Consider the following 115,343-nt stretch of genomic DNA (forward strand, 5'->3'; position numbering starts at 1 on the left):
TTCTGCCGAGTTGGGTTACAATATCCTTTCTTTCATCAAACCTACATCTGCAAAAAAACTATATGCTTTTGGTAGATATGATTATTACGATACCATGTTTGATGTAGAAGGTAGTATTGTAGATAATCCAAGATGGGAGCGTAGCTCTATCACAGCAGGTTTCAATTATTACGTGTACCCAAAAATTGTATTGAAAATTCAATATGGAGATCGAAAATTAGGATCAGAAAATTACGATCAAACAACTCTTGTCTACACCGGTCACAAACAACACGATAAAACATTTTCAACAGGAATAGGATTTAAATTTTAAAAACAAAACCATCATGAAAAAGTCATTTTTAATTTTAGGATTAGTAGCAATTACGGCCTTTACGAGTTGTAGCGATAACAGCGCAGACTCTGAAGAAATAGATGAAAATGCAGATTTATACTTAGAAGTTCTAACAGATGTTTCTAAAGATGTGATTACTGAAACCTACAATAGTTTATATACAAATGCAGCTTCTATGAAAGATGCTGTAGAGGCATTTACTATTGGAGATGAAACTGCACTTGCAGCTATAAAAAGTGCGTGGCAAGATACCAGAGCTCCATGGGAAGAATCAGAAGGGTTTTTATATGGTCCTGTAGATACAGAAGGTATTGATCCAGCGATTGATTCATGGCCAGTTGATGTAAACGCGATCAACAATATTTTAAATAGTGATACTGAAATTACAGAAACACTTTTAGAATCTAATAATGAAGCAAGAGGTTTTCATACCATAGAATATTTTATTTGGGGATTGAATGGTGAAAAAGCTGCAGCCGACATTACCGAAAGAGAATTAGAGTATCTATTAGCGGCTACGTCAAATTTAGAGAGTAAAACACAAGAATTGTATTACGGTTGGTTAGCTTCCCAAGGAAATTTTGCTGCAAATTTCATAAATGCAGGTCAATCAACTTCCATTTATACTTCACAGAAAAATGCGATACAAGAAATTGTAGAAGGAATGGCCATTATTGCAGATGAAGTTGCTAACGGAAAAATTGAAGAACCATTAAACGGAAACAACGGAAGTGCAAAACCAGAAGCAGAAGAATCACGTTTTAGTAATAACTCAAAACTAGATTTTGCCAATAATATGAGAAGTATTCAAAATATTTATTTAGGCGATTTTAACGGAGTTGCAGGAGCAGGTATTTCTGATATAGTTGCAGAAACTGATGCTGGTTTAGATGCTACCATCAAAACTCAAATTCAAGATGCAATAGATGCTATTGAGGCAATTCCAGGTACGTTCACAGATGCGATTGAAAATAACAGAAGCGCTGTAAGCGAAGCTCAGGAAAAGGTAACCGAATTGTTTACAACCTTAGAATCAGAATTAATTCCATTTGTATCAAATTTATAAGCTGAATAAAATCTTTTCAAAAACTCAAAGAAAAAATGAAAAGTACTGTTGCATTAGTTGGTTTAAGTGCCGTTTTTTTTGGATTTACGTCTTGTAAAGAAGATGTAGCTGATGATTACATCGCAATTGATTCCCTTGCCGAACGCTACGATGCTGGTGGAGCAACAACGGTTTACCTTACTTCAAGTAATGCATTCAGTACACCGGCCAGTAATTTGTCTGGCGAAGATTTAGATTTGCATTTGTTTGGAGATGTAGAATTCGAGGCCGCTTTTGTTACAGCACCTGCAGAGGTTAATGGCGGTATTGGTACTATTTTCAACAACACATCTTGCATATCTTGTCATCCAAAAGATGGTCGTTCAGCATTTCCAACGAATATCAATTCATTAAGCGGTTTCTTTTTAAGAATTAGTGCCGAAGGAACAGATGAGCACGGTGGGCCAAATCCAATGACAGGATACGGAACGCAAGTGCAAAATCAAGCTATTTTTGGATATGAGCCGGAAGCAAAATTTCAAGTTTCTTACACCCAAATTGTAGAAACATTAGCAGACGGAACAGAGGTGGTGCTTCAAAAACCGAATTATAATCTAGTAGAAAATTATATTCCGTTTGAAAGTACGCCATTACTTTCTCCTCGTTTGGCGCCGCCTGTTTTTGGTTTAGGATTGCTAGAAGCTATTTCGGAAACATCAATTCTAGTAAATGAAGATGTGAATGATGTGGATGGAGATGGAATTTCGGGTAAAGCAAACTATGTTTTTGATGCGTCTACACAAAGTATGCAATTGGGTCGTTTTGGTTGGAAAGCAAATACGGCATCCATTTTAGAACAATGTGCCGGGGCTTACAATCACGATATGGGAATTACCAATTATTTATTTCCCACAGAAACTGGATACGGACAAACAAATGGTTATGATGGTTTAGATGATGATGCTGAAATTACCGATGATATTTTAGATGCAGTTGCCTTTTACTGTAAAACCATAGCGGTTCCTGCACCTAGAAATTTAGAAAATGAAAGTGTACTGCGAGGTGCTGCGATATTTGATGCATTAGATTGTGCAAAATGTCATGTTCCTTCTATGCAAACAGGATCTAGTGATATTACTGCTTTAAGTAATCAAACAATTTGGCCTTATTCCGATATGCTTTTGCACGATATGGGAGAAGAACTTGCAGATAATAGACCAGATTTCTTAGCGAATGGTCAAGAATGGAAAACCAGACCACTTTGGGGAATAGGCTTAACCAACGTGGTAAACGGGCATACCAATTTTTTACATGATGGTAGAGCCAAAAATATTACTGAAGCCATTTTGTGGCACGGTGGAGAGGCACAGGCTTCAAAAGAAAGCTTTAAAGCATTGTCTACACAAGATAGAGCAGATTTGCTAGCCTTTATAAACGCACTGTAATTCGAATTTGAAATGACAATTATATAAAAAGAAAAGGCTACTAAACAGTAGCCTTTTTATTTTCTTGGATAGCATCGTAAATACCATCCCATAATGCGATTCTAGCTTTTAAAGCTTCTTTGGAAATCTCGGTAGCTTCATTCCATTTTTGCTCGTCGGTACCACAAAGTTCATCTACCATTTGTAAAGCAAGCGGCCCATGTTCGTCACCGTCCAATTCAATATGTCTTTCAAAATAATAGATCAATTTTTCAAGATCAAAATCAGGGAAATTAGCCTGCATTTCTTTTAAAATTGCTGTGAACATATCTGGTATCAAATCTTCTCTACCAAAAGTAAAAGCAGCAGCAATTTTATGAGGTTTTCCTTCTTCTATTACAGCAAATGTAAAGTTTAAAAACTGAACAATGCTTTCTGGTAGTTGGGCATTGTTAATTTCTGTATTGATATTTTCACCATTTGCAATGGCAGCGATAAAGGATTTAATATGTTCCGTATTTGCATTACAGTTTTCCATGGCATCCAAATACATTTCGTAATGCGATTGATGTTCCCCTTCTTTATTAATATCAGTTTCTTCTGCTAATACTATCTCATTAATCAAATAACGGGTTTGCGGATTTCCTACAGGAATCCATGGAGTAGTGGTGCAAGTAAGTTTTTGTTGTAAAGCTTTTAGAAGACTCATAAAATCCCAAACAGCATATACATGATGTTCTAAAAATAAGGTTAAATCTTCTGGGGTGGTAATTTTTTTATATAACTTATGGTCAAGTAGTTGTTTTCTATAGCTTTCTATAGAAATATTGAGGGTTTCTGTCATTTAAATTTAATTTTCGTCAAAAGTAATTAATAGTGATGAAACCTTGTTATTTTATAGGTTTTTTAACGACTAAGCTTATTTGAATACCGTAACTACTTACGACTTTATAATAGTTATCTTTGTACTATGAATAGAAAGAACAGCAATTTACCGTTTAAAATTCTTGTAAGTTTTGATAAGCTTTTTCAAAGCTATGAAGCTCTTTTAAACAGTGAAAATAAATATGTTAGAGAGCGTGCAGAGCGTATTATGGATATTGCAAATAAATATCCAATTTTAAGAGATGGTTTTGATGATGTGACGCTTTTGGATACCTATAAAGATCCTATTGATGCGATATTGAGAGATCTTTTTACTCCAACCCTTTCATCCAATGAAATAAAAGTTGCTACTACGCCTTTACAGGATAAAGTATTTTATACATCTGAACGATTTGATAAAATTATAGAACAAGCTGGTGAAACTTTTCATTTAGAAATCAAAACGTTGATGGATGATGAAAAATTTATGTTTGCCTGTTGTGCTATTTTGAAAACAGTTTATGGTGTTGAGTTAGATAAAGGCCGCCCGTCTTATTATGATATTCCAGATGCAAAAGGAATTATGAGACATTACAGGTTGGCTTATAATGGAGATTTTATAGATATTCAACCTACCGAAAAAGCACGGGAATTAACTAAAGAGGACATTACAGAACTACTGGATAATTTTGGAAATATAGAAGTTTGGAAACACTATTTTCCAGATGAGAGCTACGTTTGTAAAGGATTTGTTATTTCAAATATTTTTGATGTTACGCTGGATAGTTCCATATCTGAACTGAAAACTAATTTACTTGCCGTAGATAAAAATAATAAACTTTTTCTGCACAATTTTACTGAGATTTTTAAATCAATGTTTGGAATTCCAGACATTCAATTGGGATTTAGCATTTTTAATAAGGAAGATCAGGCATTTGAAAAGATACCTTATGATGGCGTTTTTAGTTTTCTCATGTGTTCAGAAAGTAATCTAGATTGTAGAGCAGCTTTGTGCGATGAAGCATACGATGATATTCTGGTTAATAACAAATATTTCACGGTAAGTGATATTACTTCAGTTTATAAGAGTTCGCCAAAATCAGAGCCTTATAAAAGCTTTTATGAAGCAGGAATGCGAAGTAGTATTTTAGCACCAATTTCCAATGGTAAAGAGCTTCTAGGATTATTGGAGTTAGGTTCGCCTCGGCCTTATGAACTGAACAGTATTGTAGCAAACAGACTAGATGATGTGATACCTTATTTGGTGGTTACTATCATGAGATCTAAAGCAGAGGAGAAGAATAGGATAGAGGCTATTATTCAACAAGAATGTACTTCCATTCATAGCAGTGTTTTTTGGAAATTTGAAAAGGAAGCAAAGCGTTTTCTAAAAGAAAGCATGGCTAATAAACAAGCCACATTTAGAGAAGTTGTTTTTGAGAATGTACATCCTTTATATGGGCAAATAGATGTGAGAGATTCTTCAGCAGCCAGAAATCAAACCACTAAAAAAGATTTATTAATTCAATTGAATTTGATAAGTGATGTGTTTGATAAAGTTGCAAAAGAAGCATCGTTACCTATTTACGATGAAATTAAATTCAGAATAAAATCGTACTTAAATCAAGTAAAGACAGAATATCAGAACAATAGTGAACAACTTATTTTAGACTTTCTACAAGACGAAATTAATCCTGTTTTAAATCATTTGAAAAAGGAAGATGATCAAATGAAGGAACTGGTAAACAAGTATTACGAGAGTTTAAATGAAAACGGAATTGTTTACAAATACCGAAAAGATTATGACAATGCCATAGGAATTATAAATAAAACCATGGCCGGCATTATCGATGAAAAGCAAGAGGAAGCACAAAAAATGTTTCCACACTATTTTGAACGCTACAAAACCGATGGTGTAGAACATACCATGTATATTGGAAGTTCTATAGCCAAGGACAGACAGTTTTCAGAATTGTATTTAGGTAATTTGAGGCTTTGGCAATTACAGGTAATGTGTGAAATGGAAAACGAATTTTATCAACTTTTACCAGATCTTCCATTTAAACTCAAAGCGGCATCACTTATTTTAGTTCATAATGCTACGCTTTCCATCCGATTCAGAATGGATGAACATAAGTTTGATGTAGACGGAACGTACAATGCCCGATATGAAATTATTAAAAAGCGTTTAGATAAAGCATTTATAGCAAATACCAAGGAACGTGTAACGCAAGAAGGTAAAATAGCCATTGTGTATGCTTCTAAAAAGGAAGAACAAGAATACCTTCGTTATATCAAATTGTTACAGGTTCAAAAATACATTTCTGATAATGTAGAAATGATAGAGCTAGAAGCGCTACAAGGCGTAAGTGGTTTAAAAGCTATTCGCGTAGAAGTGCTTTATACTAGTAAAGATCATATGAATGAATACTTTACTTTGGATAAATTACCAGCATTAAAAGCTGCTAAACTAAAAGTGGAATCATAAAAAAATAACTTAACAAGCCAGTTTACATCTGGCTTGTTAAATCTGATATTTGTCTAATATTACCATAAAGGTTATAAGCAATTCCAAAGGCTATAACAGAGATGACAATTCCGATAATAAAAATGGTGTAAGTTAACCTCAGAATTTTATATTTTTTGTGAAGCACCAATCCAAGGTAATATAAGTCTCTGGTTAAGCTTGTGTATAAATAATCTTTGTCTTTTACCAATTCTCCAACAGCCCATTCATAATGTTCTAACTTCATTTGATGAAAATTTCCGAAGAAGAGTAGATTTACTTTTTTATTGGTAACATCTTCCTTAGTAAATTCTCCTTGAGTTACATTGGGTCTAGTTGCTAAAACAGAAAGTATCATAGAGATAACGCTAAACAATATGAAAATTCCAGTAGGAATTACCAAGTATCTATTGTATGGATTATCTAGCTTAGGAAAAATACTGGACAGTGCCAATGAAATAATTATAGCATTGACCGATAGTAGAATATTTGCTTTTGAATCGGCAATTGCGCTTAGTTCCATATGATTCTTTAGAGCAACACGGAACATAGTTTGTACACCTCTTTCCGGGCTTTCGTTTTTATATTGAACTTTTAATTGCTCCTTTTTAGCACGCTTTTTGGCCTTTTTCTCTTTTTTGATGAGTGAACGGACATTTTCATCCTTTTGTTCTTGCCAAAGTTCACGAGCACATGCTGTATAAAATCTATGACTATTGTTTAGTAAGCGTAAATTCTCTGCTCGCCACTCTTCAATAGTGAATTCTTTGCTATCTACCAGTAAAAGTTCTTTTCGCAATAACTCAGCAATCTCTATGTAACTGTCATGACCAAAATGTGAATTATCGGCATCAATGATGAGTTTATCAGAAGTTGTTTCGGGCTCTACTCCAGATTTAGTAGCCATAATAAGCTTGCAAACCGCTTCTATATCAATTTCAGGATATTGATGTTCAGATAAAAATGCTTTTGCAATTGCACAACTCTCTTTTTCATGATCTTTGGATCCAACTGTGGCATAACCTGTGTCGTGAAACCAAGCCGCTATAACTAATCTTTCACTCTCTTTATCATTTATTTCACATTTTTCCACCAATTCTTTAGTACTTTTAACTACTCTCTGGGTGTGCCGAAGATTATGATACAAGTAGTTTTTATCCAATTTATTGGTTAATAGATCTGTAACGTGAGTAGCAATGTTAGCTAGTAAAGTTTGGTTCATCTGGTGAAATAATTTTAATTCCAAATTACAAAAAATTGCATTCAAATATTTATGGGAAAGAAAAGTTACCTCATTTTTGGCTTCATTTTAATAGTTTTTAACTCTTGTGCAACATATGAAGCACAGTATCTAGATAAAGATAAGGTAACAGTTTATCCTTATCATAAGAAAGTTGAAAAACGAATTTTTTTAATTGGTGATGCAGGAAATGCTCCAATGGATGATACTACGTTGGGTATGGAAGCTGCTCAGAAGGTTCTAGATACCAACACCGCAGAAAGCGCTGTTATTTTTCTAGGGGATAATATATATCCTGCAGGAATGCCAAAGAAGAAAGATGAAGGAAGAAAATTGGCAGAACATCGTTTAGATATCCAAGTAGAACCTTTCAAAAATTTTGAAGGTGAAATTGTTGTCATACCAGGAAATCATGATTGGTACGACCATGGTTTGGACGGACTAGAAAGACAGGAAGACTACCTGAATGATATGTTCAAAGACAAACAAGTTTTCTATCCTGAAAATGGTTGCGGACTATCAGAAATGGATATCTCTGAGAATGTACACCTTATTATAGTAGACTCACAATGGTTTTTAGAAGATTGGGATCAACATCCTAATATGAATGATAAATGCCCTATTAAGACCAGAAAGAAGTTTTTTACAGAGGTAGAAACAATGATCAAGAATAGTCAGGAAAAAACAATTGTTTTTGCATTGCACCATCCGCTTTATACAAACGGCCCACACGGCGGACAATTTGCATTGGAGAAACATTTATTCCCATTTCAAAGCAGTATTCCTATGCCAGGAATTGCAAGTTTGATCACATTGGTTAGAAAATCGGGAGGAATTTCTATTCAGGATAGAATTAATCAACGCTATAATGAAATGGCTGATAGATTACTAACCATTACCAGAGCAAGAAACCCTGAAAGAATCATTTTTGTTTCGGGTCATGAGCATTCCCTTCAGTATACAAAGGATGATTACATCGCAGAGATTGTTTCAGGATCTGGTTCAAAAACTTCGGCAACCAAGATAACAGAGCATGCTCAATTTACTTATGGAAAACAAGGTTTTGCACTACTAGATATTTTTGAGGATGGCTCTTCTTTTGTACGTTATTATTCTGCAGAGGATGATGATACAAAGGTAATTTTTCAAACACAAGTTCATGAACCCATTCATAAAGATTTTTACAATGTAGATTCATTACCAAAGTCTTTTCCAAAAACCATACAAGCGGCAGTTTACCCATTGGAAGATACAGATAAAACCGAATTTTACGAGGATGTTTGGGGAGAACATTACAGGCATGTATATAGTAAACCTATTACGGCAAACGTAGCTCAGTTAGATACTTTATATGGCGGTTTAGAAGTTGTTCGTGCAGGAGGTGGTCACCAATCTGTTACCTTACGTTTGCGAGACAAAGAAGGGAAGGAATACAATATGCGTGCTCTAGAGAAAAGTGCTACGCAATATTTACAAGCTGTTGCTTTTAAGGATACTTATGTAAAAGACGATTTAGAAAATACATTTCCACAGCGAGTATTGAAAGATTTCTACACCGCAGCGCATCCATACGGAGCTTTTGTAATTCCTACACTTTCAGATGCTGTTGGGGTTTATCATACCAATCCACATTTATACTATATTCCAAAACAGCGTGCTTTGGGAGATTTCAATGAGAATTATGGTGGCAAACTTTATATGATTGAAGAGCGTCCAATGGATGCTTATACCAATTTGGAATCCTTTGGTTCACCAGATGATTTAGATAGTACCGATACCATGTTTGAAAATCTTAGGGAAGATGAAAAATGGAGTTTAGATGAGGAAGCGTATATCAAAGCTCGTTTATTTGATATGTTGATTGGCGATTGGGACAGGCACGAAGATCAGTGGCGCTGGTCTCAGTTTGATAACGAAGACGGTACGAGCGTTTATAGACCAATTCCTAGAGATCGTGATCAGGTTTTTTCAAATTATGATGGAACTTTATTGGGCGCTGCAAGAGCAATGGTTACCAACGCACAGATGCTGCAAAAATATGGAGGTGAGCTAAATGATCTTGAGTGGTTTAATAAAGAACCGATGCATATGGATGTTATCTTGTTGCAAAATAGCACAAAGCAAGATTGGTTAGATCAAGCCAAATTCATCCAAGAAAATATGACAGATGAAGCTATTGAAGAGGCTTTCAAACATTTACCAAAAGAGATTTATGAAGATGCTTCTACAGAAGTTATTATTAAAAAAATGAAAGCTCGTCGAGCAAATTTAGTAGATATCGCTGGTCGTTATGCCGATATTGTAAACACAATTGCCATTATAAAAGGAACGGATAAGGATGATATTTTTGATATTGATCGTTCTGGAAATGGTGAAACTACTGTTAAAGTATATAGAAGTATCGATGGCGAGCGAAAGAAAAAAATGGTTGATAAAGTCTTTAATAAAGATGTGACCAAAGAAATCTGGATCTATGGGTTAGACGATAAAGATGAATTCAACATAACGGGAACAGGAAAACATCCTATAAAAGTTAGAATTGTAGGTGGTCAAAACAACGATAAATATACTGTTGAAAATGGGAAGAAAGTTGCGCTGTATGATTTCAAAACGAAAAAGATCACTGTAGAGAAAAAAGGAGGTGCCAATTTACACCTTACGAACAATTACGAACTGAATATTTTCGATTATCAAAAAGATAAATACACCACAAATGCTACATTTCCATCCATTGGTTTTAATCCGGATGACGGAATAAGTCTTGGTGCAAAGTTCACAAAAACGTTCTATGGTTTTGATAACAATCCGTTTACTGCTCGTCACTCCTTGGCAGTACAATATTTTTTTGCTACCAGTGGTTACCAAATTTTATACAATGGTGAAATAGCCAACATAGCTAACAAAGTAAATTTCATTTTTGGAGCGCACATGACAGGTCCAAATTTTGCTCAAAACTTCTTTGGTTATGGTAGTGATACGCCTAATAATGATGACGATCTAGATTTTGATTACAATAGAGTTAAAATTAGACAATTAGAAGGCTATGTAGGTTTGATTAGAAGATCAAATTATGGTAGTAATTTTCAGGTAAAAGCAAAATTCAATGCAGCCGAAGTTGATAAAACTGCCGGAAGATTTATTGATAACTATGATGCTTCCGAAGATTTCTTCAACTGGCAGTATTTTACTACATTAGAAGCCAACTATTCTTTTGAAAGTTATGATAACAAATTAATTCCCGGTCGTGGAATGGTATTTAACTTAACGCCTGGTTTTACGGCTAATACAAATGATCTTGGAAGAAACTTTGGATACTTAAAATCGAATGTTGAATTTTTCAATGCGATCTCTAGAAACAAACGATTGGTATTGCGTTCTGCCGTAGCTACACATTTAATTTTTGGTGATGATTTCGAATTTTATCAAGCAGCCAATTTAGGTAGTGATACTGGTTTAAGAGGTTTTAGAACCGAGCGTTTTACTGGTAAAAATAGCTTAGTGTTCAATGAAGATTTGCGTTATGATCTTGGTGAAGTAAGAACACGTTTCTTACCATTGAAACTAGGAGTGCTTGCTGGGTTTGATGTTGGTAGAGTTTGGGTAGAAAATGATCTTAGTGGAGATAAATGGCAAAATTCTTATGGAGGTGGAATGTGGGTAAATCTATTAGATGCCTTGAACACAGATTTAATGCTTTTCCATTCAGATGATGGCTTGCGATTCACATTCGCATTTGGATTCAAATTTTAATTGTAGAAGATAATATCAAAAAAATCCCTCCTAGTTTGGAGGGATTTTTTTCTTTAGTTCAATTTCATCTCATACAGCATTGGTTTGCTGTGTTTTTCAGCTTCGTCACTTATGAGTAATGTGTTTTTGTTTTTAAAGCAAACTGATTCTTTCTGCGAAACATGTTCCATATTCAGTTTGGTCAATTTTCCTGTGAAGAAGTCATCATCCTCAAAATCTTCTAAAATATAAATCATTTCATGCGTTAATAGCACAACTTTTTTATGATTGGTAGAAATCGTAGCCGATGTAATACTACCAGTATCAAAGGTATCTCCAAAATGGAAAGTGTCTATCAATTTGGCTTCGTAATCACCTGGTTTTGCTGGGATTTTATATAACGAACAAACACCCGAATAAGGCTCGCTTCTATCCTTGGTGAAAATATACAAGTTCCCATCCAAATAAAAGAATGCCTCGCTATCGTAAATTCTATTTTTCTTTTTAGAAGGAAAATGTTCCTGTTCAGGATAGTTAAAAGTGATTTTTTCCGCCTTTACTTTATCATCATCCAGTTTCTCTGGATTAGGAATTATGTAAATCGTAAGATCTTTTCGTTCATTTTTATTGTTACCAAAATCACCAATAAACACATTGTCATCGTCATCTTTGGCAAGCTCTTCCCAATCTTCATTTTTGGCATTTTCAATTTCAATTGTGTTCATGATTTTTCCATCAAAATCCACTTGATAAATTTCATTTTCATTTCCACTATCTTCTATAAACCAAATAGATTTTTTAGAAAGCATCACCATCCCAGAGTTTTCTTTAAGGTCTTTTGGGAGTTCTGCTACGGGTTTTAGCTGTCCGTAATTGGAACAACTTGTGGTTAATAAAACTGAAAACAGTAGGGTTTGTAAGAACTTCATAGTATCGATTTTTTTCTATTATAAGACAAAAATCCGACCATCATGGCCGGATTTCAAAATACGATGCGTTAAAGTTTTCTTATTGTTCCTTGATAGGTAAAAACACTTCAGCCTTCCATTCCAGCTCATTACCACCAAAATGTGGATTATTGAAAAAATGTTCGGTAGGTGTTAAGTGTACCGGAATTTGATTTCTCTTGGCGTGATCGTACAAAGCAAACCAAGCTCTGTCAGATGTTCTGTAATTTCCATGATACGTGGCTTTTAAGCATTTTTTTGCTGATAGCTTTTTGTATTTGATCACATCATGCTCCGGTAAGGAATCATTTTTATCAATAGGAAAACAAAAATTATAGTTTAGTTTTTCCCGGTCTTGATCCCAATGGGTAATTTCCAGAAACGGTTTGTCTTTAATTTCGATTCCGTTTTCGGTAAGAAACAGCGTTACTTTGCTGTTATTCATAATCATGGTTTGGCCTTTCTGCTGCATAGTACTCTCTAATGGAATGTATGCAACAAAAGCTTCGTCGGACATTGCTTCGCCATCAACTTCTACATTGAACTCCTCAAGATGCTTTTTCAGTTCTTTTTTGAATTCAACCAATCTCTCCAGCTGCTTCTTTTTAAAATCAGTAGTAATAAAAGGAGCAGACAAACGGTTAAAAACGCTATTGCCATGTTCTTTAATAAATACTTTTACAGAAGAAGTACTGTCGGATGTTCCTTGAATTTTCCAAAGATATTCATAGGTAATACCATCAATTACATGTTCCTCTTCAATGGTTTGATATGGGATTTTACTCTTTATTTGAAATGTTTGACTATTTGTATTGGCCAAACTTTCGTTATAGTCTATGACACCTTGATAAATGGTTCCCGGAGATGTATTTGCTACAAAATTGATTTGATAATCATACTTTTTGAGAAATAAATACCAGAGTATCAATGCGACAAATATGAAAAAAAATAAACTTAAAACCTTGTTTTTCATAGATTTCTCATTTCTAATTTATTAACAATAAAGTTTCCTACATTTTTCCCTTGTATAAGTCCGTTTTCTATGGCAGCTCTATAGTGAATTCCTCCATACATTCTACTAATAGCGGCTTCTTCCGCTGCTTTGTTAAACGATACAAATTTTCGAATTGGTAAACCATAAACCGTTTCGGTATCGTCATCAAACGTAAAATCATCTCCGAAAATGCTGGTTAGAATAGTAGCTGCTGCACCAGAAACTACCGAATGTCCACTCGTGTATTCCGGGAAAGGAGGTGTTTGTAAAATAGGTTTCCAATCTTCATCTACATATTGGTTGATTAACGTTTCAGGACGAATGAGATTACTTCTATATTTTTCATCCCAACAGCTAATGAAGCCTTCAAAAATACCAACGGAAGTTTTTGTGTAGGCAAAAACAGTTTTATCAAAATCAGCATTGTCTTTTCGTAAAGCAATTTTAGTAATCCCAATCCAATGTGCGCCTGGTGTAATTTTCTTTTTTGCGAACATCAAATGTCCTTGTGTTACGGAAACGTATGGGTTACAATCCCAAAATTGTGCAATTTGTACTTCGTCTGATTCATCACCGGTTTCATCCATTTTGTTTCTTACGTTGTATACTTCCATTAATTCAGTATGAAATTTAGAACCTTTATCCATAGAAAATTCTGGGTGTGGAGCGGGTTTAAATTGAGAACAGGAATCCATTACCAAAGTTCTTATTTTCATCCAGTGTGGTTCTATTCCGTCCATATACGCAGGTGGAGTAGGTTGCCATCTTCCAGGATTGTCGGCTTCTACCGTAAATTTTGGCATGGTACGCGTTTGCTTATAGTTGTCAGAATCGTACCAATTTTTAATATGGTTTGCAACTTCCAAACCATATGCTTTGGAGTCGTTAAACTCCATTGGATTTATACTATCCCATTTGTGGTACAAACTATCGCGAAACTCTTCGATCCAAGCTTCGGAAAAAACCAATTGTTTGCTCACGTCTATATGGGCGATCAATGCAGCCAATTTTGTGTTTACATGCGCCAAACTATCTGCTGGTTTTGGAATGGCTGTTAAACCATGAATAGTTCCTGCCAGTGAATTATAGTTGGAATCTTCTGAAGCCATAATCTCATAGGCGGCAATATTTGGATACGCATAAATTCTACTCGCTTGTGGTGGCGAAAAAATATCGTGAATCATTACCTCGGTCACTTTATCAACCGATTTGTGATAATCTTCAGAAGTGATTTCTATAGAACTGTATGTTTTTGGTTCAGTGCTGCAAGCTGAAATGGTCACAGCTCCAATTATTGCGAAAGCTATTTTATTGAATTTCATAAACGATTGCTTTTTGATTGTTAATAGTAACTAACAAATAATTCTTATGATTTAGTTGAATGATATTGAGTTGTTTTACTTGTTTTTGCGATAGATTTAATCCAAAATCAGAAGCCAATTGAGTGGTTTTGTTCTGCTGAATAATAGCTCCCGAAAACCCGTCGTATTTACTGTGATAAGGCGTAACACCAAAATAATTTCCAGCAGCTAATACATCCATTTTTCCATCTGCTGTAAAATCATGTTTTACAAACGTGGTGATAGGAGCCACTTGCATTTTAGCATCAAACGGAACAAATTCAAACGTACCGTTTTTGTTTTCTAAATAGCCGGATTCTAACGTATGAACTTCTAATATTTTTGCTTTGCTCAATGTGGCTTCGTCAAAAATTTGATCAATAGGTTTTCCTGCAAAATCTTTGTAATTAGTAAACTTTTTACGGGTTAAGGAAACCATTTGTCCCGAAAGTTCATCTAAGCCCATCAACGTGTAATATTCGCCATCCTTTTCACAAGCTACAATAGTTTCGGTATATTTATTATTGTCAAAATCTGCATAATACATGCGCATTGGGTGATTTGCAGACGCTTTAAATTTGCTATTGTTTCCCCAGTTTCCTAAAATAAAATCTTCATCACCATCATCATCAATATCAAACGGAATGATGGCTTGCCAAAGTCCGTTTAAGTTTTGTTGGATGTATTGCGTTGTTACATTTTTGAAAACTCCTTTTTCATTCTTAAAAATGGTAGGTTGCATCCATTCGCCCACAACAATGAGGTCTTGAAAACCATCACCGTCAATATCGGTAAAAACAGCATCAGTTACCATTCCTACGCGATGAATGTCATCATTTTTTTGTACTCTAAATTCGCCGTTGATATTCATCACAATATTTGCTTCAGGAATAGCACCAAAATCCATAGCTACAGCATTGCTGGCAACAAATAGATCTAAATCTCCGTCGTTATCAATATCGGCTGTTTTGATCACAGAAGTATTTTCTTTGATATCTGGAAATGCCAGTTTGGTTAATGAGTCACCTTGCATTTCAAATACGCGGTCCAAAAGGAAATCAGAATTCCCATAGAATTCTCCTCCGCCAGAACCTACAATCAATTGATTTTTGTTATCTGAAAAATTGCCAATCACTGCAGCAACATCTTCTTGAGTTGTTTCCTTTTCTAGGCTAGCAAAAGTTTGCTTTACAAAGGCAGTGTCTTTCTGCAAATATACAGCAGCTGCTTCGCCACGTGCATTTCCAAAGAAAATATCATCTTTTCCATCGTTGTCAATATCGCCAACAGCGGTTGCTGGTCCGCGATCGGAAATTTGATATGGAATCAATTTTTGTCTGTTGAAATCGACAAAATTGTTTTCTTTATGTACAAAATCGATTCCTAAATTACCTTCTACTACTTTGAATAATTTTTTGTTTTTAGGTTGCAAACGAGCATAATCAAAAGTTGAATTTCCGTCTTTATACGTAATTTTTAATTGCTGATTGGTAGCAACATTCGTTAACTTTTGAAAGGTTCTATTTGGCCAAATCACTAACACAGAATCTATCGTTTTTACATCTCCAAAACCGAAATGTACCATAGCCTGTGAGCTAGACTGAAAACCACGTGTGGTAAACAATTCCTTCAATTGCTTTTGCCCTTTTGCGTAGGCAATCACTTTTGTTCCAATTCCGAATTTGTTCTTCTGCGTATATTCAAATGTGAATTTTAAAAAGGTTGCTTTTTCATTGATTTGATTGCTGTACAATGTTGCCGGATGGTCTAAATTGTTTGTAATGATGTCTACATCGCCATCATTATCAAAATCTGCCAAAGCACTTCCGCTAGAAATTACGGTATCTTTTGAAATCCATTTGCCACATTCATCTTCAAACGTAATGTCTTTTCCACCTTTAAAAATATAATTGTGCACATTGCCACGCGGCATTAATTGCAAAGCCTTGTTGTCTACCAATTTTGTGGTGTGCAGCTTGTTTCTAATTTGATCGTCTGAAATGTATTTCACATAATCTAAATCGTTGGGTCTTTTGGCAATTCCGTTAGAAATGAACAAATCTTGTTCTCCATCCTGATCGTAATCACTAAACAATGCCGACCAACTCCAATCGGTTGCTGCAACGCCGCTTAACAATGCCGTTTCTGTATAGTAATTTCCTTGCTGATTGATGTGCAACATATTTCGGGTATACTGATAATGATAGCCCAATTTTTCGGTACGCATTTTCAGCATTTGTACATTATCATCTCCGGCAGAAGATTTCAAAACAGTTTCATCTTCAGGAAGCATGTCTAACGAAATAATATCTGGAAAACCATCATGATTGATATCCGCCACGTCGTTTCCCATAGAAAACCGAGAAGTGTGCCCAAAAAAGCTTTTCAAACTTTCGGTAAATGTGCCGTCACCGTTATTCAAATAATAATAATCGTCTTCGTGAAAATCGTTCCCCACATAAATATCTGGGTAGCCATCTAGGTTGAAATCGGCAATTGCCAACCCTAAACCGTAACCATTTGCTCCACCGTAAATCCCAGCTGTTTCAGAGATGTCTACAAATTTTCCGTTGTCATTCCTAAAGAGTTTATCGCCACTTTCATAACTGCGTCGGTTACGTAAATCTGCTTTTCCAAAAGAATCTTCAGAATGTGTAGCGTGATTCAATAAATACATATCCAAATCGCCATCAAGATCAAAATCAAAAAAAGCAGCGTTTGAGCTATAATTGTCTAAATCTAAACCGAATTCGGCAGCTTTTTCGGTAAATGTGCCATCACCGTTGTTGATAAATAATTCGTTATAGCCATCAAAACCATTAATGCCTACCACAGCACAAACGTAAATATCTAGGAAACCATCGGCATTTACATCGGCCATGGTTACGCCGGTATTCCAATCACTTTTTCCGGCAACACCCGCTTTTTCGGTAATATCTTCAAAAACGTTATTGCCTTTGTTTAGGTACAATTTGTTGCTTTCTTGGTTTGATGTAAAATACACATCTGGCAAACCGTCATTATTAATATCGCCCACAGCAACACCGCCACCATTGTAGAAATAGAGGTAATCTAAAATGTTTAAATTATCCGATTCGGTAAGATGATTTACAAAATCGATATTTGTTTTTTCTGAAGGAAGCTCTTCAAAAAGTCTCGGTTCTTGTTGTGAACACGCCACCAAAAGCACCGATAGAATGGTATATAAACTGTACTTATTCATTGATTTGGAAAACTTTTGGTTGTTGATTATTTATAGCGGTTACCACATAACGTTTACCGTTTCTATCTTTTAGCTCCATCACTTTTTTGACTTCACCTTTCACAAAGAATCCGGAAGAGGTGTAAGGTTGCCATTCAAAATTACCTTGATTGTCACCTAATAAAACGCTACCAAAGCCAGCATCTAAACGAGAGAATTGCGGTTTGAAACCAAACTGATTTCCTGCCATAATCAAATCATTTATACCATCGCCATTTACATCGGTCGCAGTAATGTCGCACACACAAGAAAATTGTACTTGTGTTGGTAAAACTTGAATTTTAAATTGTCCGTTTCCTTGGTTGATAGCTACAATACTATTGCCATTTGTAGCTGTTTTTACTAAGGAATTTTTCATCACTTCTTCTGAAAATAATTCTTGAATCGACTTTGTTGCAAAGTCTGAATACTTCAAGTTTTTCTTTTTTAAAGATGATAATTGCTTGGTTAATTCTTGCTTTAAATTAATAGGCATGTCTTTACCATCAATAGTTCTTGTGGCAATTTGCTCAATGGTTCCGTTATTGTCAAAATCGTTTACAAAAAGTTTGTTTGGAGCTTTTTGAGTAGTTTTGTAAGCAGTGTTTAACCCCGCATTTCCAAGTACCAAATCTTCTTTACCATCGTTGTTTACATCGGTTGCTAAAATGGTATTGTACCAACCACTGTATTGGTCTAAGTTTGATGTTAATTTGCTTAATCTTCGTCCGTTATTTTTCAAAATTACAGGAGTCATCCAATCGCCTACCAAAACTAAATCTTTCTTACCGTTACCATCAATATCGGTCCAAGTTACATCGGTAATCATTCCTACATCTTTTACATCAAAAGCTTTGCTTTCGGTTACATCTTTAAAGGTTCCGTCTCCTTGATTTTCTAAGAACAAATGCTGTGGATTGATGCCGTATACCGCAGGAACGCTACGACTACCAATAAATACATCTACATCACCATCGTTATCAAAATCATATGGAGCCACTACCGAAACATTGGTGTGATGTGTTGGTAATTCAGTGGTTGATTTGCTGAAGTTTCCTTTCCCATCGTTGATATATAAACGGTTGGTGTATTTATCTTTTTCGTACAATTCATTTCCGCCAGAAGCCACCAAAAGATCTACATGACCATCGCCATTAGCATCAAAAAATGCAGCAGCAGTATCTTCTAAATAGGCATCGTTTTTAAAAGCTTGCGTTTTAACAGGTTTAAAATTGGTATTGCCTTTATTGATATACATTTGTGCAGGTTGATTTTTTGCTCCGCCAATGAATAAATCTTCATGACCATCTCCGTTGATATCTGTAACCGCCATGGTTGGACCTTCCTTAGAAAGCATTTTTGAAATTAATCCTTCATAATCAAAATCTACATGATGATTTTCTTGATGGGCTTCTAATTTTGAATTGACTTCGGTAAGCAATGTTTTGGTACGAACTACTGGAGCATTAAAAGTACCTGTTGCTTCTTTGATAGAGAATTCTAGGGTTTGATTTAGCTGAATACCGTGCGCTTTGGTAAGCTGATGATTTGGCCAAATAATTTGTAACGAATCTACTTTTTTATTGCCCAAACCAAAGGTCATAGTATATTCTATAGACGATTGAAAACCACGAGTAGGAATCAATTCTTGACGAATAATTTCTTTACCCGAATACAACTCTACAATGCTACCCACAGCAAATGTATTTTGCGCATCACCCTTCAATTTCACTTTTAAATAATTAGGATTTTTAGTCTCCTGACTATTGTTTTTGAACACAAATAAAGGTTGGTTTACGTTGTTCACAATCAAATCTAAATCGCCATCACCATCTAAATCGCCATAAGCAGCACCGTTGGAAAAACTAGGAATATCTAGGCCCCAATCTTTGGTTTGATTGCTAAACGATAAATTGCTTTTGTTTTGAAACGCATAGTTTGGAACCGGAGTAGAAGGCATTTTATCAATAATCGTTTTCATGTCTTCTTTTTTGCCAGTAACCACCATACGTTGGTACACATCGTTTGCAAAAAAGTCGATGAAATCTTGATTGGTTAAATCGTGATAAATACCGTTACACACATAAATATCTTTGTAGCCATCGTTATCCATGTCAAAAAGAAGTGCGCCCCAACTCCAATCGGTTTTAGAAACTCCAGCAAAGTTGGCAATTTCTGAAAACTGATTGTTACCCATATTTAGTTGCAACGTATTTTGCATGAATTGATGGTAGAAATCTAGTTTTTGTTTACGCTGATACACATCGTAGCCTTCAAAATTGGTGGTGTTTTTTAAACGATTATCATCTTCAGGAAGCATATCGGTTACAAAAATATCGGGTTTTCCATCGTTATTAATATCGGCCATATCTGCCCCCATAGAAGACTGACTAATGTGCTCGGTATAGTTTTCAATCTGTTCAGAAAAGGTTCCGTTTTGGTTGTTGATGTACAAATAATCACGCTCATAAAAGTCGTTTGATACATAAATATCTGGGTACATATCGCCATTAACATCGCCAATGGTTACGCCCAAACCAAAACCAATCAAACTCCCAAAAATTCCAGCAGACTCTGAAACATCGGTAAACACTCCGTTATCGTTTCGTAATAATTTATCGCCACCACCTTTTAAAATTTCAGGAACATCCCAATTCTCGTCACGTAATTCGCGTTTGTTGGAGTAGTTTAAGCTACTTACTGGAATAAAACTGTTGTTTAAAATGTAAACATCTAAATCACCATCGTTGTCATAATCAAAAAATGCAGCATGTGTAGTAATACCGCTTTCGGCAAGGTTATATTTTTCGGCAGCTTCTGTAAAAGTGAGGTCGCCGTTGTTGATAAACAGTTCGTTTTTTTGATCTTCGCCCTTGTTATTTCCTGCGTTACACACATAAATATCAAGCAAACCGTCGTTGTTTAAATCTACCATAACTACTCCGGTAGACCACGATTTGTTACCGGCTACATTGGCTTTTTCAGTAATGTCTTCAAACTGAAAATTGCCTTTGTTTAGGTACAGTTTGTTTTTGCCAAAATTGGCTGTTACATACACATCTGGCAAACCATCGTTATTAATATCGCCAATAGAAACGCCACCGCCATTGTAAAAATTTCGGTACAGAAATACATTAAAATCTTTTTGATTTTCGATGGTATTGGTGAAATCAATGCCTATTTCATCGTTATTCAGTTTGGTGAATAACGTGTTTTTTGGAGCCGTTTCTGAGGAGGTTTCAGATTGGTCTTTTGCGCATTGCGAAAACGCAATGATGATAAAACTATAAATAAGATATTTTTTCATCATACTATTTCAGTTTGTTCAGGATCACTATTTTTCCATTATTGGTAGTAATCAATTTGAGGGTTTGAGTATTGTTTTTAAGAGTTTTGATATTTCTGGCTGGGCCACTAATATCAAAGCTTGTGTTTTTTTGTGTTTTAAAAGTTCCGTCTCCTTGATTGAGTAGTAAAACTCCGTGCGAAGCATCTAGTCGGCCAAGTTGTGTACTGATCTCATAATTATTTCCGGCTAAAAGAAGATCCGGTAATCCATCATTGTTATAGTCGTCTACATCAATTGCATTTACGGATGAAATTTGAGCTTCGAACGGAAGTAAATGCTTTTGAAACTTCCCATGTCCGAGGTTTTCGAAATAGCAACTTCCTAATTCTGTCACCTTTTTGTGATAGGCTTTTTCTAGGTTTTCCTTTCCGAAAATCGATTCAAAACTGGTGTTGGCAAATGTTTTATACGACAAATATTTCTTGTTGAGAAAAGGCATTTGTTTTACCAATTCATCTTTAGAAGCAAACGGTGTTTCTTCGCCTTTGTAGAAGTAAGAAACCAATGGTTCTGGTTTTCCATTATGGTCAAAATCGTAGCTGTATAATTGAATTGGATTATGCTCTCCTGCCGTTAATCTTGTGTTGAATCCCCAGTTTCCTGCAACAAAATCGATATCACCATCATTGTCAAAATCTGCAGCTTTTATAGTATTCCACCAACCAAATTCATTCTCTAAACCATTTGATTTTTGCATCGTAAACTGATGGTTGTTTTGAATGAAAACTTTTGGTGCCATCCATTTTCCAATGACCAACATGTCTTCTTGATGATCGCCATTTACGTCAGTGAAAGTCACCGACTCTACACAACCAATTTCTTTGAATCCTTTCGCAATTTGATCTGTAGTTTCTTTGAAATGAAGGTTTCCCTGATTTTCAAAAATGTATTGTTTTGGAGTAATCCCGAATTCCCAAGGTTGAACGCTTGAGGTTATAATGATATCTTCAAAACCATTTCCTGTAATGTCTTTTGCGATTACTTTTGATGCATTGATCTCAAGATTTATAAAGGAAGTTAATTTTGTGAAAATTCCTTTTTCGTTGAGGTACAATCTTGGCTGTAGCGCAGTTCCTTTTTTGAATTCATTTCCGGCAGAAACTACGATTAAATCTAAATCGTTATCGTTGTCTACATCAGAGAAAATAGCTGAGACATCTTCTGCTATTTCATCAGTTTTGAAAAGGTTTTCTGCCGTTTGCTGGAAACTGCCATCAGCATTCTGAAAGAATAGGGCAGAGGCTTGTCGTTTAGCTCCGGTAATGAAAACATCTTCCAAACCGTCGTTATTAATATCGCCTACGCAAATGTCTGGACCTTCGTTGGTGCTTGCAAAAGGAATTAATGGATTACGATTAAATTCAATACTCATGGCATCGTTATGCACAAACGGAATTTGAGTTTGGCTATTTACCAACAAGCTCACTTTTTTCTTTTCCTTTTGAAACGAATCTGAAGCATCTTTGTATTGAATCGACAACGTTGTATTTGTTTTGATATTTTTTAGTACTTCCGATTTTCCGCCAGGCCAAATTACCTCTAAAGAATCAATGGTGGTAGAATTACCCAAACCAACGTGTAACTGTGGAGCTACGGCCGATAAATATCCTTTAGAAACGAAGTTTTCTTCCGTAATTATTTGATCTTTAACGTAAAGATTTACTTTGGCGCCAATGCCAAAAGTGTTTGTTTTTGGACCTTTAAATTGGATGGATAGATAATTATTTTGTTCAAATGTTTCACTTCTATTTTCAAGTATGAATGCTTGGTCATTGATGTTGTTTACCACAAGATCTAAATCACCATCATTGTCAAGATCTGTGTAAACAGCACCATTACTAAAAGACGGGATTTTTTGAAACCAAGTTTCTGTACTATCTGAAAACTGTTGATTTCCGTTGTTTTTGAAAAAGTAATTTGGCACTTTCTTTTCAGGCATTTCCTGGATAAAAGCCATGTCTTTTTCTGTCATTCCTTGATTGATGCGCTTTTGGATTTGATCGTTGGCAATGAAACTTACAAAATCCATATCGTTGGTAGCACCTTTGATTCCGTTTGAAATGTATAAATCTTTAAATCCATCATTATCAAAATCAGCCGCTAAAGTTCCCCAAGACCATTCGGTTGCAGCAATTCCGGAAGCATAGCCGGTTTCACTAAACGTTTGGTTTCCGTTATTCACGTGTAACGTATTTTGCATGAATTGCGGAGCGTAGCCGTTTTTCAGATAATAGTTATAGGTTTGAAAGCCGAATTCTAAACCTGAGGTTTTGTAGGTTTTTAAGTCTTCCGGAAGCATGTCTAGTGAAATGATATCGGTGTTTCCGTCATTATTAATATCCGTTAACGTGTTCCCCATTGAGTAATGAGACGTATGGCCTAGCATTTCCGGCTGTTGCGAAATCACTTCCGAAAAAGTGCCATTTTGATTGTTGATATAGAGGTAATCATTTTCAAAAAAATCATTACCGATGTAGATATCTGGATAGCCATCGTTGTTAATATCGCTTACAGATATTCCGAGCCCGTAACCAATTTCCCCCTGATAAATTCCGGCCTCGGAAGAAACATCTGTAAACTTTCCTTGATCATTTCTTAATAGTTTATCGCCTGAATCGGCATCAATCGTTTTTCTCTTTTTACCATTTCCGTAACTGCTATTTGGGTGTACAGAATGATTCAGCAGAAAGCAATCTAAATCACCGTCTACATCATAATCAAAGAAAATAGCTTGTGTAGAAAACCCGGAAAAATCTAATTGATACGCTGCGGCAGCTTCTTTAAAAGTTGGAATTCCGTTTTGGACTCCTTGATTAACAAACAATAAATTTTTGCCGTGAACACCGCGATAATTTCCAATTTTACAAACGTAAATATCAAGTAAACCATCGTTGTTAATGTCAACAACAGTAACTCCGGTTGTCCAATTGGTTGTATTTTCTATGTTTGCTTGTGCCGTGATTTCTTCAAACTGAAAATTCCCTTTATTCAGATATAATTGATCTGCAACTTGGTTTCCTGTGAAATAAATATCCTGTAAACCATCGTTATTAAAATCTGCAGTAGCCACGCCGCCGCCATTGTAGTAATACAAATAGCGAAGAATATTCCAATCTGGAGTATCGCTTAGCGTATTGGAAAATGTAATATGCGTATCGTTTGCCTCCAAAAAAGCAAAACGCTTATTTTCTTTCTTTCCACAAGAAATTAACACAAGCATCAACCCTAAGAAAACAAGCGAATGCTGCTTTATTTTATGAGTAAATCGGTTCAAATTCTTTAATTTTAGTATGTTTCAGGTAGTTGTTTTTTTGATGTTTTTCTTATCAAAAAAAGAGCTTGCTATGTGTATGATAGTACATCGATTTTTTTTGGTTTTTGGTAAAAAATCTGGAACAAATGATGTTTTACAAGCATTTATTCCAGAAGTTGATGTTTTGGTTTATAGTCGGATTTTCATAGACTTGTGAAGTTGATTGGTGTCAACTACCTTCAAATTTTAAGCTCGAAGTAAAAGTATCTTTTTTAGGAAAATGAAGTGGATAACGATAAATAAAAAGGATTAATGAAAAGTTAATAAGGTTAACGATAGTTAAATGTGTTATTCTGAACATTTAAAATGTTGTTATTTAGAGGTGTGATGACATCAAAACGTTCCATAATCATAGGCATTTTTATAGTTTCTGTATTGGGGCTTGCTTTTATTCAATATCAATATTTAAAAGTAGGACTCAACTTGGCACGTGTGCAGTTCAACCAGCAAATGTTGATTTCTTCAAAATATATCTCAGAAGACTTAGCCACTAAAAATGATCTTACTTTTTTATTAGGAAAAGCCATTACCAAAGACGATAGCTATTTTACACTGAGTTTAGATAGTTTGCAAGATGCAGGAAGTCATTATTTAGATGATTTTTTGAAGGAAAGAATTTGGGGAAATGGGTTAGAAGCGGATTTTACTTTTCAGTTGAAAACCAGAAATAATGAAGTCTTATTGAGCTCTCCAAATCATGTAGTTTATGATCCTGATGATCTCATTTTATATCCGGTTCGTTTAGAAGGTTATTTACCTCAAGTCAATGGCGCTCCGGTGACGCTTATTTTAGAATTTACTGATTTGAATAGTTATTTTTTAACTAGTTTGAACGGACTTATCATTCCTTCTTTATTGTTTTTACTAGCAATTATTGGTGTAGTCATTTGGGTGTTGCGATCGTTTTATTGGCAACGAAAAATTATTACCACTACCAATGATTTCATAAATAACTTAACACACGAGCTCAAAACGCCTGTTTTTTCTATAGGTTTGGCAACCAAGCTTCTGGAAGAAAAATTTCAAGAAGAAACCGAATTGGTAACCATGATCCGAACTCAAAATGATAAACTAAAACAGCATATTGATGCGGTTCTAGAGCTAGCGGGAATGGAAAGCAAGAAGCAAGTGTTGCCCATGCAAAAGATGAATATTCAAGAAGTTTTGCTTACAACAGCACAGTCTTTTGCCACAATTTGTACCGTAGAAAATGTTGATTTTCAGTATCAAATTCCTGAAGAAGAAATCTTCCTCAAAGGAAATCCGTTACACCTGAGTAACGCTGTTACCAATTTATTAGACAATGCTCGTAAATATACAAATGAGAGTACTCCAAAAGTGTTTCTACAAGTGGCTAAAGATCAAAAGAGTTTGAGTATCGAAGTTCGAGATAACGGTATTGGAATTCCAAAATCGTTGCATAAACAGATCTTTAAAAAATTCTATCGCGTTTCAGAAAAAGATTTACATTCTGTAAAAGGACATGGACTTGGATTGTCGTATGTTTATCAAGTAGTTAAATTGCATAAAGGCAAAATAAAAGTGAGTAGCGAAATAGGTAAAGGAACTTCCATGAAAATTTCAATACCTTTGATTCATGGCTAAATACAAAATTTTGCTGGTAGAAGATGATGCTACCATAGGTTATTTACTCACAGAGTATTTGAAGATGAAAAACTTTGAAGTGCTTTGGACCAAAAATGGAGCTGAAGGCTTAGATGCTGTTAAGCAGCATACTTTCCATTTATGCATTACCGATGTAATGATGCCCGTAATGGATGGATTTACTTTTGCAGAAGAATTAAAAAAAATCAATACAACGCTTCCGTTTATATTTTTAACCGCAAGATCTATGAAAATTGATGCGCTCAAAGGATTCTCTTTGGGAGCTGTAGATTATTTGCGAAAACCTATAGATGAGGAAGAACTGTTAGTTAGAATTGAAACCATTTTAGCTAGATTACAACCTGTATCAACTTCTGAAAAGAAAGATAGTACGTTCACTATTGGAGATTACCTGTTGAATACAGATAATCAAGAATTATATTGTAAGAATGAACTTTTGTACAAATTAACTACGCGCGAGAGTGAGCTGTTAAGTATGCTTATTGAGAACGAAGGAAATTTATGTTCGCATAAAGTGATTCTTGAAAACATTTGGGGAAAGAATGATTATTTCAACCGAAAAAGTTTAAATGTTTTCATTACGCGTCTGCGTAAGTATTTAAAAGAAGACGATAGGATTCTTATTGAAAACGTACATAATCAAGGGTTTATCCTTCGGTTTAAAGCATAAAGAAGGGGAGCAATGCTCCCCCTCCTTAAAACAAATGGTTTAACTAGTACCCCGGGTTTTGCGTTAAATTCGGGTTGAATAAAGCATCAGCCGGAATGGGATATAACAAATACTTAGAATCTGATTCATATGGTTTTAGTTCTCTAGAGTTTAGGAAAGTTCCAAAACGAACCATATCGTTTCTTCTCCATCCTTCCCACCAAAGTTCTTTTGCTCTTTCTTGATAAACACCATCTAAAGAAGCTGCAGAGGCAGATTGATCTACACGATCTGCAATCATACTCATAATAGAAGCAGCATCTCCAGAACCACCTCTTAAAATTGCTTCAGCTTTCATTAATAAAGCATCAGCATATCTAAATAATACATAATCGTTATCTGGAGCATCAACATTACCGTAATCTGGTACATATTTTACACCACGAATACCTGCAGTTTCTAGAGTAACTCCAGAAGTAATTAAGGTTAATTCAGGAGTGAAAACTAATGGATTTCCATTTCTGTCTTCCAAAGGAGTTGTTCCTCCAGGGCCGTATTGTTGCCCAACTTGATAACCAACGTTGTACCCACTATTTTCAGTAACCTCATCAATAGTCTTATTAATACGCTCATCGTTTGGATCAAATTGATTGTAATATTCTGCCACAGTAGCAAAACCATTCCATCCAGATGGGGTTTGGTTATAGTGTTGTCCCATTCTCCAACGAGATTGGATATTTCCTGCATTTCCCTGAACATTTCTTGAAGAAAAAATAATTTCAGGTGAAGTTTCAGCATTTTCAGGAATGAAGTTGTCCCAATAATCTGCAGCTAACGTATTGGTTAAGGCATCTACGTGACTAATAACTTGATTCATATCGCTACTATCAAATGTATAAGGCCCTGCAGGATCTTCAGACATGAAAACAGCTTTGTTCAAATATAATTTTGCCAATAGAAAGTGTGCTGCATTTTGGCTAGCTCTATCTACTGTTGTTGCAGTAGGCAAACTAGAAACTATATCTTCTAATTCTGAAATTACAAAGGTTGTGGCTTCTGATCTAGACCATACTAGTGGAGCGTCTTCTAAAGAGCTACCTTCTGGTCTGTATGGTGTTTGACCATATTTGTCAATAATATGGAAATAATAAAATGCTCTCAAGAAACGAGCTTGGGCAACAGCATCTCCACTACCATTTTCTATGATAAGGTTACAGTTGTATACCTGTGTTAAAAGATCGTTCCATGTATTAGTTACGAAATTATGGTCTGGAGCCCAAGTATGCGTATGTAACTGTCTCCATATAGCGTTATCATCCCAGTCACCACCTCTTGTTGGTCCAACTAAAGCATCTGTTGAATGTTCATCTAAACAGTGAGATAGATCTTGAGATTGAAAACCACGCGTACCAAGATATGCAGATTCTAAGAGCGCATCTACGTCTACAGAACCTTCTTGTGAATTGTCTAGAACAACGCCGTCTAAAACTTGTTCTTCTAAATCGGTACAACTTACTGCCGCAATAAGTGCGCCCGATAGTAATACTTTTGTTATGATATTATATGTCTTCATCATTGATTTTTTTTAGAATGTTACGTTTAAGCCTAAAGCGAAACTTCTTGCTCTTGGATATGCCAAGTAATCCATACCGGCAGATGGTACACCGTTCAATTGCTTATCTGTATCTACTTCAGGATCAAATCCTGTGTAACCAGTAAGTACAAATAGGTTTTGTCCACTTACATACAATCTTGCATTTTTCGCTTTGATCTTATCTAGGATTCCGCTTGAGAATGTATAACCGATAGTAGCGTTGTTCAATCTTAAGAAATCACCTTTTTCCAAATATTTTGTAGATGGTGAGTTTGGATCTCCCTGTGCTTGATTAGATGTAGCTGCTTCGTAGCTTGTGTTTTTACCTCCTAGGAATGCTCCTTTGAAGAAATAAGCATTAGCAGTGTTGTTGTAGATATAGTGACCAAAAGCACCGTAGAAAGACATTCCTAAATCCCAACTTTTATAGTTGAAGTTTGTACCAAAACCTATGTTTACTTTTGGTAATGGTTGCTTATCTAATAGTTTTTTAGCCGCAGTACCTAAACCAGTATCGTTTCCTGCTGCATCTGCATAAATAGACATTCCGTCTGCGTCATAACCTCTCCATTCATACAAGAAATAAGAGTATAATGGCATTCCGTTTGTAATAACCTGTGCATAAGCTCCAGTTAAACCTTGACCATTCAATCCTCCAGTTTGAATAAACCCTGCAAAGTTTTGAATTTCATTATCTAAGAAAGATGCATTGGCATTGAAGTCCCAGTTTGCATTTTCTGTACTAAGAATATTGTAGTTTAAAGAAACTTCAACCCCTTTGTTGATCAGATTTCCTGGAAGGTTTACAAACCTTGGAGATGGAGGCCCTGGTTGTGTCGCTGCAGAAGGAACTGGGAAGATTAAGTCTTTCGTATCTTTATGGAAGTAATCTACAGAACCTGTTAATTTTCTATTGAATAATCCGAAATCAACACCAAAACCATAGGATTGTGTAGTTTCCCACTTTAACTCTGAGTTTGCATTACTATCTACATTTAATGCTCCGTTGTTGCCGTAAGAAGCTCTAGCGATTGCTGAGTTAGGAGCAAATTCCTGATTACCAGTAATACCCCAGTTAGCTCTTACCTTCAAGTTGTTTACCAATCCTTCTTCTTCGTTTACAATTTTGTAACCAACACCAAGTGAAGGGAAGTAATCATATTTGTTGTCATCTCCTAATTTTGTAGAACCATCAGTTCTTATGGTTGCAGTAACCAATAAGTTTTCATAAATAGTAGCATTTACTCTACCGAAGAACGATTGTAGCTCAACTCGATTTCTGTATGAACTTGCAGTAAATTCATTTTCTAAACCACCTTCTATATTATCAACAAGATTGGTTTGATTTGCATTGAAACCAGTAGCTTGGCTCATGCTTCCATCGGCGTTATAATCATAGTAAGAATAACCAACAACTGCATCTAAAGTGAAGTTATCACTAAATTGATTGTTGTAGTTTAAAGTATGTTCAAATGTTCTATTGAATCGATTATCAGAAAGGATTCCTGCTGTACCATAGCGGGTTTCACCAGTTTGTGGATCTGTTGCTTGTGCTACATTTTGAATTTGGATAGAAGGTAATACTTCAAATGCTCTTTGAGATGTAGAACGCTCGATACCAAAAAGGAATTGATATTTTAAATGATCTGTAATATTAACTGTGGTAGTTATACTTCCCAATAATTTGTTTGTTGCTGTTTCATCGTTGTAGGAGTCTAACAATTGAACCGGGTTAATATACGTGTCGCTTACAACGTTGTAGCTTCCGTCAGTGTTATAAATTGGTTGTGTAGGGTTCCAGTAAAGGGCAGTCCCAATTACGTTACCAATAAATCCTGCATTACTTGTTATTAAGGTTGCTTGATCCTTAATTCCAGAATATAATAAACGTGCATCAACTTTTACACGACCATCAAAGAAGGTATTAGAATTGAATAAAGATGCACTGTATCTATCAATTCCTGTTTTCTTTACAATACCATCTTGAGTAGAAGCACCGAAAGATAAACGCGTATTTGAGTTTTCAGAACTTTTAGCAAAAGATACGTCATGAGTTGTTGTGAAACCATTGTCCATAATAGCGTCTTCCCAATCATACGTTCTAGAACCAAAATCTGCACCTCCTAATCCGGCATATTCTTCACCACTCATTACAGCGAAATCTCCAGCAATTTTACTGAAAACCACTGTAGAGTTGTAAGTGAATTGTGGTTCACCAGATTTACCTCTTTTGGTGGTAATTACAATTACCCCATTTGCACCTCTAGAACCGTAAATAGCGGTTGCGGAAGCATCTTTCAATACGTTGATACTTTGAATATCATTTTGGTTGATAAAGTTTAGTGGGTTTCTTGCACTTGAAGAACCTAATCCGAAGTCTGAACCACCAGATGATACATTACCACCATCTAAAGGAACTCCATCTACTACGATTAATGGATTGTTTCCTGAACGTACAGAAGAATTACCACGAACACGGATGGAAACTCCAGCACCAGGTTCACCACTTGATTGTGTTACCTGTACACCAGAAACTTTTCCTCGTAATAATTGTGCTGGTGAAGGCGCAGCAACTACATCAAAGTCTTTTGCGCTAATTGCATCTACAGCACCGGTTGCATCTTTTTTGGTTGTTGCACCATAACCAATTACAATAACTTCGTCCAACTCATTAGCGTCTTCAGACATTGTAATGTTAATTGTTGATCTTCCATTCACAGAAATTTCCTGAGTTTTGAAACCAACGAAACTAAAAACTAAGACTGCATCTTCGCCAACGTTTTCGATGGTGTAATTACCATCAAAATCTGTTTGAACACCATTAGATGTGCCTTTGACTAACACCGAGGCTCCAGGAAGTGGTCCCATATCATCGGACACAACTCCGGTTACTGTTTGTCCATAAGTAATTCCTACAAACAGGAACAAGGAAAACAGCATGAAGCCTTTTAGTAAACCATTTTTCATGAGCTTAAAATTTTAAGGGTTTATATTAAGTTTTTATTAATATTTGGCTAAATTAAATATTAAATACTTAAAAAAAAGCAAGTGTTTTTTTTACATTTATAACTAAAACGGTTTAGTATTTAAAAAAATGTAAATTTTAACATTTTTACGCATTCATCGAGTTAAATGTTGAGTTGTTTTTCATTATAGTCATACTGATTACAAGGTATTTCATACATTTATAGTTGTTTACATAAAAAAAGAGCAGTCTTTACGACTGCTCTTAGTATTTATTTCTTAATAATGAATTAGATTAATATTTCATTAATCTATTAATAACGATTCTGTCTATATCTTTTATTTTAACAAGATAAATACCTCTTTTAAAATTGCTTATATCAATCACTGTTTCGGGTAAAATATTATCTTTTTCTAAAAGGATTTTTCCTTGAAGATCTAATATTTGAAGATGAGTGGCAGATTTCGATAGTTGAAAGGTGTCAGAAGTTGGATTTGGATATAGCTGAATTGCTTCTGTTGCTGCAACAACATCCGTACTCATAGTAGCTTGCTGATTTCCGTAAATACGATATTCGCCTGGAGCCAGATTGATTACAAAATCGCTTCCGGTAGATGTTACATTCAAGGTTTCATCTGTTAACAAATTATACCAGGTTCCGGTTGACGGGAAATTGGGTGTTACATTGAAACTTGTTACTTTGAAATTAGCAATAACCAGCACTTCGTTCAATTCATCGCTTCCTAAATCGTCATTCCAAATGTAAATTTTAGGTAGCAAATTAGCTTGATCAGAAGTTACCGTAAATGTTTCTGTATCAAAAACCTCTTGTGTACGTCTAAGATGAATCATTTCGGCCCAAGCATCATACACCTCCAAACGGTCTGCATCTGTATCATATCCTATTTCAGACGGAATTGGTTTTGGGTCTGTACGGCAATCATTGTTGGTAGAACCATCTTGACAATAATTGATATTGTAATCGTACCCTAACTCGCCAAATTGCCAAAACATTTTTGGTCCAGGAATGGTGAAGAAAACCGCTCCAAAAGTTTTCATTCGGTCTAGTGAAGTATCTTCATCAGTTACATTGTAGCTTCCGGATACATTTCCGTATTCTAGATTTTTATACATCAATCTTTCTTCATCATGACTTTCTCCGTAACCTACCAACCTTGGCTTATCAAAACCTCTTTCTTCAAAATCAATTCCGTTAAAATTGCTACCATCGGTATACCCCATGGTATTTTGGTTGTAGTTGTAATTGTAATTTCCCCACAACATAATTCCTTTGCCTTCATCTGCACGGTAATTAGCCCATTCGGTTTCTTCGGTAGCAGAGCCACCAACGCCTAAATGTTCAAAAATCACATAGAAATCTTCATCAATATCCCATTGAATATCTGCATAATCTTTTAGAATTTCTACACGGTCTGATTGGTAATTATTAGTACAAGTTTCACCGGAAGGCGTACAGTTATTGGTAAAACCTTTGGTAAGATCCCAACGGAAACCATCGATATGAAAATCGTTCATCCAACGGTTAATAGTGCGCTCTACATAATATTGAGTAACTTCTGACTGATGATTCAAATCGTACCCAACGCTATAAGAATGTTTAGCTTCTTGATTACAATATGGATTGTCTGCTGTTGGTGTACCAAAACCATCACCATCAGGATCATCCATCCACATTCGCACCAAAGGCGAACGCCCATACACATGGTTTAAAGCCACATCTAAAATGACTGCAATACCGTTTTCGTGACATAAATCTATGAACTCTTTCATGTCATTTTCTGGTCCATACGCTTTGTCCAATGCCAAATGATATGCTGTATTATACCCCCATGAAATATTTCCTTCGAACTCCATTACAGGCATAATTTCAATTGCATTGATGTTTAATCCAGTAAAATAATCGATATCATCTATCAAAGAAGCCCAAGTTTTTTCACTGTTGAAGTCACGAATAAGTAGTTCATAAATGATGAGATCTTCTTTTTCTGGTCTTTCAAAATCAGTTATTTGCCATTCATAGGCCGTTTGATTGGTTTGAATTACAGAAACCTCAAATTCTTGACCGTCTGGATATACCGTCATGTTAGGATATGTTGTTTCTTCTATATACGGATCATCATAGGGTGATAACACAATTGTGGAATACGGATCGGCAGTTTTGATTCCGTCACTGGTTCTGTACTGAAACGTATATACTTCGCCAGCTGTGAGTCCGTCAATTTCCATCCAATACAAATCAGCATCTTCGGTATCGCGTTTCATCAAATACGAGTTTGAAATTTGCCAGTTGTTAAAACTACCAATCACATGCACATACTCTTTGTCTGGCGCATACAAAGCTAGAGTAGCCTTGGTTGCATCATTTTCATCATAAGTAATCCCTTGTTCTATACCGTCTGGAATTGCCTCTGTGGTAACACTTGGCGTTGTAATAGCAGAAAAATCTACTGAAATCTCTTCGGATGTTCCCACTTCAGAAGCCGTTAAGGTAAAAGAGGCGTCCGTTGTAATGGTTTGATTGTAACTAAACGAAGTAGTATTCGATGCTGTACTAATTTCACTTCCGTTCATTTCTAACGACCAATTGGCATTGGAAGAGACAGTTGCCGAAATAGGCAAACTACTCCCTGAAGCAATTGTAGTAAGACTGCCATCTGTCGGCGAAATTGTTGTCATTTGAAAACCGCCTACCTGAACAAAAATATCTGATGTTTGTTGGTTTCCATCGGCACTTCTTAACACCATTGAAATTTGGGTGATAGAACTCTGGGAATCAACTCCAAAATAGGTGTATAAATCTGGGGTAATGGTTAACGAATACGTTGTACCAGATTCAACACTAAAAGCTGGCTGCGTGGTATTGTTCCCCCAGCTACCTATTACATTTTGCCATGGGTTACCATCTACAGTAACGCCCATGTGTGCATAGATAGTTCCGGTGTAACTAGACAATCCTGTACCAGATTTATCAAAATAAATGGTTACGGCTCCATCTGCTTCTGGAGGATTGGGCGAAGTGGTTATTTGTGCCCAACCGCATGCTGTGATAAAGCATATGAATAGGGTAATTATTTTTTTCATATAAATAAACTTAATAGCGTTTAAAAAAATAAAGGCTGCTTTAGATAGGCAGCCTTTAATATAATTTTGAGTTTTATTCTGACTCTTCAATTGTATATGTCAATTGATTTAAATCCATAGTAATGTGATAGTTTCCGGAAGACACTGCAATGTTATCTCCGCCATTGTCAAGTGTATTATCTACATCGGTATCACCATAATTTAGATCCCATGTATTATTAAATCTAAACTTAAATTCACCTGAAGTTAAAGTAGCATCAATAGTCCACATATCTATAGTTCCATCATAACTCATTTGCATGTCTGGACCATCCCAACCATTGGTGGTAGCGTCTCCTACTAATCCCCAAGAATAAGGCTCTATCGTATACGTTAGTGCACTAATGTCAAACGTAATTTTATAGGTACCTGCTTCTACAGCAATGTTAGAACCTCCTTCTTCTAAAGTTCCATCAGGCTCATTATCACCATAGTTTAAGTCCCAAGCATTGTTTTCTCTAAACTTAATTTCTCCCTCTATCAAAGTTGTATAAGCAACATAAACATCTTCTGTGTCTGTATACCAGAATGGTACATCTGGACCGTCCCAACCATTTGGAGCTGCAGAACCTACAATACCCCATGAAGTTGGCTCTATCAAGTTTTCATATGGAATAACATTAATAGTAATTATATTAGAAACTGCAGGTTGATAATAATCACTAATGGATGCCTCTAGCTTTATATCTACGCTTAAAGGTGTAAATGGAGTACCACCCAGACTGTTTACAACTAATGAATTTAAATTTTCTGAAAGATATGATAAACTCATGTCATTTCCTCCGGCAACGGCAACGGCATCTTGGAAGTCATTACCAGTAACATCAAAGTATAGTGTGTAATCTATTTCAGCATTGTAACCAAAATCTGGTGCAGTCCAGTTTAAATCTAGGACACTATTTCCTTGATTTTCTTCTGACAATTCAATAGTAGTAGATGATACAGATAACGATGTGGTAGCAGTATCATCGGCGATAACAAGGTCTTTGTCATCGTCACAAGAAGCTGTGAACAAGAGTAAGGCAAAAGCTCCTACAAACGTTTTATATAAATGTTTCATGATTTCTATTTTTTTAGTATCCAGGATTTTGAGTTAAATTAGGATTTACTCCTAAAATTGCAGATGGTATTGGGTAAATATCTCTATACCCATCTACTGCAATACCATTGACAGATCCTCCTTTGAAAGGCCATAAATAACTGTTTGAAGTGAAATATCCGTATCTGATTAAATCAGTTCTTCTAAATCCTTCCCATTGAAGTTCTCTTGCTCTTTCATCTAGAATAAAATCTAGAGTTAGGTTACCAGATGTTATATTGGCAGAACTATTACCATAGGCTCTCTCTCTTAATTCATTGATGTATAAAGCAGCATCAGAAGTGCTTCCGCCTCCACCTCTTAAAACAGCTTCGGCATAGTTAAGATAGATTTCTGCAACTCTTATCAAGGCAATATCTGTATCTACAAAGGCATTGTTAGGATCATTTCCTAAAGAACCATCACTTTTAAGGTTTTTATATTTTGTAGAAGCATAGCCATCAGTAAAGGTATTTGCTATAGTTTCAATTTCATAGTTTTGACCATTGGTAAAGAACATAGCTCTACTATCACTCCAAGCAGTAGGATTTCCGTCCTCGTCTGAAGCAGTTATAGCGTCATTAAATTTTTCTACTAGTCCTTTGGTAACTCTGTTACCAGACCAACCTCCGTTAACGCCGTAATCTGAAGCTACCATGTCTCCACCAATTGCAGCGCAAACTAAATAAGTGGTCCCTCCGTATGTTTGAGATTGTACACCGTCAAAATTAGCTGTGAAAATGAACTCGTTTTGAGCTCCATTGGTATCGTTATCAGCTAAAAACAATTCATCGTAAGCACTTCCGTTTCCGTTAGCATCGGTTGTGTTTAGAGTATATGTTGAATTGATAACTTGTTGTGAATACGTTACACAGTCAGCATATCTATCTTCTCCTATCCAGCTTTCAGCATTAAGATAGATTCTTGAAAGAAGGGCCCAAGCAGCAACTTCATCAACTCTACCATACTCAGAAGTTCCACTTGCAGGTAATAAATCCTGAATTTCTAATAATTCACTTTCAATGAAGGCAAAAATTTCTTCTCTGCTGTTTTGTTCTGGTACGTTTGTACTAACTTCTGTGGTGATTGGAACGTTTCCAAAGAAATCAACTAAATACGAGTAAGCATAAGCACGCATAAACCTAGCTTCGGCAATGTAATGTTGAACGTCTGTATTATCACTAAGTGCTTGTGCGTTTTCAATAAATGAATTGCAATATGAAACCTCTAGTGCCAAACGATAATAAGTAGCTTCTAAAAAGATATTTGTAGAAGACCAATTCATATTATGAAAGTTAGGTACACCTGCATCTCCCCAGCCATTTACAGCTTCATCAGTAGGGAGTTCGTTTAAAATAAAAAGAAGTCTGGTAAACTGTGTAGCTCCTTCATCTCCAATAGCGGTAATATCTGAATCTCCCGTAGCTCCTGTCTGACCTGTTAAAGAAAAACCAGCATATAGTTTTGCTAAGGCACTCTTAGCTTCGGATGCGTTTGCAAAAACATCTTCCTCTGTATATACTGTTGGATTGGTAGGATATTGATCTAAATCGTCCATGCATGCTGTAAACATTACAGCAGCAATAATTATATATGATAGTTTATAAAAGTATTTCATTGTACTCTTTTTTAAAAATTAAGATTAAATCCAAGCATATAGATACGTGGTCTTGGGTATAAACCATTATCAATTCCTTGATATACCTCGGGATCTAAACCTTTATAATTTGTGATGGTTGCTACGTTTTGAACAGAAGCATTGATCTTTAAAGAGGCATCTTTGATAAATTGATTAAAGGTATAACCTAGGTTTATATTGTCTATTTTGAAGAAAGAAGCATTTTGTACAAAATAATCACTCATTAAGTTTCCTTCGCTCACTTCTACAAAATTGTGATCGTAATAAGAGGTCGCAAGATTGCTTAGAATACCATTTGCTGTAGCTTTATTAAGATAAGCTCTACTTGATGCATTATTATTGTATACATAGTTGCCAATACTTGCACGGGTTACTACTGCAATATCAAAGTTTTTATATTTGAAGGTAGAATTCAGTCCCATGGTAACATCAGCAAAAGGATCTTTGTAGAAGTACTTGTCTTCATCATTAATAGCACCGTCGTTGTTACGATCTACATAAGCACCTTCGATTGGTTTACCCGCGTCATCATATACTTGTTCATATACATAATAACTAAATGGGGAATAGCCTTCTTCTTGATACTGAATATTGTTTCCTGTTCCTCCATTAATTCCTCCAGTAGCATAACCTTCAGGAAGGTTTGTTAATTCATTTTTGTTATATGCTACGTTATAGCCTATTGTCCAAGTGATGTTATCGGTTTGTATTGGCGTATAATTGATCTCAAACTCAAGACCTTTATTTTCCATATCACCAACGTTTTTATTTACAGAATCACCAAAGTTTGTAAATGGGTCCACTTTTACATAAGCTATCAAGTCGTTAGTTCTTTTGATATAGGCATTAATAGATCCTGAAACCTTGTTGTTAAACAAAGCATAATCAATACCTGCATTAAAAGTTTTTCCTATTTCCCATTTTAACTCATCGTTAATTCTTTCTGGTCGGTATGTTCCTATGTAGTCATTTCCTATAGGGTAATATGCTCCAGATCTATTACGGTTGTATCTTGTTAAAAATAAATAGTCTCCTAAACCATTTACGTTACCAACTTCACCATATCCAAGTCTTAATTTCAACTGATTGATAACTTTAGATTCTTTTAGGAAATCTTCGTTATTAATATTCCATGCCAAGGAGAACGAAGGGAAATAACCCCATCTGTCATCTGGGTTTAATTTAGAAGAAGCATCAGCTCTTAAAGTTGCAGTAGCCAAATATTTATCATCATAGTTGTAATTTGCTCTTCCAAAGAAAGACATCATCACATTTTTGCTTGGATCAGATGTATAAGCTTGTTCGCTACCAGCTCTTTCTTCTACTTCTCTATCATAAGCATAGTTAAGATATTCAAAAGATTGGTATGAATGCCCTGCCATCACAGATACAGAATTTTTATTAAATTCTTTGTTGTAATTTAGGTAGAAGTCTAATAGTTTATTTATAACTTCATTACTATAACTGCTATAAGCTCCATTATAGTTTTCGTCTGTACTAGAGTGTGGCATCTCTATTGGTGTATTAACTCTACCATTACTGTTCGTATAGTCATACCCCAAATTAACAGTTGCTGTTACTTCTGGTAAAAAGTGTAAGTTATAATCAAACTTAGCGCTTCCTATAAAACGTCTTACTTCAGAAGTATCATCGTTTAACTCAACCAATGCTAACGGGTTGGAAGGTGCTAAACTATTTTGAACTCCATCTGAGTTCAACCATGTATAATAACCTGCGAAAGGAGAATTTTCATCATATACTGGCTGTGTAGGGTCAAAATCAACTGCAGCCCCAATAGCTCCTGTATTACCAAAGGTATTTTCGGTATACATTCCCCTTGCATTTAAATCAATTTTCAAATGGTTATCAAATAGGTAAGGTCTTAAATTTAAAGAACCCGTTGTTCTTTTAAAGTTATCATTCTTCAAGACTCCACTTTGATCGGAGTATCCGATAGAAGCTCTAAAGGGCATGAATTTTTTAATAGTTCCGGAAACATTAAAGTTACTGTTGTTGCTTATGGCTGTTTCATAGATTTCATCTTGCCAATTAGTATTGCTATCTCCAAGTAACGCTATTTGTGCCGGAGTACCCGTCTGTTCTATTAAGGTTCTAAATTGGTTTGCACTCATAACGCTTACTTTTTTGTAAGGATCTGATACATTCACAGATGAACTGAAATTAAACTTTAAATTTCCTTTCCCTTTTTTAGTAGTAATCATTACTACACCGTTTGCGGCACGTGAACCATAAATTGCAGTAGCAGAGGCATCTTTCAATACTGTCATGCTCTCAATATCATTAGGGTTGATAAAGTCAAGAGGGTTACGAGAACCTCCTACTTCGCCATCACCAATAGGAATTCCATCAACAACATATAAAGGATTGTTGGATAATGAAAGAGAAGAAATTCCTCTAATTCTAATGGTCTGACCTCCACCTGGAGAACCTCCGCTTGAAGTAACGTTTACACCGGCAATTTTACCGGTAACCAATTGTTCTGCAGTAACTACAGGCCCATTGTTAAAATCTTCTGTGGTAACTTGGTCTACGGTACCTGTAGCATCTTTTTTCTTTACAGTACCATATCCTACAACTATAACTTCTTCAAGTTGTTGTGTGTCTTCAATTAGTGAAACATTGATGTTTTCGTTACCGGTAAATTTCACTTCCTGAGTTATAAAACCGATATACGAAAATTCCAATACATCGTTTTCGTTTACTTGCAGTTGATAATTTCCATCAAAATCTGTAGTAGTTCCTTTTGTTGTACCTTTCACAAGTACATTTGCACCTGGAATTGGCGCTCCCGTAGCGCTTTCGGTAACAACACCATTTACAGTTGTCTGTCCAAAGGTGATAATTGGAATACAGAACAACAGAAATAACATGTATTTTTGTAAAGTGTTCATACAATTATTTGTTAAATTCATTTGTTTATAATTACATATATTTCATTTCTCGATGTTAAAATTATGTAAAAAATCCTCACAAAAAACTTACAAGCCTACTGGTAGGGTTACTGTAACGTTTGAGTGTTGAAAACTTTTTTAAATTTAACATTTGTTATTTTTAAAGGTTTTCGAATATTGAAATAATAATTTGAATACTGTTTTTTTGAATAAACTATAAAATGAGAAGAAAACTTACGTTAAAACAAATTGCAAAAGAGATGGATGTTTCCATTTCTACAGTGTCTAAGGCTTTACGTGATAGTCCTGATATTGGGTTAGATACAAGAGAGAAAATTCAAGCTTTTGCGAAGCTTTACAACTATAAGCCAAATAATATTGCACTGAGTTTAAAAAACAGAAAAACAAAGAATATAGGAGTAATCATCCCCGAAATTGTGCATCACTTTTTTACCACTGTTGTCAGTGGCGTTGAAAAGGTGGCTAATAAAAGAGGGTATAATGTAATTGTTTGTTTGTCTAATGAATCTTTTGATAGAGAGGTGATTAATATGGAAATGCTGGCGAGTGGAAGTATAGATGGCTTTATAATGTCGCTTTCTAAAGAAACACAACAGAAAAAAGACTTTCACCACCTTAGAGAAGCTATCAATCAAGGTATGCCATTGGTAATGTTTGACAGAGTTGCGGAGGAAATTTATTGTGATAAAGTTGTGATAGATGATGCGCAGGGAACCTACAGAGCCGTAAACCATCTTATAGATACAGGTTGTAAGCGAATTGCTTTGATTACCACAACCGATTACGTGAGTGTAGGAAAGCTGAGAACAGAAGGTTATCTAAATGCACTAAGAGATGCCGGAATGGAAATAGATGAAAATTTAATTGTAAAAATTGAAGACACCAGAGAATGTGATGAGCAAATTGAAGAACTTTTTGAGTCTCAAACTTTCGATGCAGTTTTTGGAGTAAATGAGATTTATGCAGTAACAGCTATGCGAGAAGCACAAATACGTGGGTTTAAAATACCCGAAGATATTTCGGTAATAGGTTTTACAGATGGAATTTTATCTAAGAACTCATTTCCTAGAATGTCTACCATTAATCAGCATGGAACACAGATGGGAGCTATTGCTGCAGATATGCTTATCAATAAATTAGAATCTGTAGACGAGGATGAATATTACAGAACCGAAGTAGTAAAATCTACCCTAACCGAAAGAGAATCAACAAAAAAGAAATCTTAACATTTCGAACTTAGAAAAAAGTTATATCTTTACAGCCGTCAAGACTTATATATTTCATTTCTCACCTGTATATAAAGTTTTGATAAGCTTTAAGCTTATCGTAAATATTAATCTATTACGATAGTTTTTCTGTTATTTTATTTTTTCAGAATACCATCTGTAATGCAAATTACAACAGATGAAAAAGCGTTTACTTTCCTTTTGGGAAATCTGGAACATGAGCTTTGGTTTTTTGGGTATCCAGTTTGGGTACGCACTTCAGGGAGGTTTTATGTCCCGAATTTTCCAAACACTCGGAGCTAGTGAAGATGATATTCCGCTTTTATGGATTGCCGCACCGCTAACAGGGTTAATTGTTCAGCCCATTATTGGTTATTTAAGCGATAGAACATGGCATCCTAAACTCGGAAGAAGAAAACCTTATTTTTTAATTGGAGCTATTTTAAGCTCTTTAGCATTATTTTTCGCGCCACATTCTTCAGCTTTATGGATGGCAGCCGGCTTTCTTTGGGTAATCGATGCTTGTATCAATATAAGTATGGAACCTTTTAGAGCTTTGGTGGCCGACAAGTTACATGAATCACAAAGGTCTTATGGTTTTGTGGTACAAACGCTCATTATAGGTATTGGTACCTGGATCGCTAGTAATCTGCCTTGGGCAGTAAACAAACTGGGCATTAGCAATGTTGCTCCGGCCGGGGTGGTACCACCTTCAGTCCGAATTGCATTTGCTATTGGTGCTTTTGTGTTTATACTAAGCATCCTGTATACCATTTTTACCACTGAAGAATATCCTCCAGAGGATATGGAAGCATTCCTTAAAGAGAAGAAGGAGAAGAAAAGTAATTTTATCAAAGACATTACGGCAAATGTTGGCAACATGCCAAAGACAATGAAAAAACTGGGCTTAATCCAATTTTTTAGTTGGTTTGCCTTTTTTACCATGTGGAGTCTTGCCATGCCTGCATTGACAGAGCATATTTACCAGGCTCCTAAACCAAACATTAAAGAGTTTGCTCAATTAGATACTTCTGGAGCAGTTGTCTTTACGGGTACTGGAGAAGAAAAACAAGTGGTTTTCTCAAATACTGAAAAGGAACGTGAATACACTGTTCAAGATGAGGCTTATAATACCGCTGCTGATGAGGTTGGTTCTGCTATGGGTATTTATGGTTTGTCTTCTATGGCCTTTGCATTATTGCTAACATTTTATTCAGCAAGATTCAAACTGAACAGAAAATACACACATTTGGTTTCGCTAATTATTGGTGGAGCAGGATTTATAGGAATGTATTTTGCTTCCGACTTTAGCTCTTTAGCTTTTTGTTTCGTGTTAATTGGTATTGCCTGGGGAAGTATTTTATCTATGCCTTATGCCATGTTATCAAGTTCCATAGACCCTAACAAAATGGGAATGTTTATGGGATTATTCAACATGTTTATTGTAATACCGCAAATCGTTGCAGCGCTTGGAGGAGTCAATTTTGTATACAAATTATTAGGAGACGAAACCATCAATGCGATGATTGTAGCAGGAATCAGTTTAATTCTTGCAGGATTATCCAATCTACTTATCACAAACAAAAAGGCGATAGCCTATTCAATTGATCAAGCTTAAAAAAAATCATGAAAAACTTAGGACTCATTTTCGACCTCGATGGGGTTATTGTAGATACAGCTAAATTCCATTTTCTAGCATGGAAAAAAGCTGCCAAAGAAGTAGGTTTTGAACTTACCGAAGAATTGAATGAAAAATTAAAAGGAGTGAGTCGCGTAGATTCACTAAACAAAATATTGGGTTGGGCTGGTGCTACCGTTTCCGAAGAAAAATTCAACGAAATGGCAACCAACAAAAATGCCGATTATTTAACCTATGTAGATAAAATGACTGCGGATGATATTCTTCCTGGGGTTGAAGCATTTATTCGCAAAGCAAAGTCAAAAGGGTATCCTATTGCATTAGGTTCGGCCAGTAAAAACGCACCAAAAATTTTAAAACACGTAGGTATTTATGATCTGTTTGATGCTATTGTAGACGGAAATAGCGTAAGCAAAGCAAAACCAGATCCGGAAGTATTTGTCATCGCAGCTCAGAAATTGAACGTTCCAGTAGCAAATTGTGTGGTTTTCGAAGATTCTGAAGCGGGAGTAGAAGCGGCTAACAATACACACATGCTTTCTATTGGTTTAGGTAGCGAAGACGTACTTTCAGAAGCCGATCATGTGTTTCCAGATTTTACCAAAATCACTTTAGAATTTATAGAACAACAAGCAAACAAAAAGTAATGAATCAAGATTATATTATACCAAATAACTGGTCTATCATAGAAGAAGGTTTTGAGAAGGACCGAGTAGAATCTTCCGAAAGTCTTTTCAGCATAGGAAATGGTGCCATGGGGCAACGTGCTAATTTTGAAGAGTATTATTCAGGTCCTACGTTTCAGGGAAGCTATATTGCCGGGGTTTATTATCCTGATAAAACCAAAGTAGGTTGGTGGAAAAACGGCTATCCAGAATATTTTGCAAAAGTGTTGAATGCTCCAAGTTGGATAGGGATTCACGTTTTTGTAAACGGAGAAGCATTAGACTTAAACACCTGCAAATCGGTTACTGATTACCGTCGCGAACTGAATATGAAAGAAGGTTGGTATAGCCGTAGTTTCAAAGCTACCTTGCCAAACGATGTAGAAGTTCAAGTGGAAGCGCTTCGTTTTTTAAGCTTGCATGAAGATGAAGTGGGAGCCATTAAATACAGTGTAACACCTTTAAATTCAGAAGCCGAAATCACCTATAAATCTTTTGTAGATGCCGGTATCGAGAACAAAGACACCAACTGGGAAGAAAAATTCTGGGAACCTTTAGAAGTTTCAGAAAACGGCAATCAGGCATTTGTAACCGCTCAAACCTTAAAAACTCGTTTTGTTGCCTGCACTTTTATGCAAAACACTTTCGAAGTTAACGGAGCTGCTATCAGCATTCCTCACGTTGTAGAAAGCAAAAAAGACTACGTAAGTTTTTCGTATTCTAATAAAACAGAAGCTAACGAAACCTTCACCATTTATAAATTTGGAGGGTATGTAACCTCCATGAATCATAACGAAAAAGAGCTAGAAGCCGCTGCCATTGCAGTATTGGGCAGTGTTAGCAAACTTGGTTTTGACGGATTACTACAAACTCAGATTGATGCCTGGGCAAAAGTTTGGGAAATGGCTGATATTACTATTGAAGGTGATGTAAAAGCACAACAGGGAATTCGTTTCAATATTTTCCAATTGAATCAAACCTATACCGGAGCCGATGACCGTTTGAATATTGGCCCGAAAGGTTTCACCGGAGAAAAATATGGAGGAAGTACCTATTGGGATACTGAGGCTTATTGTATTCCGTTCTACATGGCAACCAAAGACGAAAAAGTAGCGCGAAGCCTTTTAAAATACCGATACAATCAGTTGGATAAGGCCATTGAAAATGCAGAAAAACTTGGTTTTAAAAACGGAGCAGCTTTGTATCCAATGGTAACCATGAACGGCGAAGAATGTCATAACGAATGGGAAATTACGTTTGAAGAAATTCACCGTAACGGAGCCATCGCGTTTGCTATTTTCAACTACACGCGTTTTACCGGAGATTACAGTTATATTCCAGAAATGGGCTTGGAAGTTCTTATTGGTATTGCTCGTTTTTGGCATCAGAGAGCTACATTTTCTACTCATAAAAACAAATACGTAATTCTAGGTGTTACCGGACCAAATGAATACGAAAACAACGTAAACAACAACTGGTATACCAACTATTTAGCGCAATGGTGTATTAAATATACCGCAGCACAGTTAGAAACTGTTCAAACAGAATATGCGGCAGACCACAAACGTATTTTAGAAAAGGTACAACTTACTGAAGCTGAAATTTGCGATTGGAAAAAAGTAGCAGAAAACATGTATTTCCCGTATTCTGAAGAGCATAAGGTTTTCTTACAACAAGATGGTTTCTTAGATAAAGAATTGATTACCGTTGCAGATTTAGATAAAACTCAACGTCCAATCAACCAAAAATGGAGTTGGGACAGAATTTTACGTTCCCCATACATCAAACAAGCAGATACCTTACAAGGTTTTTACTTCTTCGAAGATCATTTCAGCAAAGAAGAATTAGAACGTCATTTTGATTTTTACGAACCTTTCACAGTTCACGAAAGTTCATTATCTCCTTGCGTACACAGTATTCAAGCCGCCGTTTTAGATAGAATGGAACAAGCCTATACATTCTATTTAAGAACTTCTCGTTTAGACTTAGATGACTATAACAAAGAAGTACACGAAGGCTTACACATCACCTCTATGGCAGGTACTTGGATGAGTGTTGTAGAAGGTTTTGGTGGTATGCGTGTAAAAGAAGGTATGTTGTCTTTTGAACCTAAAATTCCAGCACAATGGGAAGGTTTCTCGTTCAAAGTAAATTTCCGTAACCAAACGGTGAAAGTGAAAGTTACTCAAGAAGAAACCACGTTTACGCTGGATGGTGACCAAGATTTAACTATCTTATTAAACGGAACAAAAACCGTAGTAAAAGCAGCGAAAAATTAGTAGAACTATGAAATATATATTGTTAACAATCAGCGTTTGTTTTTCATTATTCAGCATGAAAGCTCAGGAACTGAAATCTCCTAATAATGATTTCAGTATGAATTTTTCACTATTGAAAGATGGGACGCCAACGTATCATTTAAATTATAAAGGTAAAGAAGTCATTAAGCAAAGTAAGCTTGGTTTAGAGCTGAAAGATGATGAAAAATCATTATTAAACGACTTTACAATTACCCATACCGAAACCGCTACTTTCGATGAAACCTGGACACCGGTTTGGGGAGAAGAAAGTGAAATTCGCAATCATTACAACGAATTGGCGGTAACGCTGACACAAAACGAAACCGATAGAACAATCATTCTTCGTTTTCGCTTGTTTGATACCGGCTTAGGATTCCGTTACGAGTTTCCACAACAAAAAAATCTTGTGTATTTTATTGTAAAGGAAGAAAGAACGCAATTTGCCATGACCGGCGATCACACAGCATTTTGGATTCCGGGAGATTACGACTCACAAGAATATGACTATACCGAGTCTAAACTTTCAGAAATCAGCTCCTTGTTTAACAAGGCTTTGACCGACAATGCTTCGCAAGAGCAATTTGCTAAAACCGGAGTGCAGACAGCGCTGATGATGAAAACCGATGAGGGTTTGTACATCAATTTACACGAGGCTGCTTTGATAGATTATTCACTAATGAATTTAAATCTAGACGAGGAAAATTTCATTTTTGAATCATGGTTAACTCCAGATGCACAAGGTAACAAAGGCTATTTACAAGCACCTTGTACTTCACCTTGGAGAACCATTATGGTAAGCGATGATGCTACAGATATTTTAGCTTCTAAAATGACATTGAATTTGAATGAACCAAGCAAAATTGAAGATACTTCATGGATTAAGCCTATGAAATATGTAGGCGTTTGGTGGGAAATGATTACCGGAAAAAGCTCTTGGGCTTATACTAACGACTTCCCTTCTGTTCAATTAGGAAAAACAGATTATGCCAACGCAACGCCAAACGGAACGCACGGCGCCAATACTGAACATGTAAAAGAATATATTGATTTTGCTTCAGCCAATGGTTTCGATGGTGTTTTAGTAGAAGGTTGGAACGAAGGTTGGGAAGATTGGTTTGGCCAATCTAAAGATTATGTGTTCGACTTTGTAACACCGTATCCAGATTTTGATGTAGAAGCTATTCACGACTACGCAAAATCTAAAGGAGTAAAAATGATTATGCACCACGAAACTTCCAGTTCTGTACGTAATTATGAGCGCCATATGGATACAGCATATGCGTTTATGAACAAGTATGATTATCCGGCGGTAAAAAGTGGTTATGTAGGTGATATTTTACCTAGAGGAGAACATCATTACAGCCAATGGACCATCAACCACTTTTTGTATGCGGTTCAAAAAGCAGCAGATTACAAAATTATGGTAAATGCTCACGAAGCTGTTCGCCCAACAGGAATTTGCAGAACCTATCCTAATTTAATAGGAAATGAATCTGCCAGAGGAACCGAATTCCAAGCATTTGGTGGTTCAAAGCCAAACCACGTAACGGTTCTACCATTTACCAGATTAATTGGCGGACCAATGGATTATACGCCTGGAATTTTTGAGATGGACATTGCAAAATTAAATCCGAATAACAACTCTCACGTAAATTCTACGATTGCCAACCAATTGGCATTGTACGTTACCATGTATAGTCCATTACAAATGGCAGCAGATTTGCCTGAGAACTACGAGCGTTTTATGGATGCATTTCAGTTTATAAAAGATGTGCCTGTAGATTGGCAAGCGTCTCAATATTTAGAGGCAGAGCCAGGCAAGTATATTACAGTGGCAAGACAAGACAAAAACAGTAACAACTGGTTTGTTGGTAACGTAAATGGTACTACAGTAAGAACCACAAAGTTGAGTTTAGACTTTTTAGAAAGAGGTAAAAAATACACGGCAACTATTTATGCCGATGCAAAAGATGCCGATTATAAAACCAATCCGCAGGCTTACGAGATCACAACTAAAACAGTGACTAGCAAAAGCAAGCTAAAATTAACTTCGGCTTCTGGTGGTGGTTTTGCCATTAGTATTGTAGAAAAGAAATAAATTTTTAAAAAAGACAGATGACGAAGTTGTCTGTCTTTTTTCTTTAAAACCAGTTTTTAATATGAATCAAAAAATATATAGCTTATTGGCGTTAGTGTTATTACTTTCGGTAACGCTTCAAGCACAAATAGAAAAAGTAGAACCACCATTCTGGTGGCAAGATATGCAGCATAATCAAGTAGAAATTATGATGTATGGTAAAGATATTGCCAATTTAGAAGTAGTTTCAGAAAAAGCTACTATTACAGGCATTACAAAAACAGAAAACCCAAATTATGTATTTGTAACGCTAGACACCAAAGGTTTAAATGCAGGTACATATCCTATTCAGCTTAAAAAGAAAAGAAAAATAGTAGATACCTATAATTTTGAATTGAAAACACGTGAAGAAGGTTCAAGATTCAGAAAGAGTTATGACAGCTCAGATATGATGTATTTATTGATGCCCGATCGTTTTGCAAACGGAAATTCTTCAAACGATTCTTCAGATTTAGTTACTGAAAAAGCCAATCGCGAAGATGCTAATGGTCGTCATGGTGGTGATATCGAAGGAATTATTCAGCATTTAGATTATTTAGAAAAATTGGGGGCAACCGCAGTTTGGAGCACGCCTTTATGTGAAGATAATGACGAAGCGTATTCGTACCACGGCTATGCGCAAAGTGATGTGTATAAAATTGATCCGCGTTACGGAAGCAATGCAGATTACAAACGTTTGGCAGACGAATTGCACAAGCGTGACATGAAGTTGGTGATGGATTATGTAACCAACCACTGGGGATTAGAGCACTGGATGATTCAAGATTTGCCAACCTATGAATGGATTCACCAATTCCCTGGATATGCGCAAACCAATTATAGAATGTCTACGCAAATGGACCCAAATGCTGCTGAAAGTGATTTTAAATATTGTATGGATGGTTGGTTTGTAAAATCGATGCCAGACTTGAATCAATCGAATCCGTTAGTATTAAACTATTTAATTCAGAATGCTATTTGGTGGATTGAATATGCTGGGTTAGATGGGTATCGTGTAGATACGTATTCGTACAACGACAAAGAAGGAATCGCTAAATGGACGAAAGCCATTACCGATGAATACCCAAATTTCAATATTGTGGGAGAAGTTTGGTTGCACGACCAAGCACAGATTGCGTATTGGCAAAAAGATTCTAAAATCAGTGCGATACAAAGTTACAACACGCATTTACCAAGTGTGATGGATTTTACTTTGCACGATGCTATTAGCAGTGTGTTTTATGTAGAAAATCCGTCTTGGGACAAAGGCATGATTCAGGTGTATGAAAACTTTGTAAACGACTTTTTATATCCTGATGTGAACAATTTATTGGTGTTTGCAGAAAACCATGATACCGATCGTTTCAACCAACGTTTTCAAAATGTTGCCGACTATAAATTGGCTATGACGTTAATTGCTACCGTTCGTGGAATTCCACAATTGTATTACGGTTCCGAAATAGGAATGGCGGGCGATAAAAGCAAAGGAGATGGCGATATTCGTCAAGATTTCCCAGGTGGTTGGAATGGCGATGACAATAACGCTTTTACAGCTTCGGGAAGAACTGCCGAACAAGCCGAATATTTCGATTTTACTTCGAAATTATTCACTTGGAGAAAATCAGCCGAGGTAATTCATACTGGGAAAACCACGCAATATTTACCTTGGGACGATGTGTATGTATTCTTCCGTTACAACGAAACTGAGACTGTGATGGTTGTGGTAAACAATTCAAAAGATGCGCGTACTTTCGATTTAAATCGTTTCAAAGAAAACCTTCAAAACTTTACCAAAGCAACCGATGTGATTAGCGGAAAAACTATAAATGTTGCTGCAGATAAAATGACAATTGAAGGGAAGTCGTCTTTCGTTTTAGAACTTAAAAAATAAGCTTATGAAAAAGATACTCTTAAGTTTGGTTACAGTTGCTTTCTTGATGAGTTGCAACGATGCACCAAAACAAAAAGAAGCTGTTTCAGCAACAAAAACTGAGTTAGCACCTATTTCTGATGAGGTGTTAGAAACCGCAACAATTTACGAAGCCAACATTCGTCAATATTCAGAAGAAGGAACATTTAATGCCTTCACGCAAGATATTCCGAAGTTAAAAGAAATGGGGATAGATATTATTTGGGTAATGCCTATTTATCCTATTTCGAGCACCAAAAGCAAAGGAAGTCTGGGAAGTTATTATGCGATTACTGATTATACCAAAGTGAATCCAGAATTTGGAACGTTAGAAGATTTTCAAAATCTAGTTAAAACAGCGCATGACAATGGAATGTATGTGGTGTTAGATTGGGTGGCGAATCACACTGGATGGGATCATGTTTGGATCAAAGAACATCCAGATTATTATACGCAAGACAAAGACGGAAATATTGTAGATCCGTTAAACCCAGAAACAGGAGAAACTTGGGGTTGGACAGATGTTGCAGATTTGAATTACGACAACCCAAAGATGCGTGAGGAAATGACTGCCGATATGTTGTATTGGGTTAAAGAAGAGCATGTAGATGGTTTCCGTTGTGATGTAGCAAGTAATGTACCAACCGATTTTTGGTCTACTGCCATCCCGAAATTGCGAGCAGAAAAACCAATATTTATGTTGGCAGAAGCTTGGCAACCAGAACTTATTGAAGCCGGTTTTGATATGTTGTACAATTGGGACGGCCATCATGCCATGAATCACATAGCACAAGGCGAAGCAGATGTAACGGCTTGGGACAAGCGCATGCAACAAATAGACTCTATGTACAGTGATGAAACCATTTTGATGAACTTTATTACCAATCATGATGAAAACTCATGGAGCGGAACTGTATTTGAGCGTTTAGGCGATGCTGCTGAAACTTTTGCTGCATTGGAATATTTAACTCCGGGAATGCCGTTGATTTATAGCGGACAGGAATATGATATGAACAAACGTTTGTTGTTTTTTGAAAAAGATACTATCATCAAAAAGAAAGGAAAATTCTATCCTATCTATGAAAAATTGAATGCCTTGAAAGCGAAGCATGCTGCCTTAAACGGAGGTAAACAAGCCGCTTCGTACGAGCGTTTATCAACTTCAGACGACAATAAAATTTTAGCTTTCAAAAGAGCTAAAGATGGAGACGAAGTTATCTATATCGCTAATTTAACCGATCAACCTCTAAAAGCTTCTGTTGAATTAAATGGAACCTTTACCGATTATATGACCGGAGAAAGCGTCGAGTTTCAAAAAGACAGGGCTTTTGCATTTGGCCCATGGCAATATTACATTTTGGTGAAAGAATAATTTCCTCCAATATATATATTCCCTTTGTTTTAAAAAGACACAGCTTTAGAGTTGTGTCTTTTTTTATGATCAGTTATTACTTTACAAAAGCACTTTTACTTCTTTTAGTTAGTAATAAGAAAATTAGTATACCGCCAGCTAAAATAAAATAGGCAATGGAAAGTCCAGATTGTTCTTGCGGATTAATACCCCATGTAAGTCCGTAACTAAAAATAGAACATAAAATATAGTTCATACCGCCTACAAGTCCACCAGATAATCCTGCCATATTAGGAAATCTTCCTAAGCAGTAAGCAAAGTAGTTGTTAAACATAAACCCTGAGCACACATGCACTGCAAAGGCAAAGAAAACAAGCGTAAATATATCTGCTCTAAGCGGGGTAGTTAATAGCATAGCAATTATAAATAAAAACTGAATAGCATTGCCACGCTGTATTTTAGGTAAAAAATCTTTTTTCATGAGTGCCTTTCCAATAAACCCTCCGGTCATCCATGCAAAACCTAAAATTAGAGAAACATAGCCAGCTACTACTGGAGAAAATCCCATTCGGTGCTCTACTATAAACGGAGAAACAAGCCCGAATAAAATAACCATTGCATAGCAAATACTACAAATAAACACACCGTATATAAAATCTGGAGTTTTGATCATGATTAGAGACTTGTCTAGAATAGGTTTAATTTTTAGCTCGTGATAATGCTTAATCGTTTCTCCAGAAAAAATAAGTTCTAAGATGAGGATAATGAAGGCGTATATTCCTAAAAAAGCAAAACAAGCACGCCAGTTTATTAAATGTTCAAGGTAACCTCCAATAAACGGAGCAATAATAGGACCTAACGACCAAACAATACTCATAATACTTAGGTAGTGTTTTAGTTTTTCACCATCGTGTACATCAATGAATAAGGTCCTTTTAGCAGTAGCAATAGCACCGGCACTGATACCTTGAATAAAACGAGCTATTAATATGAGTTCTATAGAGTCACTAAGTATAATTAACACATTGCTTGCTATAAAAACCAGCATACTAATAATATTGAATTTATACCTTCCCCAAGCGTCTACCAAGGCGCCAGATATAAACTGTGATAGTCCATAGCTCACTAAAAATAAGGTAATGCTTAATCTAATTGTACTTTCTGTAGTATGTAAATCTTTTACCATAGTAGGTAAAGAAGGAATGAAAATATCCGTGGCTACTCCTGATAAGGGAATAATTGCCAATGCCAAATATGTGGCAATTTTTTTGTAGCGGGGTTGTAAACTTTGCTCTAACATGGTCTATTATTCTTTACTACAAAAGTAGACCAGTTTTTATGATTGGTGATTTTGAAGATGAAACCACTTATGTTGTAAATCAAACATTTTTTAATCTTGATTGACCGGGAGTAGTGCCTGTTTGTTTTTTATAAAACTGATTAAAATAAGAGGTGTTTTCAAATCCTAGTGCGTAGGATATTTGAGAAATATTCCATTCAGAATGTGTTAAAAACTCATTTGCTTTTTCAATCACTCTTTCAGAAATAAGAATGGAAGTGGTTTTTCCAGTAGATTTTTTTAGAACTCTGTTTAAATGGTTTGGGTGTACAGCCAACATCTTAGAATAATCAGATGGTGTTTTGTAAAGTAGTGGAGTGTCGTCATCTAATAAGCTAAAGTGATCTTCTAGTTTTTTAAAAAATCGATTGCTTAAAGAATCTTTTTTCAGACTTTTACCATCAATAACTTCAGGACACTTAGGAAGTACCTCGTATATAATTAATTGAATAAGTGCAAAAACCTTTTCTTCTGCAAACGAGTAGTTTGTAGCTAGTATAGCTCTAATGTCTTTAAAATATCCCTCTAGTTTAGGAAGTTGTTCTTCTTCTATAAAAATTATTTTTTGCTTACCTGGTTGAAATACAGAAAAGTTTAATAGCGCTCTATTGTTCTTTTGTGCAAAAGCTTCGTTAAATACACATCGGTAACTTTTTAACAAAGGTTCTTTAGAATCCCAGGCGTAAGGTGTTCCGGGTTCGGTAAAAATAACGGCAGGCTTGTTAATGTGTACTACCTTTTCGGCATACGTAATAGTAGCTTTGTTTTTGCAAAGCGTAACTTTGTAATAATCTCTATGGCCAAAAGGTACATGACAGGCGCATCTTGCTCCCTCAAAATTGGCAACATTTCTGTTTTTTAAGTGGGGTAACGTCATGTTGTAAAGTTATAATATTCAAACGTATTTATGACAGCTTTAATTAGAAGAAATAAAAAACCGGGATTATCCCGGTTTTTTATATGTGTGTTGCTGTTTCTTTTCTGAAGATAAAAAGCAATATGTAGAAGTAGGTTTTACGATAGTATTTTCGCTACTTCGGCGTTTACATATTCTAAAAAGCGTTCGTCGGCTTCGGTAAACGGATTTGGCGTGTGTGAATCAATGTCAATCTGGCCAATGTTTTCGCCATTTACGAATAGTGGAATTACAATTTCTGCCTTAACATAAATGCTACAGGCAATGTAATTATCTTGAGCTTTTACATCGGGCACCACAAAATTAGCGTTACTTTCTGCTACTTGTCCACAAATGCCTTTTCCAAACGGAATTGTGTCGTGGTCTGTTGGTTCGCCGGCAAAAGCACGCAGTTTTAATTCTCGCTTATCTCCATTTTTAAAATAGAATCCTACCCAATCATAATAGGTTACTTCACTTTGTAATAATTCACAAACCAAGGTTAAACGTTCATTCACTGTAAGTGCGTCATCATGTAATATCAAACTTACTTTTGGTTCTAATGCTGCTAACTCCATCTTTCTAATTTTTTGGCAAAAGTACTAGAAAACAAAAATTCGAACCCATTTTTTAGATAAATTTGTGTTATAACAGCATATCGTTTGAAAGAATACTTCCAAAAATATAGCGCCGCCATTGGTTTTGTACTTCGCTTCCTTATTGTCTACGCAGCTTTAACAGCTTTGTACAATTGGTTTATTGCGAGTGCTGCGCCGTATCCGGATCAAATTACTACTTGGGTTACTGAACAATCAGAATGGATTTTGGAATATTCGCCTTATCACATTAGAATGGTTTTAGATGATACCGATCCGTTTTACAGAGTAATGATCAACGATACCTATGCAGCTAGAATTATTGAAGGATGTAATTCCGTGAGTGTGTTAATTCTATTTGTAACCTTTATCATTGCTTTTCGTGGTTCTTGGAAACACACAGTTTTATATAGTTTGGGCGGAATTGTATTGTTATACCTTACCAATTTGTTCCGAATTGTAATTTTAACAATGGGTGTATACAAGTATCCTGAATACACTGAAATTTTACATCAACTCGTGTTTCCGGCAATTATTTATGGAGCGATGTTTATCTTGTGGATTATTTGGGTGAAAAAATTTACCAAAGCATGAAACATTCTTGGAAAACATATGGTTTGGTCATGTTGCTCTTCGGATTTTTAGTGCTGATTAGAGCTTTTGAAACTACTTTGTTTTATGATCCGTTTTTAGCGTATTTCAAAGGAAATTTTTTGGAGACTGCTTTTCCATATTATGATTTTTGGAAATTGATTTTAAATCATTTCTTTCGATATATTTTGAATTCTAGTATTTCCTTATGGATTATTTATTTACTGTTTCCTAAAAAAGCAATTCTAAAGCTTTCTTTAGCTATTTATGGCATCACTTTTTTCGTTTTGTTGATAGCTTATTTATGGTTGATGAATCATAGCATTTCCGATAATTATTTGGTGTTATTTTACGTGCGTAGATTTCTAATTCAACCTTTATTTGTGTTGATTTTATTGCCGGCATTTTATTACCAACGTTTAAAACAAAAGGAATCGTAACTTTGTACACATGGATTTCTTTGTGAAAAATATGGTGTGCGATCGTTGCATAATGGTGGTGAAAGAAGATTTTGAAACTTCGGGCTACGTTGTTAATGCAATTGATTTGGGAAAAGTAGCTGCTTCGGGAAACGGAGACGAAACTGCGGTTTTGCAAAAGTTAGAAAAGCATGGTTTTGAAGTGTTGCAAACCGAAGAAACCATCATTTCCGACCAAATTAAAACTGAATTATTACAGTTTTTGAATAACGGAAATCTTCAAAATGAAAAACTTTCAGAAGTAATTTCAAGCAAATTAAATAGAGATTATGGAGTGTTGAGCAAGCATTTTTCAAAACACAATCATATTACAATTGAAAAATATTTTATCAAACTAAAACTCGAAAAAGCAAAGCAATACATTCAGGAAAACAACTTGAACTTCTCTGAAATTGCCGATGTTTTAGGCTATAATTCACTCAGTCATTTGTCTTCACAATTCAAAAAAGAAACAGGGTTGAGTTTGTCGCAATTCAAACAAAACCCAAACGAGTCTAGAAACGGACTTGACAAAATTTTATAAATACTTTCCAAAATTTTAAAAGTCATTCTTGTTGCTGTGTGTTACTTTTGATGTATTCAAAATAGATACATGATGAAACACACATATAAAGTAACCGGAATGACGTGCGTAGGCTGTAGTTCTTTTGTAGAACGCGCCTTGAACGATGTAGACGGTGTTACCAAAGCAACGGTGGATCTTGAAAAAGCAGAAGCTGAAATTGAAATGGAACAACACATTTCGTTAGAAGAATTTCAGAAAGAGTTAGGTTCGCATTACCACATTCACAATTCTGCTGAAGAAGCACACGAGCACGAAACTTCAAAAAAAAAAGTGAAGTAGGCGGTAACGGCGTTTATTATTGCCCCATGTTTTGCGAGGGCGATAAAACGTATGACGAACCTGGCGATTGTCCGGTTTGCGGAATGGACTTGGTAGAACAGCCACAACAGCAATCAGCCACTACTTATACCTGCCCAATGCACCCCGAAGTAGAAGAGGAGGAGCCGGGCAGTTGTCCTATTTGTGGAATGGATTTGGTTGCTAAAGAACCTGAAAGTTCCGAAAGTAAATCTTATAAAAAGCTACTCAAAAAGTTCAAAATTGCAGTAGCATTCACACTTCCTGTGTTTATTATTTCCATGTCGGGAATGCTTCCCAACAATCCTTTGTATAATGTAATGCCTCTAAAATATTGGAATTGGGTAGAGTTTGCGCTATCACTTCCTGTAGTATTTTGGGCTACTTGGATGTTTTTTGAAAGAGCTTGGCGTTCCATTAAAACCTGGAATTTGAATATGTTTACCTTAATCGGTATTGGAGCCGGAGCTTCGTTTATGTTTAGTGTCATAGCTTTGTTATTTCCAGATGTTTTTCCGCAGCAATTCAAAACCGAAAATGGCACCATGCATATGTATTTTGAAGCAACGGTGGTAATTTTGACCTTGGTGTTGTTAGGGCAATTGATGGAAGCACGGGCGCATACCAAAACTAATAGCGCTATCAAAGAATTGATGAAATTGGCGCCAAGCAAAGCAATCCGAATTGTGAATGGAGAAGAAGAAGTGATTGCTATTGAAAAAATTCAGCAAGGCGATGTGTTGAAAGTAAAACCGGGAGAAAAGATTCCAGTAGATGGAAAAATCCAAAAAGGGAATGCTTTTATAGATGAATCCGCAATTACGGGAGAACCTGTACCGGTTGAAAAAAATGCTGATGACAAGGTAAATTCTGGAACCATCAACGGAAAAACTTCCTTTACCATGATTGCTGAACAAGTGGGGAATGATACGCTGCTGTCTCAAATTATCACTATGGTAAATAATGCGAGCAGATCGCGAGCGCCCATTCAAAAACTAGCCGATAAAATTTCAGCCTATTTTGTGCCAACGGTTGTTGGAGTTTCAATTTTAACCTTTGTTGCGTGGTACTTTTTTGGTCCGCAACCTGCGTTGGTATACGGTTTTGTAAATGCCATTGCGGTGTTGATTATTGCATGTCCGTGTGCGTTAGGTTTGGCAACGCCTATGTCGGTAATGGTTGGTGTAGGAAAAGGAGCTTCTTCAGGTGTTTTGATTAAAAATGCCGAATCGTTAGAGTTGTTAGATAAAATTGATACGGTGATTGTTGATAAAACCGGAACATTGACAGAAGGAAAACCTGCTGTTGAAAAAGTGGTTTCGTTGCATGAAAACTATTCAGAAAATGATTTAATTTCTTTGATAGCCTCGCTAAATAGTCATAGCGAGCATCCGTTAGCAACGGCAACAATTCAATACGTAAAAGATAAAAATGCGAAGATAGATGAGGTTGAAGATTTTGAATCAGTAACCGGAAAAGGGGTGAAAGGTCTTGTTGACGGGAAAAGCATCGGTTTAGGAAATGAAGCTTTGTTGAACTCAGAAAATATTCAATTGAGTTCTGAAAATAAAGCTCAAATACAAACGTATCAAAAAGAAGGAAAAACTGTTTCTGTAGCTTTTCAGGAAAAAGGAATTATTGGTTTTGTGGTGATTTCAGATCCTATAAAAGCGACTTCTCAAGCTGCAGTGAAAGCTTTGCAAGAAGATGGTATAGAAGTGATCATGCTTACCGGAGATAATGAGTTAACGGCAAAAGCAGTGGCTAAAGAGTTGGGATTATCAAACTTCAAAGCACAATGCCTTCCAGAAGATAAATTAAAAGAAGTGGAACGTTTGCAACAGCAGGGCAAAAAAGTAGCGGTAGCCGGAGACGGAATCAACGATGCACCTGCATTGGCCAAAGCGGATGTAGGAATTGCCATGGGAACCGGAACCGATGTTGCTATTGAAAGTGCCGGATTAACCTTGGTCAAAGGTGATTTGCAAGGGATTGTAAAAGCGGTAAAACTGGGCGAGAAAACGATGAAAAACATCAAGCAAAATCTATTTTTCGCCCTGATTTACAATACTATTGGTGTGCCGGTCGCTGCCGGAATATTATATCCGTTTTTTGGATTGTTATTATCGCCAATGATTGCTGCATTGGCGATGAGTTTTAGTTCAGTTTCTGTAATCAGTAATGCGTTACGACTCAGAACAGTGAAGTTGTAAATTATTGATATAATTCCGTTATCCAAGTTTCAAAAAGGGAGGTCCATTGTTGGGTAGCTTTGTTTTCTAAGCCTAATCCGTAACCGTGGCCTCCAGTTGGGAAAATGTGCATGGCCGCCGGAACTTTGTTTGCAATCAATGCTTGGTAAAAGCGTAAACTATTTTGAACCGGTACAGCGCCATCATCGGTAGAATGAATTAAAAATGTAGGGGATGTTTCTGTATTCACATTCAATTCGTTTGAGAATTCATCCGTTACTATTTTCGAAGGATTTTTGCCTAACAATTGATCTTTGGAGCCTTGGTGGGTAACTCCTTGTTGCATGCTAATTACCGGATAAATAAGTGCTAAAAAATCAGGTTTTGCACTAATGTTATCAATAGAATCTTTCGGTGTATAGACTTCTTTATTATAAAGTGTGCCAAGCGTAGAAGCTACATGTCCGCCTGCAGAAAATCCCATCACACCTATTTGTCCGTCTTTTAAATGAAATTGGTCTTTGTTGCTTTTAATATAACGCATGGCGCGTTGTGCGTCTTGCAAAGGTGCTTTGTAGGTTGTTTTTACAGAAGCATCTGACGGTAAACGGTATTTTAAAACAAAAGCAGCAATGCCTTTTGAGTTGAGCCATTTGGCAATATCGGTACCTTCCCAATCGTAAGCTAAACCAGCATAACCGCCTCCGGGGCAAATCAAAACTCCGGTGCCTGTGGCAGTTCTGGGAGTAGGCAAAAAGACTTCAATGGTTGGTTTTTGTACATGTGTAACCCAAAGTGTTCCCCATTCGCTTTGATCCCATTTTTCTTCACTATTACTTTTTTGAGAATTAGGAATTTCATCATTCCAAATTTCAATGGTTTTATCAGTTTGTGCTTTCATACCAATAAAAATTAATAGCGTTGCCAATAGGGTATAAGTTTTCATGAAAGAAGTTATAGTTATTTTGACTTTAAATGTAGTGATTAATTTTCAGTTCAATATTGTTTTTAAAATGAAATGAGAATAGGAGAAGTGTACTTTTTAAAACCAAAAAAGCCTTCCGAAAAAAGGGAAAGCTTTTCATTGGTTTAACTACTAAACCTAGATAAATCAATGATTTATCTTAACAACACAACTAAACATTTTTTGCCAAAAAAAGCTCCAATAACTTGGAGCTTTAAGCAATTTTGCGGTCTGGACGGGACTCGAACCCGCGACCCCCTGCGTGACAGGCAGGTATTCTAACCAGCTGAACTACCAGACCAATACCGATGTTGACTTGCTTATTAAAAAAGCCTTCCGAATATTGAAGGGAAAGCTTTTCATTGGTTTAACTACTAAACCAAGATAGATCAATATCTATCTTAACAACACAACTAAATTTTTTTGCCAAAAAAAGCTCCTGTGTATCGGAGCTTTTGCAATTTTGCGGTCTGGACGGGACTCGAACCCGCGACCCCCTGCGTGACAGGCAGGTATTCTAACCAGCTGAACTACCAGACCATTTCGGTATTGCGGTTGCAAATATACACCCATTTCTGTTTCCTCCAAATAAAAAAGAGGAAAATAATTTTATTTTTTAGATTGCATTATATAAATATATGTTTTTCAGTTAAGTAAGTTTGAAGAATTTTATTCAAATCTTTTTGAATATTGGCTTCTACATATTTTATCTTGTATTGAGCGCATTGAAGTTTCAGCTCTTTAAAGTAGGTAGCTATTTTCTCTTGGTAAACATCTTTTACATGTTCTGCATAGAGATCAACGGTTTCCCCAGTTTCTACATCAGTAAATTTTTTGGGTTTGCTACCAAATTCAAACAAAGCTTCTGTATTAGTGTCTACGGTATGAAATAATACCACTTCATGTTTATTGTATTTCAAATGCTTTAGAGCTTCGAAAAGGGCTTCTGTATCGGTTTCTGTTTGAAACATATCTGTAAATAAAAAAATCATACTTCTTCGATGAATTTTTTCAGCAATTTGATGCAGATATGTGTATGTCTTAGTTTCTTTCTGAACTCCTTTTTTTGAGGATAATTGACTTAGTTGGTGTAGTAACATTTGGTGATGTCGTTCACTCCCTTTTTCGGGAGCATAAAACTCATAAGAATCAGCATAAATACTAAGACCTACCGCATCTCTTTGTCGCTTTAAAAGATTCATTAAAGCAGCAGTTGCCAAGGTTGAAAAACCAATTTTATTATAATTGTCAAAAAAATTTTGCTTCAAGGTAGGATAATGCATAGAAGAAGAATTATCTATAATAATATGGCAGCGCATATTGGTTTCTTCTTCATAGCGTTTGGTGTACAATTTATCTGTTTTTCCGTAAAGTTTCCAATCAATATGTCTAGTGCTTTCTCCGGGATTGTAAATGCGATGTTCAGCAAATTCTGAAGAAAAACCGTGGAATGGACTTTTGTGAATACCACTAATAAAGCCTTCCACAACTTGGTTTGCAAGCAAGTCCAGATTTTTAAAAAGGTCTACGTGTTGAAGTTCTTTCTGAATGTTCAAAATAACGAATTATAGAATTGTCTAAAAATACAAAAGGTTTGGCAACGCCAAACCTTTTGTATATGATTTATTCTTTAAAAAAGCTCTTACAATAAAGAATCTAATGCTTCTGAATAAGTGTCTTTTGGAGCTACACCAACTTGACGACCAACAACCTCTCCGTTTTGGAATACCAATACAGTAGGGATGTTTCTTACGCCATATTTTGCAGCAAATTCTTGGTTGGCATCTACGTCAACTTTACCAACAACAGCTTTTCCATCATATTCAGAACTTAATTCTTCAATAATAGGAGCAACCATTCTACAAGGACCACACCATGCTGCCCAAAAATCTACCATTACAGGTTTATCACTTTTAAGTACTACTTCGTCAAATGTAGCATCTGTTATTTCTAAAGCCATGTTTTTTAATTTTTAAATGTTATGCGAAATTAGTCATTATTTTTTCTGAACCTTACAAAACTAAAATAAGTTTTAGTTATAGCCTCATCAGTTTTGCAAATATCCATTTTCTAATATACTAATTATCTGTTAAACATTTATTTAATTCTGAAAACTAACATCCATTTAACAAACCTTAGTATTGTATTATGACGCTTTTTTTAGAAGCATTTGTAGCTTTACGGTAAGAAAAAATAAAAAATTAAAGTTATGACAGAGTTAGAATTAAAAGGTAAATGGAATCAAGTAAAAGGTAAGCTTAAAGAGAAATACGGAAGCCTTACAGATGATGATCTTCAATTTGCTGAAGGAAAATATGATCAGCTAGTTGGAAGAATTCAAGAAAAAACTGGTAAAACCAAAGAAGAAGTAGAAAAAGAGCTAGAAACTGTCTAACACTTTTTCTAAAAGTTTAGAAAGCCTGACTTATTATCAGGCTTTCTTTTTTTTAAAAGAATTTAGTTTTTAAATTCGTACAACTATTAACATTTAAACCAAAAAATAATATGGATGACGGAAAAAATATTTTTGTAGAATATTGGGATAAGATTGAAGGACTTGTTGTGACTTACGGGATGAGCTTTTTAATGGCCTTTTTAAAAGCATTAGCCATTCTTCTTATTGGTCTTTGGATTGTAGGATTCATTAACCGAATGGTGAAAAAGATTTTTGAAAAGCAAAATGTTGACCCTTCTCTAAGAACATTTCTAGGAAATTTAATTAGTTGGGGGCTCAAAATCTTATTGTTTATTCTAGTAATTACCCAGTTAGGTGTAGAAATGTCTTCTTTTGTAGCCATCATTGGTGCGGCTGGTTTGGCAGTAGGTTTGGCTTTGCAAGGATCATTATCAAATTTCGCAGGAGGAGTTCTTATCTTAACTTTGAAACCATTTAAAGTGGGAGATTATATTTCATCTTCAAGTGGAGTTAGTGGAACAGTGAAAGCAATTGATATTTTTAATACAAGATTAAATACGCCACAAAACCAATTGGTTGTAGTTCCAAATGGGGAATTAAGTAATAGTAGTATTACCAATTATACCGAATTAGGAACCAGACGTACTTGGTTTGATATAGGGGTTTCTTACGATGCCGATCTTAAACAAGCAAAAGACATTTTGATGGATGTAATTTCTAAAAACGAACATGCATACGATGATCCGGCACCACAAGTAGTGGTTACAGAGCTAGGAGATAGTTCGGTAAATTTATCCATTCGTGTAACTACATCAAATGATGTTTTCTGGACTATGAGAGAAAACTTAATTATAGATTGTAAAGCAGCATTGGATAACGCAGGTATCGAAATTCCATTTCCACAAAGAGATGTGCATTTCTTTGATGAATCTAAGAAATAAGAGTTCAATCACAAGTTAAAAAAGCTCCGTTTGAAATTTCAAACGGAGCTTTTTTATTATTTACCAAGCATTAAAAGCTCAGTACAACTTACCTCGGTGACATATCTTTTTTCACCCGTTTTGGTTTCGTAAGATCTACTGGTAAGTTTACCTTCTATAGCAACCTCGTTCCCTTTGTCTAGGTATTTTTCAATAATCTCTGCAGTTTTTCCCCAGGCAACTATATTATGCCATTGTGTGTCTTTCACAGATTCTCCTTTTGCGTTTCGGTAGGTTTCATTCGTAGCAATAGAAAATTTTGCTAACTTCTTTCCGCTTTCAAGCTGAATTACCTCTGGTGTGTTTCCTAAATTTCCGATTAGTTGCACTTTGTTTCGTAACGTACTCATATTAACTTTATTTTTAGAATGTTATAGAATAATTAATTTATCTTTATGTGAGATTTGTATCACTTAATTTGTTGATGCAAATATGAATCCCAAAACCAAATGTATTCGGTTTATAATCAGTTACTTTCGTTTGAAGTCGATAGTAGTCGTTTGTAAACGTTTGTAACAGTTGTTGAAACCGACTAAATAATTTATGCAAACCACAATTAACAAAATAGATCTTAGGAATCTATATTTAGATGATTTTCGTGCTTTACGTGCCTCAATGGTAAGAGCTTATAAGAATTACGAAGATTTCTGGGAAGAAGATGAAATAGAAAAATTACTCACGATTTTTCCGGAAGGTCAATTGGTAATTCTAGCAGATGATGTTGTGGTAGGAGCCGCACTTTCAATTGTTGTAAATCTCGAAGATTTCAAAACAAATCATACTTATAACGAAATTACAGCCAACTCTTCTTTTACTACGCACAATCCAGATGGTTCTGTACTGTACGGGATAGAGATTTTCATACATCCTGATTTTAGAGGAATGCGTTTAGGTCGCCGTTTGTACGATGCCAGAAAAGAACTATGCGAAACTTTGAATTTAAAATCCATAGTTTTTGCCGGTAGAATACCCAATTACGGAAAAGTTTCAAAAGAATGTACTCCAAAAGAGTATATAGAAAAGGTAAGAATGCGCGAGTTGCATGATCCTGTTTTGTCTTTTCAATTGAGTAACGACTTCCATGTGAAGCGTGTTATGAAAGGATATCTTGAGGGTGATTTAGGTTCTCAGGAATATGCTGTTCTTATGGAATGGAATAACATATACTACGAGGAGAGTCCAAAGTTGATCAATGCTAGAAAATCTGTTGTACGATTAGGATTAATCCAATGGCAAATGCGTCCACTGAAAGATATCGATGCATTATTTGATCAAGCAGAATTTTTTATTGATGCCGTTTCGGGTTACGAAAGTGATTTTGCGCTGTTCCCAGAGCTATTTATTGCTCCATTAATGGCGCCTTACAATCATCTTTCGGAAGGTGATGCAATAAGAGAATTAGCAAAATTCACTGAAGATATTCGTGCCAGATTCCAAGAGTTTGCCATTTCATATAATATCAATATTATTACTGGAAGCATGCCGTTTATGGATGAAGAAGGGAAGTTGTTTAATATTGGTTATTTGTGTAAACGAGATGGAACCTCTGAGATGTATACCAAAATTCACATTACACCCAACGAAGTTTCTCATTGGGGAATGACGGGCGGCAACAAAATACAAACCTTTGATACCGATTGTGGTAAAATAGGAATAGTAATTTGTTACGATGTAGAATTTCCTGAATTGTCTAGATTAATGGCAGATAAAGGAATGCAGATTTTATTTGTTCCGTTTTTGACAGATACACAAAATGGATATACCCGTGTGCGCCATTGTGCGCAGGCAAGAGCTATAGAAAATGAATGCTATGTAGCTATAGCCGGCTGTGTGGGTAATTTGCCAAGAGTAAATAATATGGATATTCAATATGCACAAGCAGCAGTTTTTACTCCTTCAGATTTTACGTTTCCCACAAACGGAGTAAAAGCAGAAGCAACTCCGAATACAGAAATGACCTTAATCGTTGATGTAGATATGGATGCTTTAAAGGAATTACATGAATTCGGAAGTGTTAAAATCTTAAAAGATAGAAGAACAGACCTCTATGAAATTGTAGAAAAGAATCAAAATAAATAAATTAGTAACAAAATTCCCCTAAACACAGAACAAAATGAGTTTAATTAAATTAAGAAACGAAGAGTGGAAAGAGTATAGAAAAGACACCTGGAAGGAGGGTCTTGTCTTCAAAGTTTCCAATTACGGAAGGGTTATTGGACCAAAAGATTTTGAAACCGAAAAACTCTTGAAAACGTATCAAGTTGCCGGTTATGAATATTTCATGGCAAAAAAGGAAAATGATAAAAATGATTTGGTCTATATCCATAGAGCGGTAGCCAATCTATTTATTGAGAATCCGGAGGAGAAAAAATTCGTAATTCATAAAGATTTTGACAAATTGAATAACGAAGTAGACAACTTAGCATGGGTAACCCGTTCAGAGCTTACAAAGCATAATATGGCAAACCCATCGGTAATTGCAGGAAAAGAAAAAAAGAAATCAAAACCTAGCTTTAGTAAACTTACAGAGGCGAAAGTGAAATTGCTTAAACGAAAAATCAACGATCCAAACAGACGTACACGTTTAAGAATTATTGCAAAACAATTCGGTATTTCAGAAATGCAATTGTACCGAATCAAATCTGGAGAAAACTGGAGCCATGTAGAACCGTAGTGGTAATGAATAAAATAGTATTTTTAGTAAGCGTGTGTTGTACTGTTGCATTTGCAAGAGCACAGCACACGCTTTCTTTTGAAGAAGGTTTTGTATCTCCCAAAGCCTCGTTGTCACAAATCTCATGGCTCTCGGGTTATTGGGAAGGTGAAGCTTTTGGCGGTCAATGTGAAGAAATTTGGAGCAATCCTCTAGGTGATTCTATGATGTTTGTTTTTAAACTTTCAGTCAATGGAAAAACAAAATTTTATGAATCAGGAGGTATTCGTCAAGTTGGAGAAACATTGATTTTACAGCTCAAACATTTTGATGCGCAGTTTCATGGTTGGGAAGCCAAAGACGAAACAGTAGACTTTAACTTGATAAAGATAACGCCCAATAAAATCTATTTTGACGGATTCACTATTGAAAAAATAAGTGAAAACAACATTCATATGTGGGTAAAGATAGAAGAAGATAAAAACCAAGAGGAAGTACTATTTGATTATAAAAAGAAGTAAGCTATGCAAAAGGAATGTTTGGAATGTGGCGATAAAATTGTTGGAAGATCCGATAAAAAATTTTGTAGTGATGCTTGTAGAAATAGTTACAATAACAACTTAAATAAGGATAGCAAAAACCTAATCAGAAACGTAAACAATCGCTTAAAGAAAAATTACAGAATTTTAGAATCTTTAAATCCGGAAGGAAAAGCAAAAGTGAGCAAATACAAGTTGCTAGATAAAGGTTTTGATTTTGAATACTTCACAAACATATATACTACAAAAACCGGCAACGAATATCATTTTATATACGATTATGGTTATTTAGCTTTAGAAAACGATTATTTTATGCTGGTAAAAAGGGAACAATAGCATTTCTTGTTAACTTTATCGTATGAAAAAAATCAACCAGCCAGTTTCTATTCTAATTATCATAGTTGCTATCTTCAGTAGTTTTTACGTGCTATTGCCGCAACATATTTCAGATGAAAATTCTTCCGAAACTTCATTTTCCACCAAAAGAGCTTTAAACCATGTAGAAGCCATTGCTTCAAAACCACATTTTGTAGGTTCATCGGCTCACAAAGAGGTGATTACCTATTTGCAATCGGCATTGGAGAATCTCGGAATAGTGTCTACATTACAAACGGGATACACGGCTGGAGATTGGGCGAATTTAAGTAGCGCAACAAATATTATAGGAAAGATAGAAGGTTCAGAAGACGGTAAAGCATTGTTGCTTTTATCTCATTATGACAGCAATCCGCATTCTTCATTGGGTGCTTCGGATGATGCAGCCGGAGTTGCCACTATTCTAGAATCCTTGAGAGCTTTTTTAGCTGAGGGAAATCAACCAAAAAATGATATCATCATTGTATTTTCAGATGCTGAAGAATTGGGTTTAAATGGAGCGCAATTGTTCGTGAACAATCATCCATGGATTAAAGACGTTGGTTTGGTACTCAATTTTGAAGCAAGAGGAAGTGGCGGTCCTAGTTATATGTTGATAGAAACAAATAACGGAAATAGCAATATGGTCAAAGAGTTTCAAAAAGCAGCACCAAAATTTCCAGTAGCCAATTCATTTATGTACAGCATTTATAAGATGCTTCCTAATGATACAGATTTAACGGTTTTTCGAGAAGATGCGAATGTAAACGGTTTCAATTTTGCATTTATAGATGATCATTTTGATTATCACACACAGTTAGATAATTACGAAAGACTAGACAGAAAAACACTAGAGCATCAAGGTTCATATTTAATGCCTTTATTAAAGCATTTTTCAAATACAGACCTTTCAAAAGTCACATCAGATACTGATACCGTCTATTTCAATGTTCCTGTATTCAAATTAATAAGTTATCCTTTTGCGTGGATTTTACCAATGCTAATTTTGGGTGTTTTTATATTTATCGCCATTCTAATTTTTGGAAAAACCAAGAGATCACTTCGCTTAAAGAAAGTGGCTAAAGGATTTATTCCTTTTATCTTACTTCTCACAGTAAATGGAATTTTAGGGTATTTTGCTTGGCCTACATTAAAATATGCATATCCGGAATACCAGGATATTTTACATGGATTTACGTATAATGGACATTGGTACATTGCAGCGTATGTTGCTCTAAGCCTTGGATTTTGTTTCTTGTTTTATGGCTTTTTTCATAAAGTGCGTTCCGTAGATTTGGCAGTAGCCCCTTTGTTTTTCTGGTTAGTTATTACAGCATTGCTTAGTATATATTTAAAAGGAGGAGCATTCTTCATTATTCCATTTTATGCAGCTTTGTTAATTTGGTGGTTACGAATCAAGTTTGGAAATGTTTCTCCAATAGTTCTAACCATTATTGGAGTTCCTGTTTTAGTAATTTTAGTACCGTTCGTACAAATGTTTCCGGTAGGTTTAGGATTAAAAATGATGGTAGCTTCTACAGTATTTGTGTCGCTGATTTATGGTTTGTTGCTTCCGGTTTTTGCCACCTATAGAAAGAAGCGATATTTTGCTTTGGGATCTTTTGTTATAGCTATAGCATTCTTGATAATAGCTCATCAAAATTCAAAATTCACTTCGGAAACACCAAAACCATCAAGTCTTGTGTATCTTTTTGATGCTGATACGGATAAAGGATTTTACGCGAGCTACGATGCAATTTTATCACCTTGGAATGCCAAATATCTTCAAGAAAGTTCAAATGTTGATAGTGTAATGAGTTCAACATTTAGCAGTAAATACGGTACAAGATTTAATAAAATTCAAAAAACCGATTTTAAGAAAATACCATTGCCAATAGTGAGCTTAGAAAGCGATACTATAATTGGTGATACTAGAAAATTACGCATCGAAATTAAGCCTCAAAGAGCTATCAATCGGGTTGAAATATTTTCAGATGTAATAAACTTTACAAGTGTAAATGTGAATGGAATTGCTTTGAATGACGAATTTTTGAATGCTCGAAAACCGAATGATAAATTGATCACGCATTATGTTTCGGATAATGCAAGTACAGTGTTGGAAGTAACATTTTCAAAAGATGAAACCTTTGAAATGGAAGTCTACGAAGCAGCAAATGATTTATTATCCGGCGACTATGGGATTAAAAATCGTCCTGAAAATGAGATTCCAATGCCGTTTGTTTTGAACGATGCCACCATCACTAAAAAGAAGTATATATTTTGAAAATAGCAATTTTAGGTTGTGGTTGGTTGGGGCTACCTTTAGCTGAACATTTGATAGATCAAGGGTTTCAAGTAAATGGTTCTACCACTAGTGAAGAGAAATTAGCATTATTACAGCAAAAGGGAATTCAGTCGTTTCTTATTGAAGTTACCGAGGAAAAAATCACTGGAGATTTCGAAGGCTTTTTAGAGCAAGTTGAAATTTTGATTATTGATATTCCTCCAGGATTGCGTAAGAATCCTAATGGAAATTTTACTAAGAAGATTGATCAAATACTTCAAAAAATGGAAGAGCGAAGCTTAAAAGTTATTTTCGTAAGTAGTACATCCGTTTATGGAGATCATCAAGGTGAAGTGGATGAAACCATTCCAGCTGAACCAGAAACCACTAGTGGAAAGCAGTTATTGGCAAGCGAACAATTACTTCAACAAAGTGAAAATTTACAGGTAACAGTAATTAGGTTTGCTGGGCTTTTTGATGAAAATAGACATCCTGTAAAGTTTTTATCAGGAAGAGAAAACGTTAAACAAAAGTATCACTTTGTTCATCTCATTCATAAATGTGATTGCATAGGGATTATTACTTCCATCATAGAAAAGGATAAATTTCCTTTCCTCTTAAATGCAGTGTATCCATACAACCCAAATCGCGGCAATTACTATACAGAGAAGGCTTTACAGCAGAATTTACCAGTTCCTATTTTTCAGGAAGAATCTCCCGGAAAGAAAGGTAAACACATAATTTCAATAAATATTTCCTATCTTAACTATTCCTTTCAAAAAGACCTATTTTCCTGATCTTTAAACGAATTTTAAGTTTTGTTTAACGTAGTTAAAGTTTGGTTAAACAGAATAGAATGCATGCATAGCAATAGTCCTTTCGATTATATTTACAAAAAAATTGCTATGAAAAATAATTTAAACACTGAAGTGGTTCTTCAAGAAATTAGATTTCTTTTGAGGACCAGTTGTCAAGAGGAATCTTTACAGCAAAAGCATTTTGAAAGTTTGCATTGTGCAATTCTAAAAAAACACTTTAAAGCAGGTGATGTAAAAATAGATCACCGCAATAAAGTTATACATTTAAGTATGAATGTAGATAGTTCTGCTAACTTCTTTGGGCAGAAAAGTTATGTAGATGTAGAAATGAAATTCAAGAATATTTATGACTTCTTAGAGTCTTGTTTAGAGACTTCAGATCAAAATATTGTTTTCTACAGAAACATTCTAAAATTTTACAACCAGCGCGCTGTATAATGGGTTTATAAACTCAATTATAAAACTGACTAATTCTTCACTATTAAATCTTATAACTATGGACACCAACAAAACTGTTATCAATGTATTGAATGATTTATTGAAACTTCATATGGAAACTGAACAGAACTACCTAGAATGCATCAATCAGATTTTCCATAGAGGAGTGCGAAGTTTTTTTGTAACTCAAGCACAAACCAAAAACAAGTTTGTACACCAGCTTGCTTTGGAAGTTCAAAAACTAGGGGGAGATATTTATACGGCAGACGCTACTGTAGTAAATCATTTTGACTTTTACGAGGATTTAAGAACCATTAGCTTTGAAGAGGTTTTAAATTATTGTTTAAAATTTGAAGAAGAAATGATAGCTACCTACGAGAAAGCTATACACACAGAAGGAATAGAAGAGACTACTCAGTATTTGCTTTTAAAACAAAAAACAGAATTAGAAAGCTTATTGACGGAAGCTAAAATAAAAGAATATAGAACGCACGAAAGATTAGTATCTTAATTCTTTCAACAATAGAATGCTTTATTGATTTTTTTTGATAGTTTTGGCTGTCAATAATTTAAACAGACCGATGAAAAAAATAATTTTACAATTATGTTTGGCCGTTATGCCGATTCTTGGAGTAGCTCAAACAAAAGGAGAATTGGTAAAGCATTACGAAGCATTCTATAATCAAATGAAAAAGCAAGGTGATCTTCAAGGGTCTATTAATGCTTTGACTCATTTAAATGTATTGGAGCCAAACCAAGCAAATACTGATACTTTAGCTTACTATTATTTAAGTGCTAATCAGTACGTACAGGCGCTAAATGTTATTGGAATAGAGAAAGATGAAAATGCTTCAGCTTTGGCAGTACAGGTAAAAGCAGTTTCATTAAAATCTTTAAACCAAAGAGAGAAGGCTTTGGAGCAATATGAAATTTTGTTCAAAAAAACTCCAAATATCTATATTGCTTATGAAATGGCCGATTTAAGAACTCAGTTAGGTAATTTCCAAGGAGCCATGACTAATATTGAGTACGGGTTAGCGAATGTAAATGAAGCAGACCGTATTGCTTTTTATGAGTCAAACCAACCTTATGAAGTTCCTGCGAAAGCAGCGTTTATGTATCAAAAAGCATTAAGCGAGTATAGTTTGAACCAAACTGATTTGGATACACCTATAAACACGCTTACAAAAGCACTTGCAATAGCACCTAAGTTTACATTAGCACAGACTATTAAAAAAGCTTTATTACAGAAAAAGGCTGGAGTAGAATAGTAAAAGGCATATGTGAAATATATAAAAGAAAAGACCGCTTAAAGAAGCGGTCTTTTTTTATGAATTCCTTTTTTGATAACTAATCTACCAAATTTTAACTCTTTCATCTTTTGGAATGTACATGCTGTCTCCTTCTTTAATATTGAATGCAGCATAGAAAGCATCAATATTTAAAAGGGGTTGTGTAGCTCTATACATACCAGGTGAGTGTGGATCTGTTTTGATACGTGTTTGTAAAGCATCCGGACGCATTTTTGTTCTCCATACAGTAGCCCAACTCATAAAAAAGCGTTGGTCTTGCGTCAATCCGTCAATTTTACCTGGGTTACCATCTTTTTTCAGTTGCATTTGAAGTCCGTCATAAGCAGCATTTACACCACCTAAATCACCAATGTTCTCTCCAAGTGTAAACTTACCATTGATGTGAACTTCCGGTAAAACTTCTATAGCACTATATTGGTCTGCTAGTTTTGTTCCTAGTGTGTTAAATTGTTCAAGATCTTTGTCTGTCCACCAATTTACTAAGTTTCCATCAGCATCAAAATCAGCTCCGCTATCATCAAAACCATGAGAGATTTCATGTCCAATAACAGCTCCAATTCCACCATAATTTACAGCAGGATCTGCTTTGAAATCAAAGAAAGGTGGCTGTAAAATTGCAGCTGGAAAAACGATTTCATTATAAGAAGGATTATAATATGCGTTTACAGTTTGTGGAGCCATAAACCATTCTGTTTTATCAACAGGTTCGTTTAGTTTTTCAAGATTTTCTTTATATCTCCATGTAGATGCATTTTGCATATTACTGTAATACGTTCCTCCATCTTCGTTAGATTTGATAGTTAATCCACTATAGTCTTTCCAGTGATCAGGATATCCAACTTTGATGGTGGTTTTTTCAAGTTTTTCTTTTGCTTTTTCTTTGGTAGCAGCATCCATCCATGGCAGTGCATCAATTCTAATCTCGTATGCTTTGATTACGTTTGCAATCATCTCTTCGGCAGTAGCTTTTGCCTCGGCTGGGAACATTTCTTTTACATACAATTTACCAAGTGCTTCACCTACCGTCCAGTTGATGGTTTGCAGAGCTCTTTTCTCTCTTGGTTCTTGTTCTTTTGCTCCACTTAAGGTTTTACTGAAAAACTCCCAATTTGCAGTTTCTATTTCTTCTGAAAGTGTAGTGGCTGCATGGTCAAAACTCATCCATTTAGCATAGGCTTTCCAAGCATCTATGTTTTTCTTTTCAAGAATTTTGTTAAGCTCTTTAAAATATTTGACATCGCTAACAATAACTGTATCTACAGACCCCATTCCAATACCTTTGAAATATTGTTTCCAGTTAATAGCTGGTGTCATTTTTTGTAAATCGGAAATAGCTGTTGGGTTATATGTTTTGTTGGCATCTCTTCTGTCAACTTTATCCATACGTATTTCTGCCATCTGCGTCTCAAGTGCAACAATTTTGGAAGCCATTTCTTTAGCCTCGGTTTCATCCATATTTAGAAAACCGAACATTCTTGCAATGTGATCTTGATATTTTTGCTTTTTTTCTTTAGAATCTTCGTCATCGGCTACGTAATAATCTCTGTCTGGTAAACCAAGACCACCAGCTCCTAGAGAAACTACGTGCTTGTTACTGTCTTTTGCATCAACATCTACATAGGCACCAAAGAAACCTCCGCCTCCTTTGGTTTGCATTTCTATAAGATAAGCTTCTAGAGAAGGAATGTCTTTAATATTATCTGCTTTGGCTAAAACTGGTAATATAGGTGCTACTCCTTGCTTATTTCTAGCTTCGATATCCATGATCGTTTTATACAGATACACTGCTTTTGCTTCATCAGAATTAGGATCAAGATCTTTGTTTTCCAATGCTTTATTCAAAATTTCCAGTACGTCTTTATCTGTTTTTTCTCTAAGCTCATAAAAACTACCCCAAGCAGTTTTATCTGCAGGAATTTCTGTGCTGTCTAACCATTTTCCGTTTACAAAGCGGAAAAAGTCATCTTTTGGATTTGCAGTGGAATCCATGTATTGTAACTGGAGTCCGTGATGCTCTTCTTTCATTGCTGTTTCATTGACTTTTCTCTCTTTTTCGCAGGATGCAAGAATAAGAGTAGAAGTTAAAGCCAGCGCAGCAGGTTTTAATATTCTTTTCATGTTATAACATTTGGTTTATGTGCAATTTACAGAAAATTGCGATTTGAGTTTTCAAACTTGTAGTATATGTATGTTGAAAACTAGTTTTGTTTCAGTTCTTGGAGAATTTTGTCTTCCTCTTCTGATTTTATTTGAATGATTTCAGAAATATTATTATTAGGAATGGTCATAGAAAGTACGTAATGCTGTATTTTCCATACACCGTCTTGTTTGACTGCCACTCCAGATCCTCTACAAATTTTCATTTGAGTATCTAAAAGTTCATCAAACCAAGCAATTGTTTTTTCTTTATTAAAATAGATGTTCTTTTCTAAAGATGTGAAACTCCAGGCTTTCCCCTTGTCAAAATGTGGTTTTGCATAAGCCATGAATTCTTTTTTGTTCCAGTTTTCGTTAGCATCTGTACCTATAAAAACTGCATCTTCGGTCATTTTTTCAAAGTAATTCACGAAGTTGGCTTCAGCCGCTGCTTTATGCCAATTGTCTAGTAGTAAAGTTACCTGTTGTTCATTTGTTTGCGCGTTTAAGAAACTCACAAAAAGGAATATAAAAGTGGTGATTATTTTCATTTTCTATTTAAGATATCTTGCATGTTTTTTTCCAAAGAGGTGTCGTTTTGAGCATTGATCTGTTTCAGAATACTATTATAAGTGTCATAAATGTTATGAAGGTCTTTATTGATTTCTTCATTTGTTAAATACGAATTGTTTTTAATAGCATCAGCAAGAAGCAATGTATAAGTTTTTAAATTTCGTAGCCTGCTTTTTGTAAATGAATTGTTATATTTCTCTGGAATATCTTTTTCCTCTACATCTAAAATTCTTCTGTAAATATCATCAACTTGGTAGTATAATTTCAGGTAAGAACTATTAATAATGGCTTGTTCCTTTTCGCTGGGTTTGTATAGAATGACTTCTTCTACAGATTCTTGTTTGCCTTCAGTTTTCAAGTAATTCCCGGCTTCTTTGTTGTTTAGTAGTTGAGCTCCCCAAAGATATAAGTCGGTTGCTCCATTTCCGTCATAGATGTATTGAGTTGGCGATTTTGTAGCACCTATGACCACTCTACCTCTTTCTCTTGTGGAATAGGTAATGCTACAACGAAACCAATTGTTCTTTAATTTTTCAATTTTGGCATCAAAGCCATCTGGTGTGTATGATACTGTTCCTTCTTTAAGATCAAAAGTAGCCGTTTCTTTTTCGGAAGGATCTACACTTTCTGTGCTTAAATAACACAATGTAGCAGCACCTGGTTTTACGTAAACCGATAGATTTAGTTGCTCCATGTCTTTGGTGTAATAGCCTTGCGCAATGTAATGATAACCAGATGTAGAGTCGCCTATAAAAGCATCTGCTGTAAGCTCGTTATTGATGCTAGTCATGGCATCTTTTTTAATATCAATGTTTTTCTTGCTCCATTTTCTATGGTCCAGTTGTTCAGACCATAAAAGAAAATTGGTTCTATCTACTTTTATTGTTTTGGTGTATTTGTTAGCTCCAATAGTGAGTATAGCCTGATGTAACTCGTTAAAAGGAATCCAATTTTTAATGCTTTCCAAAGCTGCTGTAGAAAGTGCTTCGGGCTTATATTTTGGAATCATAATTTGATCCGATTCTGAAACCGGAACTTTTTCTTCATCTTGAGAATTTTTGGTAGTAGTTTCTTGGCAAGAAAATAAAAGAGTTATGCAAAGTGTAATATAAACAATCGGGTTTTTCATTCCGTTTTAATCAGTTTTTAAAAATTCAAATATACACTATTTCTATAGCTGAAAATGTGCCAGATTTGTTGCTTAGAGAAATTTTAATGTACTTTTTTGATCATTCACTTTTAATTCAACATTTCTTCCTAAGAATAATGCTCTATTATCGGGTTCGTGCCCTGCAGGAAAATCAAAGAGTATGGGAACATTGTACTCCGTTACCACATCTAAAAGTAGTTCGTAAATTATTTTCCCAAATTTGGTAGGATTGTTTTTTATTCTGGTAATATCTCCAAAAACAATTCCTTTACAGTTATCAAAGAAACCAGCTCTTTTCAAAGATTGCATCATTCTGTCTATTGAATATTTGTATTCCCCAATTTCTTCAATAAAAACAATTTTTCCGGAAGTATCCAAAGCTGTTTTAGAACCTAGCATACTTACCAAAAGTGATAAATTTCCACCAACCAATTGGCCAGTTGCATTTCCATGATAGTTATGACTATTAGAAGGTATTGAATAGGTTAATTCTTGACCAAAAATGGCTTTTTCAAAGGTGCTTTTAGTTTCTTTAATTTGTGTCGCGTCGCTTTCCAAACTCGTACACATCATGGCGTGTAAAGATTGGTAACCAAGCACGTTCATCTGATTATGAAAAGCCGTAATATCTGAGTATCCAATAATCCATTTTGGATGTTTTTTGAATTTGGTATAATCTAACATATCTAAAATTCTAACACTACCATAACCTCCGCGTGCACACCAAATAGCTTTGATTGAAGGGTCGTCTAAAGCAGTCTGAAAATCGGCACAGCGCTCTTCATCACTTCCTGCAAAATGACCTCCTTGTTTCAAAACATTTTTACCTACTGAAACATGCAACCCAAGACTTTTAAGGTAATTTTCTGCTGCTTGAAAAACATAACTTCTGTTAGATTTGATGATTCCAGCCGGAGCAACTATGGCTACAGTATCGCCTTTTTTCAAAAATGGAGGTTGTTTCATGGATTGTGCAGATAGAATAGTTACAGAAAAAAGCAAATAGCAAAGGCTAGTTGCTAGTAATTTCTTCATGATCATAATTAGCTTTTTTTGTAAAAGTACAGTTTTGTAGCTAACAAAAAAAGGCTCTGTCTTTACTAAAACAGAGCCTTTGGTGTTGCAAAATGATGAAATATTATTTTTTGGACCTCTTTAAAGAATTTGCTGGAGCAGTTCGTAAATACATGTCTCCTGTAGCATCAAAATTCATTAGAGTACCTTCATAATGTCCAGAAAATGAATTGTTGGTTTGGTCTACACCGTTAAAATCAAGTTCAAATGTGTTATCTCCTGAAATAGTTAGTGAACCCGATGAAATTTCAATATAATCGTCAAATTCTTCTATCATGTCCGAATCTAGGCCAAAAGCAATATCCCCATAGTCAAAGGTAAAAGCTGTTTCAGGATTATCTTCTGATAAATAATTGTAAGTTCCCGGTGCTAATCCGTCTGGAGTGTTAGAAAACGCTTCAAGATAAATCACATAGAAATCGGAGCTTGTAGAAGATGGGTATCCATTGGTACTAGTTACAACAGCATCGGTAATGTTGAGATCAGAATTGTAAACTCCAGGAGAAGTTTCGCCATAATATTCAGTGAATACACTGTTAATTTCAAATTCTTCTCCATTATAGTTTAACATATTTTGTGTTGTTTGGTTGTTGTTATCATCGTCACTACCACAAGATGTGAAGATAAATGGAGTTAAAACTAAAAGGCATAACAATTTTTTGAAAGATGATTTTTTCATATTTTTTTGATTTAATGAATGATGAACGAAATATAGTATAAAAATAGTAGTTTTTCAAAACAGATTTAAAGATTTTTCTGATATTTAATTTGTTTGTAATTTTTTGATTTTCGTTACGTCCAATACCATCGTGAAATAACCATTTTATTAAATTCATTAAAAATCAACAAATGTCATTATTACAAGATTTACAATGGCGCCACGCCGTAAAAGCATACGATCCTGAAAAGAAAGTAAGCAAGGAAAACATTGATAAAATTATAGAAGCTGCGCGTTTGGCACCAACGTCATCTGGTTTACAACCTTTTAAATTATTGATTATAGAAAATCAGGAAATCAAAGATAAATTATCAGAAAAGGCTTTGAATCCAGAGTGTATGAAAGAGTGTTCGCATGTAATTGTTTTTGCTGCCTGGGATCGTTACACTGCAGAGCGAATTGATAAAGTATATGATTTAACAACCGATGAACGCGGATTACCAAGAGGTCGTTTCAGTAGTTATACCGATAAATTAAAGTCGATCTATTTAGAGCAACCAGCTGAAGAAAATCATGCGCACACGGCAAGACAAACTTACATTGCTCTTGGTTTGGCATTGGCACAGGCAGCAGAGTTGAAAGTAGATTCTACTCCGGTAGAAGGTTTCGATAGTGCTTTTGTAGACGAAGTTTTAGAGCTTGAAAAATTAGGTCTTAAAAGTGTATCGTTAATGTATGTTGGTTATGCCGATGCAGACCGTGATTGGTTAGGAAGTATGAAAAAAGTACGTGTTCCTAAAGAAGAGTTTGTAGTAGAATTTAAGTAATCTTACTATCAAGAAACTACATAGAAAAATCCCTATAATTCGGGGATTTTTTATTTTTCAATGTTTTTTAATTATCCCTTTCAAATTCCGTAATTTTGTGCTTTTGTAAAAAGTACGATTGAACTATGTCTGAAAATCAACAAAGATTTACCATTACTGCAGCATTGCCATACACCAATGGGCCTATTCATATTGGGCATTTGGCCGGCGTTTATGTGCCTGCAGATATTTATGCGCGTTATTTACGATTAACCAATAACGATGTTGCTTTTATTTGCGGTAGCGATGAGCACGGAGTAGCCATTTCTATGAAAGCAAAAAAAGAGGGCACTACGCCACAACAAATCATAGACAAGTATCACAAGATTATTAAAGATTCTTTTGAAGAGTTCGGAATTTCGTTTGATAACTATTCCCGTACGTCTTCAGAAATTCACCATAAAACCGCTTCAGAATTTTTTAAGAAAATGTATGAAGAAGGTAAGTTTATAGAAGAAACCACCGAGCAACTTTTTGATGCAGAAGCCAATCAGTTTTTAGCCGATCGTTTTGTGACAGGAACTTGTCCAAAATGTGGAAACGAAGAAGCTTATGGTGATCAGTGTGAAAAATGCGGAACTTCGTTAAACGCAACTGATTTAATCAATCCAAAATCAACCATTACAGGTTCGGTTCCTACATTGAAAGAAACCAAACACTGGTTTTTGCCTTTAGATCAATATGATGCATTTTTAAGAGAATGGATTATTGAAGGACACAAAAACGATTGGAAACCAAATGTATACGGACAAGTAAAAAGTTGGTTGGACGACGGGTTAAAACCTCGTGCTGTAACGCGTGACTTGGATTGGGGAATTCCTGTTCCTGTTCCAGGCGGCGAAGGTAAAGTACTGTACGTTTGGTTCGATGCGCCGATCGGATACATTTCTTCTACCAAAGAATGGGCAGCAAGAGAAGGGAAAGATTGGGAACCTTATTGGAAAGACGAAAACACCAAATTGGTACATTTTATTGGGAAAGACAACATCGTTTTCCACTGTGTTATTTTCCCTGCCATGTTAAAAGCAGAAGGTAGTTATGTGTTGCCAACCAATGTGCCAGCGAACGAGTTTTTAAATTTAGAAGGCAACAAATTGTCTACTTCTAAAAACTGGGCAGTTTGGTTACACGAGTATTTGGCAGATTTCCCGGGTCAGCAAGATGTGTTGCGTTACACCTTAACGGCAAATGCACCAGAAACCAAGGATAATGATTTTACCTGGAAAGATTTTCAAGCAAGAAACAACAATGAGTTAGTAGCTATTTTTGGAAACTTCATCAACCGAGTGATAGTACTTTCTAACAAATATTACGACGGCGTCATTCCACAACCAAATGAGTTTGCTCAGGTTGATTTGGATACCTTAGCTGAAATGAAAAAATATCCGGGAATCATCGCTTCTTCTATAGAGCGTTACCGTTTCCGCGAAGCTAGTCAGGAATTGATGAACTTGGCACGTCTGGGTAACAAATATTTAGCAGACGAAGAACCTTGGAAATTGATCAAAACGGATGAGGAACGTGTAAAAACCATCATGTTTACTGCCTTGCAAATTGCAGGTGCGTTGGCAGTGGCTTCGGAACCGTTCTTGCCATTCAGTTCTGATAAGTTAAAAGAGATGCTTCAGTTTGGAGAATTAGCTTCGGTACCAACTTGGGACGATGTTACCAATGCAGAAACCTTATTACCAGCCGGACATGCCTTAGGAAAAGCTTCCTTATTGTTCACTAAAATTGAAGACAAAGCTATTGAGGCGCAGTTAGAAAAATTAGAAGCGACTAAAAAAGCGAACGAAGCGGCAAACAAGGCGGTTGAACCTCAAAAAGAAACCATTGAGTTCGATGATTTTGCCAAATTAGATTTGCGTATAGGAACCATTATTGAAGCTGAAAAAATGCCAAAAGCTAAAAAGTTATTGGTGTTGAAAGTAGATTGTGGTTTAGACGTAAGAACCATTGTTTCTGGAATTGCAGAAAGTTTTAAACCAGAAGATATTATTGGCAAACAAGTAACGATTGTTGCGAATTTAGCGCCAAGAAAATTAAAGGGTGTAGAAAGTCAGGGAATGATTTTAATGACGAATACTTCTGAAGGCAAACTAGTGTTTATGAATCCTGATGAAGCAGGAGTAAGCAACGGTGAAACTGTAAATTAATGCTGAAAATTGCGTGGCATCCTATTTATCAGCATCCGCTGCCGGAAGGCCACCGTTTTCCTATGATAAAATATGATTTGCTTCCCAAGCAGTTACTGTATGAAGGTACCTGCTCGGAAGCAAATTTTTTTCGCCCTGAAATTCCTGATACTTCTTATATTCTCAATGTGCATACGCAGGAATATGTAGACGATTTATTCCATCTTACCTTAAATCCGAGAGCGGCTCGCAAAACCGGATTTCCACTTTCCAAAGAATTGGTAGAGCGCGAAATCATCATTGCAGACGGAACCATGAAAGGAACTGAATTTGCATTGGAGCATGGAATTGCTTTCAATATTGCTGGCGGAACGCATCACGCATATACCGATCATGGAGAAGGATTTTGTTTGTTGCACGATCAAGCAATAGCAGCGCGTTATTTGCAAGAAAAAGGATTGGCAAGTCAGATCTTGATTGTAGATTTAGATGTACACCAAGGTAACGGAACAGCTGAGATTTTTGCTGATGACAATACGGTTTTTACATTTTCCATGCACGGAAGAACCAATTATCCTTTCAAAAAAGAAATCAGCGATTTAGATATTCCGTTGGAAGACAAAACAGATGACGAAACTTATTTGAAGCTTTTAAAAGAAACACTTCCTGACTTAATAAGCAAAGTACAACCAGATTTTATTTTCTATTTAGCTGGAGCCGATGTGCTAGAAACCGATAAATTAGGAAAACTGGGTATGACGTTGCAAGGTTGTAAAGAGCGCGATCGGTTTGTGTTAGAAACCTGCCATCAATTACAAATTCCGGTACAATGTAGTATGGGAGGCGGTTATTCACCAGAAATCAAGAATATTATAGAAGCCCACGCCAATACGTATCGATTGGCGCAGGAAATATATTTTTAAGGAGTCATTCTATTTCTGTAGAGCGAAGTGTCAATACTGTTCAGCATCGCTTCTTTATCTAATTCTACTCCTAAAAACTCACAGATTTTATCAATTTCCGGTTTCGGATTCGTCATCATATCTTTATAGTTAATGAAGAGAATTTCCACGCCGGGTTCGTTATTTTTCCAAAAATCAATGGTTTGTAATTGTTTCTGAAAAGCTTGTAATAAATGAAGCGGCAAAGTATCCGGATCTTTCCCAATCATTTTTTGTTGCGAACGTACAATTTCATGAATATCTCTATTCATGAAAATTACTTTGTATCTGAATTGACGATCGATAAATTTCAGTAAAGGCGCTACAATTTTCACCGATTTGTTCTGCGCTTCTGACAACCATGAATTATCCTGATGCATGCTCATCACAGGTTTGTATTCAAAATACCCTTTCGGATTTGAAACATCAGCTTCACGTTCGCCGTCAATTAAAGCTTCTAAACCACCATTGCTCAACAATTGCATCATCATAGAAGTTCCAGACCTTGGAAGACCGGAAACTACCGTAATTTGATTTTCTCTATGTTTGAAAGTGGCTTTATCTTCTAGTTTTATTTCACCTATTTGCTCATCGATATTTTCAATTTTCTTTTCAGCTTTATGATAGGTTTTAGGTTGAAGTTTGGCAGCCGTTTCAAAAGCAATTTTCGCATTGGCTAAATCGCCCATTTTTTCCAAAGCTTCGCCTAGCGTGTAATGTGCTTTCGGAAAATATTTAATCAATTCAATAGCTGTTAAAGCATGATCAGCGGCTTCTTCATAATCACCTAACTGAATGTAAACCGCTGCAATGGCTTGATGATAGCGCGCATTGTCTTGTTCAAATTCTAAAGCAGTTTCAAAGTCGTTTTTGGCAAATTCAAATTGTTGAAGTTTCACATGTGCTCTTGCCTTTTGAAAAAATATCTCAGGATTTGGTTTCGTTTTAGCAGCTTCCGAAAGTAAGTTGATAGCTTCTAAAAATTTACCCACACCTATTAAAATTTTTGCTTCAGTAACCGTGGTGTTCAGTTCAAGTTTAGAATCAATTACTCTGATTGTCTTTAAATATTTTTCGGCTTTTTTAAAATCACCTTCTCGTATTGCAATTGTGATCAAATCTAAATAGAACGGAATCAAATCAATCTCTTTAGGAGATTTTAAAAGTTCTAACAACACCTCCTTGGCGCTTTCGTAATCTTTTTTACCAAGAAATACCCGAGCTAAATTGTGTTTTAAGTCGGTTTCTGTTTTTAAAATTGCCGTTTCTATTTTCTCATCCGGTTTATCAACATATCCTAAATCTATGAGTTGTTGCATGGTTTCTTGATCGGATAGCGAACTGAATTCAGAAGATTTAGTGTGTTCTCCAAAATCACCTTCAACGGTTTCCCAACTTTCTATGTAGGTTGGCGTTTTTGGATTTTTGAAAATTTCCAAAGCTGGTTTTCCATCCATATCCTTTCCGATAGGAAGATCGAATAGGTGCAGTAATGTAGGAGTAATGTCGATAAGACTCAATCCAAATACTTTTTCTTGCTGCTTGATGTCTGGTCCGGCTGCTACAAAGATTCCGAATTTCCGATGCTCCAGTGAAGGTGCAGCTTGGTATTTCGGCATTTTTAGAATTCGTTTGTTACCCGATTCATACCCATGATCTGACATTATAATAATATTGGTGTCGTCACCGGCTAGTTCCATAAGTCTGGCAAGCATCATATCTTGAAACTTGTAAGCACCATGAATCATGTCTTTGTAAATATCATATTGCTTTTGCGGAACTGCATTAAGTTTTGGTGGAAAGAACTTCATAAAAGCGTGGCAAAAATGATCTATCAAATCATAATACACCGCCATAAAATCCCATTCAGTAGTGCGCATCAGTTGTGTGGCTGCTGCATGCACTGAAATATTTTCAGCTAGTATTTTAGAAAAACTAACCAATCCCTTGTCTTTTTCCTGATCTATTTCAGCCGCTTTCGGTGCAAAAGTAAGAATGTGTTCATCATTAATTTCAAAAGGAAATACCTTTAAGTCTTTAATAGCTTCTAACAATTCTTCCGGATGTGTAGTTTCTGGTTTAAAAGGAATAATTTTCCGAGGGTCAGAAGTTACTTTTTGAAATGCATCAGAAACAATATGCCCGTTAATAGGTTCTGCCGGAAAGCTTGGCCACCAACCGACTAAGTTACTTCGGTAACCTTCGTGATGTAAAATATTCCAAATAGTCCTTACTTTTCTATTTTGTGTAGTTACAGGTCTAATTCCTTTGCGATCGGGAGCTACTTCTATAAAACCAAGAATTCCATGTTTGTCTGGTGTTTTACCAGTTGCAACACTGGTCCAAAGCATTGGAGAATAAGGTGGATTCATAGTGCTCATATTACCATAAACACCTTTGGTGATCAGTTTTTTGAGAGCAGGAAGTTCATTTTGTGCTAACATGGGACCAATGATTTTCCAGTCGGCAGCATCCCAGCCTATCAGTAGGGTTTTCTTTTTCATGTATCTTTATTCGTCTGTTCTTCTTTTTTAGCTTTTTTCCATTCTCTTACGCCAATATCTCCCAAAGCTAGTAAGCCCAAAGGACCTTTTCTTGTTAGCTTTTCATTAAGAACATTCTTGTTTTTATCATAAAAAGTCATAATACTTTTTCTTCCAGTAGGTTAATGTGGTAAATTTAAATATTACAATATTGAATAAAGAAAATTAATAAAAAAACATTGCTATGGAAAACAACGACTCTCATAAAATTTCAAAAAAACTTTTAAGATATGGTGCAGTCACGGCTGCTTTAGCTGGCGTAACTGAAGCTAGTGGACAAATAATGTATACAGATGTTGATCCTGATGAAGGTGGAGCTGGAGTTCTGTATAATTTGGATATGGATAACGACAATAATTCAGATTTTCAACTACGTCATCTTGATGTCAGTTTTTCTGGTGGAACATTAAACTCTGTAGTTGTAGGTCCTGCAGCTGATTCCATGTCAAATTTTAGTAATAGTATTTTGGCAAGCTCTAACGAAGGATTTGTTTATCCGTTAGTTCTGAACGGAGGCGACCCTATAAGTTCTGGTGTAAGTGGTTGGAATAATGAAGAATTGCAATATTTGAATGGCGAAAGCTGTTCTGTAGGAAATTGGTGTGATGAAACTGATAAATATTTAGGATTACGTTTTAAGATAGGAACCGATGTCTATTATGGATGGGCAAGACTTGATGTGGCTACGAACGGAGAGTCATGGGTAATTAAGGACTACGCATACAATACACAACCGGGTGAACCTTTAGATGCTGGAGAAACAGATCCAACTATGGGTACAGAAGACTTGCTAGCATCTACTGTAAAGGTTGTGACCGATAATAAATTTATAGAGCTTTACAATTTACCTTCAAAATCAGCTTATAAGCTTTATGCGATTTCTGGTAAAGAGGTAATGATGGGGCAAACCAGTGAAGAAAATTTTGTGATACCGGCAAATGGTTTATCAAATGGGGTGTATATAGTACAAATATTAGACGAAAATACTGGAGATTTGATGCGTAAGAAAATTATTTTATAGTTAAAATATTACATATTTTTTAATTAAAGACAGTGGTTTTGTATTTTTTATACGATAAAGCTGTCTTTTTTGTATTTCACGCTAAATTTTGGTAAAAATACAAGGCTAATACAAAATAAATAGATAATTTATTGTGTGTTTAAGAGCAGATGATGATATTTGTTTTTATAACGTTTAGATTAAAAACGTTCCCCACAAATCATTCCTTCCCCTATTGAACCCAAGCATGAGTTGATGGCAAATAATTGCTTAACTATAATAAATTTTGGCTATGAAGGAAAAAACTACCTCAAAAATTTCTCAGAGGTTGATGCGCTATGGAGCATTAACTACTGTGATCGCCGGAGCTTCAGAAGCGTCTGGTCAAATTATTTACACAGATGTTGATCCTGATGAAGGAGGCTCTGGTGTAGTGTACAATCTTGACTTAGATAACAATCTAAATAGAGATTTCGTCATAAGACATTTTAACCAACCGAGTGCGGAAGGAAACCTAGATTTTTTGGTTGTAGGACCTACTATAAACGCTCAGGGAATGGTCAACAACAGTATTTTAGCATTTTCATCTGATGGTTTTGCATATCCATTTGCCTTAAATGAAGGTGAAGTGATTAGTGCTGGGAAAGCTGGCTGGAACAACGAGCTTATGCAAAGTATGAACGAGAAAAGCTGTTTGTACGAGAACGATAATTGGTGTGATGTAGATGATAAATATCTAGGTCTGCGTTTTAAAATTGATGGTTCTTATCATTATGGTTGGGCTCGTTTAAGGGTTGGAGACAGTGGTTCGGATTGGTTGATAAAAGATTATGCATACAATACAAATGCAGATGCTCCGATTGATGCAGGGGAAACAAGCCCAATGAGTTTGGCTGATGTTTTTAAATCGTCAGTGCAGGTGATTTCTAAAAATAGAAATATTTCTATCTTAAATTTACAGGGTGATGCTTCATTCAAACTGTACGCAATGACTGGACAATCTGTTATTCAAGGAGCTATTTCGCAAAGTAGTTACACAATCAATGCGGGGAATCTTAGTAGTGGTATGTATGTTGTTGAATTGAAGGATATGGCTTCTGGAGCTAATGTGAGAAGAAAAGTGATGTTGTAATAAATGATCTTATAAAATCATAAAATAAAAGCGAACCAATTTTGGTTCGCTTTTTTATTTAATTCAATTTGTAAACAATTTCTTGTTCTGATAAGGTTTGAAGAAATTCTGGCGTAATACTCACTTTCCGTTTTCTACTTGGCATTTTTAGCTGTAACTGTTCGTCTGGTTTGTGAATCACAAAACTTACTTGATCATCTCCAGGGAAACTTCTAAATAAATCACTAATATTTTGAATGGTGTTTTCCTGTATTTCCGAAATGTTTAAATGAATGGCAATTTTCTTCGCCATTTCTTCCATCACATCTTGCAATTGCTGAATGCTGTTGATTTGAACTCTTGGATCGCCACGCATTCCGGTGTCTTTTCGTATCCAGCCTTCACGCACAAAAACCTTCAGGTATACAAATTCGTTCATTCGCATGTATTGCCTAAAGTTGAGGTAGTCTTCGTTGAAGAGTTTAAATTCATACGAATCGGTGTAATCTTCTACGGTGAACGTTCCCCAGCCTTTTCCATTTTTGGTTTCTCTATGCTGAAAATCCGTCATAACGCCGGCAATGGTCAATTCTCGGTTAACCACCTGAAGCAAATCTTTCATATCTCCCACTGTATTCTTGCAGAAATGTTCAATGGTAAGTTTGAAATCATCCAGTGGATGGCCTGAAATATAAATACCAACCACTTCTTTTTCTCTTCGAAGTTTTTCCATGGTTCCCCAAGTTTCACAAGGAGGAATCACAGGTTCCGGAATCTGCACATCACTGGCTTCACCAAACAAACTTACCTGAGAAGAGTTTTCGTTTTCTTGATATTTTGCACCGTATTTTACTGCTTTTTCCAGGAATGTAATTCCATCACCTTCGTCGTGGAAATACTGCGCTCGGTGGGTGTCTTTAAACGAATCAAATCCTCCAGCTAAGGCTAAATTTTCAAAAGCTTTTTTATTGGCAGCTCTTAAATCGATACGTTTGGCCATATCGAAAATTGATTTGTAGCGACCATCTTTTCTATGTTCTACAATGGTTTCTACTGCACCTTTACCAACACCTTTCACCGCACCCATTCCAAAACGAACAGCACCTTCATCGTTTACAGTAAATTTATAGAACGATTCATTCACATCCGGGCCTAAAACTTCTAGTCCCATACGTTTACATTCTTCCATAAAGAAAGTAACCTGCTTAATATCGTTCATGTTGTTCGATAGTACCGCAGCCATATATTCCGCAGGATAATGTGCTTTTAAATAAGCCGTTTGGTAAGCAACCCAGGCATAACAAGTAGAGTGACTTTTGTTGAAGGCATAGGCAGCAAATGCTTCCCAGTCTTTCCAAATTTTCTCTAGTTTTTCACGGGCATGCCCACGCTCTTCACCACCGTTTAAGAACTGAGGTTTCAGCTTGTCTAGCAGTGCAAAAATCTTTTTACCCATTGCTTTACGAAGCATATCGGCATCACCCTTAGAGAAACCTGCTAACTTTTGCGAAAGCAGCATCACCTGCTCTTGGTAAACGGTAATTCCGTAGGTTTCCTGTAAATATTCTTCACAGTCATCTAAATCGTAAACAATAGGTTCTTCTCCGTGTTTACGTTTAATAAAGCTAGGAATGTATTCCAAAGGTCCCGGACGATACAAGGCGTTCATCGCAATCAAATCGGCAAAAACCGTTGGTTTTAATTCACGCATGTATTTCTGCATCCCGGGCGATTCGTATTGGAAAACCCCAACCGTTTCTCCTCGCTGGAATAACTCGTATGTTTTAACATCGTCTAGCGGAAAACTATCTGGATCTAGATCAATATCGTGTTTGTGTTTAACAAGTTTTACCGTGTCTTTGATCAGGGTCAATGTTTTTAACCCCAAAAAGTCCATTTTTAGTAATCCAGCATTTTCTACAACCGAGTTGTCAAACTGCGTAACATATAAATCAGAATCTTTGGCAATGGAAACCGGAACGAACTTGGTAATATCATCCGGCGTAATAATTACACCACAGGCGTGAATACCAGTATTACGAACCGAACCTTCTAAAATTCTAGCTTGATTTACCGTTAAAGCTTCTAGGTTATCTCCTTCGGAAATGTTCTTCAGTTCGTTGACCAATTCAATTTCTTCCGACCGCAATTTTGCTTTCAAACCGGCATCATCCAAAGAGAAGATTTTGCCCAGTTTCATATTCGGAATCAACTTGGCAATTCTATCGGCATCACTCAATGGTAGATCAAGTACACGCGCGGTATCTCGAATGGATGATTTCGCAGCCATGGTACCATAAGTAATAATCTGAGCCACCTGATTGGCGCCGTATTTATCAATTACATAGTCCATTACTCGGCTTCGACCTTCATCATCAAAATCGATATCAATATCGGGCATACTCACACGATCCGGATTCAAGAAACGCTCAAAAAGTAAGTCGTATGCAATAGGATCTAAATTGGTAATTCCTAAACAATAGGCCACCGCAGAACCTGCTGCCGAACCACGACCCGGGCCCACCGAAACGCCCATTTCGCGAGCAGCGGCAATAAAGTCTTGTACAATTAAGAAGTATCCCGGATATCCTGTGTTGGCAATTACATCGAGCTCAAAGTCAAGTCGTTCTCTGATATCGTCGGTTATTTCTTCGTAACGGCGATTGGCTCCTTCATACGTAAGGTGGCGAAGAAATTTGTTTTCACCACGTTTACCTCCGTCTTCATCATCTTCGGCGACTTGAAATTGTTCCGGAATATCAAACTTAGGCAAGAGTACATCGCGCGCTAAAATGAAAGGTTCTACCTTATCTACAATTTCCTGAATGTTAGAAATAGCTTCTGGAAGATCTTTAAAGAGTTCTTTCATTTCGTCAGAACTCTTAAAATAATATTCGCTGTTGGGTAAACCATATCGGTAACCGCGACCGCGACCAATAGGGGTATCTTTCTTTTCGCCGTCTTTTACACACAATAAAATGTCGTGTGCATTGGCGTCTTCTTTATTTATATAATAGGTGTTGTTGGTAGCCACCAACTTTACCTCATGTTTTCTGGCAAATTGAACCAATACATCGTTCACGCGATTTTCATCTTCCTGATCGTGACGCATTAATTCAATATACAAATCCTCGCCAAAATGTTCTTTCCACCATAATAAAGCTTCTTCAGCTTGGTTTTCACCAACATTCAACACTTTACTTGGAACTTCACCATACAAGTTTCCGGTAAGCACAATCAGATCTTCTTTATGTTCTAGAATGGTAGACCTACTTACACGTGGTACGTAATAGAAACCTTCGGTATAACCTACCGAAGAAATTTTGGCTAAGTTGTGGTATCCTTTTTTATTCTTTGCTAATAAAACAACTTGATAACCGTTGTCTTTTCTAGATTTATCAGTATGATCTTCACAAACGTTGAGCGTACAACCCACGATAGGTTTCATAGGAACCTGATCGGTATAGGTTTCGCCGTTTTCAGTTGCTTCTGCAATTTTTGCTTTGACACCTTTGTTGAAATTATCTACTTCCCGTACAAAGTGAAAAGCTCCCATCATATTCCCAACATCGGTCATAGCTACGGCAGGCATTTTGCGTTGGGCTGCAGCTTTTACCAAATCAGGAATGCTGGAAGTTGCTTGAAGAATGGAAAACTGTGTATGATTGTGCAAATGGGCAAAATCTAACTCAGCAAGTTCTTCTATATTTTGTTTGATTTCTTCATGCGAAAGTCCGTCATCAGCCTGTGCTTTTAAAGCTTCGCGAATCTTTTTCGATTCAGCTTTTAGGTTGATGTGGTTCAAACCGATTAACTGAATCGGTTGCGGATTTTCTTTTGAGAAACGCTGAAAGTAATCCGGAGCAACATCTAATTGTTCTTCGGTAAAACCTTCTCCAATTCTAATCAATTCAAAGAAACAACGCGTAGTTGCTTCTACATCGGCTGTGGCGTTGTGCGCTTCAGAAAAGCCAACACCAAACAAATATTCATGTAATTCTGTTAAGGTGGGAAGTTTGAATTTACCGCCACGTCCTCCTGGAATTTTACAAAGTTGGGCGGTGGTTTCGGTACAGGTGTCTAAAACGGGGAGCTCAACCATGTCTGAGTTGATGCCCATTCGGTGAAATTCGGCTCCCATGATATTGACATCAAACCCTACATTCTGACCAACTACAAATTTGGTTTTGGATAGCGCAATGTTGAATTTCTCCAAAACTTCTTCCAAAGAAATACCTTCTTGTTCGGCCAATTCGGTAGAAATTCCGTGAATTTTTTCAGCATCATAAGGAATGTTGAATCCGTCCGGTTTTATCAGGTAATCTTGATGTTCAATAAGATTTCCCATCTCGTCATGCAATTGCCAGGCAATCTGTATGGCTCTTGGCCAGTTGTCCGAGTCAGTAATCGGGGCGTCCCATCGTTTCGGTAAACCGGTAGTTTCGGTATCAAAAATCAAATACATAAGCGTCCTTCCTCTTTATAAAATATTCTGCATGAATTGGTTAGTGTAGTTAGAAAAACCAATTGTTGAATTTTTAAAAATAGTAAATATTTTAATTGATAGAGAAGGAGTAAGTGAGGAGTTATTAACGGAAATAAAAAAGCCATCCTTAACAGAATGGCTTTTGCATAGATTTTCTTTAAAAACAGATCTCTTAGTATCTGTTTTTGTTATATCCACCACCGCCACGGTTTCCACCATTACGGTTTCCGCCACCACGGTTATTGTTGTAGTTTCTTCTATCTCCCTGAGGTTTAGGTTTAGATTCGTTAACCACAATTGTGCGCCCTTCTACTTCGGCACCATTTAATTCTTCGATGGCTTTTTTAGCTTCATCGTCGTTTGGCATTTCTACAAACCCAAAACCTTTACTTCTACCTGATTCTCTGTCCATAATGATTTTTACAGACGTTACATCGCCATAATCAGCAAATGCTTCCTCAAGATCTGCTTCCACAATACTATATGGAAGACTTCCTACGAAAATATTCATCTAAATAATTATAAAATAACGGGTTCAAAGGTAGTTTATTAGCTCATATAAAAGGTAGTTTTTGAAGATTATTTTTATATTATTTTTTTTAGCAGAAACGAAGAAAAATATTTTTTATAGGTTGCTGAAAATAAAGTTTTTATATATTTGCACCCTCAAATTAATAACCGGGGTCGAGAACCCCACATAATTAATGTATTATGCCTGTTAAAATTAGATTACAGAGACACGGTAAAAAAGGAAAACCTTTTTATTGGATCGTTGCGGCTGATAGCCGTGCAAAAAGAGATGGTAAATTCTTAGAGAAATTAGGAACTTACAATCCAACTAAAAACCCAGCAGAAATTACTTTAGATGTAGATGGTTCTGTACAGTGGTTAGAGAATGGTGCACAACCAACTGATACTGCTCGTAGAATTTTATCTTACAAAGGAGTTCTTTTAAAGCACCACTTAAACGGAGGTGTTCGTAAAGGAGCTTTAACTGAAGAGCAAGCTGAAGCTAAATTCACTGCTTGGTTAGAAGGTAAAGAAGGTGCTGTAACCGCTAAGAAAGATGGTTTAGCAAAAGCTGAAGAAGAAGCTAGAGCTAAGCAACTTGCTGCAGAGAAAGAAGTAAGTGATAAGCGTGCTGCCGCTGCTGCTGAGGCTGCTGCAGAAGCTACCGCTGAGGAAGCTGCAGAAGAAACTACTGCTGAAGAAACAGACGAAACAGAAGCTTAATATAATTTTTAGATGAGAAAAGAAGAATGCTTCTATCTCGGTAAAATTGTATCAAAATTCAGTTTTAAAGGTGAAGTCTTAATCAAATTAGATACAGACGAGCCTGAACTTTACAACGAATTGGAATCAGTTTTCCTTGCCTTGGGCAAGGATCTGATTCCTTTTTTTATTGAAAGATCTTCCTTTCATAAAGATAGTTTGCTACGTGTAAAGTTTGAAGACGTGGATTCTGAGCTAGAGGCCGAGAATTTGATGAAAACCGAATTGTATTTACCACTTTCCTTTTTACCGGAACTTTCGGGAAATAAGTTTTACTACCATGAAGTTGTTGGCTTTACAATGGTAGATGTAAATGAAGGTGTGGTAGGGATGATCACAGGAATTAATGAAAATGCTGCGCAAGATCTTTTTGAGGTAGAAAGCGATGGCAATGAATTTTTAATTCCGATTAATGATGATTTCTTAAAAGAAGTCAACAGAAAAGAGAAAAAAATCATCGTTGATACTCCGGAAGGGTTGTTGGACCTTTATAGGTAAATTTCAATATTGATTTTTGATATATGGGGAAGTCCAAACCATTTCAATTTAAAGAATTTGCGGTTCAGCAAGATCAGTGTGCTATGAAAATTGGTACCGATGGCGTGTTGTTAGGTGCTTGGGCCGAAGTTGGTGAGTATCCTAAAAATATACTGGATATTGGAACTGGAACCGGAGTTGTAGCGTTAATGTTGGCACAGCGTTCCGATGCGCCTACAATTGATGCCATAGAATTAGACAAGGATGCCTATTTTCAGAGTCAGGAGAATTTTCAGAATTCACCTTGGGCAGATCGGTTGTTTGGTTATCATGCCGAGTTCACTGAGTATGTAGCTGAACTTTTTGAGGAAGAAGAAACCTACGATGTAATTGTTTCTAATCCTCCGTTTTATGCCGAAGATTACAGTTCTGGGGATGCACAGCGCGATGCAGCCCGCCTTAATGCTTCATTACCTTTTGAAGATTTGATAGAAGGCGCTTCTTTAATTCTTTCTGAAAAAGGAATTTTTAACTTGATTGTTCCGTTTAAAGAGCAAGATACTTGTATTGGTTTAGCGGCTCAATTCGGAATACATCTTATCAAAATTACCCAAGTAAAAGGGAATCCTGATGCTGAGGTAAAACGTAGTTTATTGGCATTTTCTTTTCAGCAACCAGCTCAGGTAGAAGCTTCGCTATTGATCATAGAAAAAGCAAGACATCAATATACCCAAGAGTATATTGAGCTTACCAAAGACTTCTATCTAAAAATGTAATTTACACCAAGCTTTCACTGTAAAAAGTGCCTTTGTTTTCTTTTCTTTTTAAAGATTGATTTGCAATAAGCAGAGCAACGGTAACCAAATTTCTTGTTTCTATCAAAGTAACCGAAATAGGATGTGTTTTGTACAGTATTTCCAAACTTCGCTGTAAAAATTGAAGCCTTTCAATAGTTTGATTCAAACCTTTATCAGATCTGATAATGCTTACATGTCTTTGCATCATTTCTTGTAATTCTTCTTTAATGGTTTGTAGTTCAATTTTGATGTTATGGTGGTTTTCTGGTTGTAGAAACGTATGATTGATTACATTTGAACAAGCGTTTTCAAGAAGTTTTTTGTTTTGCAGGGAAGCTCTATGAGCAAAAACCAAAGCTTCCAGTAATGAGTTTGAAGCAAGTCTATTGGCGCCATGTAATCCGGTAGTGGCACATTCACCACAAGCAAGAAGATTTTGAATGCTACTTTCGGCATGTTGATTCACTTCAATTCCTCCGCAAGAATAATGGGCAGCTGGTGTTACAGGAATCCATTCTTTTGTAAAATCAATGTCAACTTCTTCTAAGGTTTTTGAAATTACGGGAAAGTGTTTTCGAAATTCATGTTTGTCTAAATGGGTAGCATCAAGATAAACGCATGCAGCTTGCGTAACTATCATTTCATGATGAATAGCTCTAGCCACTACATCTCTTGGTGCTAGCTCTTTTCGTTCATCATATTTTTGCATAAATTCTTCACCATTCTTGTTTTTTAGAATAGCTCCAAAACCTCTTACAGCTTCTGAAATAAGAAAAGATGGTTTAAATGCTTTGTGAAATAATGCTGTGGGATGAAATTGAATAAACTCCATATTTTTGATAAGAGCACCGACTCTTTGCGCCATGGCAACTCCATCTCCTGTAGCAATTGAAGGATTGGTAGTTTGCTTGTAGACTTGCCCCAATCCTCCGGAAGCTAAAAGCGTTACCGATGCATGATAGCCTTGAACCGTATTGGAATTTAGATCTAAAATATAAGCCCCTTTACAAGTATTATTAATTGGATTCACAATGAGATCTATAGCAAGTTGATTGGTTTTTATTTCAATGTTTGAAGTAGCGTTAACCTTTTTCAGTAATGATCTTTCAATTTCTAAACCAGTAATATCTTTGTAGTGTAAAATTCTATTCTGGCTATGACCTCCTTCCAATCCATAATCATAGTTTCCTTCAAAATCTTTATCAAAGCGAGTTCCCCATTCAATTAATTCAGCAATTCGTCCTGGAGCTTCGTGAACCACAAGAGCTACAATTTCAGGATCGCAAAATCCGTCTCCGGCAATTAAAGTGTCGGAAATATGTTTTTCGAAAGAATCATTTTTCAAATCCAATACAGAGGCAATTCCGCCTTGTGCATATTTTGTATTTGATTCGTCTTCATTACTTTTCGTAAAAATTACAATGTTTTTATCGGGAAATTGAGTGGCTGTTTTAAGGGCGTAGGTGAGCCCTGCAATACCGGAACCTATGATGAGAAAATCTATATGTTGCATGATTTAAATACTTAACATTTTTTGAATGGGAATAAGAGCTTTTTCAGAAGTTTCCGGATTCAAGGTAACTTCGGGAGTTTCTTTTACAAGGCAATTGTATATTTTTTGTAGTGAGTTGAGTTTCATAAAAGCACATTCACTACAAGCACAAGAATTGTCTGCCATGGCGGGAGCAGGAATCAATATTTTATGAGGAACCTCTTGTTGCATTTTGTGAAGAATAGCAGCTTCTGTAGCAACAATAAATGTATCGGAATCATTTTCTTTGACATGGTTAAGCATTCCGGAGGTTGAACCTATGTAGGAAGCTATTTCTAAAATTTGAGCTGGAGACTCTGGATGTGCAATTAAACGGGCATGCGGATAGGTTTTGAAAAGATCAATGATTTTATCCAAAGCAAATGCTTCGTGGACAATGCAGGCGCCATTCCAAAGTACTAAATCTCGCCCTGTTTCTTTGGCTAAATAAGCTCCAAGATTTTTATCGGGACCAAAAATGATAGGTTGATCTTCTGGAAAGGAATTGATGATTTTTTTTGCATTTGAAGAGGTGCAAACTAAATCGCTCATTGTTTTTATAGAGGCATCACAGTTTATGTAGGTAACCACTTTATGATATGGATATCTATTTATAAATTTCTTAAAATCCTCTGGTTTACAAGATTCAGCCAACGAACAGGATGCTTCTAAATCTGGAACAAGAACTTTCTTTTCAGGATTTAAGATTTTAGCCGTTTCCGCCATAAAATAAACTCCGGCAAAAATTATTATCTCCGCAGAGGTCTCAGCAGCTTTTTGCGAAAGTTCAAGACTATCACCTACAAAATCTGCTATGTCTTGTATAGCAGGTTCTTGGTAATAGTGTGCCAATAAAATGGCATTCTTTTTCTTTTTTAGTCTTAAAATATGGTCAGCTAATTGGGCATTCTGTTTAGAATGTTCATCGGCATTATTAGGGTGGGTTTCCATTCTTTATTAAAATAAAAAATGAAGTATAACCGTTTTTGTAAAAAATCAATCTTACTACAAAATTACTGATAAAATTTTATTGTGAGAAAAAGCGACCAAACATATTGTATTAAGATGAATCATTTCACAAATTCATCAATTTCGTTTAAAAAAGAGTAGGATTTAGTGGTTTCAGTTTATAAATGATATCTTTAAACTAACAAACAATCAAATGATATCCCCTATAATGAAAAAATTTTTGCTTGCAATTCTATTGCTAACTTTCCAAATTTCAATTTCTCAAGATGTTTCGGTAAATAATGTGGACAGCCCTGTAGACTGGGTAAACCCATTAATGGGAACCGACTCTAAACCTAGTCTTTCAAACGGAAATACCTACCCAGTAATTGCCATGCCTTGGGGTATGAATTTCTGGACACCGCAAACCGGAAAAATGGGAGATGGTTGGGCTTACACTTACAATGCCGATAAAATAAAAGGCTTTAAACAAACCCACCAACCTTCGCCATGGATGAATGATTACGGACAGTTTTCTATCATGCCTTTTACCAATTCTTTAGAGTTTACTGAGGAAGGTAGAGCAAGTTGGTTTACGCATAAAACCGAAAAAGTTACTCCATATTACTACAGCGTTTACCTAGCCGATCATGATGTAACAACAGAGATTACACCTACGGAGCGTGCTGCAATGTTTCAATTCACATTCCCTAAAACCGATAGCGCTTTTGTAGCGATTGATGCTTTTGATAGAGGTTCGTATGTAAAAATAGACACTAAAAAACAACAAATCATTGGATATACCACTAGAAATAGCGGTGGTGTACCAGATAATTTCAAAAATTATTTTGTGATTGAGTTTGACAAGCCATTCACATACAATATGGTTTTTGATGGCGATACATTACTAAATACTGTAGAACGTGAAGCAAACCATGTAGGTGCAGTCATTGGTTTTAAAACCGAAGAAGGAGAGCAAGTTCATGCTAAAGTAGCTTCATCTTTTATCAGTTATGAGCAAGCGTTTTTGAATTTGAAAGAATTAGGAAATGATGATTTTGAAACCATCAAACAAAAAGGAAAAGATACATGGAATAAGGAATTGAGCAGAATTAAAGTTTCTGGCGGAACGGTTGCTCAAACCCAAACATTCTATTCTTGTTTGTACAGAAGTTTGTTATTCCCTCGTAAGTTTTATGAAATTGATGCTAATGGAGACGTAGTACATTACAGTCCGTACAACGGAAAAGTGCATCCAGGCTATATGTTTACTGATACAGGATTTTGGGATACCTTCCGTTCTTTATTTCCGTTCTTAAACTTTATGTATCCTGAATTAAATACACAAATGCAAGAAGGTCTTGCCAATGCCTATAAAGAAAGTGGTTGGTTGCCAGAATGGGCTAGCCCTGGACTTAGAAATATAATGGTAGGTAACAATTCTGCTTCGGTAGTTGCAGATGCTTATTTGAAAAATAAAGATGCGTATACGTACGATATTGAAACTTTGTATGAAGCGGTAATTCATGGAGCAAACAATGCCGGGCCAATGACTGCAGTTGGTAGAGCTGGTGCAGAAGAATACAAAGATTTAGGGTATGTTCCTTATGATATTGGAATCAATGAAAATGCTGCAAGAACACTAGAATATGCATATGATGATTTTGCGATTTATCAATTGGCAAAAGCGTTGGACAGACCTAATAAAGAAATCAAATTATACAAAAAACGTAGTTTGAATTATAAAAACTTATTTGATCCTGAAACTGGTTTGATGCGTGGTAAGAACAAAGATGGTGAATTTATGAAACCGTTCAATCCTTTCAAATGGGGCGATGCTTTCACGGAAGGAAACAGCTGGCATTACAGCTGGTCTGTTTTTCACGACATTCAAGGATTGATAGATTTGATGGGCGGTAAAGAAAATTTCACTAAAAAATTGGACAGCGTATTTACCATGGCTCCTGTTTTTGATGATAGTTACTATGGTGGCGTAATTCATGAAATTCGTGAAATGCAAATTGCCGATATGGGTCAGTATGCGCACGGTAACCAACCTATTCAGCATATGATTTATTTGTACAACTATGCCGGACAACCTTGGAAAGCTCAACAATGGGTTCGCGAAACCATGAACAAATTGTACTTACCAAATCCTGATGGTTATTGTGGTGATGAAGATAACGGACAAACATCGGCTTGGTATGTGTTTTCTGCTTTAGGTTTTTACCCTGTGTGTCCTGCAACTGATGAATATGTAATGGGAGCTCCGTTGTTCAAAAAGGCGACTATTGCATTACAAAATGGAAAAACAATTACCATCAATGCTCCAGAAAATAGCGAAGAAAATATGTATATCCAAAGCATGAAAATGAATGGAGAAACGTATACGAAAAACTATTTATCACATACTGAATTAATGAAAGGAGCAACCATCGATATCAACATGGGAGCAAAACCAAACACCAATAGAGGTACAACTCCAGAAGATGCACCGTATTCATTATCTAACGAATAAGCATTCATGAAAATTTTCAACATAAAACTCATGACACTTGCAGCGATTGGCTTGGTTTCAACGCTGCAAGCGCAAGAAAAACAAGAAGAAAACCTCATTCAATATGCACATCCTATTATTGGTACGGCAAAAATGGGACATACGTTTCCGGGAGCATCTTCTCCTTTTGGGAGTGTGCAATTGAGTCCGGATACTGATACGATTCCGTATGCTGTTGACGGACATTACAACCCAGATGTGTACAAATATTGTGCAGGGTATCAATATGAAGACCCTACTATTGTTGGGTTTAGTCATACCCATTTTAGCGGTACAGGTCATTCTGATTTAGGTGATTTTTTAATTATGCCCACAACAGGTGAATTACAATTAAATCCAGGAACTGAAGATCATCCCGAAAATGGATATCGTTCTGTATTTTCTCATGAAAATGAAACTTCAGAACCTGGGTATTACAGTGTGTTGCTAGACGACCATAACATCAAGGCAGAACTTACAGCGACTACCAGAACGGGAATGCATCACTACACATTTCCTAAAGCAGATGATGCGCATATCATTCTTGACCTAACTTCAGGAATATATAACTACGAAGAAAAAAATGTGTGGACGTTCCTTCGTGTAGAAAACGATACATTAATTACAGGTTTCCGTCAAACACATGGTTGGGCAAGAACACGTACCGTGTATTTTGCGATGTCGTTCAGCAAACCTTTCAAAAATTACGGTTATCAAAAAGGCGATAGCTATGTGTATAGAGGCTTTTGGGGAAGATTTGATCAAACCCATAATTTCCCGGAAATCGCAGGAACAAAAATCAAAGCTTATTTCGATTTTGATACTGAAGAAGGAGAACAGATTGACGTGAAATTCGCTCTTTCTCCGGTGAGCTCAGCAGGTGCTTTAGCCAATATGAAAGCTGAAATTCCAGATTGGGATTTTGAAAAAACAAAAGCTCAAGTGCAACACAATTGGAACACGGAACTGAACAAAATAAAAGTAGAAACCCTTACCGAAGAAGACAAAATAAACTTTTATACAGCCATGTATCATGCCTTTTTAGGGCCAACAGTATACATGGATGTAGATGGGCAATACAAAGGTTTGGATATGAACACCCATACTGCCGAAGGTTTTACCAACTATACCAGTTTTTCGCTTTGGGATACCTACAGAGCTTTGCATCCGTTCTTCAATTTTATTCAGCCAGAGCGTAACCGAGACATGGTGAAGTCTATGATGGCACATCAAGAACAAAGCGTGCACCACATGTTACCTATTTGGTCACATTATGCCAACGAAAATTGGTGTATGATTGGTTACCACAGTGCATCGGTAATTGCAGATGCGATTGTAAAAGGTAATGTAGGTTTTGATACTGAAAAAGCCTTGGAAGCTTGTGTTGCTACAGCGAATGTCACCTATTTTGACGGTATTGGTGAATATATTGAAAAAGGATATGTGCCAGAAGACAAAAGCGGAGCTTCAGTGTCTAAAACCTTAGAATATGCGTATGACGATTGGGCAATTGCGCAAGCTGCTAAAAAATTAGGCAAGCAAGATATTTATGAAACCTTCAGCAAAAGAGCTGAAAACTATAAGAATGTTTACGATAAAAGCATCGGCTTTATGCGTCCGAAATTAAGTGACGGAACCTTCAAAAAACAGTTTGATGCTTTAGATACACATGGGCAAGGTTTTATAGAAGGTAATAGCTGGAATTACAGTTTGTATGTACCGCAAGACCCTGCTAGTATGATTACTATGATGGGCGGTAAAGAGCAGTTTACTACTCATTTAGATTCGTTGTTTGCTATGGAATTACCCGATAAGTATTTCGCTAATACGGAAGACATTTCAAGAGAGGGAATTATAGGTAATTATGTGCATGGTAACGAGCCTTCGCATCATGTAGTGTATTTGTACAATTGGACGAATGCTCCTTGGAAATCGAATGATAAAATACGAATGATTTTACGCACCATGTACCACAAAGGAGCCGATGGTTTAGGTGGTAATGATGATTACGGACAAATGAGTGCGTGGTATATTTTCTCTAGTTTAGGGTTTTATCCGGTAGCTCCAGGTAGCGAAGATTACGCAGTAGGTAGTCCGTTAGTGAAAGAAGCTACTGTACATTTAGAAAACGGAAAAGTGTTAACCGTTGAAGCGCAAAAGCAATCTGAAAAGAACAAATACGTTCAAAAAGTATTGTGGAATGGCAAAGCAGTTACCAAACCAGTGGTTACCCATAGCGAATTGATGAAAGGTGGAAAACTTACCTTTGTAATGGGAAGAAAACCTAATAATAAGTTATACCAATAAAAATTTTTAAGTAAAACACACACAGCCCGACCTCAACTTCGGGCTTTTTTTATTATGTTTATGTTAGACTATTGCTATTTTATTACTAATTAAAATTGTTATATTTATAACTTATAGAACAAATAAAGTTACAAATGAAACCAGATTTATTTGAAGCGCCAGATTATTACCAGTTAGATGATCTACTTTCTGAAGAGCATAAATTGGTGCGCGATGCTGCCCGTTCTTGGGTAAAAAAAGACATTTCACCGATTATAGAGGATTATGCGCAAAAGGCAGAATTTCCTAACCAAATTATTAACGGTTTAGCTGAAATTGGAGCTTTTGGCCCGTATATTCCGGAAAAATATGGCGGTGCTGGTTTAGATCAGATTTCGTACGGACTCATAATGCAAGAAATAGAGCGTGGTGATTCGGGTGTGCGTTCTACCGCTTCGGTGCAATCTTCCTTAGTAATGTATCCTATTTACAAATACGGAACCGAAGAACAACGAAAAAAATACTTGCCTAAATTGGCCTCTGGAGCATTTATGGGTTGCTTTGGTTTAACAGAACCAAACCATGGCTCAAACCCTGGTGGTATGGAAACCAAGTTCAAAGACATGGGCGATTATTATTTGTTGAACGGAGCCAAGATGTGGATTTCAAACGCGCCGTTTGCAGATATTGCGGTAGTTTGGGCAAAGAATGAAGAAGGTAGAATTTACGGTTTGCTGGTGGAGCGGGGCATGGAAGGTTTTTCAACTCCCGAAACACATAACAAATGGTCTTTACGAGCTTCGGCTACTGGTGAATTGATTTTTGATAATGTAAAAGTTCCGAAGGAAAATTTGCTTCCTAATAAATCAGGATTAGGAGCACCATTAGGTTGTTTAGATTCTGCTCGATTTGGGATTGCCTGGGGCGCCATTGGTGCTGCGATGGATTGTTATGATACAGCTTTGCGGTATTCCAAAGAACGGATTCAGTTTGATAAACCTATTGGAGCAACACAATTACAGCAGAAAAAATTAGCCGAAATGATTACTGAAATTACCAAAGCTCAATTATTAGCATGGCGATTGGGAGTATTGAGAAATGAAGGGAAAGCAACAACCGCTCAAATCTCCATGGCAAAACGTAACAATGTAGAAATGGCCATAAATATTGCTCGCGAAGCCAGACAAATGTTAGGCGGCATGGGTATTACTGGAGAATATAGCATTATGCGACACATGATGAATTTAGAATCGGTAATTACTTATGAAGGTACACATGATATACACTTGCTCATTACAGGAGCAGACATTACAGGTTTGCCTGCTTTTAAGTAAAGATTATGTGTAACTTTGGTTACAAAGGTTCGCTAATTTCAAACTATTTTTAGTCCATGATCAAAGAATTAAAACAGCATTACGGATTTCTTTTTGAGGAAGAATTGTTACAGGAGATTAATCAGGTAGGTACTTTTAGAGAAGTTCCGGAAGGATTCATGTTGATGGATATTGGTGATTATATCAAAAGTATGCCGCTATTGGTAAACGGTGTTATCAAAATTCTCCGCGAAGATGAAAATGGTGATGAATTGCTTTTGTATTTCTTAGAAAGAGGAGATACTTGTGCCATGACGCTCAACTGCTGCGTAGGCCAAAAGAAGAGCGAAATTCGTGCAATTGCCGAATCGCCTGCAAAACTCATTATGGTTCCGGTTGAAAAAATGGAAGACTGGATGCAGAAATATCACAGTTGGCGAAACTTCATTCTACAGAGTTATAATTCTCGCTTATCCGAAATGTTAGAAACTATAGATACCATCGCATTTATGAAAATGGATGAACGCTTGCTGAAACATTTAAGAGATAAAGCCATGGTGAATAGTGATGATATTCTAAGTACAACGCATCAAGAAATTGCTCAAAATCTACACACATCGCGAGTAGTAATTTCAAGATTACTTAAAAAACTAGAGAACGAAGGAAAAATAAAACTCAACCGAAACAGTATTCACGTTATCGATTTATAAACGTATTGAGTGTAACCTTTGTTACTGCACAGCTGCCTAGCGTCTATTACTTTTGTAAAAGCAAATTGAATTAGATATATAGTGTTAGGATATTTAGGGGCCATATTGGTTGGAATCACTTTAGGACTTATTGGCGGTGGAGGTTCCATCATTACAGTACCTTTGTTAGTATATGTGATGGGATTAAATCCGGTTGTTGCAACAGCATATTCGTTATTTGTTGTTGGGGTATCTTCCTTGGTCGGAGCCATCAAAAACATTCAGAAGAAACAAGTTGATTTCAAAGCGGCCATTGCTTTTGCAGTGCCTGCTTTTATATCAGTCTTTTTAACCAGAAAATTTATTGTGCCAGCAATTCCGGAAATCATTTTTTCTGTTGGAAGTTTTACTGTGACCAAACATATCTTTATCATGGTATTTTTTGCTGTGATTATGATCTTGGCTTCGGTTTCTATGATTAAGAATTTTCAGTTTGAAACAGGAGAAAAGGACAGAGAATTTAACCCTCCAATCATTATTTTACAAGCTATTGTACTCGGGCTGGTAACCGGAATAGTGGGCGCAGGAGGCGGATTTTTAATTGTTCCGGCACTGGTGTTGTTGGTACACATTCCCATGAAACGTGCAGTTGCCACTTCATTATTGATCATCGCGGTAAATTCATTGATAGGGTTTTTGGGAGATTTAGGAGAAATGACAATCGATTGGACATTTCTATTGACGTTCACAGCTTGTTCTATTGGAGGGATTTTTCTAGGAATTTATCTGAATAAATTCATCGATGGAAAAAAACTGAAAAAGAGTTTCGGTTGGTTTGTTTTGCTAATGGGAGCATATATCGTAGCAAAAGAATTATTTTTGTAGGACTGATAAATATCAGAAAATAAAGGACGTGTATTTCGTAAATTGAAAATGATTTAATTTACGAAAGTGAAGAGATACGTATACCCAATTTCGAAAACGTTGCATTCGATAAATTTTTAGGGTAGCAGTTATAGAAGATTAGAAATTAGTAATTTCAGCATTTTAAAATCAAGAATTAAATCAATATCACAATGAAAATTGAACAAATATATACAGGATGTTTAGCGCAGGGAGCGTATTATGTAGAGAGTGAAGGCGAAGTAGCTATTGTAGATCCGCTTAGAGAAGTAGCGCCATACATAGAAAAAGCTGCAGCCAACAACGCAAGCATTAAATATATTTTTGAAACACATTTCCATGCCGATTTTGTAAGTGGACACGTAACACTGGCAGACAAAACAGGAGCAGATATTGTGTACGGACCAACGGCAGAGCCATCTTTTAAGGCTATTATTGCTAAAGACGGTCAAGAATTTAAGTTGGGGAAATTAACCATAGTTGTACTACATACTCCGGGACATACTATGGAGAGTACAACGTATCTTTTAAAAGATGAAAATGGTAAAGATCATGCAATTTTTAGTGGTGATACTTTGTTTTTAGGAGATGTAGGTCGTCCGGATCTTGCTCAAAAAGCAGCCGATATGACACAAGAACAACTTGCTGCTACACTTTATGATAGTTTACGAAACAAGATTATGCCATTGGCAGATGACGTAATTGTATATCCTGCACACGGAGCCGGTTCTGCTTGTGGTAAAAACATGATGAAAGAAACGGTAGACACATTGGGGAATCAGAAAAAAATGAATTACGCTTTACGTGCCGATATGACAAAAGAAGAATTTGTAGAGGAAGTAACAGATGGATTGCTACCGCCACCACAATATTTTCCGTTGAATGTAAAAATGAATAAGGAAGGGTATACTCATATCGATGAGGTTTTAGAGCGTGGAACCAGAGCATTGTCACCACAAGAATTTGAAGCTGCTGCGAATGAAGTAGAAGCCATTGTGTTAGATGTGAGGAGTCCAAAAGAATTTGTAAACGGGCATATTCCAAGATCAATTTCTATAGGTATTGATGGTGGTTTTGCACCATGGGTAGGCGCTTTGATTCAAGATGTGGAACAGCCTATTTTATTGGTAGCTCCAGAGGGTAGAGAAGAAGAAGTCATCACCAGACTTTCTCGTGTTGGTTTTGATATGACTTTAGGCTATTTAAAAGGAAGCTTTGAAGCTTGGAAAGATGCCGGTAAAGAGTATGATACCATCACATCTATTTCTGCGGAAGAGTTTAAAGATAGAATGGATGCTGATAAAGAATTACCAATTTTTGATGTGCGTAAAGAAGGTGAATATGTGTCATCACATATTGGCGCAGCAGCCAATACACCACTAGATTATTTAAATGATCATTTGGCAGAATTTCCAAAAGAAACCGATTTCTACGTGCACTGTGCAGGAGGATATCGTTCTGTGATAGCGGCTTCTATTTTAAAAAGCAGAGGTTATCACAATTTGGTAGACATAGCAGGAGGCTTCAAGGCTATTAAGGAATCTGGAATTCCTGTAACGGCAGAAGTATGTCCTTCTACTTTGAAAAAATAAAAGTAAAATAGGCTTGTAAACACTACTCAAAAATTGTTCTTCGCTTATTTTACTGTAAAAATGTAAATAATGAAGACATGAAAAAGAGTGTTGTTTTAGGTTTTTTAGTAATGCTGATTTCCTGTACAGGTTTTTACAACGAACATATAACGTTGATTGATGCTCAAGAATTTAATGAAATGACGGCCTTGATAGAAAATCCACAGATTATCGATGTAAGAACCCCAAAGGAATTTGATAATGGAGCCATTCCAAAAGCAGTAAATATAGATTTGAACGATGATGATTTTGAGAAAAAAATTACTGTTTTTGATAAGGAGAAACCAGTTTTTGTATACTGCAGATCAGGAATACGTAGTCAAGATGCTTCTAAGTTAATAGCCGAAAAAGGATTTCAGTCCGTATATGAATTATCCGGAGGTTATGTAAGCTGGAAAAAGCTTGACAATGAATAGTTAGTAATCGTTTTTTAAACAAGTGAAAGCCGGAGATATCTTCGGCTTTTTGTTTTTGTTTTCAATTCTTATCGTATTCTTAACATCCAAAGAGCATAGATAGTGCTACATTGAAAACAAAAAAGAATATGAGTTATATAGATGATATTATAATCCCGGGAGTGGATGGAAGAGTTTTTTCAACGAAGCTAGATGACGTTGCAGATCTCAATGAATTGAAAGAAAAATTAATGCTAATTGGCGGTGTTACTAAAGTGCATTTTAATACTGAAGTGTTTCCAACAGAGGTGAAAATAGTGACTGACAGAGTCGTCAACGTTGAAGAGATTCAGGATGTAGCCAATGATCTGGAAGTACATCTAATCAAAAAATGATAGAATAAAAAAGCCGGAAAAAAATTTTCCGGCTTTTTTGTTATAGGATACATTAGAAACATCCATATGTACAAACTATAGGGTTAAAAATGTATAAATTACAAAAACCAGTATTCTTCTTACTTCTCCAAAGTATAAAGCTTTTAGTGTTCAAATTGTTTTGTAACTTTCTGTAAAAAAGATGAAAAAATTAATAGTAATGCTAAGCCTCTTCATCATAGGATGCGGAAGTTCAAAAACAATCACTACCATAAGTGAGGAGGATTTGTCTTTACTGGAGTCAAAACAGTTTATGATCAATAACGAATGGCTACTTCCCATGGGCGCTGGCCAAATAAATCTTATTGGCAACCCAAATCATATTCAAATAAAAAATGATAGCTTAGATGTTTACTTGCCTTATTTTGGGGTTCGTCAATTTGGCGGTAGCTACAATGGAGAAGCGGGAATTAAGTTTTCTGGAGTGATGACGGATTATCATGTTAATGAAGGAAAGAAAGGAGCAAAAATGATTCAGTTTTCGTCCAAGGATGGGACGGAAAATTTCAAATTCAGTATTACAATTTATCCCGAAGGAAAAACACTCACACAAATTATAAGTACTAGCAGAGATAATGTTTCATACCGTGGGTATCTTGAAAAATTACCGGAAGATCTGTAACGTTTGAGTGTTAAACTTATCTTGAATACCACTCGGTTTACAATCATTTCATTTAGTTTAGTCGGTTTTAAAAAATGAATGTTTATGAAATATGGCATTGTAATAGTTCTCTTCTTTTTGTTGATAGGTTGTGATCAAGTGAGCAAAGAAGTAGAAACCGCTTTTGATACCATTGCTAAAAAGCAAGACAGTATTTCAAAAATGGAATACACAAAGATAGATGTGTTGTATGATAGCCTTCAGCAATTGGAATTATCAATATCCGATAGAGAAAAAACAGTTCAGGTATATAAAGGTGTGCAACATTTTAAAGCATCTATAGATTCTTTAATGGTAACCAGAAAAACGAGATCTGAAAATGCAAATAAAGAAGTATTGGTAGAAAAGTACAACGCTTCTGTGTTGAGCTTAGAGCGTGTTTTTGATTCTTTAAAAGGGTATAAAGTAACCATGCGTTTGGATACGTTTTATCAAACTGAAAAAGACCTGAAAAAATTTCCTGAGGAAGCTTTTAATGCAACGGTTTACAGCGGAAAATTAGACGGAGCAAAAAAAGCAGAACTCTTTATGCAAGCCATTCAAAAGAAATACGAACCAAAATCTGTAATTCCTTAAATCGTGGATGAGGTAACCACTTTTCCACCTAGTTTGGTGATTTCTTGTTTAGCATTTTCAAAGGCTTCGGCGTCCAATGCTCGCGTGACGTCTTCTATGTAAAAACATTCAAAACCTTCGGCAATGGCGTCTTTTGCAGAGAACAATACACAGAATTCGGCAGCCAATCCGCAGAAATACAATTCAGTTACTTTTTTCTCTTTTAAATATCCTGCTAATCCAGTGGATTTCAGGTGCGCATTATCGTAAAATCCGCTATAGCTATCAATTTCTGGCGTAGTTCCTTTTCTGAAGATAACTTCAATTCGTTCAGTATTTAAATCAGGGTGAAACGCTGCGCCAACAGTATTTTGCACACAATGTACCGGCCATAAAATCTGCGTGATTCCTTCTAAATGAATCGTTTCGTATACCTCTTTTCCAAAATGATTTACCGCAAAACTAGCATGACTCGCCGGATGCCAATCTTGTGTAGCAATGACTAATTCAAATTTCTCCTGCAATTGATTTACGATGGGGATAATTTCATCTCCGTTGGGAACGGCTAAAGCGCCGCCCGGCATAAAATCATTTTGAATATCGATAAGAACTAATGCCTTCATATTATTTGTGTAATTGAATCAAACGATCTCTTTCTTCTTTTAATTGGGTGCTGATGCCTACTTTATAAATATGCGGATTGTCAAAACGTTTGTATTCGCGCATCAATAAATCAATTCTGCTTTTGCTATACGCGGCCAATTCTTGTAAAGAATAATCCGGAATGAGTTTTTTTCCATCTTTCATTACTTCACTTAACAAAGGTTCTTGATCGTAGTGCGCTACCTCTAATTGTTTGTAAGGTTCGTGTGGGTGATGTTGTATATTTACTTTGCTTTCGGTATAAATCGCAATAGCATCCGCACCGATGAATTTTCCGTTTTTGTCTTTCATTCGATACACTTGTTTGCGATACGGAAGCGTTGTTTTGATTAAACTCTCTGATATTTTAATACGAGGAGTTCCATTTGAAAAAGACAATTTATAAACACCATCTAGCGCGCCGTTGGGTTTTCCAATCACCAAATTGGTGCCTACCCCATAAATATCAATAGGTGCTTCTTGCTCTTGTAAACTCTTGATTACAAACTCATCTAACTGATTCGAAACAGCAATTTTTACATATTCCAAACCGGCTTCGTCTAGCAATTTTCTACTTTGTGCAGCGTAATAAGCCAAATCCCCACTGTCCAAACGAATGGCCAACAGTTTCTGTCCTTTGGCTTCCATTTCTTTGGCAACAATAATAGCGTTAGGAATACCGCTTTTTAAGGTGTCGTATGTGTCAACCAGCAATACACAATTGGTAGGTCTGCATTCTGCAAAATCTCTGAAAGCCTCCAATTCATCATCATAACTTTGAATAAAGGAATGCGCCATAGTCCCCGAAATAGGAATGTTATAATCTCTACCTACAATTACGTTACTAGTGCCATGAAAACCACCAATCATAGCCGCTTTACTGGCAAAATAACCACCCGGACCTTGAGCACGGCGTAAACCAAAATCTAACAAAGTTTTGTTTTTAGCTACGAGTTTTACCCTGCTTGCCTTGGTAGCAATCAACGTTTGAAAGTTCAGCAGGTTTAGTAAAATAGTTTCTATTAATTGTGCTTCTACCATCGAAGCTTCTACTTGTAAAATAGTTTGATTGGCAAAAACCACATCACCTTCCTGAACGGAATAAATGCTTCCGGTAAATTTAAAATCCTTTAAATAAGCTAAAAATTCGGTATCGAAGTTTTGTGTGCTGAGGTAGGCAATGTCTTCTTCCGAAAACTGTAATTGCTCAATGGTTTTTAGCAAATCGCCCAAACCGGCAAAAACAGCATAACCGCCATTGTATGGAATTTTTCTAAAGTAATAATCAAAAACAGCACAGTCGTCTTTTTTTCCTTTTTGGAAATATACCTGCGCCATGCTAATCTGGTAGAGGTCGGTGTAGGTAGCAGTAAAATCAAACATAAAATGTGGTTTGTACAAATTTATAAAATGGTGTATTTCCTAAATCCTAAATGTCTATTAAAATTAAATACAAATTAGGAGTATTACCACTGTTTAAGTAACCTTGGTTACACAAATAGCTTTGGAAAGCCGTAATTTTAAAACAAAAACATGAGAATACTTTACACACTTTTGTTGATAGTTTTAGTAGGCTGTAAAAGTGATCCTGAAAAGAAAGAGGTTACAGAGGCTTACAAGCCAGAAGAAGCACATGCCTTGTTGACTCAAAAATGTTACGTAGGTCATAGCGTAACTGCGGAGCATGATTCAGGCCGAATTGCACCACCCATGGTTGCGGTAAAAACGCGTTATCTAAAAGAAGCCAATTCTAAAGAAGAATTTATACAGGCGATTTCGGCTTTTGTGAATGAACCTTCAGAAGGAAATGCGAAAATGAGAGGCGCTGTGAAAAGATTTGGAGTCATGCCGTATCAGCAATTTTCAAAAGAAGAATTGTCTATGATGGCAGCTTTTATGTACGATTATCAATTGGAATCTCCAGAATGGTTTGCCGAGCACTACCAAGAGAAACATTCCGGAAATTTTGAACAAGAAGGAAAAGTATTTCAAACTAAAACAGACGAGAAAAGTTATGCTGAAATAGGAATGAACTATGCTTTAGAAACCAAAAAAGTATTGGGTAAAAACCTCATGGGAAAAATGCAACAAGAAAGTCCTGTGGCTGCTTTGACGTTTTGTAATGTGCAAGCGTTACCGCTGACAGATAGCATGGCTACAAAATACAATGCTACCATTAAAAGAGTTTCTGATAAAAATAGAAATCCGGTTAATGCGGCCAATACAGAAGAAGTTGGGTATATCAACGAATTTCAGAAAATAGTTGCAGCTGGTGAAAAAGTGAAGCCTATTGTAAAGGAAGAAGGAGATTCCGTTCATTTCTATGCGCCTATTGTAACCAATGCTATGTGTTTAAAATGTCACGGAACCGAAGCAACCATGGCTCCGGAAGTTAGAATGAAGTTACCAGAATTGTACCCAATGGATAAAGCTATAGGCTATTCTGAAAATGAAGTGAGAGGAATTTGGAGTATTACTTTTGATAAACAATAAGAATTATTGATGAAAGAATTTTGGAATGAGCGCTATGCTGCGGAAGCATTTGCGTATGGCGAAACGCCAAATGTGTATGTAGAGGAAAAATTAAGTGAAATTGCTGAAGGCGGAAAAGTATTATTTCCGGCAGAAGGCGAGGGAAGAAATGCAGTGTATGCCGCCACCAAAGGTTTTGAAGTGGAGGCTTTTGATATGAGTATTTCGGGCAAAGAAAAAGCATTGCAGTTAGCTGATAAGTTGGGAGTCAAAATTCGTTATGAATTGAAGAATTTAAAACACATTACTTATCCGGAAGCTATTTTTGACGGACTTATTTTGATTTACGCACATTTTCCAGCCGATATTAGAAAGGAAGGTTTTCATAAGTTATGTAAATCTTTAAAACCGGGAGGAATTGTCATTTTTGAAGCTTTCGCCAAAGATCAATTACAGTATACTTCTGGCGGACCAAAAAACGAAGCGATGCTGTTTTCCGAAGAAGAAATTCCAGAATTATTTCCAGACTTTACTTTTAAAGAAATAGGAACGCACATCATAGATTTAGAAGAAGGCTTGTACCACATAGGAAAAGGAAGTGTAGTGAGGTTCGTAGGAATTAAAAGCGAATAATAGCGCTTTAGATTTTTTGGTTTTGAATAAAATATAATTGTTCATATTTCAGTTGTAAAATTCGTAATGTTCTTGAATGTTAATTTTCAAAATTTGTAACAAATATGACAGATAAACTGCGTTGCGTTGGTTAATTTTGAAGCAATATTAAACACAACACAAACTGCATTATGGAGGACATGCTTTTTTATGATAGGATCCAATTTGCCTTCACCATTACATTTCACTACCTCTTTCCACAATTAACCATGGGTTTGTCCCTGATGATTGTCTATTTCAAATGGAAATTTCTACGATCGAAAGACGAAAAATACAATGACGCTGCCAAGTTTTGGATGAAAATCTTTGCGCTCAATTTTGCTATGGGTGTAGTTACCGGAATTCCAATGGAATTTCAATTTGGGACCAACTGGGCAAAGTTTTCTGAGTTAACCGGAGGAATTATTGGTCAGACCCTCGCTATGGAAGGAATGTTTTCGTTCTTTTTAGAATCATCTTTCTTAGGATTGTTTCTTTTTGGTGAAAAATTATTGGGGCATAAATTACACTTTGTAACAGGCTTTCTAGTATTTCTGGGGTCTTGGGCTAGTGGTTTTTTAATTATAGCAACCCACTCCTGGATGCAAAATCCAGTAGGTTATGAGATATTGGCTAACGGTAAGTTTGTGCTGAATAATTTTGGAGCACTGTTTTCTAATCCTTGGTTGTGGCCTTCGTTTTTGCACAATCAAATGGCATCGGTGGTTACCAGTTCTTTTGTGGTGGCCGCCATTGGAGCTTTTTATTTATTGAACAACAAACACAGTCAGTTTGGTCAACTATTTGTAAAAACTGGTGTTGTTTTCGGGTTGATTTCTTCTGTGTTAGTGGCATTTCCAACGGGAGATTTAACAGCTAAAAATGTGGTAAAACATCAACCGATTACTTTTGCTGCTATGGAAGGTATTTTTGAAACTGAGGAAGGTGGTTCAGAAATTGTATTGATTGGTCAGCCTAATATTCAAGATAAAAAATTAGATAATAAAATAGCCGTGCCTAATGTACTGAGCTTTTTAACCTATCAAAACTGGGATCAAACCGTAAAAGGATTGAATGAGTTTGAAGAAGAGAATTACCCAACCAATATTCCTGGGCTGTACTATGGTTATCATATTATGGTGGGCTTGGGTACTATTTTTATTGGGTTAATGGCTGTAGCAAGCTTTTTCCTTTTCAGAAAAAAACTATACAAAACCCATTGGATTTTATGGATATTGATGTTTATGATACCTTTCCCGTACATAGCCAATACTATGGGTTGGTATACTGCCGAGTTGGGTAGACAACCTTGGTTGGTGTACAATTTGTTACGCACTACCGAAGGAGCATCGCCAACCGTATCTTCTGGTAATACCTTATTTACCTTGCTTGGTTTTGTAGGCTTGTATTTATTATTAGGGATGTTGTTTCTCATCTTGGTAGGTAAAATTATTAACAAAGGGCCACACCCTGTAAAACACTAGTTATGGAGTTATTTTGGTATCTCGTTTTAATGTTTATGCTAGCCATGTATGTCATTTTAGATGGTTATGATTTTGGAGCAGGAATTATACATTTATTCTTCGGAAAAACAGAAAAAGATAAAAAAGCAATTACTAGTGCTATTGGTCCGTTTTGGGATGCAAACGAAGTTTGGCTAATTGCCTCTGGAGGAGTGTTGTTTTTTGCTTTTCCTACCTTATACGCATCATCGTTTAGCGGATTTTATTTACCGCTGATAATGATTTTATGGTTGTTGATTTTTCGTGCCATAGGGTTAGAGTTACGCGGACAAGTACACAACCGTATGTGGGAGCGTATTTGGGATAAAGCCTTTGGTATAGCAAGCTTATTGCTAGCCTTATTTTTTGGTATTGCCTTAGGCAATGTAGTACGAGGTGTAAATTTAGGAATGGTAGAAAACGGAGTATCGGCTCACGAACCACATTATTTCTTTTTACCACTGTGGAACCCAACATTTGATCCTATGGCAGAACATCAAGGGATTATAGATTGGTTTACCATTCTATTAGGAATTATTGCTGTTGTGATTTTAACCATGCATGGAGCCAATTGGATCATTTTTAAAACGAATGCCGCTATCAATTCGAAACTTAAGAAAACAGTTTTTAGATTGAATTTTGTGTTACTAGCGTTAATCATTGTATCACTAAGTGTTTGGCATATCATAGATCCAAATCCATTTAGAAATTTTCTGGAACATCCTTGGTTATGGATTTTTCCATTGATGACAGCCATTGGTTTTGGAGGATTGTTTCGTGTACAAACTTTCAAAAAGGATATTACAGGGTTTTTATGTTCTAGTTTGTTCCTGTTTGGTGGTTTTGCCAGTACGGCGGCTTCTATTTTTCCAAATTTATTGCCTTCAACGAACGATGTAAATCCGTCGCTCACCGTGTACAATGTTGCAGCACATGAATACGGACTAGGCGTAGGCGTAATATGGTTTATTGTAGCCGCGATTTTGGTAGGTGTTTATTTCTTTATCCAACACAAAGTATTTAAAGGAAAAATGGATGATGTTGGCTATGGTGAACATTAATAGAGTTTTTAAAATATATTTACAAAAGTAGCTCCACAGGAGCTGCTTTTTTTTTGTGTATCAAATGTTACACAGCACCGTAACACTGGTTACTGACTCACATAGGGCTTGCGATTACTTTTGTCTCAAATAAAATCGTAAGTCATATTTATGAGAAATAAGAGCCTTTTAGTTTTAGTTCTTCTGCTGATAACTTTACAAAGTTATGCACAAGATACATTATTGATTTCGCAGGCTACGATCACCGAAAAAATACAATCGGGGAACACACAACTTCTAATTAAACAACAAGAATACGAAGCCGCGAAAGGAGATCATCAACAATCCAATGCTGTTTGGTTGCCATCGGTATCGGTATCGCACACCGCTATGTTTACTACCAATCCATTAATGGCATTTGGATCTAAATTGAATCAGGAAATCTTAACACAATCCGATTTTAATCCGGCATTGTTGAATGATCCCGATCAAACTAAAAACTTTGCTACTAAGATCGAAGTGTTGCAACCTATTATCAATGTAGACGGAATGTACGGTCGTCAAGCTGCTAAAGCCAAAATGGATGCGTTTGCGTTACAAGCCGAACGAACCCAAGAGTATTTAGAGTTCGAAGCCGTGAAAGCCTATATGCAGTTGCAATTGGCCTACAAAGCCGTAGCAGTCTTAGAGGAAGCACAACAAACGGTAAATGCCAATCTGAAGTTGATCAATGATTATAACAATCAAGGTTTGGTGCAAGTAACCGATGTGCTTTCGGTAAAAGTACGTGCCAAAGAAGTGCAAAACCAATTGCAATACGCCAAGAGTAATGTGCAAAATGCATCGGATTATTTGTCTTATTTAATGGGTGAAGCAACGAATGTAATCTACAAACCTGAGACAATGATTGAAGGAACGGTGACGTTTTTTGATGCGAACACTTCACTTTCAGAAAATAGAAAGGATATTCAGGCAATGGATTTGTCAACAGAAGCTTATAAGAGCATGATGAAATCTGGTAAAACTGGAATGTTACCACGTTTGAATGCTTTTGGGAGTTATGAATTATACGATGATCATTTGTTTCAAACCGGAGCTCAAGGTTATACCGTAGGGGCGCAATTATCTTGGGATGTTTTTGACGGATATAAAACCCTTGGGAAGTCTAAAAAAGCCAAAGCAGAATATGAAAAGGCAGTTTTAGAAACGGAAGCATACAAAGCGAAAAGTCAATTGGAATTGAACAAGGTCAATCGCCAATTACAAGATGCAGAAAACCAAGTGCAACTAGCCAAACAATCTTGGGAAGAAAGCACAGAAGCTTACAGAATTCTTCACAATCGTTTTGAAGAAGGACTAGAAAAAACAACCGATTTGTTGCATACCGAAACCCAAATGATTCAGAAAGAATTAGCGTATCTACAAGCCGTTTTTGAATACAATACCACCAAAGCATACATTCAATTTTTAACGAAATAACAAGATGAAACAGTTTTATAGAATCCTTTTAGCCATAGCAATGTTACAATTAACAAGTTGTGGCGATGATAAAAAGCCAGTTGAAAATACACCGGCGAGTCCAATTGCAGTGACGGTAGCCACCACTGAAGGAGCTAGTAATAGCAATTACATAACCGCTAGTGGTAAGGTAGAAGCCGCCCAAAGTGCTAATTTAAGTACTCGTATGATGGGCTATGTCAATAGCGTGAACGTAAAAGTAGGTGACCAAGTGCAAAAAGGACAGTTACTAGTAGCGATTAACAACAGCGATTTACAAGCCAAAAAAGCGCAAGCCGAAGCTGGTGTAGTACAAGCACAAGCCGGATTTGACAATGCAAAAAAAGATTATGAGCGTTTCAAAGCCTTGTTTGCAGAGAACAGTGCATCTCAAAAGGAGTTAGATAATATGACATCTCGTTACGAAGTTGCCCAAGCACAATTGAACGCTGCCAAGCAAATGAAGAACGAAGTGCAAGCGCAATTTAAGTATGTGAATATTACTGCACCGTTTGCCGGAGTGGTGACCAACAAATTTGTAAAAGAAGGCGATATGGCAAACCCAGGAATGCCGTTGGTAAGTGTAGAAGCTCCTTCAAAATTACAAGTGACGGCAGGCGTGCCGGAATCTCAAATTGATCAGATTACAGCTGGGATGAAAGTAGCCGTGTTGGTAAAGTCTATCAACAAATCGGTTGCAGGGATTGTTTCAGAAGTGAGTCCGTCTGCTAGCAATACTGGGGGTCAGTTTTTGGTGAAAATTGATTTGAATACGGAAGATGAAAATGTACTTTCCGGGATGTACACTACGGTGCAATTTCCGGTAGCAACTGCTCAAAAAAATGCAACAACAGTGTATGTGCCAACCAATGCTTTGGTACACCGCGGACAATTAACCGGAATTTACACGGTAAGCGAAAAGAACACCGCTATTTTACGTTGGGTGCGTTTAGGAGAAACCTTTGGAGATAAAGTGGCTGTACTATCTGGATTAACAACTGGTGAAGCCTATATTCTCAATGCAGAAGGAAAATTATATAACGGAGTTCCATTAAGCCCATCCTCAATCCTTCCCCAAGGGAAAGAAGCACAAACCCATAAAACGAGTATTAACTAAAAAACGTCCTGATACAATTTTTTCCCTTTGGGGAAATAAAAAGGGGATTACAATTATGAAAGAAGGTTTAGCAGGTAAAATAGCCAAAGGCTTTATGACATCGAAGCTTACCGTACTCTTGATGATCGTTTTTATGGTGATCGGAGTGTACAGTTCGTTTTTGATTCCGCGTGAAGAAGAGCCGCAAATAGATGTGCCCATGGCCGATATCTTTGTAGGATATCCAGGGGCAAGTCCAACAGAAGTTGAGTCGAGAGCCATCAAACCCTTAGAGAAATTAATTTCGAATATTCCGGGTGTAGAGTATGTGTATTCTACCTCGATGAAAGAGCAGGGAATGGTGATTGTTCAGTTTTATGTGGGCGAAGATATAGAGCGTTCGTTTGTAAAATTATACAATGAGATTTACAAACACATGGACGAAATGCCGCAAGGCGTAACCATGCCGTTG

The 115,343-nt window shown here is 36.1% G+C and carries 87 protein-coding genes, 2 tRNA genes and 1 pseudogene (2 of these 90 running past the window's edge); 54 read left to right on the top strand and 36 right to left on the bottom strand.

All coding sequences use genetic code 11. The features are described 5' to 3' along the window. The 3 genes in view from BM383_RS02140 to BM383_RS02150 are tightly spaced (at most 35 nt apart) and all read left to right on the top strand, a layout consistent with a single transcriptional unit that may run on beyond the window. On the top strand, positions 1-313 hold the 3' end of the coding sequence (locus tag BM383_RS02140; RefSeq protein ID WP_093022358.1) for a hypothetical protein. It extends 1,031 nt beyond the left edge of the window; only the last 313 of its 1,344 coding nucleotides appear in the window; its start codon lies off the left edge, out of view; it ends in the stop codon at positions 311-313. Positions 314-326: 13 nt separating this feature from the next. Next, positions 327-1,400: an imelysin family protein gene (locus BM383_RS02145; RefSeq protein WP_093022362.1), complete on the top strand. Its 1,074-nt coding sequence runs from the start codon at positions 327-329 to the stop codon at positions 1,398-1,400. Between the two features lie 35 nt (positions 1,401-1,435). Next, positions 1,436-2,824 carry a di-heme oxidoreductase family protein gene (locus tag BM383_RS02150; RefSeq protein WP_093022365.1) on the top strand — a complete coding sequence of 463 codons (1,389 nt, stop codon included), beginning with the start codon at positions 1,436-1,438 and terminating at the stop codon, positions 2,822-2,824. A gap of 40 nt (positions 2,825-2,864) precedes the next feature. On the opposite strand, the gene BM383_RS02155 is transcribed toward BM383_RS02150, so the two are convergent. Further along, positions 2,865-3,647 (bottom strand): DUF3050 domain-containing protein, encoded by a 783-nt coding sequence (locus BM383_RS02155; RefSeq protein WP_093022369.1) that lies wholly within the window; start codon positions 3,645-3,647, stop codon positions 2,865-2,867. A 126-nt stretch (positions 3,648-3,773) separates the two neighbouring features. On the opposite strand from BM383_RS02155, the gene BM383_RS02160 reads away from it, so the two are divergent. Further along, positions 3,774-6,155: a GAF domain-containing protein gene (locus BM383_RS02160; protein ID WP_093022373.1), complete on the top strand. Its 2,382-nt coding sequence runs from the start codon at positions 3,774-3,776 to the stop codon at positions 6,153-6,155. 22 nt (positions 6,156-6,177) lie between these two features. On the opposite strand, the gene BM383_RS02165 is transcribed toward BM383_RS02160, so the two are convergent. Next, the gene (locus BM383_RS02165; protein WP_093022377.1) at positions 6,178-7,395 is read right to left on the bottom strand and encodes a Pycsar system effector family protein; all 1,218 of its coding nucleotides are present in this window, start codon (positions 7,393-7,395) and stop codon (positions 6,178-6,180) included. 51 nt (positions 7,396-7,446) lie between these two features. Here BM383_RS02165 and BM383_RS02170 point away from each other — a divergent pair, with 51 nt between their 5' ends. Continuing rightward, the gene (locus BM383_RS02170) at positions 7,447-11,163 is read left to right on the top strand and encodes a metallophosphoesterase (RefSeq protein WP_093022380.1); all 3,717 of its coding nucleotides are present in this window, start codon (positions 7,447-7,449) and stop codon (positions 11,161-11,163) included. A gap of 53 nt (positions 11,164-11,216) precedes the next feature. Here the strand turns inward: BM383_RS02170 and BM383_RS02175 are convergent, their stop codons facing one another. From BM383_RS02175 to BM383_RS02200, 6 genes are all read right to left on the bottom strand, one after another. Next, the gene (locus BM383_RS02175; protein ID WP_093022384.1) at positions 11,217-12,071 is read right to left on the bottom strand and encodes a hypothetical protein; all 855 of its coding nucleotides are present in this window, start codon (positions 12,069-12,071) and stop codon (positions 11,217-11,219) included. A gap of 79 nt (positions 12,072-12,150) precedes the next feature. Then, positions 12,151-13,062 (bottom strand): GyrI-like domain-containing protein, encoded by a 912-nt coding sequence (locus BM383_RS02180; protein ID WP_093022387.1) that lies wholly within the window; start codon positions 13,060-13,062, stop codon positions 12,151-12,153. Beyond that, positions 13,059-14,405, bottom strand: a complete 1,347-nt coding sequence (locus BM383_RS02185; RefSeq protein ID WP_093022391.1) for a vanadium-dependent haloperoxidase — start codon at positions 14,403-14,405, stop codon at positions 13,059-13,061. Before BM383_RS02185 ends, BM383_RS02180 begins: the two co-directional genes overlap by 4 nt. Further along, positions 14,392-17,646, bottom strand: coding sequence for a VCBS repeat-containing protein (locus tag BM383_RS02190; RefSeq protein WP_093022394.1), 3,255 nt, complete (start codon positions 17,644-17,646; stop codon positions 14,392-14,394). Before BM383_RS02190 ends, BM383_RS02185 begins: the two co-directional genes overlap by 14 nt. Next, positions 17,639-20,974 (bottom strand): VCBS repeat-containing protein, encoded by a 3,336-nt coding sequence (locus tag BM383_RS02195; RefSeq protein WP_093022397.1) that lies wholly within the window; start codon positions 20,972-20,974, stop codon positions 17,639-17,641. The genes BM383_RS02190 and BM383_RS02195 overlap by 8 nt, the downstream gene beginning before the upstream one ends. Position 20,975: 1 nt before the next feature. Further along, positions 20,976-24,287, bottom strand: a complete 3,312-nt coding sequence (locus BM383_RS02200; RefSeq protein ID WP_245766510.1) for a VCBS repeat-containing protein — start codon at positions 24,285-24,287, stop codon at positions 20,976-20,978. A 345-nt stretch (positions 24,288-24,632) separates the two neighbouring features. Between BM383_RS02200 and BM383_RS02210 the strand changes: the two genes are divergently transcribed. Next, positions 24,633-25,931, top strand: a complete 1,299-nt coding sequence (locus BM383_RS02210; protein ID WP_245766511.1) for a sensor histidine kinase — start codon at positions 24,633-24,635, stop codon at positions 25,929-25,931. Then, positions 25,924-26,622, top strand: a complete 699-nt coding sequence (locus tag BM383_RS02215; RefSeq protein WP_093022406.1) for a response regulator transcription factor — start codon at positions 25,924-25,926, stop codon at positions 26,620-26,622. The genes BM383_RS02210 and BM383_RS02215 overlap by 8 nt, the downstream gene beginning before the upstream one ends. A 43-nt stretch (positions 26,623-26,665) precedes the next feature. Here the strand turns inward: BM383_RS02215 and BM383_RS02220 are convergent, their stop codons facing one another. The 6 genes from BM383_RS02220 to BM383_RS02245 form a co-directional block, all read right to left on the bottom strand. Beyond that, positions 26,666-28,177, bottom strand: a complete 1,512-nt coding sequence (locus BM383_RS02220; RefSeq protein WP_245766512.1) for a RagB/SusD family nutrient uptake outer membrane protein — start codon at positions 28,175-28,177, stop codon at positions 26,666-26,668. A gap of 9 nt (positions 28,178-28,186) precedes the next feature. Then, positions 28,187-31,162: a SusC/RagA family TonB-linked outer membrane protein gene (locus tag BM383_RS02225; RefSeq protein WP_245766513.1), complete on the bottom strand. Its 2,976-nt coding sequence runs from the start codon at positions 31,160-31,162 to the stop codon at positions 28,187-28,189. Positions 31,163-31,454: 292 nt separating this feature from the next. Then, entirely contained in the window at positions 31,455-34,262 is a 2,808-nt protein-coding gene (locus BM383_RS02230) for an alpha-amylase family glycosyl hydrolase (RefSeq protein ID WP_093022409.1), read from the bottom strand. Between the two features lie 73 nt (positions 34,263-34,335). Continuing rightward, complete coding sequence (locus BM383_RS02235) at positions 34,336-35,361, bottom strand: SusE domain-containing protein (protein ID WP_093022412.1); 1,026 nt, start codon at positions 35,359-35,361, stop codon at positions 34,336-34,338. 13 nt (positions 35,362-35,374) lie between these two features. Next, positions 35,375-36,997 (bottom strand): RagB/SusD family nutrient uptake outer membrane protein, encoded by a 1,623-nt coding sequence (locus tag BM383_RS02240; protein ID WP_093022415.1) that lies wholly within the window; start codon positions 36,995-36,997, stop codon positions 35,375-35,377. Between the two features lie 11 nt (positions 36,998-37,008). Then, positions 37,009-39,930 (bottom strand): SusC/RagA family TonB-linked outer membrane protein, encoded by a 2,922-nt coding sequence (locus tag BM383_RS02245; protein WP_093022418.1) that lies wholly within the window; start codon positions 39,928-39,930, stop codon positions 37,009-37,011. A gap of 221 nt (positions 39,931-40,151) precedes the next feature. Between BM383_RS02245 and BM383_RS02250 the strand changes: the two genes are divergently transcribed. From BM383_RS02250 to BM383_RS02280, 7 genes are all read left to right on the top strand, one after another. Continuing rightward, complete coding sequence (locus BM383_RS02250; RefSeq protein WP_093022421.1) at positions 40,152-41,177, top strand: LacI family DNA-binding transcriptional regulator; 1,026 nt, start codon at positions 40,152-40,154, stop codon at positions 41,175-41,177. Positions 41,178-41,355: 178 nt separating this feature from the next. Then, positions 41,356-42,795, top strand: a complete 1,440-nt coding sequence (locus tag BM383_RS02255; protein ID WP_093022424.1) for an MFS transporter — start codon at positions 41,356-41,358, stop codon at positions 42,793-42,795. An 8-nt stretch (positions 42,796-42,803) separates the two neighbouring features. After that, the gene (gene pgmB, locus BM383_RS02260) at positions 42,804-43,463 is read left to right on the top strand and encodes a beta-phosphoglucomutase (protein ID WP_093022427.1); all 660 of its coding nucleotides are present in this window, start codon (positions 42,804-42,806) and stop codon (positions 43,461-43,463) included. Continuing rightward, a complete protein-coding gene (locus tag BM383_RS02265) occupies positions 43,463-45,760 on the top strand; it encodes a glycoside hydrolase family 65 protein (RefSeq protein WP_093022430.1) in 2,298 nt (765 codons plus the stop codon). Before pgmB ends, BM383_RS02265 begins: the two co-directional genes overlap by 1 nt. 7 nt (positions 45,761-45,767) lie before the next feature. Next, positions 45,768-47,879: a glycoside hydrolase family 97 protein gene (locus BM383_RS02270; RefSeq protein WP_093022433.1), complete on the top strand. Its 2,112-nt coding sequence runs from the start codon at positions 45,768-45,770 to the stop codon at positions 47,877-47,879. Positions 47,880-47,940: 61 nt separating this feature from the next. Next, the gene (locus BM383_RS02275; RefSeq protein ID WP_093022437.1) at positions 47,941-49,788 is read left to right on the top strand and encodes a glycoside hydrolase family 13 protein; all 1,848 of its coding nucleotides are present in this window, start codon (positions 47,941-47,943) and stop codon (positions 49,786-49,788) included. Positions 49,789-49,792: 4 nt separating this feature from the next. After that, entirely contained in the window at positions 49,793-51,178 is a 1,386-nt protein-coding gene (locus BM383_RS02280) for an alpha-amylase family glycosyl hydrolase (protein WP_093022440.1), read from the top strand. Between the two features lie 76 nt (positions 51,179-51,254). Here BM383_RS02280 and BM383_RS02285 read toward each other — a convergent pair whose 3' ends face one another. The 3 genes from BM383_RS02285 to BM383_RS02295 form a co-directional block, all read right to left on the bottom strand. Beyond that, a complete protein-coding gene (locus BM383_RS02285; RefSeq protein WP_093022443.1) occupies positions 51,255-52,457 on the bottom strand; it encodes an MFS transporter in 1,203 nt (400 codons plus the stop codon). 79 nt (positions 52,458-52,536) lie between these two features. Further along, positions 52,537-53,373 (bottom strand): helix-turn-helix domain-containing protein, encoded by an 837-nt coding sequence (locus BM383_RS02290; RefSeq protein WP_093022447.1) that lies wholly within the window; start codon positions 53,371-53,373, stop codon positions 52,537-52,539. 137 nt (positions 53,374-53,510) lie between these two features. Continuing rightward, on the bottom strand, positions 53,511-53,969 hold the full coding sequence (locus BM383_RS02295) for a GAF domain-containing protein (protein WP_093022451.1): 459 nt from the start codon (positions 53,967-53,969) through the stop codon (positions 53,511-53,513). Positions 53,970-54,053: 84 nt separating this feature from the next. Here BM383_RS02295 and xrtF point away from each other — a divergent pair, with 84 nt between their 5' ends. The 4 genes and pseudogenes from xrtF to BM383_RS02315 all read left to right on the top strand — a co-directional run bounded on the left by xrtF (position 54,054) and on the right by BM383_RS02315 (position 58,132). Continuing rightward, a complete protein-coding gene (gene xrtF, locus BM383_RS02300; RefSeq protein ID WP_177229053.1) occupies positions 54,054-54,581 on the top strand; it encodes an exosortase family protein XrtF in 528 nt (175 codons plus the stop codon). Then, positions 54,578-55,018, top strand: coding sequence for an exosortase F system-associated membrane protein (locus tag BM383_RS02305; RefSeq protein ID WP_093022458.1), 441 nt, complete (start codon positions 54,578-54,580; stop codon positions 55,016-55,018). The genes xrtF and BM383_RS02305 overlap by 4 nt, the downstream gene beginning before the upstream one ends. Before the next feature lie 10 nt (positions 55,019-55,028). Then, positions 55,029-55,580, top strand: coding sequence for a helix-turn-helix domain-containing protein (locus BM383_RS02310; protein WP_093022461.1), 552 nt, complete (start codon positions 55,029-55,031; stop codon positions 55,578-55,580). A gap of 72 nt (positions 55,581-55,652) precedes the next feature. Then, positions 55,653-58,132, top strand: a pseudogene (locus tag BM383_RS02315) (heavy metal translocating P-type ATPase). Position 58,133: 1 nt separating this feature from the next. Here BM383_RS02315 and BM383_RS02320 read toward each other — a convergent pair. From BM383_RS02320 to trxA, 5 genes are all read right to left on the bottom strand, one after another. Next, positions 58,134-59,057 carry an alpha/beta hydrolase gene (locus tag BM383_RS02320; protein ID WP_093022464.1) on the bottom strand — a complete coding sequence of 308 codons (924 nt, stop codon included), beginning with the start codon at positions 59,055-59,057 and terminating at the stop codon, positions 58,134-58,136. A 245-nt stretch (positions 59,058-59,302) separates the two neighbouring features. Then, positions 59,303-59,376 (bottom strand) — tRNA-Asp (locus BM383_RS02325). A gap of 165 nt (positions 59,377-59,541) precedes the next feature. Beyond that, positions 59,542-59,615: transfer RNA gene (locus tag BM383_RS02330), tRNA-Asp, on the bottom strand. A gap of 86 nt (positions 59,616-59,701) precedes the next feature. Further along, complete coding sequence (locus BM383_RS02335) at positions 59,702-60,631, bottom strand: DUF58 domain-containing protein (protein ID WP_093022467.1); 930 nt, start codon at positions 60,629-60,631, stop codon at positions 59,702-59,704. 86 nt (positions 60,632-60,717) lie between these two features. After that, positions 60,718-61,035, bottom strand: coding sequence for a thioredoxin (gene trxA, locus BM383_RS02340; RefSeq protein WP_093022470.1), 318 nt, complete (start codon positions 61,033-61,035; stop codon positions 60,718-60,720). Positions 61,036-61,284: 249 nt separating this feature from the next. Between trxA and BM383_RS02345 the strand changes: the two genes are divergently transcribed. Both BM383_RS02345 and BM383_RS02350 read left to right on the top strand, forming a co-directional pair. Continuing rightward, positions 61,285-61,470 (top strand): CsbD family protein, encoded by a 186-nt coding sequence (locus BM383_RS02345; RefSeq protein ID WP_093022473.1) that lies wholly within the window; start codon positions 61,285-61,287, stop codon positions 61,468-61,470. A gap of 110 nt (positions 61,471-61,580) precedes the next feature. Then, a complete protein-coding gene (locus tag BM383_RS02350) occupies positions 61,581-62,432 on the top strand; it encodes a mechanosensitive ion channel family protein (RefSeq protein ID WP_093022476.1) in 852 nt (283 codons plus the stop codon). Between the two features lie 56 nt (positions 62,433-62,488). Here the strand turns inward: BM383_RS02350 and BM383_RS02355 are convergent, their stop codons facing one another. Beyond that, positions 62,489-62,821, bottom strand: a complete 333-nt coding sequence (locus BM383_RS02355; RefSeq protein ID WP_093022479.1) for a single-stranded DNA-binding protein — start codon at positions 62,819-62,821, stop codon at positions 62,489-62,491. A 193-nt stretch (positions 62,822-63,014) separates the two neighbouring features. Here BM383_RS02355 and BM383_RS02360 point away from each other — a divergent pair, with 193 nt between their 5' ends. From BM383_RS02360 to BM383_RS02400, 9 genes are all read left to right on the top strand, one after another. Further along, positions 63,015-64,550 carry a bifunctional GNAT family N-acetyltransferase/carbon-nitrogen hydrolase family protein gene (locus BM383_RS02360; RefSeq protein ID WP_093022482.1) on the top strand — a complete coding sequence of 512 codons (1,536 nt, stop codon included), beginning with the start codon at positions 63,015-63,017 and terminating at the stop codon, positions 64,548-64,550. 34 nt (positions 64,551-64,584) lie between these two features. After that, positions 64,585-65,145 carry an HNH endonuclease gene (locus BM383_RS02365; protein WP_093022485.1) on the top strand — a complete coding sequence of 187 codons (561 nt, stop codon included), beginning with the start codon at positions 64,585-64,587 and terminating at the stop codon, positions 65,143-65,145. Positions 65,146-65,150: 5 nt separating this feature from the next. Beyond that, positions 65,151-65,645: a DUF6265 family protein gene (locus tag BM383_RS02370; protein WP_093022488.1), complete on the top strand. Its 495-nt coding sequence runs from the start codon at positions 65,151-65,153 to the stop codon at positions 65,643-65,645. A gap of 3 nt (positions 65,646-65,648) precedes the next feature. Then, entirely contained in the window at positions 65,649-65,999 is a 351-nt protein-coding gene (locus BM383_RS02375; RefSeq protein WP_093022491.1) for a hypothetical protein, read from the top strand. A 22-nt stretch (positions 66,000-66,021) separates the two neighbouring features. Further along, positions 66,022-68,301 (top strand): M20/M25/M40 family metallo-hydrolase, encoded by a 2,280-nt coding sequence (locus tag BM383_RS02380; protein WP_093022493.1) that lies wholly within the window; start codon positions 66,022-66,024, stop codon positions 68,299-68,301. Continuing rightward, the gene (locus tag BM383_RS02385; protein WP_245766514.1) at positions 68,298-69,098 is read left to right on the top strand and encodes an NAD(P)H-binding protein; all 801 of its coding nucleotides are present in this window, start codon (positions 68,298-68,300) and stop codon (positions 69,096-69,098) included. Before BM383_RS02380 ends, BM383_RS02385 begins: the two co-directional genes overlap by 4 nt. A gap of 108 nt (positions 69,099-69,206) precedes the next feature. Continuing rightward, positions 69,207-69,557, top strand: a complete 351-nt coding sequence (locus tag BM383_RS02390) for a hypothetical protein (RefSeq protein WP_143106329.1) — start codon at positions 69,207-69,209, stop codon at positions 69,555-69,557. A gap of 58 nt (positions 69,558-69,615) precedes the next feature. Then, positions 69,616-70,068 carry a DUF2383 domain-containing protein gene (locus BM383_RS02395; RefSeq protein ID WP_093022502.1) on the top strand — a complete coding sequence of 151 codons (453 nt, stop codon included), beginning with the start codon at positions 69,616-69,618 and terminating at the stop codon, positions 70,066-70,068. A 70-nt stretch (positions 70,069-70,138) separates the two neighbouring features. Further along, on the top strand, positions 70,139-70,828 hold the full coding sequence (locus BM383_RS02400) for a hypothetical protein (protein WP_093022505.1): 690 nt from the start codon (positions 70,139-70,141) through the stop codon (positions 70,826-70,828). An 84-nt stretch (positions 70,829-70,912) separates the two neighbouring features. On the opposite strand, the gene BM383_RS02405 is transcribed toward BM383_RS02400, so the two are convergent. The 5 genes from BM383_RS02405 to BM383_RS02425 all read right to left on the bottom strand — a co-directional run bounded on the left by BM383_RS02405 (position 70,913) and on the right by BM383_RS02425 (position 76,482). Further along, a complete protein-coding gene (locus BM383_RS02405; RefSeq protein WP_093022508.1) occupies positions 70,913-72,988 on the bottom strand; it encodes a M13 family metallopeptidase in 2,076 nt (691 codons plus the stop codon). An 80-nt stretch (positions 72,989-73,068) separates the two neighbouring features. Further along, on the bottom strand, positions 73,069-73,557 hold the full coding sequence (locus tag BM383_RS02410; protein ID WP_093022511.1) for a nuclear transport factor 2 family protein: 489 nt from the start codon (positions 73,555-73,557) through the stop codon (positions 73,069-73,071). Continuing rightward, positions 73,554-74,708 carry a phage head spike fiber domain-containing protein gene (locus tag BM383_RS02415; protein WP_093022513.1) on the bottom strand — a complete coding sequence of 385 codons (1,155 nt, stop codon included), beginning with the start codon at positions 74,706-74,708 and terminating at the stop codon, positions 73,554-73,556. The genes BM383_RS02410 and BM383_RS02415 overlap by 4 nt, the downstream gene beginning before the upstream one ends. Positions 74,709-74,780: 72 nt before the next feature. Continuing rightward, positions 74,781-75,764 (bottom strand): S66 peptidase family protein, encoded by a 984-nt coding sequence (locus tag BM383_RS02420; protein WP_093022516.1) that lies wholly within the window; start codon positions 75,762-75,764, stop codon positions 74,781-74,783. A gap of 103 nt (positions 75,765-75,867) precedes the next feature. Then, the gene (locus BM383_RS02425) at positions 75,868-76,482 is read right to left on the bottom strand and encodes a hypothetical protein (RefSeq protein WP_093022518.1); all 615 of its coding nucleotides are present in this window, start codon (positions 76,480-76,482) and stop codon (positions 75,868-75,870) included. A gap of 170 nt (positions 76,483-76,652) precedes the next feature. Between BM383_RS02425 and BM383_RS02430 the strand changes: the two genes are divergently transcribed. The 3 genes from BM383_RS02430 (at position 76,653) to BM383_RS02440 (ending at position 80,385) form a co-directional block, all read left to right on the top strand. Beyond that, positions 76,653-77,288, top strand: coding sequence for a nitroreductase family protein (locus BM383_RS02430; protein ID WP_093022521.1), 636 nt, complete (start codon positions 76,653-76,655; stop codon positions 77,286-77,288). Positions 77,289-77,413: 125 nt separating this feature from the next. Continuing rightward, entirely contained in the window at positions 77,414-79,483 is a 2,070-nt protein-coding gene (metG, locus tag BM383_RS02435; RefSeq protein WP_093022524.1) for a methionine--tRNA ligase, read from the top strand. Next, complete coding sequence (locus tag BM383_RS02440; protein WP_093022527.1) at positions 79,483-80,385, top strand: histone deacetylase family protein; 903 nt, start codon at positions 79,483-79,485, stop codon at positions 80,383-80,385. The genes metG and BM383_RS02440 overlap by 1 nt, the downstream gene beginning before the upstream one ends. Here BM383_RS02440 and BM383_RS02445 read toward each other — a convergent pair. Together BM383_RS02445 and BM383_RS18770 are read right to left on the bottom strand one after the other, a co-directional pair. Further along, the gene (locus BM383_RS02445) at positions 80,382-82,907 is read right to left on the bottom strand and encodes an alkaline phosphatase family protein (protein ID WP_093022530.1); all 2,526 of its coding nucleotides are present in this window, start codon (positions 82,905-82,907) and stop codon (positions 80,382-80,384) included. The two genes, BM383_RS02440 and BM383_RS02445, sit on opposite strands and share 4 nt — an antisense overlap. After that, positions 82,904-83,047 carry a hypothetical protein gene (locus tag BM383_RS18770; protein WP_177229054.1) on the bottom strand — a complete coding sequence of 48 codons (144 nt, stop codon included), beginning with the start codon at positions 83,045-83,047 and terminating at the stop codon, positions 82,904-82,906. The genes BM383_RS02445 and BM383_RS18770 overlap by 4 nt, the downstream gene beginning before the upstream one ends. Before the next feature lie 83 nt (positions 83,048-83,130). Here BM383_RS18770 and BM383_RS02450 point away from each other — a divergent pair, with 83 nt between their 5' ends. Beyond that, complete coding sequence (locus BM383_RS02450) at positions 83,131-83,967, top strand: T9SS type A sorting domain-containing protein (protein ID WP_093022533.1); 837 nt, start codon at positions 83,131-83,133, stop codon at positions 83,965-83,967. 271 nt (positions 83,968-84,238) lie between these two features. Then, positions 84,239-85,078 (top strand): T9SS type A sorting domain-containing protein, encoded by an 840-nt coding sequence (locus BM383_RS02455; RefSeq protein ID WP_093022536.1) that lies wholly within the window; start codon positions 84,239-84,241, stop codon positions 85,076-85,078. 58 nt (positions 85,079-85,136) lie between these two features. Here the strand turns inward: BM383_RS02455 and dnaE are convergent, their stop codons facing one another. Together dnaE and BM383_RS02465 are read right to left on the bottom strand one after the other, a co-directional pair. Next, on the bottom strand, positions 85,137-89,522 hold the full coding sequence (gene dnaE, locus BM383_RS02460) for a DNA polymerase III subunit alpha (protein WP_093022539.1): 4,386 nt from the start codon (positions 89,520-89,522) through the stop codon (positions 85,137-85,139). A 193-nt stretch (positions 89,523-89,715) separates the two neighbouring features. Next, positions 89,716-90,054, bottom strand: coding sequence for an RNA recognition motif domain-containing protein (locus BM383_RS02465; RefSeq protein WP_093022542.1), 339 nt, complete (start codon positions 90,052-90,054; stop codon positions 89,716-89,718). A 200-nt stretch (positions 90,055-90,254) separates the two neighbouring features. Here BM383_RS02465 and BM383_RS02470 point away from each other — a divergent pair, with 200 nt between their 5' ends. Genes BM383_RS02470 through BM383_RS02480 form a run of 3 tightly spaced genes read left to right on the top strand, consistent with a single transcriptional unit; the run spans position 90,255 to position 92,068 of the window. Further along, a complete protein-coding gene (locus tag BM383_RS02470; protein ID WP_093022545.1) occupies positions 90,255-90,776 on the top strand; it encodes a 30S ribosomal protein S16 in 522 nt (173 codons plus the stop codon). Positions 90,777-90,788: 12 nt separating this feature from the next. Further along, a complete protein-coding gene (gene rimM / locus BM383_RS02475; RefSeq protein ID WP_093022548.1) occupies positions 90,789-91,313 on the top strand; it encodes a ribosome maturation factor RimM in 525 nt (174 codons plus the stop codon). A gap of 23 nt (positions 91,314-91,336) precedes the next feature. After that, on the top strand, positions 91,337-92,068 hold the full coding sequence (locus BM383_RS02480; protein ID WP_093022551.1) for a tRNA1(Val) (adenine(37)-N6)-methyltransferase: 732 nt from the start codon (positions 91,337-91,339) through the stop codon (positions 92,066-92,068). A gap of 1 nt (position 92,069) precedes the next feature. Here BM383_RS02480 and nadB read toward each other — a convergent pair whose 3' ends face one another. Both nadB and nadA read right to left on the bottom strand, forming a co-directional pair. Further along, a complete protein-coding gene (gene nadB, locus BM383_RS02485; RefSeq protein ID WP_093022554.1) occupies positions 92,070-93,602 on the bottom strand; it encodes an L-aspartate oxidase in 1,533 nt (510 codons plus the stop codon). A gap of 3 nt (positions 93,603-93,605) precedes the next feature. Next, on the bottom strand, positions 93,606-94,571 hold the full coding sequence (gene nadA, locus BM383_RS02490) for a quinolinate synthase NadA (protein WP_093022556.1): 966 nt from the start codon (positions 94,569-94,571) through the stop codon (positions 93,606-93,608). Positions 94,572-94,797: 226 nt separating this feature from the next. On the opposite strand from nadA, the gene BM383_RS02495 reads away from it, so the two are divergent. From BM383_RS02495 to BM383_RS02540, 10 genes are all read left to right on the top strand, one after another. After that, complete coding sequence (locus BM383_RS02495) at positions 94,798-97,086, top strand: GH92 family glycosyl hydrolase (RefSeq protein ID WP_093022559.1); 2,289 nt, start codon at positions 94,798-94,800, stop codon at positions 97,084-97,086. 30 nt (positions 97,087-97,116) lie between these two features. Continuing rightward, positions 97,117-99,411, top strand: a complete 2,295-nt coding sequence (locus BM383_RS02500) for a GH92 family glycosyl hydrolase (protein ID WP_218157909.1) — start codon at positions 97,117-97,119, stop codon at positions 99,409-99,411. Between the two features lie 134 nt (positions 99,412-99,545). Beyond that, complete coding sequence (locus BM383_RS02505) at positions 99,546-100,724, top strand: acyl-CoA dehydrogenase family protein (RefSeq protein ID WP_093022565.1); 1,179 nt, start codon at positions 99,546-99,548, stop codon at positions 100,722-100,724. Positions 100,725-100,780: 56 nt separating this feature from the next. Continuing rightward, positions 100,781-101,413, top strand: a complete 633-nt coding sequence (locus tag BM383_RS02510) for a Crp/Fnr family transcriptional regulator (RefSeq protein WP_093022567.1) — start codon at positions 100,781-100,783, stop codon at positions 101,411-101,413. An 81-nt stretch (positions 101,414-101,494) separates the two neighbouring features. Continuing rightward, positions 101,495-102,277, top strand: coding sequence for a sulfite exporter TauE/SafE family protein (locus BM383_RS02515; RefSeq protein ID WP_394331567.1), 783 nt, complete (start codon positions 101,495-101,497; stop codon positions 102,275-102,277). Between the two features lie 191 nt (positions 102,278-102,468). Further along, positions 102,469-103,887 carry an MBL fold metallo-hydrolase gene (locus BM383_RS02520; RefSeq protein WP_093022573.1) on the top strand — a complete coding sequence of 473 codons (1,419 nt, stop codon included), beginning with the start codon at positions 102,469-102,471 and terminating at the stop codon, positions 103,885-103,887. Between the two features lie 77 nt (positions 103,888-103,964). Continuing rightward, on the top strand, positions 103,965-104,342 hold the full coding sequence (locus BM383_RS02525) for a rhodanese-like domain-containing protein (RefSeq protein ID WP_093022576.1): 378 nt from the start codon (positions 103,965-103,967) through the stop codon (positions 104,340-104,342). Positions 104,343-104,470: 128 nt separating this feature from the next. Continuing rightward, positions 104,471-104,716: a hypothetical protein gene (locus BM383_RS02530; protein ID WP_093022579.1), complete on the top strand. Its 246-nt coding sequence runs from the start codon at positions 104,471-104,473 to the stop codon at positions 104,714-104,716. A 181-nt stretch (positions 104,717-104,897) separates the two neighbouring features. Continuing rightward, positions 104,898-105,377, top strand: coding sequence for a DUF4251 domain-containing protein (locus BM383_RS02535; RefSeq protein WP_093022582.1), 480 nt, complete (start codon positions 104,898-104,900; stop codon positions 105,375-105,377). 84 nt (positions 105,378-105,461) lie between these two features. Further along, a complete protein-coding gene (locus tag BM383_RS02540; protein ID WP_143106330.1) occupies positions 105,462-105,992 on the top strand; it encodes a hypothetical protein in 531 nt (176 codons plus the stop codon). Here BM383_RS02540 and pncA read toward each other — a convergent pair. Next, positions 105,989-106,594 carry a bifunctional nicotinamidase/pyrazinamidase gene (gene pncA / locus BM383_RS02545; protein WP_093022587.1) on the bottom strand — a complete coding sequence of 202 codons (606 nt, stop codon included), beginning with the start codon at positions 106,592-106,594 and terminating at the stop codon, positions 105,989-105,991. The genes BM383_RS02540 and pncA overlap by 4 nt on opposite strands. Position 106,595: 1 nt before the next feature. After that, a complete protein-coding gene (locus tag BM383_RS02550) occupies positions 106,596-107,996 on the bottom strand; it encodes a nicotinate phosphoribosyltransferase (protein ID WP_093022590.1) in 1,401 nt (466 codons plus the stop codon). 150 nt (positions 107,997-108,146) lie between these two features. Between BM383_RS02550 and BM383_RS02555 the strand changes: the two genes are divergently transcribed. From BM383_RS02555 to BM383_RS02585, 7 genes are all read left to right on the top strand, one after another. Then, positions 108,147-109,106, top strand: a complete 960-nt coding sequence (locus BM383_RS02555; protein WP_093022593.1) for a Tll0287-like domain-containing protein — start codon at positions 108,147-108,149, stop codon at positions 109,104-109,106. A gap of 9 nt (positions 109,107-109,115) precedes the next feature. After that, positions 109,116-109,718, top strand: a complete 603-nt coding sequence (locus BM383_RS02560; protein ID WP_093022596.1) for a class I SAM-dependent methyltransferase — start codon at positions 109,116-109,118, stop codon at positions 109,716-109,718. Between the two features lie 170 nt (positions 109,719-109,888). After that, positions 109,889-111,220 carry a cytochrome ubiquinol oxidase subunit I gene (locus BM383_RS02565; protein ID WP_093022598.1) on the top strand — a complete coding sequence of 444 codons (1,332 nt, stop codon included), beginning with the start codon at positions 109,889-109,891 and terminating at the stop codon, positions 111,218-111,220. A 2-nt stretch (positions 111,221-111,222) separates the two neighbouring features. Next, entirely contained in the window at positions 111,223-112,299 is a 1,077-nt protein-coding gene (cydB, locus tag BM383_RS02570) for a cytochrome d ubiquinol oxidase subunit II (protein ID WP_093022601.1), read from the top strand. 150 nt (positions 112,300-112,449) lie between these two features. Then, positions 112,450-113,757, top strand: a complete 1,308-nt coding sequence (locus tag BM383_RS02575) for a TolC family protein (protein WP_093022603.1) — start codon at positions 112,450-112,452, stop codon at positions 113,755-113,757. A gap of 4 nt (positions 113,758-113,761) precedes the next feature. Continuing rightward, positions 113,762-114,892, top strand: a complete 1,131-nt coding sequence (locus tag BM383_RS02580; RefSeq protein WP_093022606.1) for an efflux RND transporter periplasmic adaptor subunit — start codon at positions 113,762-113,764, stop codon at positions 114,890-114,892. Between the two features lie 55 nt (positions 114,893-114,947). Then, a protein-coding gene (locus BM383_RS02585) for an efflux RND transporter permease subunit (RefSeq protein ID WP_093022609.1) crosses the window boundary here: on the top strand, positions 114,948-115,343 show its 5' end (the start). Its footprint extends 2,799 nt past the window's final position; only the first 396 of its 3,195 coding nucleotides appear in the window; the start codon lies at positions 114,948-114,950; its stop codon lies beyond the right edge, outside the window.

Source organism: Pustulibacterium marinum (assembly GCF_900116665.1).
GTDB classification, from domain to species: domain Bacteria; phylum Bacteroidota; class Bacteroidia; order Flavobacteriales; family Flavobacteriaceae; genus Pustulibacterium; species Pustulibacterium marinum.

Bases quoted from the DNA above. Each gene is read 5' to 3' on its own strand.
- BM383_RS02145 (WP_093022362.1), top strand. From the start codon at position 327: ATGAAAAAGTCATTTTTAATTTTAGGATTAGTAGCAATTACGGCCTTT.
- BM383_RS02150 (WP_093022365.1), top strand. From the start codon at position 1,436: ATGAAAAGTACTGTTGCATTAGTTGGTTTAAGTGCCGTTTTTTTTGGA.
- BM383_RS02155 (WP_093022369.1), bottom strand. From the start codon at position 3,647: ATGACAGAAACCCTCAATATTTCTATAGAAAGCTATAGAAAACAACTA.
- BM383_RS02160 (WP_093022373.1), top strand. From the start codon at position 3,774: ATGAATAGAAAGAACAGCAATTTACCGTTTAAAATTCTTGTAAGTTTT.
- BM383_RS02165 (WP_093022377.1), bottom strand. From the start codon at position 7,395: ATGAACCAAACTTTACTAGCTAACATTGCTACTCACGTTACAGATCTA.
- BM383_RS02170 (WP_093022380.1), top strand. From the start codon at position 7,447: ATGGGAAAGAAAAGTTACCTCATTTTTGGCTTCATTTTAATAGTTTTT.
- BM383_RS02175 (WP_093022384.1), bottom strand. From the start codon at position 12,071: ATGAAGTTCTTACAAACCCTACTGTTTTCAGTTTTATTAACCACAAGT.
- BM383_RS02180 (WP_093022387.1), bottom strand. From the start codon at position 13,062: ATGAAAAACAAGGTTTTAAGTTTATTTTTTTTCATATTTGTCGCATTG.
- BM383_RS02185 (WP_093022391.1), bottom strand. From the start codon at position 14,405: ATGAAATTCAATAAAATAGCTTTCGCAATAATTGGAGCTGTGACCATT.
- BM383_RS02190 (WP_093022394.1), bottom strand. From the start codon at position 17,646: ATGAATAAGTACAGTTTATATACCATTCTATCGGTGCTTTTGGTGGCG.
- BM383_RS02195 (WP_093022397.1), bottom strand. From the start codon at position 20,974: ATGATGAAAAAATATCTTATTTATAGTTTTATCATCATTGCGTTTTCG.
- BM383_RS02210 (WP_245766511.1), top strand. From the start codon at position 24,633: ATGTTGTTATTTAGAGGTGTGATGACATCAAAACGTTCCATAATCATA.
- BM383_RS02215 (WP_093022406.1), top strand. From the start codon at position 25,924: ATGGCTAAATACAAAATTTTGCTGGTAGAAGATGATGCTACCATAGGT.
- BM383_RS02220 (WP_245766512.1), bottom strand. From the start codon at position 28,177: ATGATGAAGACATATAATATCATAACAAAAGTATTACTATCGGGCGCA.
- BM383_RS02225 (WP_245766513.1), bottom strand. From the start codon at position 31,162: ATGAAAAATGGTTTACTAAAAGGCTTCATGCTGTTTTCCTTGTTCCTG.
- BM383_RS02230 (WP_093022409.1), bottom strand. From the start codon at position 34,262: ATGAAAAAAATAATTACCCTATTCATATGCTTTATCACAGCATGCGGT.
- BM383_RS02235 (WP_093022412.1), bottom strand. From the start codon at position 35,361: ATGAAACATTTATATAAAACGTTTGTAGGAGCTTTTGCCTTACTCTTG.
- BM383_RS02240 (WP_093022415.1), bottom strand. From the start codon at position 36,997: ATGAAATACTTTTATAAACTATCATATATAATTATTGCTGCTGTAATG.
- BM383_RS02245 (WP_093022418.1), bottom strand. From the start codon at position 39,930: ATGAACACTTTACAAAAATACATGTTATTTCTGTTGTTCTGTATTCCA.
- BM383_RS02250 (WP_093022421.1), top strand. From the start codon at position 40,152: ATGAGAAGAAAACTTACGTTAAAACAAATTGCAAAAGAGATGGATGTT.
- BM383_RS02255 (WP_093022424.1), top strand. From the start codon at position 41,356: ATGAAAAAGCGTTTACTTTCCTTTTGGGAAATCTGGAACATGAGCTTT.
- pgmB (WP_093022427.1), top strand. From the start codon at position 42,804: ATGAAAAACTTAGGACTCATTTTCGACCTCGATGGGGTTATTGTAGAT.
- BM383_RS02265 (WP_093022430.1), top strand. From the start codon at position 43,463: ATGAATCAAGATTATATTATACCAAATAACTGGTCTATCATAGAAGAA.
- BM383_RS02270 (WP_093022433.1), top strand. From the start codon at position 45,768: ATGAAATATATATTGTTAACAATCAGCGTTTGTTTTTCATTATTCAGC.
- BM383_RS02275 (WP_093022437.1), top strand. From the start codon at position 47,941: ATGAATCAAAAAATATATAGCTTATTGGCGTTAGTGTTATTACTTTCG.
- BM383_RS02280 (WP_093022440.1), top strand. From the start codon at position 49,793: ATGAAAAAGATACTCTTAAGTTTGGTTACAGTTGCTTTCTTGATGAGT.
- BM383_RS02285 (WP_093022443.1), bottom strand. From the start codon at position 52,457: ATGTTAGAGCAAAGTTTACAACCCCGCTACAAAAAAATTGCCACATAT.
- BM383_RS02290 (WP_093022447.1), bottom strand. From the start codon at position 53,373: ATGACGTTACCCCACTTAAAAAACAGAAATGTTGCCAATTTTGAGGGA.
- BM383_RS02295 (WP_093022451.1), bottom strand. From the start codon at position 53,969: ATGGAGTTAGCAGCATTAGAACCAAAAGTAAGTTTGATATTACATGAT.
- BM383_RS02305 (WP_093022458.1), top strand. From the start codon at position 54,578: ATGAAACATTCTTGGAAAACATATGGTTTGGTCATGTTGCTCTTCGGA.
- BM383_RS02310 (WP_093022461.1), top strand. From the start codon at position 55,029: ATGGATTTCTTTGTGAAAAATATGGTGTGCGATCGTTGCATAATGGTG.
- BM383_RS02320 (WP_093022464.1), bottom strand. From the start codon at position 59,057: ATGAAAACTTATACCCTATTGGCAACGCTATTAATTTTTATTGGTATG.
- trxA (WP_093022470.1), bottom strand. From the start codon at position 61,035: ATGGCTTTAGAAATAACAGATGCTACATTTGACGAAGTAGTACTTAAA.
- BM383_RS02345 (WP_093022473.1), top strand. From the start codon at position 61,285: ATGACAGAGTTAGAATTAAAAGGTAAATGGAATCAAGTAAAAGGTAAG.
- BM383_RS02350 (WP_093022476.1), top strand. From the start codon at position 61,581: ATGGATGACGGAAAAAATATTTTTGTAGAATATTGGGATAAGATTGAA.
- BM383_RS02355 (WP_093022479.1), bottom strand. From the start codon at position 62,821: ATGAGTACGTTACGAAACAAAGTGCAACTAATCGGAAATTTAGGAAAC.
- BM383_RS02360 (WP_093022482.1), top strand. From the start codon at position 63,015: ATGCAAACCACAATTAACAAAATAGATCTTAGGAATCTATATTTAGAT.
- BM383_RS02365 (WP_093022485.1), top strand. From the start codon at position 64,585: ATGAGTTTAATTAAATTAAGAAACGAAGAGTGGAAAGAGTATAGAAAA.
- BM383_RS02370 (WP_093022488.1), top strand. From the start codon at position 65,151: ATGAATAAAATAGTATTTTTAGTAAGCGTGTGTTGTACTGTTGCATTT.
- BM383_RS02375 (WP_093022491.1), top strand. From the start codon at position 65,649: ATGCAAAAGGAATGTTTGGAATGTGGCGATAAAATTGTTGGAAGATCC.
- BM383_RS02380 (WP_093022493.1), top strand. From the start codon at position 66,022: ATGAAAAAAATCAACCAGCCAGTTTCTATTCTAATTATCATAGTTGCT.
- BM383_RS02390 (WP_143106329.1), top strand. From the start codon at position 69,207: ATGAAAAATAATTTAAACACTGAAGTGGTTCTTCAAGAAATTAGATTT.
- BM383_RS02395 (WP_093022502.1), top strand. From the start codon at position 69,616: ATGGACACCAACAAAACTGTTATCAATGTATTGAATGATTTATTGAAA.
- BM383_RS02400 (WP_093022505.1), top strand. From the start codon at position 70,139: ATGAAAAAAATAATTTTACAATTATGTTTGGCCGTTATGCCGATTCTT.
- BM383_RS02405 (WP_093022508.1), bottom strand. From the start codon at position 72,988: ATGAAAAGAATATTAAAACCTGCTGCGCTGGCTTTAACTTCTACTCTT.
- BM383_RS02410 (WP_093022511.1), bottom strand. From the start codon at position 73,557: ATGAAAATAATCACCACTTTTATATTCCTTTTTGTGAGTTTCTTAAAC.
- BM383_RS02415 (WP_093022513.1), bottom strand. From the start codon at position 74,708: ATGAAAAACCCGATTGTTTATATTACACTTTGCATAACTCTTTTATTT.
- BM383_RS02420 (WP_093022516.1), bottom strand. From the start codon at position 75,764: ATGAAGAAATTACTAGCAACTAGCCTTTGCTATTTGCTTTTTTCTGTA.
- BM383_RS02425 (WP_093022518.1), bottom strand. From the start codon at position 76,482: ATGAAAAAATCATCTTTCAAAAAATTGTTATGCCTTTTAGTTTTAACT.
- BM383_RS02430 (WP_093022521.1), top strand. From the start codon at position 76,653: ATGTCATTATTACAAGATTTACAATGGCGCCACGCCGTAAAAGCATAC.
- metG (WP_093022524.1), top strand. From the start codon at position 77,414: ATGTCTGAAAATCAACAAAGATTTACCATTACTGCAGCATTGCCATAC.
- BM383_RS02440 (WP_093022527.1), top strand. From the start codon at position 79,483: ATGCTGAAAATTGCGTGGCATCCTATTTATCAGCATCCGCTGCCGGAA.
- BM383_RS02445 (WP_093022530.1), bottom strand. From the start codon at position 82,907: ATGAAAAAGAAAACCCTACTGATAGGCTGGGATGCTGCCGACTGGAAA.
- BM383_RS18770 (WP_177229054.1), bottom strand. From the start codon at position 83,047: ATGACTTTTTATGATAAAAACAAGAATGTTCTTAATGAAAAGCTAACA.
- BM383_RS02450 (WP_093022533.1), top strand. From the start codon at position 83,131: ATGGAAAACAACGACTCTCATAAAATTTCAAAAAAACTTTTAAGATAT.
- BM383_RS02455 (WP_093022536.1), top strand. From the start codon at position 84,239: ATGAAGGAAAAAACTACCTCAAAAATTTCTCAGAGGTTGATGCGCTAT.
- dnaE (WP_093022539.1), bottom strand. From the start codon at position 89,522: ATGTATTTGATTTTTGATACCGAAACTACCGGTTTACCGAAACGATGG.
- BM383_RS02465 (WP_093022542.1), bottom strand. From the start codon at position 90,054: ATGAATATTTTCGTAGGAAGTCTTCCATATAGTATTGTGGAAGCAGAT.
- BM383_RS02470 (WP_093022545.1), top strand. From the start codon at position 90,255: ATGCCTGTTAAAATTAGATTACAGAGACACGGTAAAAAAGGAAAACCT.
- rimM (WP_093022548.1), top strand. From the start codon at position 90,789: ATGAGAAAAGAAGAATGCTTCTATCTCGGTAAAATTGTATCAAAATTC.
- BM383_RS02480 (WP_093022551.1), top strand. From the start codon at position 91,337: ATGGGGAAGTCCAAACCATTTCAATTTAAAGAATTTGCGGTTCAGCAA.
- nadB (WP_093022554.1), bottom strand. From the start codon at position 93,602: ATGCAACATATAGATTTTCTCATCATAGGTTCCGGTATTGCAGGGCTC.
- nadA (WP_093022556.1), bottom strand. From the start codon at position 94,571: ATGGAAACCCACCCTAATAATGCCGATGAACATTCTAAACAGAATGCC.
- BM383_RS02495 (WP_093022559.1), top strand. From the start codon at position 94,798: ATGAAAAAATTTTTGCTTGCAATTCTATTGCTAACTTTCCAAATTTCA.
- BM383_RS02500 (WP_218157909.1), top strand. From the start codon at position 97,117: ATGACACTTGCAGCGATTGGCTTGGTTTCAACGCTGCAAGCGCAAGAA.
- BM383_RS02505 (WP_093022565.1), top strand. From the start codon at position 99,546: ATGAAACCAGATTTATTTGAAGCGCCAGATTATTACCAGTTAGATGAT.
- BM383_RS02510 (WP_093022567.1), top strand. From the start codon at position 100,781: ATGATCAAAGAATTAAAACAGCATTACGGATTTCTTTTTGAGGAAGAA.
- BM383_RS02520 (WP_093022573.1), top strand. From the start codon at position 102,469: ATGAAAATTGAACAAATATATACAGGATGTTTAGCGCAGGGAGCGTAT.
- BM383_RS02525 (WP_093022576.1), top strand. From the start codon at position 103,965: ATGAAAAAGAGTGTTGTTTTAGGTTTTTTAGTAATGCTGATTTCCTGT.
- BM383_RS02530 (WP_093022579.1), top strand. From the start codon at position 104,471: ATGAGTTATATAGATGATATTATAATCCCGGGAGTGGATGGAAGAGTT.
- BM383_RS02535 (WP_093022582.1), top strand. From the start codon at position 104,898: ATGAAAAAATTAATAGTAATGCTAAGCCTCTTCATCATAGGATGCGGA.
- BM383_RS02540 (WP_143106330.1), top strand. From the start codon at position 105,462: ATGAAATATGGCATTGTAATAGTTCTCTTCTTTTTGTTGATAGGTTGT.
- pncA (WP_093022587.1), bottom strand. From the start codon at position 106,594: ATGAAGGCATTAGTTCTTATCGATATTCAAAATGATTTTATGCCGGGC.
- BM383_RS02550 (WP_093022590.1), bottom strand. From the start codon at position 107,996: ATGTTTGATTTTACTGCTACCTACACCGACCTCTACCAGATTAGCATG.
- BM383_RS02555 (WP_093022593.1), top strand. From the start codon at position 108,147: ATGAGAATACTTTACACACTTTTGTTGATAGTTTTAGTAGGCTGTAAA.
- BM383_RS02560 (WP_093022596.1), top strand. From the start codon at position 109,116: ATGAAAGAATTTTGGAATGAGCGCTATGCTGCGGAAGCATTTGCGTAT.
- BM383_RS02565 (WP_093022598.1), top strand. From the start codon at position 109,889: ATGGAGGACATGCTTTTTTATGATAGGATCCAATTTGCCTTCACCATT.
- cydB (WP_093022601.1), top strand. From the start codon at position 111,223: ATGGAGTTATTTTGGTATCTCGTTTTAATGTTTATGCTAGCCATGTAT.
- BM383_RS02575 (WP_093022603.1), top strand. From the start codon at position 112,450: ATGAGAAATAAGAGCCTTTTAGTTTTAGTTCTTCTGCTGATAACTTTA.
- BM383_RS02580 (WP_093022606.1), top strand. From the start codon at position 113,762: ATGAAACAGTTTTATAGAATCCTTTTAGCCATAGCAATGTTACAATTA.